We start from the raw sequence: 112,625 nt of genomic DNA, 5'->3' as shown, positions 1-112,625 counted from the left end.
CTTCGGGGCGTCTGGGGGAGGACCCTGCCGGCCGTTCGTCTCCGGGGTTCCGTTTCCTTTGGGGTTGGCCAACCGTGCCGGGGGGGGGGGGGGGTGGGGTCCCCCCCCCCCCCCCCCCCCCCCCCCGGGACCGGCGGGCAGGAGACCGGCGTCGGCGGGCCGCGCCGGATCGGCAGGCGCGTATGCGGGCTGCGCCGCCACGGGGGCGGGCGTCGACAAGGTCGTCAGGCGGGAGGTCAGGTCCTGCTGGCGGGCGGCGGCCCTGGCCGCGTCGTCGCGGGTCCAGGCCAGTTCCCGGGTCAGCGTTTCCGCCTCGGTGCGGTCCGTCGTCGCGGCCAGGCGGCCCGTCAGGGTGCGGGTCACCGCCTCCGAGACGGCCCGCTGGTCGGCGGCCGCCGCCAGGAGGGTCCGCAGTTCCTCCGCGCCGCCCGGCAGCCGGTCCCACACCGCGACGGCCGCGGCCCGCAGCCGGGCCGCGTACTGCATCTCCCGCTGCGCGAACTCGGCGCCCCTGGCCCCGGCGAGGTCGCCGAGCAACGACTCCACCACGTCCCACGGCGGCATCGCGGCCCCGTCCAGGCAGGCCCGCAGCCCCTCCGGATCCCTGCGCAGGAACTCCCCGTACCAACCTGCTCCCGGATCGAGTCTCTGCGTCAACCCGCGCAGGTAGCCAGAGAGTTGACCGATCACCAGCGAAGTCGCGGTCTCCATGCCCGCATTGGATCCCACCGGTGTTACGGGCGGGCTACGGGAATCTCAAAGCTTGACGGCGATCGCGGTGTGCGGGCGCTTCCCCAGCCGGAACACCGCCGCCGGTACGTCCAGCCCCCAGAACTGCCAGGTGTACTTCCGCAGCATCAGCTTGCGCACCCGCTTCAGCCCGGCCTCGTCCAGCAGCCGCGCCTCGCCCTCCAGCACGGGCGCCCCCTCCGCGACCCGCCCCCGCACGTCGCAGGGGCTGACCGTGACCCGCCCGTTGTTGCGGATCCGCTTCACCTTCCAGGAGTCGGTGCGCGTCCAGACGTACAGCTCACCGCCGTCCGCCACCGCCCACACGGGCGTCGCGACGGGCGTGCCGTCCTTGCGGAACGTGGTGAGGCTGACGTACTTGCCCTGGTCCAGCTCGTCGAGAGTCATCCGCGGAGCCTAAGGGGTGTCCGCGGGGCGTCCGGCGCCGGCGTCGTGGAGGGTCGCGTCACCCGGAAACCCGGCATCGGCCCGGCCCCCCGGCGCCGCGCAGACGGCGAGCAGCAGACCCGCCGCCAGGAGGGCGCCCAGGAGTCCGAAAACGAGTCGTTTGGATGCGTTCGAGGCTGACACGCCTTCACGCTTGCCCCGCGCCCGGCCGCTCCCACCACCGATTGGGCCGTTCGGCCCGCCGGGCCCGCCCGAAAGAACCCGCAGGTCCGCGGGCAGAGGAGGCCACCGAAGGGCGGAACGGCGTTAGGCGGGGACGAACGCGCAGCGGCGCAGCACCTCGTCGAGCGACAGCCCGAGCGCCTCGGCCACGGCGGCCACGGTGAAGAACGCCGGGGTCGGCGCGCGGCCGGTCTCGATCTTGCGGAGGGTTTCGGAGGACAGCCCGGCGCTCGCCGCGACCTCGACCATGCTGCGGCCGCCGCGGGCCTCGCGCAGCAGTGCGCCCAGGCGCTCGCCGCGCTCGCGCTCTTCGGGGGTGAGTGGGGTGCGGACCATGCCCGCATCCTACCCGCTCCCCCAATAACTATCCCGTGAAAGTTATACCGGGATAGATATACCGGTATAGTTATTGGCATGGTGGAACTGAAGACGGAAGAGTCGATCGAAGCGATGCGCGCCCCGGGCCGGGTCGTCGCCCAAGCCCTGGCCGCCGTACGGCAGGCCGCCCGGGTCGGGGTGTCCCTGCTGGACCTGGACGAGGTGGCCCGCGACGTACTGGCCGGGGCCGGCGCGAGCTCACCGTTCCTCGGCTACCGGCCGGAGTTCGCGCCGGTGCCCTTCCCCGGCGTGATCTGCACCTCGGTCAACGACGCGATCGTGCACGGCGTCCCCGACGGCTACCGGCTGCGCGACGGGGACCTGGTCAGCATCGACTGCGGGGCGAAGCTCGGCGGCTGGGTCGGGGATTCGGCGGTCAGCTTCACCGTCGGCCGCCCCCGCCCCGCCGACCTGCGGCTGATCGAGACCGCCGAGGCGGCCCTCGCGGCCGGCATCGCCGCCGCGCTGCCCGGCAACCGGATCGGCGACATCGCGTACGCCGTCGGCACCGTCTGCCGCTCCGCCGGCTACGGCGTCCCGGACGGGTTCGGCGGCCACGGCATCGGCCGCAGCATGCACGAGGACCCGGGCGTGCCCAACGAGGGCCGGCCGGGGCGCGGCATGAAGCTGCGCCCCGGCATGGTCCTCGCCATCGAGCCGATGCTGATCGCGGGCGGTACGGACGACTACCGGTGCGACGGGGACGGCTGGACCCTGCGGACCGTCGACGGCAGCCGCGCCGCGCATGCGGAGCACACGGTCGCGATCACCGCCGACGGCCCGAGGATCCTCACCGCCCTCTGAGCAGCCTTACGCGTGCACCCGCCCTACGGCTTCCCGTACGGCCGGACCACCATCGCCGAGCCCCCGCCCCGCCGGCTCGTCTCGGCGGCTGCCAGCCAGCGCCCGTCCGGGAGCCGCTGGACCCCGGTTGCCGCGCCGATCTCCGGGTTCTGCCGGAACCCCTGGCCCAGCGCCTCGAGCTCAGCGCGCAGCGGGCTGTTCCACAGACCCGGCTCCAGCTCGGTGGTGGTCTGGTTGCGCTGGCTGGCCCTCGGCGCCGCGATGGCGTCGACCAGCGGCAGCCCCCGGTCCAGGTGCCCGATCAGGGTCTGCAGGACGGTGGTGATGATGGTGGCCCCGCCCGGGGAGCCCACCGCGAGCACCGGCCGCCCGTGTTCCAGCACGATGGTCGGGGACATGGACGAGCGCGGCCGCTTGCCGGGGCCGGGCAGGTTCGGGTCCGGGACCCCGGGGGCCGCCGGGGCGAAGGAGAAGTCGGTCAGCTCGTTGTTCAGCAGGAAGCCGCGGCCCGGGACGGTGATCGCGCTGCCACCGGTGGACTCGATGGTCAGGGTGTAGGAGACGACGTTGCCCCAGCGGTCGGCGACCGTCAGGTGCGTGGTGTTCTCCCCCTCGTACGTGGTCGGGGCGGCCTGGCCGGAGCCGCCGCAGGCCACCGGGTGACGCGGGTCGCCGGGGGCCAGCGGGCTGGTCAGCGTCCGGTCCGGGGCGATCAGGCAGCCGCGCGAGTCGGCGAACCGCTGCGAGAGCAGCTCCCGTGTGGGCACGTTCTCGGCGGCCGGGTCGCCGACCCAGCGGCCGCGGTCGGCGAACGAGATCCGCGAGGCCTCGATGAACCGGTGCAGGTACTGGGTCTCGGAGAGCTTCGACAGGTCGGTGCGCTCGAGGATGTTGAGCGCCTCGCCGACGGTGGTGCCGCCCGAGGACGAGGGCGCCATGCTGTACACGTCGAGGCCCCGGTAGCTCACCTGCGTCGGAGCCTGCCGCTTGGTCTCGTACGCGCGCAGGTCGCCGGTGGTCAGATCGCCCGAGCGGACGATCCGGGTGGCGGCCGGATCCACGGGGGGTTTGCGGACGGCCCGGACGATGTCCTCGGCGATCGGGCCCCGGTACAGCGCGCCGGTGCCCTTGCGGGCCAGTTCCGCGTACGTGGCCGCCAGGTCGGGGTTCTTGAAGGTGGAGCCGACCACCGGCAGGGCGCCACCCGGCAGGAAGAGCTTCCTGGTGTCGGGGAAGTCCTTGAAGCGGTCCTGGTTGAGCTCCGTCTGGGCCCGGAAGGTCGGGTCGACGGTGAACCCGTCGCGCGCGAGTTTCTCGGCGGGCTTGAGGAGTTGGCCGAGCGGGCGGGTGCCCCAGGCGTCCAGCGCGGTCTTCCAGGTGGCCGGGGTGCCGGGGACGCCGACGGATCGGCCGCTGGTCTGGCCCTGCTCGAAGGGGATGGGGACGCCGTTCTCCTGGAAGAGGGCGGCGGTGGCCGTGGCGGGCGCGGTCTCGCGGCCGTCGATGGTCTGTACCCGGCGGGACTTGGCGTCGTAGTGGACGAAGTAGCCGCCTCCGCCGATGCCGGCCGAGTACGGCTCGGTCACCCCGAGCGCGGCCGCCGTCGCGACGGCGGCGTCCACGGCGTTGCCGCCGGACCGCAGGACCGCGATGCCGGCGGCGGAGGCGTCGGCGTCGACACTGGCGACGGCACCGCCGTAGCCGGCGGCGACCGGGACCTTGGCGGGAGTGCCCCCCGCGGACGCCACCGCCCCTGACGGCGGGGCGGCGGCGCCGGTGGACACCAGCGCTGCGGCGAGGGCGACGAGCGCTAACTGACGTGTGGCGGAACGACGCATCCGAACCTCCAGTCGACGGCCTGTCGGACCCCACCGGACAGGCCTGAACTCGGCACTTTAACTTCACCGCACCCCCCGCGTCAGGAAGACTCCGTGCGGGCTAGCATCCGGCCCATGAACGAAGACGTGCGCAACATCGTGCTCGGAGTGGTGGCCACCGCCATCAGCGGCGGCTTCGGCTGGTTCACCCGGACCTATCTGTGGCGCCGTACGCTGCGCCGCAAGCAGGCCTTCTTCGGCCTGCCCACCGGCTCCGACTGCCTGTTCGTGGTCAACCGGCAGATGGGCGGCACCGAGGGGTCGGTGCACCGCAACGACGCCTTCGCGCTGCTGGAGATATCCGCCCTGATCAAGGACTGCGGGGCCAATCTCCAGATCGTCTCCCACGACTCCGTCCGTCAGGGCTTCGGGGAGCGCGCCGAGTTCTGCGTGGGCGGGCCGGTGTCCAATGCGCGGACGGCGGCGCACCTGGCCTCCATGCTGCCGGGGGTCCGGGTCGACCTGTCCTCCGAGCCGGGCCCGGACCGCGGGGCGATCCACGTCGGCGAGGAGACGTACCGCTGGCAGAAGGGCCGGATCGACCACGTGCTGCTGGCCCGGCTGACGACCGGACCGGGGAGCCGGCCGGTGTTCCTGGTCTCCGGACAGACCGCGATCAGCAACCAGGCGGGCGCCCGCTACCTGGCGCGCCACCACGAGCACTTGGCGCGCCGCTACCGCGGGGACTCCTTCTGCGTGGTGCTGAAGGTCACCAACTCCGACGCGTACGGCCCGGACGTGGTCGAGCTGCTGGCGGACGTCACCCGGCCGGCCCGGTCACCCGCAGCGGCAGCCGCGTGATCCCGTTGATGAAGTTCGACACCAGCCGGCGCGGCGGGCCCGCGAGTTCCGGAGCCGGCATGGCCGCGCGCCACTCCTCGTAGAGCACGCGCAGCTGGAGCCGGGCGAAGTGGGCGCCGAGGCAGACGTGCGGGCCGTCCCCGAAGGAGACGTGCGCGTTGGGTGTCCGGGCGAGGTCGAGGCGCCCGGGGTCGGTGAAGACGCGTTCGTCGTGGTTGGCGGAGGCGTGGAAGACCACCACCTTGTCGCCGGCGCGGATCGGCTGCCCGGCGAGTTCGGTGTCCACGGCGGCCGTGCGGCGGAAGCTGAGCACCGGCGGGTGGACGCGCAGCAGTTCGTCCACGGCGGTGTGCATCGGGGTCCGGCCCTCGGCGAGCAGCCGGTACGCGTCCGGGTCGCCGGCCAGGGCCAGCAGTCCGCCGGGCGCGGCGCTGCGCACGGTGTCGTTGCCGGCGACGGTGAGCAGGAAGAAGAACATCTCCAGCTCGGCCGGGTCCAGTCCGGCCTCGGCGAGCGCGGTCATGACGTCGTCGCCGGGGTGCGCGCGCTTGTGGGCGGCCAGTTCCCGGGCGTACGTGAACATCTCGCCGAGCAGCGCCGGGGAGCGCGGGTTGAGCGGCTTTCCGTCGGGGCCGAGGAGGGGCGCGGGCGCGTCCTCGGGATCCTGGTAGCCGATGATCCGTACGGTCCACTCGAGCAGCAGGCTCCGGTCGGCGGCCGGGACGCCCAGCAGGTCGGTCAGGTTGAGCAGCGCGTACTCGTCGGTGACCGTGCGGACCAGGTCGGCGGCGCCGTCCTCGGACTTCGCGCGGGCGGCGGCGAGCAGGGTGCGGGCCCGCTCGCGGACCCGCCCGGCGAAGGCGTCGACGCGGGCGGGGGTGAAGGCGCGGGAGACCAGCCGGCGCAGCCGCCCGTGGTCGCCCGCGCTGCGGCGCGGGTCCTGGTTGAGCATCGTGCGCCGCAGGAACGGCAGGTCGGCCGGGTCGGGGTCGCGGATCTGGGTCGCGCCGATCCACGAGGAGTACGTGGCGTGGTCGCGCAGCACCCGGACCACGTCGGCGTGCCGGGTGACGGCCCAGAAGCCGGGGCCGGCGGGCCAGCCCTGGATCTCCGGCTCGGCCTGCCAGGCGACCGGGTGCCGGTCGCGCAGCAGCCGGTAGTTCTCGTACGGGATCCCGGCGCCGTAGATCCGGGGGTCGAAGACGTCGGGCACGTACGCGGCGGGATCCATGGGGCCACGGTGGCGGGAGCACCCGCCCCGCCGCAAGGGGGTGGTCAGTTCCCGAGGTTGCAGCGGGCGGGTCCGACCGAGGTGTCCGGGCCGCGCAGGACCACCGCGTACTGCGGGTCGACGGAGGCGGCCGTGCACACGAGTTGACGGCGGGCCGTCTCGGACAGGCCGGCGACGGCGAACGGCAGCCGGACCTCCACGGTCTCCGCGGACACGATGCTCGTCGAGAGGCCGAACGGCGGTTTCCTGTCGGCCGGCGCGGGCACCCGCGTCTCCAGGCCTGCGGCCTTCTCCTCGTCGAGGGGGCCGATGAGCAGCCGCATGAGGACGGATACCACCGACTCCGCGGGCTGCTCCTTCTCGGGTACGGGGAAGAGCCGCCCCTCGGACGTCACGAAGTACACCGTGCCCTTGGTGTGGGGGTCGGGGAAGACCACCTTCGCGGCGTCTCCGCTCTCGATGACCCCGGTGGGCTTGATCCCGCAGCCGGCGAGCAGCAGCCCGCCCAGCAGCAGGGCGGCGGCCGCGGCCGTCCGTACCCGGGTCACGCGTCGGCCTCCAGAGGCATGTCGAGGGTGAACACCGCTCCCCCGGCGGGCCCGTTCGCGGCGCGCAGGGTTCCGCCGTGCAGTCGGACGTTCTCCAGGCTGATGGCGAGGCCGAGGCCGCTGCCCGCGGAGCGGGTACGGGCGGCGTCGGCCTTGAAGAACCGGTCGAAGATGTGCGGCAGCACCTCCGGGGCGATGCCGGGCCCGCTGTCGGCGACTTCGATCAGCAGCCGGGGGCCGCCGGGCCTCGGCTCGGTGCGCACGCCGACGTGGACCGGGGCGCTGCCGTGCTTGAGGGCGTTGCCGACGAGGTTGGCGAGGACGACGTCGAAGCGGCGCGGGTCGATCCGGGCGCGGACCTGCCACGGCAGGTCGGTGACCACCTGTTCGTCGTCCCAGCGGCGGAGTTCGAGGGTTTTGCGCACCGCCTCGGCGATGTCCACGTCGTCGAGGTTGAGCTCGGCGGCACGGGCGTCGAAGCGGGAGATCTCCATGAGGTCCTCGACGAGGACGGCGAGCTTGCCGGTCTCGGCGCTGACCAGCCGCACGGCGGCTGCCGTGTCGGGGTCCAGCCGCTCGGCGTCCTCGTCCAGGACCTCGGTGACGGCGAGCATCCCCGACAGCGGGGTGCGCAGCTCGTGGGAGACGTCGGAGGCGAAGCGGCGGGCCCGGATCTCGGCCTCCCGCAGTTCGCTCACGGACTGTTCGAGGGCGCGGGCGGTCTCGTTGAAGGTACGGGCGAGTCCGGCGAGCTCGTCGGCGCCGCGGACCTCGATGCGGGTGTCGAGGCGGCCGCGGCCGAGGCGCTGGGCGGCGCGGCGCATGTCCCGTACGGGGCGCAGCACGCTGCGCGCGGCGAGCAGGGCGGGGACGACGGCGATGGCCAGGCCGGGGACGGCGCCGCGCTTGGCGGCTTCGACCATGGCCTCGACCGTCTTGCCCTCGGTGGTCAGGCGCATCGTCGCGAAGATGACCAGGCCTGTGGGTTCCCGGGTCTCGTTGTGGAGGAAGACGGCGGGCATGCCGACGGTGAGGTACGGGGTGCCGGAGGCGTCGGTCACCCGCTGGAAGGCGCCGTGCGGATGGGACGTCACCTGGCGGCGGAGCTGCTCGGTCACCACGGTGGAGGTCGGCGCGGTGGTGCTGGAGGCCCGCAGGCTGCCGTACTCGGCGAAGACGTTCCACGGGTTGGGCTTGCCCTTCTTGCCCACCTCGTTGACGATGCGCTGGAGCTGCGCCTGGTCCAGCGGCAGGTCGAGGGGCTGGTTGCCCACGAGGTCGCGCAGGGTGATGACCGCGGTGTCCTGGCTCTGCTTGAGGACCGCGGTGCGGGCCTGCTGGTAGGTCAGCGTGGCCGTGGTCACCGCGCTGATCGCGGCGACCAGCAGGAAGGCCGCGATCAGCCGGGTGCGCAGCCCGAGCGGCGCGATGCGCCTCACAGCGGTCCGAACCGGTAACCGAAGCCGCGCACGGTCTGGATGTAGCGGGGGCCGGCGTCGGGGTCCTCGATCTTGGTGCGCAGCCGGCGTACGCAGGCGTCCACGAGCCGGGCGTCGGCGTGGTAGCTGTGGTCCCACACGTACTCGAGGAGCTGCTGGCGGGAGAAGACCTGCTCGGGCGAGGCGGACAGGTGCAGCAGGAGCTTGATCTCGCTGGGGGCGAGGGGGACGCGCTCGCCGTTCTTGGCGACGGTCAGCCCGGCGCGGTCGATGGCGAGCTCACCGTGGAACTCGACCTCGGGACGGCTGCCCGCAGGGGCACCGAGCCGGCGCAGTACCGCCTTGATGCGGGCCTCGATGACCTCGGTGCGGGCGGGTTTGACGATGTAGTCGTCGGCGCCGGCCTCGAGGCCGACGACTATGTCGAAGTCGTCTCCGCGGGCGGTCAGCATGATGATCGGGAGCTGGCTGGTCTCGCGGATGCGGCGGCAGACCTGCACGCCGTTCATCCCGGGCAGCATGAGGTCGAGCAGCACCAGCTCCGGGAGGAAGCTGGCCATCAGCGCGAGGCCGGCCTCGCCGGTCTCGGCGGCGCTCACCTCGTGGCCGCGGCGGCGCAGGCCGAGGCCCACTCCTTCTCTGACGGAAGGGTCGTCCTCGATCAGCAGTACGCGTGGCATCCGGTCATTGTCCAAGGTGGTGGGGGGCGGCTTGCTCTCCTGTCAACGGCCGAGTTTCCGCCGCAGGGAGTCCAGCAGGTCGGTGATTTCCGTGAGGCGCAGCGGCCTGGCGAGCAGGACGACGACGAGCGCGACGGCCGCGGTTCCCGCGCCGAGCGCGGCGAAGTCGCCGAACTTCTCGGACGCGCGGGCGGCCGCGTGTCCGGCGGCGCCGGCGGGGAGGCAGGCGATCAGCAGCCGCAGGTGGGTGCGTACGGCCGTGGCCCGCCGGTCGGTGCGGGTGCCCGTGCGCGGGCCGAGCCGCCGGGCGAGGGTGTACGCGGTGACCGCGAGGCCCGCGAACAGTGCGACGGAGTAGGCGCCGGCCATGCCGGTGACGGCCCAGCGCGGCGGCAGCAGCAGGTACGCCGCGACCGACAGCGCGGCCCACAGGCCGGCGATGACCAGGTTCAGGAAGAACGGGGTCCGGGTGTCGGAGAGGGCGTAGAACCCGCGCGAGAGGACGTACTGGCCGGAGAAGGCGATCAGGCCGGGTGCGAAGGCCATCAGCATGCCGGCCATCACTTCGATGTCGGCGGCGGTGGTGCGCCCGTACCCGAAGACACCGCCCATCACCCAGGGGGCGAGGGCCGCGAAGACCGCGGTGGCAGGGACCACGAGGGCGGCGCTGGAGCGCAGCGCGTACGAGACGTCGCGGCGGACCGCGCCGAGGTCGCCGTCTGCGGCGGCGGAGCTCATCCGGGGCATCAGGGCGGTCACGAGGGACACGGTGATGATGCCCTGCGGGACGATCCACAGCTGGTAGGCGTTGCTGTAGGCGGTGTATCCGGCGCCGCCGGCCAGCCCTGCCTCCACGGCGTGCCGGCCGGTGGTGGTGGAGAGACGGGTCACCACCCAGTAGCTGATCTGGTTGGTGAGGACGAGCATGACCAGCCAGCCCGCGTTGCGCAGCGGGCGGGCGAGGCCGCTGCCGCGCCAGTCGAAGCGGGGGCGCCAGCGGAAGCGGGCGGCGCGCAGCGAGGGGATCAGGGCGAGGGCCTGGACGACGATGCCGGCGGTGGTGCCGAGGCCGAGGAGGCGGGTCTCGCCGGCCGTCAGGCCGTCGGCACCTCCGTGACTGCCCTGGGACACGTAAAGGAACAGCCCGAAGACGCCGATGATCACGATGTTGTTGAGGACCGGGGTCCACATCATCGCGCCGAACCGGCCGCGCGCGTTCAGCACCTGGCCGAGCAGGGTGAACAGCCCGTAGAAGAGGATCTGCGGGAGGCAGTACCGGGCCAGGGCGACGGTGGTGCTCGCCTGGGCCCCGGTGTACGGGGTGTACGCCGAGACGATCAGCGGCGCCGCCAGGACGGCGACGGCGGTGAGGACCAGGAGCGCAGCGGTGCAGGCGGTCAGCAGCCGGTCGGTGTACGCGGCGCCGCCGTCCCGGTGCTCCTTGGCGGCCCGGACCAGCTCGGGCACGAAGACGGCGTTGAGCGCGCCGCCGATGAGCAGCATGTACAGGATGTTCGGGACGGTGTTGGAGACGGCGTAACTGTCACCGAGCAGCCCGATGCCGAGTGCGGCGACGACGACGGCGGAGCGGACGAAGCCGGTGGCGCGGGAGACGATCGAGCCGGCCGCCATGAGCGCACCGCTGCGCAGCACCGAGGTCTTCCCCGGTGCCGGCTCCGCGGTGCCTGCGGCGGACATGCCCTCGGCGGACGGTCCGGTCGGAGGTCTGGTGTCGGTGGCCGTCACCGGCGGGCCAGATACGCCTGGAACGCCTTGTGGAGCGCCGTGTTGGCGTATCCGTCCATCGGGATCTCCCACTCGCCGAGCGTTTCGACGACCTGCCCGCCGGTGCCGAGCTTCCAGCGCAGCAGCCCGAAAGAACGTTCGTCGGGGTCAAGGGTGGAGGGTACCCCGCGCATGTCGTATTCGTCCGCCCCGAGGATGTGGGCGTCCTGCATCATCCGCCACTGCAGGGCGTTGCTGGGGCGGACGTCGCGGCGGTGGTCGGCGGAGGCTCCGGTCTGGTACCAGACCCGGCGCCCGGCCACGATCATGGTGTGCGCGGCGAGGATCTCGCCCTGGTGGATGCCCAGGTAGAGGCGCATCCGGCCGGGCGACTCGGCGTTGAGGACCTCGTACTGCTGCTGGTAGTACGCGAGCGAGCGGCCGAGCCGGAAGCCGTCGCGCTCCTCGGTGATGCGCAGCAGCCGGTAGAACTCGGGCAGGTCGGCGGAGGTGCCGAGGATCGTCTCCACGCCGCACTTCTCGGCCCTGCGCACGTTGCGCCGCCACTCCTGGTTGAGGCCGGACCACAGCTCGTCGACGGAGCGGCCGGCGAGCGGCACGCGGAAGACGTGGCGCGGCTGGGCGTCGCCGTCGTCCTCGCCGCCGCAGCGCTTCCAGCCGCGGGTGCGCAGCCGGTCGGCGAGGGCCGCGCCGACCGGGTCGACCTCGGTGGCGAGCACGTCGGAGATCTGCCGACCCGCCCCGGTACCGGACTTGACGGCGGCGGCGTCCCAGCGGCGGTAGGCGGGCGTGGGTCCGATCCGGACGGCGAAGGCGCCGGCCTCGCGCAGATGGCGCTTGAAGGGGTCCAGCCACCGGTCGATGTCCGGGTCGGACCAGTCGGCGACCGGGCCTTCGGGGAGGTAGGCGAAGTATTTACGGGTGCCCGGGAATTGGCGGTACAGGACCAGTCCGGCTCCGGCTATTTCCCCGTCGGGGTAGTGCCATCCGACCCTTTCCGAGCGCCAAAGGTCCTTCACTCCGGCCCAGGACGGGTACTGGAGAAAGCTCGCGTTCCGGTTCTTGGAAAGGAAGGCCTGGTATTCCGGAACGGACAGCGGACGCACACTCAGCTCCCGGTCCGGGTGCTGGTGTCGCTGGGCGGGGGTCACGAGCAGTGCGCACACGACGGATCGGCCTTCCTGTACGTCCGGGAACCCGGGATGCGGATGCGGGATGCACAGGACTCTCACAGGGGTCCATGACCGAAGTGCGCGGCGATTGTGACCGGACGATGACCGTTTTGCTGCGGTCCACGTCACAACCGAAAGTCGGATCTTTTCGGCGGATTGCGCAACCTACAGTCGTGCCGTTCGCATCTCCTTTTGCGGACGATCGTTACTTGGAGGGGTTTTCGTTGAGCCGCACACGCCGCATCGCACGCAGTCGCCACGCCATGCTGGCCGGGACCGCACTCATGGCCGCCGCGCTGACCGCCTGCGGGGGCGGCTCGGGCGGTGGGAACGGGAGCGGGTCCGGCGGGGCGGAGATGAAGAAGAAGCCCGACATGGCGATATCGGTGAACCTCACGGGCGATCAGGCCAAGCCCGGCGAGCCGGTGAAGGTGACGCTCGCCGACGGGAAGCTGTCCCTGGTGAAGGTGTCCGACGGCAAGGGCGGTGAACTGCCCGGGAAGATAGCCGACGACGGCAAGTCCTGGACGTCCGAGCGCAACGCCTCGCCGGGCACGGACTACAAGGTCGAGGCGCAGAACACCGACAGCCAGAGCGCGAGCGCCCAGTTCAAGACGGTCGCCGCGGACAAGGTGAACAAGGTCACGATCAACCCGGGCAAGGCCAACCCGGTGGTGGGCATCGCCCAGCCGATCTCGATCGTCTTCGACAACCCGGTGAAGAACAAGGCCGAGGTCGAGAAGCACCTGAAGGTCACCACCTCGAACAACACCGAGGGCTCCTGGGGCTGGTTCAAGGACTACACCGGCAACGACCGGGTGGACTGGCGGCCGAAGGAGTACTGGAAGTCCGGCACCGAGGTCAAGGTCGCCATGAACCTCAACGGGGTGGACTCGGGCCAGGGCGGCGGGATGTTCGTCAAGGACTACGACACCGAGTTCAAGATCGGCAAGGACCGCCGGCTCGAGGTGAACCTGGACACCCACAAGATGACGGTGACCGAGGACGGCCAGGCGGTGAAGACCATCCCGGTCTCGGCGGGCACGCCCGGCGGCCAGAAGGCCTCCTGGTCCGGGAAGATGGTGCTGATGAGCAAGGAGGGCACCATCCGGATGGACTCCCAGACGGTGGGCCTGGGCGACTCCTACGACAAGATGGTCGACTACTCGATGCGGGTGACCTGGTCGGGCATGTACATCCACGCCGCTCCGTGGAACTCGGGCAACTTCGGCCGGGCCAACGCCAGTTCCGGCTGCGTGGGGATGAGCGACTCCGACGCGAAGGCCCTCTTCGCCATGGCCCAGGTCGGCGACCTGGTCGAGGTCACCGGCGACGGCTCCAAGGGCAAGGCCGAGATCGGCAACGGCTACGGCGAGTGGAACCTGTCCTGGGACGAGTGGAAGGCCAAGAGCGCCCTCGCCGGCGGCGCGGGCGGCACTCCCCAGAACGGCTGATCCGCGCACTTGACACCCACCCAATCGTTACCAGCGCGTAACTTACCGACGGGTTACCCCCGGTAAGCCCCTCCCGTTACCGTCGGGTCACTTTGACACCGGCGCACGCGAGGAGCGATTGATGGTTCGCACCGTCCGCACCACCCCCGCCGCGGCTGCCGTGGTGGCCGTACTGGCGGCGACCGCCCTGGGCCTGGCCCCCCACCAGGCCCAGGCGGCGCCCGCCCCCGCTGCCGCACGCGCGGCCGATGCCTCGGCGGAGCTCCGCTTCCACGACATCCCCGGCTCCGGCGGGATCACCCTCAAGGGCAACGTCTTCACCCCGGCGGGCGCCCAGCCCGGCCGGAAATACCCGCTGATCGTGCTCCCCACCAGCTGGGGCATGCCGCAGATCGAATACATCGCGCAGGCCGAGAAGCTCGCCGACGACGGCTACGTCGTGGTCAGTTACACCTCCCGCGGCTTCTGGCTCTCCGGCGGCGAGATCGAGGTGGCCGGCCCGCCGGACACCGCCGACGTCTCCGCCGTCATCGACTGGGCGCTCGCCAACACCCCCGCCGACGCCGGCCACATCGGCCTGGGCGGGGTCTCGTACGGCGCGGGCATCAGCCTGCTGGCCTCCGCGCAGGACCCCCGGATCAAGGCCGTGGTCGCGCTCAGCGGCTGGGCCGACCTCATCGAGTCGATCTACTCGGGCCGCACCCAGCACCTCCAGGCCGCCGCGATGCTCGGCGGCGCCGGCTACCTCACCGGCCGCCCGGGCCCCGAACTGCGGCAGATCCTGGGCGACTTCCTCGGCTCCCGGCTGGACCGGGAGCCACAGATGATCGAGTGGGGCAAGAAGCGCTCCGCCGTGGAGCAGATCGACCGGATCAACGCCAACGGCGCCGCGATCATGCTGGGCAACGCCTGGGGCGACACCATCTTCCCGCCCAACCAGTACGCCGCCTTCTACGAGAAGCTGACGGGCCCCAAGCGCCTGGAGTTCCGCCCCGGCGACCACGCCACCGCCGAGGGCACCGGTCTGCTCGGCCTGCCCAACGACACCTGGACCAACGCCCACCGCTGGTTCGACCGCTACCTCAAGGGCGAGCGCAACGGCGTCGACACCGAGGCACCGGTACAGATCAAGTCCCGCAGCAACGACGGCTACGAGGGCTACGCCGACTGGAAGTCGGTCGGCTCCGGCGGCGCCGAGAAGCTCGCGCTCTCCGACAGCGAGCACCTCTTCGCCAACGTCGACTCGGGCGCCGACGGCGGCGTCATCTTCCTCTCCAGCATCCTGGACCAGTTCGTCAAGGCGCCCCCGACCGCCTCCATCCCGCTCCTGCCCCGCGCCTTCGCCGCCGTCTGGCAGTCGCCCCGCCACGACACGGACCGCCGCATCCGCGGCACGGTGAAGGTGCACACCACCGTCACCCCCACCGCCTCGGACGGCACCTTCGTCGCGTACCTCTACGACGTCGGCCCGCTCGGCATCGGCAAGCTCGTCAGCAACGCCCCGTACACCTTCCACGGCAAGCCCCGGGGCCAGGCCTTCGGCGTGGACCTGGAGCTGTTCTCCACCGCCTACGACGTGCCGGCGGGCCACCGGCTCGCCCTGGTGATCGACACCGTCGACCCCCTGTACATCGAGCACAACCCCACCGGCGCACAGCTGACCTTCTCCTCGCCGCGCACCGATCCCTCGTACGTCTCGGTACCTCTGCGCGAGCAGTGATCTGCGGCTGCTGCCGGACGGGGCGGCTCTTCGGAGCTACCGTGGACCGCCCGGCAGCACCGTTCCGGGTTCGGCCTCGGCGACGTCGACCGCCTCTGTCTTCAGGCTGCGCCGCTCGAACCGCGCCACCCAGCCGGCGAACCAGGAGAGCAGCATGCACATCCCGATGTAGATCGGGGAGATGATCATCACGACCGGGATGAACGGCAGGTCGTAGTCGAGGTTCGAGGCGATCAGCTTGCCCGCGTGCAGGAACTCCTCGTACGTGATCAGGTAGCCGAGCGAGGTGTCCTTCAGGGCCACCACCAGCTGGCTGATGATCGTGGGCAACATCGCGCGGACCGCCTGCGGGGCGAGCACGTACGTCATGACCTGGGTCTTGCGCATGCCCAGCGCGTACGCCGCCTCCCGCTGGCCCCTGTCGACCGAGTTGATGCCCGTACGGAAGACCTCGGCGAGCACCGAGCCGTTGTACAGGGTCAGCCCCGCCACCAGCGCGGGCAGCGGCTGGACCTTGAGGGCGACGAAGATGAAGAAGATCATCACCAGCACCGGCATGGCCCGGAAGAACTCCACGCACAGCGTGGCCGCCCAGCGCAGCGGCCGGTGCACGGAGAGCCGCCCGGTCGCGAGCACCGCGCCGAGGACGAGCGAGAACACCGAGGCGTACAGGAAGGCCTTGAGGGTGTTGCCCAGCCCCTCGAGCAGCAGTTCCTGGATGCCCTGGTACGTGAAGGGGCTCCACTTGGCGGCGGTGAACTGCTCGGTGTCGAAGAGGAGGTAGAGGATCCAGGCGAGCAGGGCGAGGATCACCACCGTCGAGGCGATCCCGTAGAGGAAGTGCCGGTGCCGGGCCCGCGGGCCGGGCACGTCGTAGAGGGCGGAGGACTCCAGGTCCCCGTGGAGCGCGTGCGCGGTCATCGGGTGATCCCCCAGCGCTTCTCCAGCACGTTGAAGAGCGCGCTGATGGACAAGGTGATGATCAGGTAGCCGACGGCGATCCAGACGAAGGTCCAGACGATGCTGTAGCCCAGCTCGTTGAGGGTCTTGTACGTGCCCAGCAGCTCGGTGACGCTGAAGGCGCCGGCGATCGCCGAGTTCTTGGCGAGTGCGATCAGGGTGGAGCCGATGGGCGGGATGACGCTGCGGAAGGCCTGCGGCAGGACCACCGCGCCGAGGGTCTGGGTGAAGGTCATGCCGAGGCTGCGGGAGGCTTCGCCCTGGCCCTTGGGCACGGTGTTGATGCCCGAGCGCAGGACCTCGCAGATGAAGGCGGAGGTGTAGCAGCCCAGCGCCAGGACCGCGAACACCTGGAAGGGCAGCACCAGTCCGAAGCGCGGCAGGCCGAGCAGTACGGCGAAGAAGAGCAGCGTGAGCGGGGTGTTGCGGAGCACGGTGACCCAGACCGTGCCGAAGACGCGGAAGGAGCCGACGGGCGCGACGCGGAAGGAGGCCATCACGAAGCCGAGGACGAGGGCGAGGATCGAGGCGTAGACCGTGAGCTCGAGGGTGCCGAGGAAACCCTCTCCGTAGACCGAGAAGTTCTCCGTGAGTACGTGCATGGTGGTGCGCTCCCTCAGCTCGCCGGGTAGCGGTCGATGGCGGGCGGCTTCGGGGCGGGCACGCCGGAGAGGCCGAGCGTGGCCTCGTACGCCTTCTTCCAGTTGCCGTTCTTCTCGTTCTCCTCCAGGGCGTCGTCGAGGGCGAAGCGCAGGGCGTTGTCGCCGCGCGGGACGCCGATCCCGTAGGGCTCCTGGGAGAAGGGCTTGCCGACCACCTTGAGCTCGTCGGGGACCTTGGCCGCGTAGCCGAGGAGGATGGAGTCGTCGGTGGAGACGGCGTCGACCTGGTAGGTCAGCAGGTTGTCCACGCAGGCCGAGTAGGTGTCGTAGGCGACCAGGACCGCGCGGGGGTACTCCTTCTGGAGCCGCTGGTACGGGGTGGAGCCTGCGGCGGAGCAGACCTTCTTGCCGGCCAGGTCCTCGGGCCCCTTGATGTCCTGCTCGTCCTTGCGGACGAGCAGGGACTGGCCGGCCATGAAGTACGGGCCGGCGAAGCCGACCTGCTTCTTGCGGTTGTCGTTGATCGTGTAGGTGCCGACGTAGTAGTCGATCTGGCCGTTCTGGAGGGCGGTCTCGCGGTTGGCGGAGGCGATCGTCTTGAACTCGATCGTCTTGGGGTCGAAGCCGAGGGAGGCCGACATCATCTTGGCGATCTCGATGTCGAAGCCGGAGTATCGGCCGCTCGCGGGGTCCTTCTCGCCCAGGTAGGGCTGGTCCTCCTTGACGCCGACCACGAGGCGGCCGCGTCGCTTGGCGCGCTCCCAGGTCGGGGACTGCGGCAGCTCGAAGCCGGTCGCCACCTTGTACACCGGCAGGTCCTCGGGCTGCGGGCCCTTGACCGGGGGGCTGCCCTCCTTGCCGCAGCCGGCGAGGGCCGCCAGCAGGGCGGCGACGAGGAGAAGGAGGCAGGCGCGCAGCCGCACGCCGCGTGTTCGCTTCATCGGGCCCGCCCCTCAGTGCTTGAGGATCTTGGAGAGGAAGTCCCTGGCCCGTTCGCTCTCGGGGGCGGTGAAGAAGGCCTCCGGTGTCCGGTCCTCGACGATCCTGCCGTCGGCCATGAACACGACGCGGTTGGCGGCGGAGCGTGCGAAGCCCATCTCGTGGGTGACCACGACCATGGTCATGCCGTCGGCGGCGAGCTGCCGCATGACCTCCAGCACCTCGTTGATCATCTCCGGGTCGAGGGCGGAGGTGGGCTCGTCGAAGAGCAGGGCCTTGGGGTTCATCGCCAGGGCGCGGGCGATGGCGACGCGCTGCTGCTGGCCGCCGGAGAGCTGGGCGGGGTACTTCGGCGCCTGGTCGGCGAGGCCCACGCGGGCGAGCAGCTCGCGGGAGCGCTTGTCGGCCTCGTCCTTCTTGCGGTTCCTGACCTTGACCTGGGCGAGCGAGACGTTGGCGAGGACGGTCTTGTGCGCGAAGAGGTTGAAGGACTGGAAGACCATCCCGACGTCGGCGCGGAGCGCGGCCAGTTCCTTGCCCTCGTCGGGCAGCGGCTTGCCCTCGAGCCTGATCGTGCCCGACTCGATGGTCTCCAGGCGGTTGATGGTCCGGCACAGGGTCGACTTCCCGGAACCGGACGGGCCGATGATCACCACCACCTCCCCGCGGCCGACGGTGAGGTTGATGTCCTGGAGGACGTGCAACGCCCCGTAGTGCTTGTTGACGTCCCGCAGCTCGATCAACGGATCGACGGCCATGCGCTGCCCTGCCCACCTGTCGGAATCTCGAGGTCAGCGCAAACTATCCAGCCGCGGAAGAGCACTTCGCCTCGACACGCCTAAAGAGGGCATAAAGCCCACGGGGTGATGAAACAGCCCGCAGGATCCCGCGGAAGGGCTCAGCCCTCGGAGGCTTCTGCGTAGGCCTGGGAGAGCTCGGGGGATCCGGTCATCGCCCAGGACACCCCCGACTCCACCACGTTCAGCTCGCGGCCCGAGGCCAGGCGGATCACCGGCTGGCCGTTGGGCCACACCTGCCAGGCGGAGCCCGGCTTGGTCCGGATGATCACGGTCCCGAGGTAGAGGCCCGCGTCGTTGCCGAGCCAGGGCACGACCACAGGGTCCCGGCGCCAGCGGGGCATCAGCTGGTCGAGCGCCTCCAACGAGGCCGGGCTCTCGTCGAGTTCCAGCCCGGCCGCGCGCGCATGGACGCGCAGCATCTCGCATTCCGAGAACAACTCGTTGACGCCCTCGGGGTCCTCCGTGAGGGCGGCGGCGAGCCCCGCACCCCGTTCCGTTGCGTGCCGGTTCAGCCAGTTGTCCAGGAAGGGGATGTTCATACCGCCCAGCCTGGCACCAGGATCCCGCGCTGGCCACAGGGCGCGCGGGATCCGTCCGCGGCGCCCGGGCCGGACACCCCCTGGGGGGTGTCTTGCCGATCAGGCCGGATCAGGGAGCGGCGTCCGGTGCGTGCGATCGCAAGGCCGAGGAGGGAGTCGACGCGGAGCGTCGGCGAGTGACGAGAACGCGGCGAGCGCGCGTGCCGGACGCCGCGAGCCCGGCCTGATCGACAAGACGCCCCCTAGGCGTCCAGCGCCAGGTCCACGACGACCGGGGCGTGGTCCGAGGCGCCCTTGCCCTTGCGCTCCTCGCGGTCGACGTAGGCGTCGGTGACGGCCTTGGTGAAGGGCTCGTTCCCGTAGACCAGGTCGATGCGCATGCCCCGGTTCTTGGGGAAGGCGAGCTGGCGGTAGTCCCAGTACGTGTACGGACGGTCGTACTTGAGCGGGCGCGGCAGCACATCGGAGAGTCCCGCGGCACGCAGTGCCTCCAGGGCGGCGCGCTCGGCGGGGGTCACGTGGGTCAGGCCCGCGAAGACCGCCGGGTCGAAGACGTCCTCGTCGGTGGGGGCCACGTTGAAGTCGCCGAGCACGGCGAACGGACGCGGGCCGGCCGCGTCTTCGGCGACGGCGGTGGTCAGCGAGCGGAACCAGTCCAGCTTGTAGCCGTAGTGGTCGTGCTCGACCTCGCGGCCGTTCGGCACGTACACCGACCACAGGCGCACCCCGCCGCAGGTGGCGGAGATCGCCCGGGGTTCCTGGACGCCCTCGTAGTCGGGGCCGCCGGGCAGGCCCGTGACCACGTCCTCCAGGCCGACCTTGGAGATCAGGGCCACCCCGTTCCACCTGCCGGTGGCGTTGACGGCCGCCTCGTAGCCCAGCTCGCGCAGCTGCTCGTGCGGGAACTGCTCCGCGGAGCACTTGGTCTCCTGGATGCACACGGCATCCGTGCCGGAGCTCTCCAGCCAGGCCAGCAGGCGCGGCAGCCGGGCGGTGATCGAGTTGACGTTGTACGTGGCGATACGCATGCCGTCCAACCTACCGCCCGGCTCCGACAGTCACAGTTCGGCGGCGTCCCCGGCGGCGAGCCGCCCGTGGTGGGTGCCGCCCAGGGCGGCCAGGGCGTGGTCGTAGATCGGCCGGGCGATGTCCGAGAGGTAGGCGTCGTGGATGTCGATGGCCCGGCGCGGCTTGACCTCGCGCAGGTAGTCGATCACCTCGGCGACCTTGTTCCAGGGCGCGTGCACCGGCAGCATCAGGGTGTCCACGGGCACCTCGGGCACCGTCAGCGCGTCACCGGGGTGGAACAGCGAACCCTCCACCAGGTAGCCGACATTGGTGACCTGCGGGATGTCCGGGTGGATCACGGCGTGCAGCTCGCCGTGCACCTGGACCTCGAACCCGGCGGCGGTGAAGGCGTCGCCGTGGCCGACGGTGTGCACGCGGCCCGGGTAGGCCGGGGCCAGCCGCTCCGCGACGCTGCGCAGCGTCCACAGCGCGGCGGCCGGGTTCGCGTCGAGCGCGGCCCGCAGCCGGCCCTCGTCGAAGTGGTCGGGGTGCTCGTGCGTGACGAGCAGGGCTTCCGCCCCGAGCCCCGCGTCGGGCTCGCTGAAGGCGCCCGGGTCGATGACGAGCACACGCCCGTCCTTCTCCAGTTGGACACAGGAGTGCAGCCGCTTGGTGAGCTTCATGATCCCAGGCTAGCGGCGGGAGGACGCGGCCACGGGAGCGGTACCAGGGGGCTGTCGGGCGGGCCGCTACGGGGTCGCCGTGGACACCACGTAGACCCGGGGCTTCTCCGGGTCCGTGAGGTCGACCGTGACGTCCCGGGTCGGGCGCGGGTTCGGCTGCTCCAGGGTGGTGCCGTACCAGGAGTTCTGCGGGCCCCAGCTCCAGCCCGCGACCGCGGCGTCGTGCGCCCCGACGGAGACCTCGCGGCTCAGCTCGGCCCGGCTGGTGCCGACCTCGGCGAGGAAGGCGTCCAGGTCGGCAGGGGTGACGGCGAACTGCACGTACAGCCGGCTGGTGCGCCAGTTGTTGGTCTCGAGGAACCCGACGCGCCAGGCCTTCGGCGGGATCGGCACCTCGTAGATGCTGCGCTGCACCTTGGACGGCCAGCCGGGGCGCACTTTGGTCGCGCCGACCTTGGCGGCCTTGTCGCGGCCGCTCTCGCGGCTCTGCTGGGCGGACACGGCGAGGTAGCCGGCGGGCACGCCGACCAGCAGCAGGATGATGATCGCCGTGATCCAGCGGCGCCGGACGACGTGCTTGCGGTCCTCGGCCGGGAGCGGCGTGCCGCCCTCGTCGGGGGCGGGCGCCTGGCGGGGCAGGGTGGGCGGTGTCACTGCGTGTCCCCGTCCGTGAGGTCCGCGGTCGTGGGGTCTGCGGCCTTGGAGTCTGCGGCCTTGGCCTCGGCGGCCTTGGCGTCCGCGGCCTTGCGCTCCGCGGTGGCCGGGGAGTCGATCAGGCCCCACTGCGCGTAGCGCTCGTACCGCTCGACGCGCCGGCGCGTGGCGCGGCGGAAGCGGCGGGCGACGAGCCGGGCCAGGTCGGCGGCCCCGACCATGCCGGCCTCGGGGCCGAGCTGGGCCTTGGCGATGCGGGCCTCGGGACGGTAGCCGCGGCCGGTGAGGTGGCGGCGGAAGGCGTCCCGCGCGGGCCCGATCAGCAGGTCGTCGGCGGCGCTGACACCGCCGCCGATGACGAAGCAGGACGGGTCGAGGGCGGCGGCGAGGTTGGCGATGCCGACGCCGAGCCACTGGCCGATGTCCTCCAGGAGCTCGACGCACATCGCGTCGCCCTCGCGGGCCAGCTCGGTGATGAGCGGCCCGGTGATCTCCGAGACGTTGCCGCCGACCTTGGCGATGATGTTGTACGCGACCGGCGAGTCGGCGGCGGCCAGCTCGCGGGCCTCGCGGACCAGGGCGTTCCCGGAGCTGTACTGCTCCCAGCAGCCGCGGTTGCCGCACGGGCAGCGGTGGCCGCCGGGGACGACCTGCATGTGGCCGAACTCGCCGGCCACCCCGAACCGGCCGCGCTTGACCTGGCCGCCCTCGAGGATCGCGCCGCCGATGCCGGTGCCGAGGGTGATCATGACGAGGTGGTCCTCGCCGCGCCCGGCGCCGAAGCGCCACTCGGCCCAGGCGGCGGTGTTGGCATCGTTGTCCACCATGACCGGGACCGCGAGCCGGGACTGCAGCGCGTCGCGCAGCGGCTCGTCGCGCCAGGCCAGGTGGGGTGCGAACAGCACCCGGGAGCGGTCGGCGTCGACCCAGCCGGCCGCACCGATGCCCACGGCGTGGACGTCGTGGCGGTCGGACAGGTCGAGCACCAGCTCGACGATGGTGTCCTCGACGACCTTGGGGCTCTTGGACTTGTCGGGGGTCTCGGTCCGGATCTTCTCCAGGATGATCCCGTCGGCGTCGACGACGCCGGCCATCACCTTGGTGCCGCCGATGTCGATGCCGACGGTCGGGACGCGCGGGGCGGTCAGGTGCGACCGGCGCTCACGGGTCCCGATGGTCCGCAGGACGGTGCCTCGCGCGGACCCCCGGTGGGTGAGCGCAAAGTCCCGGTACGTGCTCATCGAGTCGTGTCGTCCCTCAGGGTGCGGTGGTGCCGGACGCCGGATCGGCTGCCCCGGACGGGTGGTCCGGTCCTGATTCTGCCACCCGCTCCAGCTCGTGGCTCAGCTCGTCCAGCTCGGAGCCGCCCGCCATCTGCCGGGTGAGCTCGTCCAGGGTGATCGAGTCGCGGGTGTGGCTGCCTGCCATGATGCCGCGCTTGAGCAGCACGAACCGGTCCCCGACCAGGTAGGCGTGGTGCGGGTTGTGGGTGATGAGGACCACGCCGAGGCCTGCGTCACGGGCGGCCGCGACGTACTTGAGGACCACACCGGACTGCTTCACGCCGAGGGCGGCGGTGGGCTCGTCGAGGACGAGGACCTTCGCGCCGAAGTGGACGGCGCGGGCGATCGCCACGCACTGCCGCTCACCTCCGGACAGGGTGCCGATCGGCTGGTCCACGTCGCGCAGGTCGATGCCCATGCGCAGCAGCTCGGCGCGGGTGGTCTCGCGCATGAGCTCCACGTCGAGGCGGCGGAAGGGGCCGCGGCCCTTGGTCGGCTCGGAGCCGAGGAAGAAGTTCCGCCAGACCGGCATGAGCGGGACGACGGCCAGGTCCTGGTAGACGGTGGCGATGCCGTGGTCGAGCGCGGCGCGCGGGTTGGCGAGCGCCGTCCCCTCGCCCTCGATCTCGAAGCTGCCCGCGTCGTGCCGGTGCAGCCCCGCGATGATCTTGATGAGGGTGGACTTGCCGGCGCCGTTGTCGCCGAGGACGCAGGTGATCTCGCCGGCGTGGACCTCCAGGGAGACCCCCTGGAGCGCGCGGATGTTGCCGTAGTACTTGCTGACGTCGGTCATCTTCACGAGCGCCGACGCGGGGCTCTGCCCGTCCGCGGTCTTGGACACGGTCTGGGTCATCACTTCGCCTCCGCCCGCTTGCGGACCCATGCGTTGAGCAGCGTCGCCAGCAGGAGCATCGCGCCGAGGAAGAACTTGAACCAGTCCGGGTTCCACTGGGCGTACACGATGCCGTTGCTGGTCATGCCGAAGATGAAGGCGCCGACGGCCGAGCCGATGGCGGAGCCGTAGCCGCCGGTCATCAGGCAGCCGCCGATGACGGCCGCGATGATGTACAGGAACTCGTTGCCCACGCCCTCGCCCGACTGGACCACGTCGAACGAGAAGAGGATGTGCTGCCCGGAGATCCAGGCGCACAGGGCGACGCCCATGTAGAGGCCGATACGGGTCTTGACGACCGGGACGCCGGTCGCGCGGGCCGCGTCCGCGCCGCCGCCGACCGCGAAGATCCAGTTCCCGGCGCGGGTGCGCAGCAGGATCCAGGTGGCGAGGGCGACCAGGGCCAGCCACCACAGGATGGTGACCTTGAGGGTGACCGAGCCGATGTTCCACTGCGAGGCGAAGAGCGCGCGGGCGGAGGAGAAGCCCTCCATGTCGGCGATGGTCTTGGTCGAGACGGAGCCGCTGATCAGCTTGGTGAAGCCGAGGTTCAGGCCCGTCAGCATCAGGAAGGTGCCGAGCGTGATGATGAAGCTCGGCAGCCTGGTACGCGTCAGCATGAACCCGTTGAAGAAGCCGATGGCCAGGGTGACCAGCAGGGACACCGCGACGCCGACCCACACGTTGGCGGTCATCTGGTAGCTGAACATCGAGCTGACCAGCGCCGCGGTCGTGACCATGACGCCGGCGGAGAGGTCGAACTCGCCGCCGATCATCAGCAGGGCCACCGGGACGGCCATGATCCCGATGGTGGAGGCCGAGTACAGGATCGTGCTCAGGCTGGAGGCCTGCAGGAAGCTGGGCGCGGCGAAGGAGAAGAAGACGAAGACGGCGGCCGCGCCGACGACCGCGCCCAGCTCGGGGCGGCCGAGCAGCTTGCGGACCAGGGAGGTCGGGGCGAGCCGCTCGTCGACGGCTGCGGTGCTCATCGGCTGCCCCGCTTGATGAACTCCTCCAGCTTGCCGGCCTCGTCGGCCGTCACGATCTGCGGTCCGGTGAGTACGGGGCGGCCGCCGCCGAGCACGTTCGCGTTGTAGCGGTACAGCCAGAGCAGGTCGATGGCCTCGTAGCCCTGGAGGTAGGGCTGCTGGTCGACGGCGAAGCCGAGGGCGCCGGACTCGAGGTCGCGGGCGACGGACGCGTTGAGGTCGAACGTGTCGACCTCGGCCTTGCTGCCCGCCGCGTCCGTCGCCTTGATCGCGGTCGGGGCGAAGGGGGCGCCGAGGGTGACGATCGCGTCGACGGACGGGTCTGCCTGGAGCTTCGCCTGGACGGCCGCCTGGACGGAGGGCATGTTCGTGCCCTCGACGTACAGGTTCTCCATGACGCCGTCGAAGGTCTTCTTCGCCCCGGCGCAGCGCTGCTCGTGGCCGACGTTGCCCTGCTCGTGCAGGACGCAGACGGCCTTCTTCTTGCCGCGCTTGGTCAGCTCGGTGCCGACCGCCTCGCCGGCGATCGTCTCGTCCTGGCCGATGTGGGTGAGCGCCCCGTACGCGGCGGACTGTGCGGATCCGGAGTTGACCGTGATCACCGGGATGCCGGCCTTGACGGCCTTGGCGATGACGTCCTTGAGCGCCTCGGGCTTGGCCAGGCTCACCACGATCCCGTCGACCTTCTGGTCGATGGCGTTCTGCACGAATTGGGCTTGCTGCTGTGCCTGGTCGTCGTGGGCGTAGACGAAGTTGATGTTGTCCTTCGCCGCGGCCTCCTTGGCGCCCTTCTGGACGATGTCCCAGAAGGTGTCGCCGTCGCCCGCGTGGGTGACCATCGCGAAGGTCCAGCGCGGGGTGGAGACGGCGGGCCGGCCCGCCTGGGCGGCCTTCGCCCGGTCCTCGGCACGCTTGCCGCCCGTGCTGCTGCAGCCCACGAGGGAGGCTCCCAGTACCGTCGCGAGCACCGCGCCCACGACGCGTACCCCTGTCCGAACCCTAGCCACGTCTGCGTGCCCTTCCCTCGTGCCGTGTCTTCTGCCGTCTGCTGCCGTCAAAGCGGTCAATACGGTTCCAGCCGCTCAGTATCCGCCACAGTGGACCATGTGCGGTCATCGGGGCCTTCGAGGCGATCTGGGCCAACTGTGCCATCGATGACCTCTCCGGGCAGATTGACAGCTCCCCCTGACGGGGTCAGTTTGAGTGCATGCGCATCGGGGTGATCGGAACGGGCCGGATCGGCTCCTTCCACGCGGCGGCACTGGCCCGCCACCCGGACGCCGGCTCGCTGCTGCTCGCCGACGCCGTCCCCGCGCGGGCGGCGCGCGTGGCCGACCGGCTGGGGGCGACTGCCGCGCCCTCCGTGGAGCAGGTCTTCAAGTGGGGCGTGGACGCCGTGGTCGTCGCCTGCGCCACCGACGGGCACGCGGAGCTGGTCCTGCGGGCGGTCCGCGGCGGGCTCCCGGTGTTCTGCGAGAAGCCCCTGGCCACCGACCTCGCCCGGACGCTGGCCGTACTGCGCGAGGTGACCGCCGCGGACGGGGTGCTCCAGCTGGGGTTCATGCGCCGCTTCGACGCGGGCTGCCGCACGGCCCGGGAGCTGGTGCGCTCCGGAGCCCTGGGCCGGCTGCACACCGTGCGGACGATGACCGCCGATCCGGCGCCGCCGCCCGCCGCGTACCTGGCGACGTCCGGGGGCCTGTACCGGGACTGCCTGGTGCACGACTTCGACATGGTCCGCTGGGTGACCGGCCACGAGGTGACGGAGGTCTACGCGACCGGTTCCGACGCGGGTCCGGCGATGTTCCGCGAGGTCGGCGACGTGGACACCGCCGTCGCCCTCCTCACCCTGGACGACGGGACCCTGGCCACCTGTACGGGCACCCGGTGCAACGGCGCCGGGTACGACGTGCGGATGGAGCTGGCCGGGGAGCTCGACCAGGTCTCCTCCGGGCTGGACGACCGTACGCCGATCGCCTCGACCGAACCGCAGGGCCCGCCCCCGGCGAGCAAGCCCTGGACGGGGTTCCTGGAGCGGTTCGCCCCCGCGTACGAGGCGGAGCTGGCGGCTTTCGTCCGGCTGGTGCGCGGCGAGGGCCCCAACCCGTGCGACGGCCGGGAGGCGCTGGCCGCGCTGCGGATCGCGGAGGCCTGTGAGCTGTCGCGCCGGGAGCGCCGCCCGGTCCGGATGACGGAGCTCCCGGACCTGTAGGCGCCCCGGGGAGGGACGCGGTACGGAATCGGCCACGGGCGGCGGCTACCAGCGCACCGGCAGCCGGGTCACGCCCCGGATCAGGCTGCCCCCGATGTACGTCGGCGCCTCCCCGGCCGGGTCCTCGGCGAGGTCCGGGAAGCGCTCCAGCAGCCCGCGGATCGCAATGCGGCCCTCCATCCGGGCCAGCGGGGCGCCGATGCAGAAGTGCAGTCCGTGCCCGAAGGCGAGGTGGCCCTGCGGGGCGCGCCGGACGTCGAACGTGTCGGGGGCCTCGTAGCGCACGGGGTCGCGGTCCGCGCCGGCGAGCGAGACGAGGACGGTGGCTCCGGCCGGGACGGTGGTGCCGCCTATCTCCATGTCCTCGCGGGCGTAGCGGTAGGTGGTGTTCTGCACCGGGCCGTCGTAGCGGAGCATCTCTTCGACGGCCCCGTCGAGCAGGCCGTCGTAGTCCGCGCGCAGGGCGGCCAGCTGGTCCGGGTGGGCCAGCAGGGCGCGCGTGCCGTTGGAGATGAGGTTGACGGTGGTCTCGTGGCCGGCGATCAGCAGCAGGAAGGCCATGCCGATCAGCTCGTCGGGCGACAGCGCGTCGCCGTCCTCGTCCCGGGTCCGGATGAGCGCGCTGAGCAGGTCCTCGCCGGGGTCGTCGGCCTTGGCCTCGACGAGCTCCGCGAGGTAGTCGGCGAGCTTCTGGTGCGCGGTGGTGCTCGGGGTGACGGAGGTGGGTGCGAGGACCTCCTTGGACCAGTAGCTGAAGCGCTCGCGGTCCAGGTCGGGAACGCCGAGGAGTTCGCCGATGACGGTCATGGGCAGCGGGAAGGCCAGGGCCTTGATCAGGTCGGCGGTGCGCTGCGGGCGGTCTGCCATCGCGTCGAGCAGATCGTCGGTGATCTGCTGGACGCGGGGGCGCATGGCCTGCACGCGGCGGGCGGTGAACTCGCGGGCGACCAGGCGGCGCAGCCGGGTGTGGTGCGGCGGGTCGGCCTCCAGCATGTTGCTGTTGGCGGGGGTGGTCGCGACACCCGGCAGGACGGCGCTGCTGATCCAGTTCTTCGACAGACCCGGGTGGTTGAGGGCGTGGCGGGCCTCTTCGTAGCCGACGACCAGGAAGGTGGGCGCGTACTCGGCGGCCGTGACCTCGACTTGGTGCACCGGTCCCGCCTCGCGCAGCCGGGCGTAGAAGGAGTAGGGGTCGGCGTGGAAGTCTGCGTCGCTCACGCTGATGTCCGGTTGTGGCATGCAGTCACATTAATGTGACTGCTCAGTACGGGACCCGGCGATTTCCGGTCACTCGCGCTCTGGATCATCCGGCCATGGCGCGCCGCCCCCAGGCGGTACCTCCGAGGACGAGGACGGCGCCCGCGAGGCCGGCCGGTCCGAGGTGTTCGCCGCCGATGGCGATGCCGGCCGCGGCCGCCCACAGGGGTTCGGTGCCGAGCAGCAGGCTGACCCGGGAGGGCGAAGAGCGCCGTACGGCCCACATCTGCACGAAGAAGGCGAAGAGGGTGCAGAAGACGGAGAGGAAGGCGAGCCCCGCCCACTCGGCGGCCCCGAAGCCGGCGGCGGCCGCCCAGGGGCCGTCCCCGGTGCCCGGCACGGCGGCCAGAACGGCGAAGACGAGCACGGCGCCGCCGAACTGAACGGTGGTCAGCGACAGCGAGTCGGCGTCCTGGACGGCCTTGATCCGTGCCATCAGCAGGACGTGCAGGGTCCGGGCGAGCGCCGCGCCGAGGATGAGCAGGTCGCCGAGGCCGGGGACCGTGAACCCGGCGCCCTGGGTGAGCAGGACGACCCCGGCGACGGAGGCCGCGGCGCCCGCCAGGAAGGCGCCCGAGGGGGCCTTGCGCCGTACGGCGGCCTCGGCGAGCGGGGTGAAGATCATGGTCAGGCTGATGATCAGCCCGGCATTGGTGGCGGAGGTGTGGACGACCCCGTAGGTCTCCAGCAGGAAGATCCCGCCGAGGACGAACCCCAGCAGGCCCGCGCCGCGCAACTGCCCGGCGGTGAGCGCCCGCAGCCGCCGCCACCCGGCGACGGCGAGCACGGGCAGCACGAGCGCGAAGCGCAGCACGAGGACGGCGATCACGGTGTGGCCCGTGGTGATGCCCTTGGCGGCGAGATAGCTGCCGCCCCAGACGACGGCGACGGCCAGGACGGGCAGATCGGCGAGCCAGGCCCGGCGGGGGGCGGCGGTGCGTGCAAGGAGGGCGGACGAGCTCACCAGGGACTCTCCATCGGCGTGAAGCGGGTGGAGACTCCGGCGGCTCCCTCGGGCGCGGCTCACCGTACCCGAGCCGATCATGGCGGTCGAGCGGTTTCACCGGGTCCCGCCGGGGCCCCGGTCGGTGTCCGCGCGGTCCCTTCCGGATCAGCCGAAGGTGCCGAAGGCGGCCCGGCCCGTCGGGCGGTACGTGAGGATGGCGGCGCCGTTCGGCGTCGTGCGCGAGGCGACCAGTTCGTAGGCCGTGGGCAGGCCTCCCGTCGGGAACAGCCGCCGGCCGGCGCCCAGGAAGACGGGGTACACCTCGAGGTTCAGCTCGTCCACGAGGTCCCGTACCAGCAGCCATTGGGCCAACTGTCCGCTGCCGTGCACCTGGAGCTCGCGGTGCCCCTCCAGCCCGTCCTTGATCCGCACGATCTCGCTCTGGAGCTGCTCGCCGTCGATGACGGTGGTCCCCGCCCAGGCCGGATCCTTGAGCGTGGTCGAGGCCACGTACTTCGGCAGGCCGTTCAGCCGGCTCGCGATCGGGTCCGTGGGGTCGGTCCTCTTCGGCCAGTAGTCGGCGAAGATCTCGTACGTCCGGCGCCCGAGCAGGAAGGCCGCGGCCCGGTCGAACAGCTCGGTGGTGAACGCGCCCACGCCCTCGTCGTAGAACGGCGGCAGCCAGCCGCCGTACTGGAACCCGCCGCCGGGGTCCTCCTCCGGCCCGCCGGGGGCCTGCATCACGCCGTCGAGGGTCACGAAGGTGGTGAGGGTCAGCTTGCCCATGGCTCTGTGCTCCTTGCGTCCGGTGTCTCCTGCACGGGATCCCTCTGCCCGGGTTCCCCTTGCACGGGTTCAGACTCCCGGCAGCCCCGGAGCTCATCGGGGCGGCGCGCGCGAACGCGAGGTCCGATTCCCGCCAGCGCCCGCTCCCCTCCCCCGATTTCATTGAACCCGCAACGACCTATCGGGCGAGAGCAGGGAGCAGGACCATGAGCACCAACGACGCGGTGGTGGCACTGGTGACCGGCGGCAGCCGCGGCATCGGGGCGGCCACCGCCCTGCGGCTGGCGGAGGACGGCGTCGACGTCGCGCTCACCTACGTCAACGGCGCGCAGACCGCGGCCGAGGTCGTGGGAAAGATCGAGGCGCTCGGCCGGCGCGCCCTGGCGGTCCGGGCCGACGTGGGCGACCCGGCGCAGGCGGTCGCCGCTGTGGAGGAGACCGTACGGGGCCTGGGGCGGATCGACGCCCTCGTCAACAACGCGGGCATCGGCGTACTCGGGCCGCTGGACTCCCTGACCCTGGCCGATGTGGACCGGGTCCTGGCGGTCAACGTGCGCGGCGTGTTCCTGACCACCCAGGCCGCGGCCGCCCGGATGGGCCCCGGCGGCCGGATCGTCACCATCGGCAGCTGCATGGCCGCGCGGGTCCCCGGCCCGGGCGGCACCCTGTACGCGATGAGCAAGGCCGCGCTGATCGGCCTGAACAAGGCGCTGGCGCGGGAGCTCGGCGGGCGCGGCATCACCGCGAACCTCGTGCACCCGGGCCCGGTGGACACCGACATGAACCCGGCGGACGGCCCCTACGCCGCCGCGCAGAGCGCGATGACGGCCCTCGGCCGCTTCGGCACCGCGCAGGAGGTGGCGGCCCTGGTGTCCTTCCTCGCGGGTCCGGACGCCGCCTATGTGACGGGGGCCGAGTTCGCGGTGGACGGCGGCCACGCGGCCTGACGCCCGCGCGGATACGCCGACGGGGCGCGCCGCTGCTGCGGTGCGCCCCGTCGGGCCGTGCGGGCCCCGGGGGTGTCGGCCCCCGGGGCAGTCACGGGGGCGGGATCAGCCGCCCAGCTCCTGGTGGCGGGCGGTCAGCGCGGCCGCGCCGGCCTCGGTCAGCGAGCCGTACAGGCGCAGGCGGGAGAAGCCGCCGTCCGGGAAGATGTCGATCCGCACGTGGGTCCCGACCGCCGGGGTGTCCAGTACGAAGCGGTGGTTGGTGTCGGGCTGCAGGCGGGTGCGCGGCAGGAACTCCGTCCACTCGCCCTCCTCGCCGGACTTGACGGACAGCGAGGCCCAGCCGGCCGAGTTGCCCTTGAGGTAGGCGGTGTCGATCTCGACGGCGCGGATCTCGGAGTCGGCCACCAGCTGGTAGCGGATCCAGTCGTTGCCGTTGTCGCGGCGGCGCGCGGTCTCCCAGCCGTCGTCCATCTTGCGGGAGCGGCCCGGGTTGATGGTGTTGGTCGGCGGGGAGTAGAAGCGGTTGGAGGCGTCCTGGACGGAGCCGCCGTTCTCCAGGGCGACGACGTCGAACGTGCCGAGGGTGGCCAGCCACGCCGGGTCCGGTACGACCTCGCCGTACACGCGCAGGCGGGCGATGCCGCCGTCGGGGTGCTGGTTGACGCGCAGGTGCGTGAAGCGCTGCTCGGCCGCGACCTCGAAACCGTTGGCCGCGTGGCCGCCGACCGGGGTGCGCGCGACGAGGGTCGTCCACTTGACGTCGTCGCCGAGGAGCTCCTCCGGGGTCGGCGCGAGGGCGCCTTCCCAGTTGGTGCCCTCGATGGAGACGGCCTGCGGCATGTTGCCGCGGAAGTGGGCGGTGTCGACGACGATGCCGCGGATCACGCCGGGGGCGCCGAGGCGGACCAGCGCGTAGTCGTGGTCCTCGGGGGTCGGCCAGGGCTGGGTGGCGGAGACGCCGCGGCGGCGGCGGGTCTCCCAGCCGTCCATGATCTTGCCCTTGTGGCCGAAGTGCTCGGGGTCGAAGTGCGCGGCCTCGGCGATGAGCAGGTTCTCGCGCTGCGCGAAGAACTCGTCGTTGGCGAAGGTGACACCGGCGCCCAGCTCACGGGCGGCGAGGTTCGCGTACTGGGTGAACGGGAAGTCCGCGGTGCGGTAGTCCGCGTACGGGTCGCCGCCTCCGTACGGGTTCGCGTTACCGGTGAAAGAAGGAATCGCCACTGGTCAGTTCTGCCTTTCGAGAAGTCGGCCCGTGGGCTCGGTCGGGGTGCCGTGGTCGGCGATCTGCGTACCGCGCAGCCAGGTGGACTTCACGACGCCGTGCAGGGTCTTGCCCGCGTACGCCGTGACCCGGTTGCGGTGGTGCAGTTCCGCGGGATCCACGGTGAAGGTCTCTTCGGGGGCCAGCACGGCGAAGTCGGCGTCGCGGCCGGCTTCGATCGCGCCCTTGTCGGCGAGGCCCGCGAGGGCGGCCGGGGCGGCGGACATCCAGCGCACGACGTCCTCGAGGGTGTGTCCGCGGCGCCGTGCCTCGGTCCAGATGGCCGGCAGGCCGAGCTGCAGGGAGGAGATGCCGCCCCACGCGGTGGCGAAGTCGTCCGTCTTCAAGTCCGCCGTGGAGGGCGAGTGGTCGGAGACGATGCAGTCGATGGTGCCGTCGGCGAGCGCGTCCCACAGGAGGTCCTGGTTGGCGGCCTCGCGGATGGGCGGGCAGCACTTGAACTCGCTGGCGCCGTCCGGCACTTCCTCGGCCGTGAGGGTGAGGTAGTGCGGGCAGGACTCGACGGTGATCCGGACGCCCTCGGCCTTGGCGGCGGCGATCAGCGGCAGCGCGTCGGAGGAGGACAGGTGCAGGACGTGGACGCGCGCGTTCAGCCGCTTCGCCTGGGCGATCAGGTTCCCGATCGCGGTGTTCTCGGCGTCGCGCGGCCGGGAGGCGAGGAAGTCGGCGTACTTGGGGCCGGGGACGACCGGCGCGGAGTCCAGGTGGTGCGGGTCCTCGGCGTGCACGATCATCAGGCCGCCGAAGCCGGTGATCTCGGCGAGGGAGGTGGCCAGCTGCTCCTGGTCGAGCTCGGGGAACTCGTCGACGCCGGAGGGCGACAGGAAGCACTTGAAGCCGTAGACGCCGGCGTCGTGCAGCGGGCGCAGGTCCTTGACGTTGTCCGGCAGGGCGCCGCCCCAGAAGCCGACGTCCACGTGCGCCTTGGTGCGGGCCACCTCCTGCTTGACACGGAGGTGGTCGACCGTGGTGGTCGGCGGCAGGGAGTTCAGCGGCATGTCGAGGATCGTCGTGACGCCTCCGGCCGCGGCGGCGCGGGTGGCCGTCCAGAAGCCCTCCCACTCGGTGCGGCCCGGGTCGTTCACGTGCACGTGGGTGTCCACCAGGCCGGGGAGCAGGACGTCGTCGCCGAAGTCCTCGAGCCGGGCGCCGGCCGGCACCTCGGCGTCGTGCGGCAGTACGGCGACGATCTTCCCGGCGGCGACGGCGACCGAAGCGGCACGCGTCCCCCCGGGGGTGATGACGCGAGTCGAGCGCAGTACCAGTTCCACGTCGTCGGACACGCCGGAACCTCCCCATCTACTTCCACAGAGCGAAATTCAACGTTCTGTTGACGGAGTCTCGCCGCCGATCCGGAGCCAGTCAAGAGCGCCCGGACAGAGCACTGACACACCGGAGCCGCAATTGGATGTTTCCACAGGATGGAATTAAGATTTCACTATCCAGAATGTAGCTATCACCACCGGGGGCGGACGGGTAACTTCCCGAGGACGTCCACCACCCGGACAAACCCCCTCTGACCGGCGGGGAAGGCTTCGACCCGGCTCTAGGGCCGACGCCGACCGACCGGTAGGCTGCTTCCTTGCCTGCCAGCACCGAAAGGACCGCGCCGTGCCGACGTCCAGCGCCAGCACCACCGACGCTTCCGCCAAGCCCACCGCCGCCAGCGGTGGCGTCCAGTCCCTTGAGCGCGCCTTCGATCTGCTCGAACGCATGGCCGATGCCGGGGGCGAGGTCGGCCTGAGCGAGCTCTCCACCGCCAGCGGTCTCCCGCTGCCGACCATCCACCGCCTCATGCGCACCCTCGTGGCATGCGGCTACGTCCGGCAGCAGCCCAATCGACGGTACTCCCTCGGCCCCCGGCTGATCCGCCTCGGCGAGTCCGCGTCGCGCCTGCTGGGGACCTGGGCGCGGCCCTACCTCGCCCGTCTGGTCGAGGAGACCGGCGAGACGGCGAACATGGCCCTGCTCGACGGGGACGAGATCGTCTACGTCGCCCAGGTGCCGTCCAAGCACTCCATGCGCATGTTCACCGAGGTCGGCCGCCGGGTGCTGCCGCACTCCACCGGCGTGGGCAAGGCGCTGCTCGCGTACACCCCCGCGGACGAGGTACGGGCCCTGCTGGCGCGCACCGGGATGCCGGCCGCGACCGAGAAGACCATCACCACGCCGGAGGGCTTCCTGGAGGCCCTGGAGCAGGTCCGCAAGGCGGGCTACGCGGTCGACGACAACGAGCAGGAGATAGGAGTCCGCTGCCTGGCCGTGTCGGTGCCGAACTCGCCGACCGCCGCCGCGATCTCCATCTCGGGTCCGGCCGGCCGGGTGACCGAGGCCGTGGCCGAGTCCTTCGTGCCGATCCTGCAGAACGTCGCGGCCGACCTGTCCGTGGCCCTGCAGAGCCAGAACCCGGCGTAGGTTCCGTCCCGGCCGCCTGAGCGCGCGTACGTACGAAGGCCCCGGCCCCCTCTGGTGCGAGGGGGGCCGGGGCCTTCGCGTACGTACCTCGCGTACGGGTGCTCAGGCGGCCGGGACGGACTCCTCCGACGCCGCCTGCGTCAGGCGGCCGTCCGTCATCGTCGCCGTGCGGTCCATCCGCTCCAGGTGCGCGTGGTCGTGGGTGACCAGCACGGTCGCGGTGGAGCGCTCGCGGGTCAGCGTGACCAGCAGGTCGAGGACGGCCGCCCCGCGCTCGTGGTCCAGGGCGCTCGTGGGCTCGTCGACCAGGAGCACGGCCGGCTCGTTCATCAGGGCGCGGGCGATGTTGACGCGCTGGCGCTGGCCGCCGGAGAGCTGGTGGGGGCGCTTGTCGGCCTTGTCGGCCAGGCCCACCGCGTCCAGCAGTTCCAGCGCGCGGCGGCGCAGCGTCCGCGACGGGCGGCCCGAGAGGTGCGCCATCACCTGGAGCTGCTCGGCGGCGGTGAGCGAGGCCAGCAGGTTCGGCTGCTGGAAGACGATGCCGATCTTCTCGCGGCGCAGGGCCGACTTCTCGGCCGCGCTCAGCCGCGCGGTGTCCTGGCCGGCCACCACCACCTTCCCGGAGTCCGGGGTGACCAGGGTGGCCGCGACCGCCAGCAGGCTGGACTTGCCGGAACCGGAGGGGCCGATCACCGCGGTCAGCGTGCCCGCGGGCACGTCCAGCCGAACCCGGTCGAGGGCGGTGAGCCGGCTCTCGCCGTCCGGGTAGGTGAGCGTGACGTCGTGCACGAGAAGGGTCATCGGGCGCTCCCGAGGGCGGTCAGGGGGTCGACGGCGGTGATCCGCCGGATGGACAGGGCCGCACCCAGCGCGCCGAGCACGATCATGATCGCGGCGGGCACCAGCACGGTCGCGGTGTCGAGGACGAACGGCACGTCGCCCCCGCTGATCAGGGCGCCGAACCCGGCGGCGAGCGCCGTACCGAGCCCGGTGCCGATCGCGAGCATGACCACGGCCTGGCCGAGCGCGTCCTTGAGCAGGTACGGGGTGGAGGCGCCCAGTGCCTTCAGCACGGCGACGTCCCCGCTGCGCTGGATCGTCCACACGGTGAAGAAGGCGCCTATGACCAGGGCGGAGATGACGAAGAGGAAGCCGCGCATGAGCTGGAGCGAGCCGTTCTCGGCCTGGTAGGACCCTATGGCGCCGAGGGCCTCGTCGACGGTCCGGGCCTTGGTGCCGGCCGCCTCGTCGCCGGCGGCGAGGTCGGCGGAGCTTGCCGTGTCGAGCGCGACCACGGTGGCGAGGGTGTCGAGGGAGGTGCCGGGGTTGCCGATGCGCTGCCAGTCGCCCAGGTCCGTCCAGACGACGGGCGTGTGGCTGTAGGCGGCGGTGCCGGAGACGGCGGCCACGGTCAGCTCGAGCGGGCCGATCTTCAGCTTGCCGCCGGCGGCGAGGCCGCCGAGTTCCTTCGCGGCCTTCTCGGTGAGGACCACCTGCCCCTGGGCGAGGCCGCTGCCGCGCGGCGGGAGGGGCCCGGCCGGGTCGACGCCGAACACGGAGACGGCGGCAGTGCGCTCACCCGCCGCCGCATTGGTGGTGCGGATGCCGAGCGGCTCCGCCGACCTGACGCCGGGCTGCGTCCGCCAGGCCTGCCAGGCCTTCTCGGGCACCTGGGAGTTGGTGAACGACACGTTCTGGTCCCCCGTCGGCGCGGCGAAGGCCAGGTGGGTGGCGGGCAGGCCGGTGACGGCCGAGATGTTCTCCCGGGCCAGGCCGGCGGTGAGCCCGGACAGCAGGCCGACCAGCAGCGTGATCAGCAGTACGACCGAGCCCATGAGGGCGAAGCGGCCCTTGGCGAACCGTAGATCTCTCCATGCGACGAACATGATCCCCACCCTCGTCTCCGGCGCGGGCCCGGGGCATCGCGCCACGGTAGCGATCCTGGTATCGAAGGACGCATCCGGACATCAAACTTTCGATTGACCGGGCGCCGCCGACCCCCGCTTAGGCTGGTCGGGCCATGGCTGCTCCTTCGCAATCCCCCGCTCCACGTCCCCTCACCCCCGTCTCGCGCGTGCTGCGCCTGTGCCTGCACGCGCTGCTGTTCGGGCTGCTCGCGCTGGCCGCCGGGCGGGCCGTCACCGACTCCGCGCCGCGCGCCGGTTGGGTGGTCGCCGCCTGCGCGGTGCTGGCCGCCGTGTACGCGGCCGGCGTACTGACCCCCGCGGTGCACCGTTCGCCGGGCGTCGGGGCGGTGTGGCTGGCCGGGCTGGGCGCGGCCTGGGCGGGGCTGCTGGTGCTCTCCCCCGACGGGCTGTGGATCGCCTTCCCGCTGTACTTCCTGGAGCTGCACCTGCTGCGGCTGCGCTGGGGCGTCGCGGCCGTCGCGGTGACCGCGTGCGCGGCGATCGGCGGTTTCCTGGCGCACGCGGAGAGCAGCACGGTGTCGCCGGGCGCCTTCCTCGGACCGGTGCTCGGCGGGGCCGTGGCGGTGGCGACCGTACTGGGCTACCAGGCGCTGTACCGCGAGAGCGAACGCCGCCGCGAGCTGATCGAGGAGCTCATCGCCACCCGCGCCGAGCTTGCCGCGGCCGAGCGGAACGCCGGGATCCTGGCGGAGCGGGAACGCCTGGCCCGCGAGATCCACGACACGCTGGCGCAGGGTCTGTCCTCGATCCAGCTCCTGCTGCGCGCGGCGGAGCGGTCGCTTCCGCAGGACGCCGCGGCCCTGGATCACATCGGCCGGGCCCGGGAGGCGGCTCAGGAGAACCTCGCCGAGGCGCGTCGTTTCGTACGCGCGCTCACGCCTCCCGACCTGGAGCACGGCTCCCTCGCCGCCGCGCTGGAGCGGCTGTGCACGGCCGCGCCGGGGCCGCGCGTGCGGTTCTGCCTGAGCGGCGCGCCCCGGGTCCTGCCCACCCCGTACGAGGTGGCCCTGCTGCGGATCGCCCAGTCGGCGCTGGCCAACGTGGTGCGCCACGCCCGGGCGGGCCGCGCCGAGATCACCCTGACCTTCATGGACGCCTCGGTGACGCTGGACGTCGTGGACGACGGCACGGGCTTCGACCCGTCCTCGGCCCCGTCCGGCGAGGGCGGGTTCGGCCTCCCCGCCATGCGCTCGCGGGCCGAGACCCTCGGCGGGCTGTTCACGGTCGAGTCCTCCCCCGGCCAGGGCACCGCCGTGGCCGTCACCCTGCCGCTGCCCCTGGAGGCATCCTGATGACGATCCGCCTGCTGCTGGCCGACGACCACCCGGTGGTCCGGGCCGGGCTGCGCGCGGTGCTGGACACCGAGCCGGACTTCGCGGTGGTCGCCGAGGCCGCCACCGCCGAGCGGGCGGTGGAACTGGCCGCCTCGGAGCCGGTGGACGTGGTCCTGATGGACCTCCAGTTCGGCACGGGCATGCACGGCTCGGCGGCGACGGCGGCGATCACCGCCCGGCCCGGAGCTCCCCGGGTCCTGGTCCTGACCACGTACGACACGGACGCGGACATCCTGGCGGCGGTGGAGGCGGGCGCGTCGGGCTACCTGCTGAAGGACGCCCCGCCGGAGGAACTGGCGGCGGCGGTCCGCACCGCGGCGGCGGGCCAGTCGGCGTTGGCCCCGGCAGTGGCGCTGCGCCTGATGGACCGCATGCGCACGCCCGCGGAGGCGCTGACGAAGCGGGAGCTGGAGGTGCTCCAGCTGGTCGCGGACGGCCTGTCGAACCAGCAGATCTCGAAGAAGCTCTTCCTGAGCCAGGCCACGGTCAAGTCCCACCTGGTCCACATCTACGCCAAGCTCGGCGTCGACTCCCGCACCTCGGCGGTGGCCACGGCCACGACCCGCCGCCTGATCCGCACCCCGTAGCCCCGTTCCCCCTCGGGTGGGGCTGTCCCCCGGGCGGATCCACCGGCTGCCCGGCGGGTGCGGGGCGCGCCTCGCCGGAAGCATTCGGGTACCGAGCCCCGATCCGAGAGCGAGCCCTGATGTCCGCCGCCACCACCGCCCCCGCCGCGATCGCCCCGCCGGAGACCGTCCGCAGCGCCTACGCCCTCTGGCTGACCGCCGTCGCCGCCGGTGCCTTCGAAACCGTCCTCGCCGTCGGCCGGATGACCGCCGACGGCACGGGATCCGCAGCCGGGATCGGCATCGGCCTGGCCGTGCGCCTGGCCGTCTTCACCGCCGCCGTCCTGGTCGCCCGGCGCATGCGTGCCGGCGCCGGCTGGGCCCGGACGACCCTCGCCCTCGGCCTCGGCATCCTCGGCACGGCGTCCATGGTCGTCGAGCCCCTCGGCCACCTCCTCGCCGGCGGGTGGACGGCGGCGGCGCTCGCCCGGGCCGACGTCCTCGACTGGCTCTTCGGGACCAGCCGGGCCGTCCACGTGGTCGCCGTCCTCACCGCGGTGGCCCTGATGTTCCGTCCGGCCTCGAACGCCTACTTCCGCAAGCGCCGGCCCGTCTGAGGGCCAGTCTTTCGGATCGGGCCGAGCGGGACTCTGCCGACGCCCAAAGGGGTGTCCCCACGGTCCTGCCGTGCCCTTCGGGCGCCCTCTACGCCACCCAGTGCGGCCGCTCCACCGCCGGTGCCAGCGGAACCCCGTCGTGGAAGGCGGCCGCCAGGCGACGTACGGCCTCGTCCAGGCGATCGGCTGCCAGCGTGTACGGAATCCGCAGCCGATGCTCGAACGTCCCGGGATCCACCCCGAACCGCGCCCCCCGCCCGATGTGCACGCCGCAGGCCCCGGCCCGCTCCGCCAGCGCCGAGCTCACCGACTCCCCCAGATCCACCCACAGCGACAGCCCGCCCGGCGGCACCTGCCACGACCACTCCGGAGTGTGCCGCTCGAGCGCGGCGACCAGTGCCTCCCGCTGCTCCCGCAACTGCGCGAGCCGCGCCGGCAGGGTCCGCTCCAACCCCTCCAGCAGCGGCAGCGCCACCAGCTGGTCCAGCACCGACCCCGTCATGTCCGCGGCCACCTTCACCGCCGTCAGCTCCGTGATCATCTTCGCGGTGGCCCGTACCCACCCCACCCGCAGCCCGCCCCAGTGCGTCTTGCTGAGCGATCCGATCGTCACCACGTGGTCCGCCCCTCCCCGCGGCGCCAGCGAGGCCAGCGGCGCCGGCGGCGGCACGTCCAGGGCGATGTCGGCGATGGTCTCGTCGACCACCAGCCAGGTCCCGGTCCGCCGCGTCGCCGACAGCAGCCGCAGCCGCTGCTCCTGCGGCATCAGCAGGCCCGTCGGATTGTGGAAGTCCGGGATCACGTACGCCAGCCTCGGCACGGTCTGCCGCAGCGTGGACTCGGCGATCTCCATGTCCCAGCCCGCGTCGGAGACGGCGATCGACCCGGTGCGCAGCCGGGCGTGCCGCAGGGCGTCGAGGGCGTTCGCGTACGTGGGGTTCTCGGTCACCACCCGGTCCCCGGCCCGGCACAGCAGGCTCACCACCAGCGAGAACGCCTGCTGCGCGCCGGCCGTGACCAGGATCTGCTCGGGCCGGGTCGGCAGCCCGCGCCGGGTGAACCGCTCGGCGACGGCGCTGCGCAGGTCGGGCAGCCCGAAGGGGTTGTAGCCGGGGCTCCGGGCCAGGCCCGGCAGCCGGGGCGCGGCCCACGCGAGGGCTTCCGTCAGGGCGTCCTCGGGCGCGCCCAGGGCGGCGATGGCCAGGTCGATCCCGGGGTCGCCGTCGGCGATGTAGCCGCCGGAGCCGACCAGGAGGTGCGCGCCGACCGGGCCGTGGCCCTCGGGGAGCTCGGTCCAGGTACCGGATCCGCGCCGGCTGCGGACGTAGCCGCTCTCGCGCAGCAGGTCGTAGGCCCCGGTGACGGTGGCGCGGCTGGCGCCGAGCGCCTCGGCGAGCTCGCGCTCGGCGGGCAGCCGTACGTGCAGGGCGATCCGGCCGTCCAGGATCAGGGTCCGCACGGCATCGGCGAGGGACCGGTAGCCGGGGCGGGCCAGCACCTCGGGGGGGAGCAGGGCCGCGAGCTGGCGGCTGCCGATGGTTCTGTCCGCCGTCTGGACGACTCGCCCGTTTGCCATGCCAACCTCCCCTGATTGGCTCTGCCTGCCAGGCCAATCCAGGGTCCAGACTCGCGGTATTGGCCCCCGATTGGCAAGGAGACCGCCATGTTCGCCCTGTCCGAGACGTCGAACCCGCTGACCGACCGCGACGAACGCGCCCTCGCGGCCGCCGCCGAGAACCGGATCTCCCAGCCGCTGCGCCTCGGGCCCGCCCTGGCCTCCGTACGGCGGCTCGTGGGGCGGCGCCCACGCACGGACCCGCAGGGGCGAGAATCGCTGACATGCCGGCCACCGCAGACGCGACCCCAACCCCCCAGTCCCCTGACCCCGTGATCGCGGGGCTGCTCCTCGCGGCCGGCGGCGGCCGCCGCCTGGGCGGGCGCCCCAAGGCACTGCTCCCGTACCGCGGCCGCCCGCTCGTCGAGAACGCGGTACGGGTGCTGCGCGAGGCGGGCTGCGGTCCGCTCCACGTCGTTCTCGGCGCGTCCGCCGCCGAGGTCCGCGAGCGGGCGGACCTGACCGGCTGCGTGGTCGTGGACAACCCCGACTGGGCGGAGGGCATGGGCTCGTCCCTGCGCGTCGGCCTCGCCTCGCTCGCCGGTTCGGGCGCCTCCGCGGCCCTCGTCTCGCTGGTGGACCAGCCGGGCATCGGTCCCGCGGCCGTGGCGCGGGTCCGGGAGGCGTACCGCTCCCCCGCGAGCCTGGTCGCGGCGGCCTACCGCGGGGAGCGCGGCCATCCGGTGCTGTTCGGCGCGGACCGCTGGGCGGACATCGCGGCGACGGCGACGGGGGACAAGGGCGCGCGGGTTCACCTGACAGAACACGCGAAGGAGCTCACGCTGGTGGAGTGCGGGGACGTTGCCGAGGCCTTCGACATCGACACCCCGCCCGACCTGGCACGACTGGCTTGAGCGGAGGTCGAACAGCAGTTGAGCGGGCAGTGACGAAGGTGGCACTGAGGGCCACCGGGCGCCGGAGTCTGTCGACTCAGAGAATCTCGACATCAACAAACCATTGAACTTCCACCATAAGGAAATTACTATCCACTGGTCAGAAGCGCCCTGAACCCCCAGACGGCGCCCGCGACCGTATCCAGGAACTCTCCACACCCGGCGGCACTGCGTGCCGTCCTGCGCGAGCATTCCCCCGCGGCCGCCAGGCACCGCCGCTGAAGGAGTGACAGATATGTCCGCACCAGCGCCGTCATCGCTGGCCATCGTCGACGCCGAGCCCCTGCCCCGGCAGGACGAAGTCCTGACCGAGGCCGCTCTCGCGTTCGTGGCCGAGCTCCACCGGCGGTTCACGCCCCGCCGCGACGAGCTCCTCGCCCGCCGCGCCGAGCGCCGCGCCGAAATCGCCCGCACCTCCCACCTCGACTTCCTCCCGGACACCGCACAGGTCCGCGAGGGCGACTGGAAGGTCGCGCCGGCCCCGGCCGCGCTGAACGACCGCCGTGTGGAGATCACCGGACCGACCGACCGCAAGATGACCATCAACGCCCTGAACTCGGGCGCCAAGGTCTGGCTCGCCGACTTCGAAGACGCCTCCGCCCCCACCTGGGAGAACGTCGTCCTCGGCCAGCTCAACCTCATCGACGCCTACGAGCGCCGCATCGACTTCACGGACCCGCGCTCGGGCAAGTCGTACGCCCTGAAGCCCGCCGAGCAGCTGGCGACCGTCGTGATGCGCCCGCGCGGCTGGCACCTGGTGGAGCGTCACCTCCAGGTCGACGGCCGTCCGGTCCCCGGCGCCCTGGTCGACTTCGGCCTGTACTTCTTCCACAACGCCAAGCGCCTCATCGCGCTCGGCAAGGGCCCGTACTTCTACCTGCCGAAGACGGAGTCGCACCTGGAGGCGCGCCTCTGGAACGAGATCTTCGTCTTCGCGCAGGACTACGTCGGCATCCCGCAGGGCACGGTCCGCGCGACGGTCCTGATCGAGACCATCACCGCCGCGTACGAGATGGACGAGATCCTCTACGAGCTGCGCGACCACGCGGCGGGCCTGAACGCGGGCCGCTGGGACTACCTCTTCTCCATCGTGAAGAACTTCCGCGACGGCGGCGAGAAGTTCGTCCTCCCGGACCGCAACGCGGTGACGATGACGGCCCCGTTCATGCGGGCGTACACCGAACTCCTGGTCCGCACCTGCCACAAGCGCGGCGCGCACGCCATCGGCGGCATGGCGGCCTTCATCCCGTCCCGCAAGGACGCCGAGGTCAACAAGGTCGCGTTCGAGAAGGTCAAGGCCGACAAGGACCGCGAGGCGGGCGACGGCTTCGACGGCTCGTGGGTCGCCCACCCCGACCTGGTCCCGATCGCGATGGCCTCGTTCGACGCGGTCCTCGGCGAGAAGCCGAACCAGAAGGACCGGCTCCGCGAGGACGTCTCGGTGGCCCCGGGCGAACTCATCGCGATCGACTCGCTGGACGCGAAGCCGACGTACGAGGGCCTGCGCAACGCCGTCCAGGTCGGCATCCGGTACATCGAGGCCTGGCTGCGCGGCCTGGGTGCGGTCGGCATCTTCGGCCTCATGGAGGACGCGGCCACCGCCGAGATCTCGCGCTCGCAGATCTGGCAGTGGATCAACGCGGGCGTCGTGTTCGAGCACGCCGGCGAACCCGTGACGGCGACCGCCGACCTCACCCGCCAGATCGCCGCCGAGGAACTGGCCGCGATCCGCGCCGAGATCGGCGAGGAGGCCTTCGCGGCCGGCAAGTGGCAGCAGGCCCACGACCTCCTCCTCCAGGTCTCCCTGGACGCGGACTACGCGGACTTCCTCACCCTCCCCGCGTACGACCAGCTCGTCGGCTGACCCTCCCCGAGGTCGACTGAATCGCACAGCAGCCGACCCCCCGCTCCGCCCCCGCCGCCACCAGGCCCGGGGGCGGAGCTGTTTCCCCTCACCCTCCCGCCGCCGGGCAGACCCGCGTGGGATCCGGGGCCGGCACGAGCCGCACCTGGTCCGTGCGCTCCTTCAGCGGGGCGTTGGTGTCGGTGTTCCACAGCAGCGCCATCCCGTCGGCGACGCCGAAGAACAGGTAGGGCCGGGCCGGGTCGAGCAGGCCTCCCTCCGCGTTGAGCTCGGCCACCGGGATCGTCGGCTGCACGCACGTCCACTCAGGCTGCACCCCGAAGTACGTGGGCGCCTCGCGACGGAGGACCGCTGCGGCCTTGGTCGCCGCGACGGACCGCAAGGCGCTGTCGAGGGCCAGGCCCGCCAGCGAGGCGATGACCACGACGTAGAGGAGGACGTACACGGCCACGTTGAGGTACTCGCCGGGCCGGGTGAAGGCGAAGTGGAGGTGCTTGGCGATCCCCCACAGCGCGGGCCCCAGAAGCCCCACGCCGAGGTAGGAGACCAGCTTCGCCCCGGCCACCACCTGCCACAGGCCGGGTACGTCGAGCTCGTCCGGGGTGAGGTCGAGTCCGTCCGCGTAGAGCCCGTGGAGCACCGAACCGGAGGCGACGACCAGCCCGGTCGCCAAGGTCACCGCGAGCGGGACGGTGGCCGTGAGCCATTCCGTCCAGGTGGTCCACTGGCGTACGAGGAGCCAGATGCCGACCACGGTCACGGTCACCGCTGCTGCGAGCAGCATCTGCCCCGGTGTCCACGGGTCGACCGCCCGTGCGGGCATCCCGAACACCAAGCACAGGAGGGCGGCGGCGCCGACGCCCCCGCCGATGAGCCCGTACAGGCGCGGCGTGGTCTCGCGGCGCCGCCGGGACGCTGCGTCCGTGTCCGCGCCCGCACCCGCACCCGTCGCCGCATCACCGGCCGCGGCGAGGCGGGGCAGATGCATCCCGGTCGCGCAGAACAGTCCTCGCACGAGGCACGCGCAACCGATGGCCAACCACCCCCAGCGCACCGGACCGTCGGCCTGACGGAAGCAGCCGACGGTGAACGCCATGGCGAGCAGCCAGCCGAACATCCGCGCCAGGCGCCGGTTGAAGTCGTCCTCGCGCGGCAGCTCGGTCCCCCGCCGCCCGCGCCGCGGGGACATCCGTACGTCGAGGTCCGCGCGGGCGGGCGCGCCGCCCGGCAGGGCCATGCGGGCCAGCCGCCTGGCCTCCGACGGCGTGCCGAGCGCGATGGACCCGGTGTCGTACCGGCCGGACGCCTCCGCGGCCCGTGCCCGCCGGCCGGTCGCGCGCCGCGGGTCCGGCCGGTGGGCGGACGTGTGGGAGCGGTACTCCTCCAGCTGCTCGCGGTCGGGGTCCACCAGCTCGGTGCGGCGTACGTACATCTCGAGGACGGCCGTCTTCGCAAGCCCGCGCACGCGCCAGCCGGCCGCCCGCTCGGTGCGGCTGTTCCGCGCCCCGAAGAACCGGACCTCGACGCAGAACAGCCGCGCCCGGGGATCGGGCGTCAGCACCCCGGCGGAAGGGCCCTCGCCCCGGCCGAACTCCTCCACGAGCGGCCATCCCTGGAGGACGAATTCCGCCTTCGCCTGTTCGAAGTCCCGCTGCTCGCCCCTGACTTCGACCAGGGCGAGCACCCGTTGGTCGTACCGCCGTCGCCTCACCGGCCACCCCCCGCATCCCGCGTCCCCGCGCCAGTCGGGTGACTGTACGGGCGGACGGCTGCGGTCCGCACGGGATCCGGCCACGGAAGCGGAACGACGGCGGGCCGAACGACCGGTCGGTTGTTACTCCATCGTAACTTTCCTGTACCTAGCGGTAACAACGCGCGCCGTGTCACCTTTCCGATGCCACCGGCCGGCGGTACCCCCACTTCCCCAGCCATGCACCGGAGTTCTCTCCGGCTTTGCCATGGCCTACCGCAGGAGTTCCGCCGTGATCGGATTCCGCACCGCCCGCAAGGACCGGCCCCGCAGTCGAGTGCGACGACTCGCCGGGGCCGGGATGGTTCTGCCGCTCGCCGTCAGCGCTCTGGTCGCCGGCTCCGCCGGGACCTCCGTGGCCAGTCCCGGGACCGGGCCCACCGCCGTGGTGTCCATGGGCGACAGCTACATCTCCGGCGAGGCCGGCCGCTGGATGGGCAACAGCCTGACCAACAGCGGGAACCGGACCGGGACCGACCGCGCGTGGGTCTCCGGGAGCACCTACGACCCCGCCAAGGTGTACGGCGCCACCGCCGGCGGCTGCCACCGCTCCGACTCCGCCGAGGTCAAGAGCGCCGGGGCGATCGCCGACGTGGCCGTGAACCTGGCCTGTTCCGGGGCGATTTCCGAGAACGTCTTCCGCGCCTCCAACGGCGGCGTGCCCTTCAAGGGCGAGGCCCCGCAGGCCGATCAGCTGGCCGCCGTGGCCGCCGCCGACAACGTCAAGGTCATCGCGCTGTCCATCGGCGGCAACGACCTCGGCTTCGCCGACATCATCAAGGAATGCGCCCTCGACTTCGTCCTCTGGAACTCGTACTGCTACGACGACCAGCAGTACGGGGTCGACGAGAAGATCGACGGCGTCATGGCGAACGTCGGCAAGTCCGTGGACGAGGTCCGCGCCGTGATGCGGGCCGCCGGGTACACCGATTCCTCGTACCGGATCGTGCTCCAATCCTACCCGTCGCCGATCCCGCGCGGCGCCGAGAACCGGTACACGCAGAGCGACTGGAGCCGCCTCAACACCGGCGGCTGCCCCTTCTGGAACCGGGACTCGGACTGGGCGCGCGACTCGCTCGTGCCGCAGATCGCCAATCGCCTCAAGGCAGTTGCCGCCGCCAAGGGCGTGCAGTTCCTGGACCTGCGGGACATGATGCAGGGCCGTGAGGTGTGCGCGAAGGCCAGCAAGCTGGTGAGCACCTCGGCGCCCGCGGCGGCGAAGACGAGCGAGTGGGCGCGCTGGATCGACAGCAGCGAGACGCAGGGGCTGGTCCAGGAGTCCATGCACCCGAACTACTTCGGCCAGCTCGCCGCCGGCCGCTGCCTGGCCCTGGCGGTCGCCCAGCCCGCGAACTCCGCCGCCGGCTGCAAGAACACCGCCGGAGCGGACCAGACGGGCATGTTCCTGACGCCGGCGCCCTGAGTCGTGCGTGCCGAGTGAGGGCGTCTGCGGAGAACTCCGCGGGCGCCCCTTCGCGTTCGATCAGCCCCGTACGGCGGCCAGCGCCTCGTCGTAGAGGGCCGCCAGATCGGCGCTGCCACCGCTGCGGACCCAGGCTTCGGTGGCGGCGTCCACGCAGGCGAAGACGGTCGCGACGACCGCCGCGGCGCGGACCCCGGGGATCAGGCCCTCCCCTGCGGCCATGCGGGCCGTGACGGCGGGCAGCACCAGTTCCTGCCAGCGCAGCCGCTTTTGCGTGTACCGGGCGCGCAGCGACGGGGTGTCGAAGATCAGGACCGTGATCTCCAGCAGCTGCTCGGGGTCGCCGTGCGCGTGCATGAGCACTTCGAAGCCGGCCCGCAGGGCCTCCCACGGAGTGGCGGTGGCGGGCTGGGCCTCCACCGTCGCGCGCAACAGCTCGCCGAGCTCTTCCTGCTCGCCGCAGACGATGTCCTCCTTGGTACCGAAGTACCGGAACAGCGACCTCTGCGAGATGCCCGCTTCCTTGGCGATCTGCGCGATCGTCGTGGCCTCGTAGCCCTGCTCGGCGAAGAGCCGCATGGCCGTGTCGAAGATGCTCGCGACCACGGCCTGCCGGGAGCGGTCCCACAGGCTCGGCTGCGTTGCGATGGTCCCCATCCGGTCAGCATATAGGCGGGACGCCATTTTGACCTCTACTGCCCGCTTGGCAGTCACTGACAGCCGGGCATACAGTGTTGCCAGACGTTGTCATCCATGGGCAGGAGCCACTGTGAACGCGGTCGACTACCGAGGCCGGACCACCCTGATCACCGGCGCCAGCTCGGGCCTGGGCGCCGAGTTCGCGCGCCAGCTCGCCGCGCGAGGATCCGACCTCGTGCTCGTCGCCCGCCGCGAGGACCGCCTGAAGGCGCTCGCCGGGCAGCTGTCCGCGGCGCACGGCGTCGCGGTGGAGCCGATCGCCATGGACCTGTCCGTCGACGGGTGCGGTGAGCTGCTGGCCGCCGAGGTCGACCGGCGCGGGATCACGGTCTCCAGCGTCGTCAACAACGCAGGCTTCGGCACCTACGGCCGCTTCCACGACGAGGACCCCCAGCGGCTCCGCCAGGAAGTCGGCCTCGACGTGATGGCCGTCGTCGACATCAGCCGCGCCTTCATCGGGCGGCTGCGCAGCCGCGGCGAGGGCGTCCTGGTCAACGTCGCCAGCATGGCCGGCTACCAGCCCGTCCCGAACATGGCCGTATACGGCGCCAGCAAGGCGTTCGTGCTCAGCTTCACCGAGGCCCTCTGGCAGGAGTCCCACGGCACCGGGCTGCGCGTCTTGGCGCTGTCGCCCGGCGCGACCAAGACCGAGTTCTTCGAGGTGGTCGGCTCGCAGGACGCCGCCGCCGGCACCAAGATGCAGACCTCCGAGGAGGTCGTGCGCACCGCGCTGAAGGCGCTGGACCGCAAGAACCCGCCGCCGAGCGTGATCTCCGGGGGTATGAACCGGGTCATGGCCTTCAGCGGCCGACTCGCCAGCCGCCGCATGGTCGTACGGATGGTGGACCGGATGTCCACCCCCCGGACCCCGTAAGGCGCGTCCGCAGAGGGGGGTCGGTCGCGCCGGGAAACCGGATGATCGGAGCGGCGCGGGCTGGCATGATCCCGCTCATGCCAGCCCGTACCGCACGTCCCAGCCTCTACATCTCCGTCGACGTCGAGGCCGACGGCCCGATCCCCGGCCCGTACTCGATGATCAGCTTCGGGGCCGCCGTCGCGGGCCGCCAGGACGGCAGTTCGTATACGGCCGCCGACCCCGAGCAGCACACCTTCTACCGCGAACTCCGGCCGATCAGCGACGAGTACGTCCCCGAGGCGCTCGCCGTCAGCGGCCTCGACCGGGACCGGCTGGCCCGGGAGGGCGCCGAACCCGCGGCGGCCATGGCCGAGTTCCGAACCTGGGTGCGGGAAGTGTCCGTCGGGGCCCAGCCCGTGATGTGCGGCTACCCGGCCTCCTTCGACTGGACCTTCCTGTACTGGTACTTGATGCGGTTCGGCGGCGACAGCCCCTTCGGGCACTCCGGCTGCCTCGACATGAAGACGCTGTACGCGGCGAAGGCGCGGGTCCCGCTGCGCGCAGCCGTCAAGGGGCGGATGCCGAAGGAACTGCTCTCCCGCCGTCGGCACACCCACCACGCGCTCGACGACGCGATCGAGCAGGCCGAGCTGATGAGCAACCTGATGCTCTGGACGCCCCCGTCCCCCGGTACCGCCGGCTGACTCCCCCCGCCCGGGCGGGTGCGGAAAGACGTCCGGTGCGTACGCCACACCCGCAGTGGGTGGCGTACGCACCGGTCGTGGCAGGTCGGACCCGGTACGGGTCGGTCAGTGCACCGGTACGGGTTCCGGGGCGGCCGCCGCGGCCCGCCCGGCACCGAAGTGGTTGAAGGCCAGGTTGAGCGCGATGGCCACCACGCAGCCGGTGCTGATGCCCGAATCCAGGACGACCAGCAGGTCCTTCGGGAACGCGTGGTAGAAGTCCGGTGCCGCGATCGGGATCAGGCCGATGCCCACCGAGGCGGCGACGATCAGGGCGTTCTCGCCCTTCTCCATGGCCGCGCCCGCCAGGGTCTGGATCCCGCTGGCCGCGACCGAACCGAACAGGACGATGCCCGCGCCGCCGAGGACCGGCAGCGGGACCACTCCGATGACGGAGGCGGCGACCGGGCACAGGCCCAGCAGGATCAGGATGCCGCCGCCCGCGGCGACGACGAACCGGCTGCGCACCTTGGTCATCGCCACGAGCCCGATGTTCTGCGCGAAGGCGCTGCACATGAAGCCGTTGAACAGCGGGCTGAGCGCGCTGCCGAGGGTGTCGGCGCGCAGCCCGCCCTCGATGGTCTTCGCGTCCGCCGGGCGGCCGACGATCTTGCCCAGCGCCAGGATGTCGGCGGTGGACTCGGTCATGCAGACCAGCATGACGATGCACATGGAGACGATGGCGGCGGCCTGGAACTGCGGGGCGCCGAAGTGGAACGGGGTCGGGAAACCCACCAGGGAGGCGTTCCTGACGCTGTCGAAGCTGGTCATGCCGAGCGGGAGGGCGATCAGCGTTCCCGCGACCAGGCCGAGCAGGATCGAGATCTGCTGGAGGAAGCCGCGCAGGAACTTGCGCATCAGCAGGACGATCACGAGGGTGACGGCGGCCATGCCGATGTTCTTCATCGAGCCGTAGTCGGTCGCGGTGCGGTTGCCGCCCTGGGACCAGTTGAAGGCCACCGGCAGCAGGGACACGCCGATCAGGGTGATGACCGTACCGGTGACCACGGGCGGGAAGAAGCGGACGAGCTTCCCGAAGTACGGGGCGGCGAAGAAGCCGACGAGCCCGGCGACGATGATCGCGCCGAAGATGACGGGGACGGCGTCCGCGCCCTCACCCTTGCCTATGGCGATCATCGGGGTCACACCGGCGAACGAAACGCCGTTGACGAAGGGGAGTTTGGCGCCGATCTTCCAGAAACCGAGGGTCTGGAGGAGGGTGGCGAGGCCCGCGGTGAAGAGCGAGGCGCCCATCAGGAACGCGGTCTCGGTGGCGGAGAGTCCGACGGCAGGGCCGACGATCATGGGTGGGGCGACGACACCCGCGTACATGGCGGCCACGTGCTGGAGGCCGCTCGTGAACATTTTCAGCGGAGGGAGGGTCTCGTCGACCGGGTGCTTCTCCTCCGGTACTGCGACAGCATCTGTGCGAAACCTGGGCGTCTTGGCCACGGCTTCCTCCGGTCGGGTAACACGTCGGCAGGGACGTGGGTGTCATGGAGGTGGTGCGAAAGCTGTGCGAGTCGATCTCTTGTTCAGTTGCGTGAAGGCATGCAGAAACGATTCGCCCGAGTCGTTTCCAGAAGCAGTGGCACGAGTCACCGCCCCGGGAGCACCCTCGGAAACCTCGGGCGCTTCCCGGGAACGGCTGCCGCGGACCCCGCTCGGGTCCGCGACCGCCGGCCGGGGGCCGTCCCCCCCGGCCGGACTCCGTGGGATCAGCCCTGCGCGGAGATCCGCGCGAGGCGCTGGGCCTCTTCCCGGGTGGACACCGCGATGGCGTCCTCGTCGGCGAAGAGCAGTCGGTTGTTCTCGACGATCTGCTTGCCGTTGACCAGGGAGAGGGTGACCGGGGCGGCCGCACCGAAGACCAGCGCGGTGACCGGGTCGGCGATGGACGAGTGGGCCAGGGTGCTCAGGTTCCACATCACCAGGTCGGCGCACTTGCCGACCTCGAGCGAGCCGATGTTGTCGGCGCGGCCGAGGACCTGGGCGCCGCCGTACGTACCGAGGCGCAGCGCCTGGCGCGCGTTGAGGGCGGCCTCGCGGTGGACCGGGTTCAGCCGGTTGATCAGCAGCGCGTTGCGCAGCTCGGTGTGCAGCTCGCCGGACTCGTTCGAGGCGGTGCCGTCCACGCCGAGGCCGACCGGGACGCCGGCGGCGAGCATGTCCGGGACGCGGGCGATGCCGGCGGCCAGACGGGCGTTGGAGGACGGGCAGTGCGCGACGCCGGTCTTGGTGCGGGCGAACGCGGCGATGTCGGAGTCGTTCATGTGGACGCTGTGCGCCATCCACACGTCCTCGCCGAGCCAGCCGGTCGACTCGAAGTAGTCGGTCGGGCCCATGCCGAACAGTTCCTTGCAGAACTGCTCTTCCTCGACGGTCTCGCTGCCGTGCGTGTGCATGCGCACACCGAGGCGGCGGGCCAGCTCGGCGCCCTGCTTCAGCAGCTCGGTGGAGACCGAGAAGGGCGAGCAGGGGGCGACGGCGACCTGGGTCATCGCGTCGAAGGAGTAGTCGTGGTGCTTCTTGACGGTCGCCTCGGTGTCGGCGAGCGCACCCTCGAGGGTCTCGACGGCGTGGTCCGGGGGCAGGCCGCCGTCCTTCTTGCTGCGGTCCATGGAGCCGCGGGCAAGGGTGAAGCGGACGCCCATCTCGGACGCGGCGCGGATGATCGCGCCGGAGAGGTCGCCGGAGCCCTTGGGGTAGACGTAGTGGTGGTCCATGGCGGTGGTGACGCCGCCCTTGGCCATCATCGCCAGGGAGCCCTGGGCGGCCGTGTAGGCCATCTGCTCGTCGATGCGCGCCCACGTCGGGTACAGCGCGACGAGCCAGTTGAAGAGGTTGTGGTCGGTGGCCAGACCGCGGGTGATCCACTGGTAGAAGTGGTGGTGCGTGTTGACCAGGCCCGGGGTGACGAGGTGACCCGTGCCGTCGATGCGGCGGACCACATTGTCGAGGTTCTCGGGGGCTTTGCCCGCACCGATGGACTCGATCTTGTTGCCGGCGACGACAACGTGGCCCGATGCGTACTCGGTGTCGTTCGCGTCGACGGTCGCAATCGCACAGTTCTCGATGACGATGCGCTCTACGGCGCCGTCATGCGCTGCCGATGCTGCCATGGGACTTCCTCGTGCTTTCAGTGGCGGTGCGGGCACGGCAGGGCCCAGGGGATTTGAGTGCCGGAGCCTGGGACCTCGACAGCTGACAGTACTGCCGTCCCGCGTGGTGCGTCCGGGTGCCGATTCAGGAAGTTGAAGCGTGTCGCGCCGTCCCGGGGCCACTGCGGAGCCCCGGGACGCGCGTGCCGTGTCAGAGGTTGGTCATGTCCACGGGGATGCGGGCGTCAACGCCGTCCCGCAGGACCGTGGCCTCGATCAGACCGTACGGGCGGTCCGCGGCGAAGTAGACCTCGTTGTCGTTCTTGAGGCCGAAGGGCTCCAGGTCGACGAGGAAGTGGTGCTTGTTCGGGAGCGAGAAGCGGACCTCGTCGATCTCCGAACGGTGGTTGATGATGCGCGAACCCATCTGGTACAGGGTCTGCTGCAGCGAGAGGGAGTAGGTCTCCGCGAAGGCCTGGAGCATGTGCTTCCTGGTCTCGGCGTAGGACTTCTCCCAGTTGGGCATCCGCTGGTCGTCGTCCGACCAGCTGAAGCGCCAACGGGCCGACACCTGGGTGGCGAGGATGCGGTCGTACGCTTCCTTCAGGGTCGTGTACTTGTCCTTCACGTAACCCCAGAACTCGGAGTTCGTGGAGTTCATGACGACGAGGTCCTTGAGGCCGGAGATGACCTCCCAGTTCTTGCCGTCGTACGTGATCTGGGTGACGCGGGTCTCGCCGCCGTTACGGACGAAGGAGTGGTTCACCTCGTCGGAGCCGATGAACTTGGAGTTGGCGTCCGAGGTGGCGATCCGGGACCAGGAGTACTCCTCGATCCGGATGCGCGCCTTCTGGATCGGCTCCTGGCTGTTCACGAACCAGCGCGCCAGGTGGATGCCGAACTGCTCGGCGGACTCGATGCCGTACTCCTTGGCGAACGCGTACACCGTGTTCTTGGTGGTGTCCGTCGGAAGGACGTTGGCGTTCGAGCCGGAGTAGTGCACATCGTCCATGTCCCCGGAGAGGGCGACCGAGACGTTCAGGTCCTTGATGTGGTGGGTGTCGCCGTCCCGCGTGATCTTGACGACGCGGTTCTCTGCCTTGCCGTACTGGTTCTGGCCCAGAATCGTGGCCATGCTAGCTCCCTCGGTAAACGGAGTAGCCGAACGGGTTGAGCAGCAGCGGTACGTGGTAATGCTCGCCCGGGTTCACCGCGAAGGTGATGGTGACCTCGGGGAAGAACGCACCGCTGTCCCTTACGCGGGGGGCGTCCTGCTGCGCCTCGGCTTGCTTCTTCTCGAAGTACGTCTCGGTCTCGAAGTCGAGACGTACGTGGGTGGTGCCCTCCGGCAGCGCCGGCAGGTCCTTGCAGCGCCCGTCCGCATCGGTGGCGGAGCCGCCCAGGGCCGCCCACTCGCCGCCCGGACCCGTACGGGCCGACAGGGAGATGGCGACGCCCTCGGCGGGCTTGCCGATGCTGGTGTCCAGGATGTGCGTGGACACCGACGCGGTGGTTGCGGTGCTCATGCTCACGCTCCTTCTTCTGCGAGTTCGACGAGGCGGGTCAGGCGGATCTTGTTGATCTTGACGAGCTCGCCGCGGGCGATTTCCCGCTCCTGCTCCGGCGAGTTCTCGATCCGGACCTTGACCGCGTCCCGCATGAACGCACCGGTCGCACCGGTGGCGCAGATGAGGAAGACGTGGCCGAACTTCTCCTGGTACGCCAGGTTCAGTTCGAGGAGCTCGTTCTTGAGCTCTTCCGAGGCGCCGGCCATGCCGCGCTGCTCGCGGGCGGAGGTCGGGTCTCCCGGCTTCGGCCGGCCGATCGGCGCGTGGCCTGCCATCGCCTCGGCCAGGTCCTCGGCGGTGAGCTCGGCCATGGCGGCCTCGTTCGCGGAGAACAGGGAGTCGGCGGTGGCGAAGGGGCGCTGGGCGAGCAGCTTGCTCCCCCATGCCGAACTGGCGCACACCTCGTGCAGCTCGGCCGTGGCCGCGCTGTCGTCCAAGGCGTTGAACCGGGTGAGACCCGGGGTCGGACTCGAAGTCACGGTAGGCCTCCGTGGCCTGTTGTTGCTTTGACGGGCTGCGCATAGCTAACGCCCTCGACAACACGGCGTCAACACTTTGTTGAAACTTCCCGTACACAAAAGCCGCCGCCCGGATGAATGGGGCGGCGGCTCGTCACAGTGGGTCAAACAGGCTTCACGCCTTGCTGTTTTTGTTGGGGTTTTCCCTGTTCAGATAGTTGTAGACCGTGAAGCGGCTTACGCCCAGGGCGCCCGCGACCGTCTCCACGCCGTGCCGGACGGAGAAGGCGCCGCGCGCCTCCAGTATCCGGACGATGTCCTGCTTGGACTTCCGGTCGAGCTGTGACAACGGTACGCCGTGCCGGCGTTCCAGCGCCGCCAGGATGTGGTCCAGCGAGTCGGACAGCTGGGGCAGGCGTACGGCCAGCAGGTCCTGGCCCTCCCAGCTGAGCACGACGTCGTCGGGCAGGGCCTGGGCCGGATCCATCAGCTCGCCGCCCATCGCGTCGACCAGCGGCTTGACCGCGGTGACGAACGGGTGGTCGCGGGGCTCGGTCATGGGGTGTCCTCCCCGATCACGTTGACCTGGAGCGAGACGCGCGTGGCCCCGGACTCCAGCGAGTCGCGCAGCAGCGCGGCCACCGCGGCCAGCACCTCGTCGGCGTCACCCTCGGCGGTGTTGCCGAACGGGCCGACGTCCACCGCGTCCAGCTGGGCCTTCTGGATGACCTCGCGAGCGGCCACGGCATGGGCAGGGGCCTCTTCGAGATCGAAGGGCTCGGTCGTGAACTCCACTCTCAATCGCACGCTGGTCAAGCTACCTCCCGGTCACGATTTTCCGGCAGTCCGCACTTGACATCTACGACAAGCCCGATGCAGTCTTCCATCAAGCAGAAACTAACTTCCGCAATACGGAAGGAGCGCACACCCCTCATGGGATACACGGACCAGCGCTTCGATGTGAACCTTTCGATCCTCTTCACGGAACTCCCGCTCCTGGAGCGTCCCGCGGCTGCCGCCGCGGCGGGCTTCACGGCGGTCGAGCTGTGGTGGCCCTGGATCGAGACCCCCACCCCCGCTCAGACGGAGCTCGACGCCCTCAAGAAGGCTCTTGAGGACGCCGGCACCCAGCTGGTGGGCCTGAACTTCTACGCCGGCCAGCTGCCGGGCCCGGACCGCGGTGCGGTCTCGGTACCCGGTGAGGAGTCGGACCGCTTCAACGCCAACATCAACGTGGCTGCGGACTTCGCCGCCTCGGTCGGCTGCAAGGCGCTGAACGCCCTCTACGGCAACCGGGTGGAGGGTGTGGACCCGGCCGTCCAGGACGAGCTCGCCCTGAAGAACCTGGTCGTGGCGGCCCAGGCCGCGGACCGCGTCGGCGCGATCCTCCTGATCGAGACCCTCAACAAGCCCGAGTCGCCGCTCTACCCGCTGGTGAGCGCCCCGGCCGGCATCGAGGTCGTGGACAAGGTGAACGAGGCCACCGGCCTCGGGAACGCCAAGTTCCTGCTCGACCTGTACCACCTGGCGATGAACGACGAGGACCTCTCCGAGGTCATCGAAAAGTACGCCGCCAAGACCGGGCACGTCCAGATCGCGGACAAGCCGGGACGCGGTGCCCCCGGCACCGGCGAGCTGCCCCTCGAGGAGCTGCTCGACCAGCTGAAGAAGGCCGGATACGAGGGCTACGTAGGCCTGGAGTACAAGGCCGCCGACGCTGCCGCCTCCTTCGCGTGGCTGCCGGCCGAGGCCCGCGCCGCCCAGTAGGCGGACAAAGTCCAGGCGATCAGCCAGGCACGTCACGCACTTTTCGTACAAAGCATTAAGAGAAGGATCCTCGTCATGAGCAACCTCCCCAAGATTGCCTGGATCGGCCTCGGAATCATGGGCTCCCCCATGGCCGAGAACCTCCTGAAGGCCGGCTACTCGGTCACCGGCTTCACGCTGGAGCAGGACAAGCTGGACCGCCTGGCCGCCGCCGGCGGCGCCGCCGCCGGCTCGATCGCCGAGGCCGTCAAGGACGCCGACGTCATCATCACGATGGTGCCCGCCTCCCCGCAGGTCGAGGCCATCTCCTACGGCGAGAACGGCATCCTCGAGAACGCCAAGTCCGGCGCGCTGATCATCGACATGTCGTCGATCACCCCGCAGACCTCCATCGACCTGGCGAAGAACGCCGCCGAGAAGGGCATCCGCGTCATCGACGCCCCGGTGTCCGGCGGCGAGGCCGGCGCCATCGAGGCCGTCCTGTCGATCATGGTGGGTGGCGAGCAGGCCGACTTCGACGAGGCCCTGCCGGTCCTCGAGGCCCTCGGCAAGGTCATCGTCCTGTGCGGTCCGCACGGCTCCGGCCAGACGGTGAAGGCCGCCAACCAGCTCATCGTCGCGGTGAACATCCAGGCGTGCGCCGAGGCCGTCGTCTTCCTCGAGAAGTCCGGCGTGAACCTCGAGGCGGCCCTGGACGTCCTCAACGGCGGTCTGGCCGGCTCCACGGTCCTGACCCGCAAGAAGGACAACTTCCTGAACCGCGACTTCAAGCCCGGTTTCCGGATCGACCTGCACCACAAGGACATGGGCATCGTCACCGACGCCGCCCGCAACGTCGGTGCGGCCCTGCCGGTCGGCGCGGTCGTCGCCCAGTTGGTCGCCTCGCTGCGCGCCCAGGGTGACGGCGGCCTGGACCACTCGGCCCTGCTGCGCGCCGTCGAGCGCCTCTCCGGCGCCCAGATCTGAGCCCGCGGCCCGCTCGCCGGGCCGCCGCTCCTCCCCCCTCGGGGGGCCTGAGTTTCCGGATGGTGCCGGTGCTGACACCTGTCCTGTCGCGCCCAAGCGCCGGCACCGTCCGGATCACCTCTCTCCATCTTTGTTCAACAAACTGTTGACGCTGCGTTCGGCCTGAAATTAGGCTGTTCCGTATGACGGAAGACGCTTTCCGTCAGCAGGTTCCCGTACGGAAGGTCACCATGTCGAAGCGCACGCTGACGACCGAGTCCGGCGCCCCGGTCGCCGACAACCAGAACTCCGCCACCGCCGGCGTCGGTGGCCCGCTGCTGATCCAGGACCAGCAGCTGCTCGAGAAGCTTGCCCGCTTCAACCGTGAGCGCATACCGGAGCGCGTGGTGCACGCCCGCGGCTCGGCCGCGTACGGCCACTTCGAGGTGACCGACGACGTCACCGCGTACACGAGCGCCGCGTTCCTGAACACGGTCGGCAAGAAGACCGAGACCTTCCTGCGGTTCTCCACCGTGGCCGACTCGCTGGGTGGCGCGGACGCGGTCCGCGACCCGCGCGGCTTCGCGCTGAAGTTCTACACCGAAGAGGGCAACTACGACCTCGTCGGCAACAACACCCCGGTGTTCTTCATCAAGGACCCGATCAAGTTCCCCGACTTCATCCACTCCCAGAAGCGCGACCCCTTCACGGGCAAGCAGGAGCCGGACAACGTCTGGGACTTCTGGGCGCACGCCCCCGAGGCGACGCACCAGATCACCTGGCTGATGGGTGACCGCGGCATCCCCGCCTCGTACCGTCACATGAACGGCTACGGCTCGCACACGTACCAGTGGACGAACGCGCAGGGCGAGGCCTTCTTCGTCAAGTACCACTTCAAGACGAACCAGGGCATCCGCTGCCTGTCGGGCGAGCAGGCCGCCGAGCTCGTCGGCAAGGACGCGAACTCGCACCAGACCGACCTGCTCCAGGCGATCGAGCGCGGTGTGAACCCGAGCTGGACCCTCTACGTCCAGATCATGCCGGCCGCCGAGGCCGCGGACTACCGCTTCAACCCGTTCGACCTCACCAAGGTGTGGCCGCACAGCGACTACCCGCTGCAGCGCGTGGGCCGCCTGGTCCTCGACCGCAACCCGGACAACGTCTTCGCCGAGGTCGAGCAGTCCGCGTTCTCCCCGAACAACTTCGTCCCGGGCATCACCGCCTCGCCGGACAAGATGCTCCAGGGCCGCCTCTTCGCGTACGCCGACGCCCAGCGCTACCGCCTCGGTGTGAACCACACCGTGCTGCCGGTCAACGCCCCGAAGGCGACGAAGGCCGAGAACTACGGCCGCGACGGTGTCATGGCGCTGCGCAACGGCTCGCGCCACGACAAGAACTACGAGCCCAACTCGTACCAGGGCCCGGCCGAGACCGGTCTGGCGCTCGGCGCCCCGAAGGCCGTCTCCGGCTACACGGGCACCCACGAGGCCCCGGCCCACACCAAGGACGACGACTTCTTCCAGGCCGGTGAGCTCTACCGCCTGATGTCGGAGGCCGAGAAGCAGCGTCTGGTGGCGAACATCGCCGGCGGCCTGTCTCAGGTCACCCTCGAGGACGTCATCGAGAAGAACCTGGCTCACTTCCACGCCGCCGACGCCGACTACGGCAAGCGCGTCGAGGAGGCCGTCCGCGCCCTGCGCGACGCCTGAGCCGAACAAGCTGCACCGGGGACCTGGCGGGAGGTCAGGTCCCGGGTGCCGAGCCCGAACCGCGGACCCGGATGAGGGGTGGTACGCGGTAAGGGCCGGACGAGGACCGCGACGGGCGTGTGAGCCAGTGCGGTGGTAATGGGTGCCGAGGCCCGTCTCTTGACCTGAGGGAGACGAAGCCGAAGCTCTCGTCACCGCCCGTCGCGGTCCCAGCCACTCCTTGTATAGAGGGGCCACGCACAGAGCCCCCTGTGTATGGGGACAACCTCCCCAACAACTCCGCCCGGCGGTGCGAACGACCTCTTCTGGACGCCGTCCTCGCACCGCTGCGCGGGCATCGGGCCGGCTGCGCCGGCCTCCGGCCGTCGGGCTCTGTCCGAGGCCACCTCAACTCCGCCCGGCGGTGCGAATGTCCTGTCGCGCCAGCCTCGCACCGTCGGGCGGTCACACCCAAAGCGCCGAGTCACGGACGGTCCCGTGACTCGGCGCTTTGTCATGCGCGGTGGTCGATGACCTGGACGGACAGGTGCGGCCAGTGCGTGGTGAGCACGGCCAGTTCGTCCGAGGCGGGTCCGGTCGCTGCGCGCAGGGCTTCGGCGGGGCTGAAGTGGACGGTCGTACCGGTGGTACCGGTACTGCCGTCGTCGGCGATCGGCATCAGGTCGGTCGTGGGAACGCCGTGCTCGTAGCGCTGGAACCAGGCTCCGCCCGCGCGGCGGTTGGTGTGGACGAGCCACTCGCTGAGCGCCGCGACGACGGACATGCCGCGCCGTGGGTCTCCGTCGGGCAAGATCTGCGCGTCGGGGTGATCGAAGAACCGCAGGTCTTTCGTCGCCATGATCGGCTTCCTCACCGGCCGACCGTGCTCGTCGAACCGGGTGTCGGTGCCCCGGCCCCCGTCCGCCACGGACACCGAGTCGTCGGCGTGGAGCGTGACCGTACAACGTCCCCCGCCGGTGTACTGCGCCTCGTCGGCCGCGTACGCGACGACTTCGAGGATCAGGTGCGGAAGCCCTCCGGGGGCGAACACGGCCTGGTTCTCCCGGATGTGGGCCAGGTGGCCGGCGTCCACGGAACCTGCCCAGTCGTGCGTCGTACTGCGCCACGAGGCCCTTGATCTGTCCATCGGAGCAGTATGCCGAAGCCCTGCGTCGGGAGCTGCGCCGTGAGGCGGCCGCGTTGGCGGCCGGCCCTGCCGCTGCGCCGCTCGCCTCGGCATGGAGGTCTGATCGGCGGGCCGGCTTCGTCGGGCATGCAGAACGGCCCCCGTTCCTCCTGGTGGAGGGACGGGGGCCGTAACGTGCAGCCGTTACTGTCGGCTTGGGCCTCAGACCGACAGCGGGCGGATCGCGGTCGGGGCGTGGCCCGGCTCGGTCGCGAGCTCCTCGAACTCGGTGACGTCGCTCATGTCGACCGTCTTGCTCATCGAGATGTTGGTGACGCGCTCCAGGATGGCCTCGACGACCACCGGGACGCTGTACTCGGCGGCCAGCTTCTTGGCCTCCTCGAAGGCGGCGCCCAGCTCGTTCGGGTCGGTGACGCGAATCGCCTTGCAGCCGAGACCCTCGACGACCTTGACGTGGTCGACGCCGTAGACACCCAGCTCCGGGGCGTTGATGTTCTCGAACTCCAGGTTGACCTCGAAGTTGATGCCGAGGCCCCCCTGCGCCTGACGGATCAGGCCGAGGTAGGCGTTGTTCACCAGGACGTGGACGTACGGGATCTTGTGCTGCGCACCGACCGCCAGCTCCTCCAGCATGAACTGGAAGTCGTAGTCGCCGGAGAGGGCGACGACGGGGGTCTGCGGGTCGGCGGTGGCGACACCCAGCGCGGCCGGGATGGTCCAGCCGAGCGGGCCGGCCTGGCCGCAGTTGATCCAGTGGCGCGGCTTGAAGACGTGCAGCATCTGCGCGCCGGCGATCTGGGAGAGGCCGATGGTGGTGACGTAGCGCGTCTCCGGGCCGAAGGCCTTGTTCATCTCCTCGTAGACGCGCTGCGGCTTCATGGGGATGTTGTCGAAGTGCGTACGGCGCTGCAGCGTGGCCTTGCGCTCCAGGTGGGAGGCGACCCAGGCGCTGAAGTCGGGCAGCTTGCCCTCGGCCTTGAGCTCCTTGGCGACCTCGATGAAGATCTCCAGCGCGGCCTTGGCGTCGGAGGCGATGCCGAGGTCCGGGGCGAAGATCTTGCCGATCTGGGTGGGCTCGATGTCGACGTGGACGAACTTGCGGTCGCCCAGGTACGCGTCCAGGTTGTAACCGGTGTGACGGTTGGCCCAGCGGTTGCCGATGCCGAGGACGAAGTCCGACTCGAGGAACGTCGCGTTGCCGTAGCGGTGCGAGGTCTGGACACCGACCATGCCGGCGGCGAGCTCGTGGTCGTCGGGGATGACGCCCCAGCCCATGAGGGTGGAGATGACCGGGACGCCGGTCAGCTCGGCGAACTCGACCAGCAGGTCGGAGGCGTCGGCGTTGATGATGCCGCCACCGGCGACGATCAGCGGACGCTCGGACTCCAGCAGGAACTGGATGGCCTTCTCGGCCTGCTTCCGCGTGGCGGCCGGCTTGTGCACGGGCAGCGGCTCGTACAGGTCGGGGTCGAACTCGATCTCGGTCAGCTGGACGTCGATCGGGAGGTCGATCAGGACCGGGCCCGGACGGCCGGAGCGCATCAGGTAGAACGCCTGCTGGAAGACGCCGGGGACCTGGGCGGCCTCGAGGACCGTGGTCGCGGCCTTGGTGACCGGCTTGGCGATCGAGGCGATGTCGACGGCCTGGAAGTCCTCCTTGTGGAGCTTCGCGACCGGAGCCTGACCGGTGATGCACAGGATCGGGATGGAGTCCGCGATGGCCGAGTACAGGCCGGTGATCATGTCGGTGCCGGCGGGGCCGGACGTACCGATGCAGACACCGATGTTGCCCGGGTGGGTACGGGTGTAGCCCTCGGCCATGTGCGAGGCGCCCTCGACGTGGCGGGCGAGGGTGTGGTTGATGCCACCCACGTTCTTGAGCTCGCGGTAGAACGGGTTGATCGCAGCGCCGGGCACGCCGAACGCTTGCGAAACGCCCTCGCGCTTGAGGATCTCCACTGCAGCGGCGGCGGCTGTCATACGAGGCATCGAGTTCTCCTGCGGGTCTGGCGGTCAGACTGCTTCCCGGGGCGTTTCCACAATCCGGAAGTTTTGTTCTGCTATACGGAACAAGCTAAGCGGCCAGTCCCCGCACGTCAAGAAGCTTCAGGACCCCGGAACACACCAAATGCCGCGTCTCGCGCAAGCGAGTTGTACGAACCACCGGGACGCGGCCGAATCTGGGGGGAAAATCGAGGGCATGCTCGCCCGTCGGTGGCAGGTGGTGGAGCATGGACCTACGCACAGCGACGGAGGGGGCCCAGCACTCATGGCGGAAGCGGTACCGGTGCGCTGCCCGGCATGCCTGCGCGAGAACGGCTACGCCGCCCCCGTCTTCCCCTGCGCCTGCGGAAGCCCGGTCATCCCGCCCCTGGACCTCGCGGCGCCGCCCGTGCCGCTGACGCACCGCACCTGGTCGGACGCCTGGGTGGCGGTGCGGTGCACGGCCTGCGGGCGGGTGAGCGAGTGGCCGCACCCCGAGCTGGGATGCGCCTCGTGCGGGACGGTGGTGCGGGTTCCGGTGCATCCGGTGGAGCCCGAGAGGGGGACGGGGCCGGGGATCGGGCCCGGGACCGGTGTACGGGACGGGCTGCCTCCGCGTCCCGGCGTACACGGGCCGGCGCCGCGGGAGGCGGATCCCGGGCGGCCGGGCGCGCCTGGCCGGGGCGGGTCGGCCGGGGGCCTCGGATCCTCCGGCGCGGCCGGCACGTCCGGACCGGCCCCCGGGCAGCCTGCGGCGGCGCCCGTGCCGCGGCCGGCGTTCCGCCCGGTGACCATCCGTACCGCCCGGGACGCGGTGGCCACGGCCGCGCTGTACCTGCGGTGGCTCGGCTTCCAGGACGTCCGGCAGCCCGACGGCCGGCCCATCCCCTCGGCGGCCGTGGACCTGCGGGCCCCCGGGCTGGTGGCACAGGTGGACCCGACCACCGCACCGGCCGGGCTGCGGGCCGTGGAGTGCGTCTGGCTGAACGGACTGACGGCCTCCGCCACCAGCGTCTACTTCGCGCTCGCCGGATATACGGAGGACGCCCGCTCCCGCGCGGACGACCTCGGGATACCGCTGTTCGTCATGGACCTCACGGGCATGCCGCAGCCGGTCAACGACACGGCGGAGCGGCTGGTGGGCGCGGGGGCGTAGCCGGGGGCCTCTTGCCGATCAGGCCGCCCCGGGCAGGACGTAGGCTCGGAACACACATCCGTATCCGTTGGTTGCTTGCCTGCGTGCCCGCTCGCCTGCTTGTGTGCCGCTCGCCTGCCTGCGCGCCTGCCCCTGTCCCTGCCGAGGAGAGCCCGATGAGCCTGTACGACATCCCGCTGACCACCCTGTCCGACGAGCCCACCAGCCTGGCGGCCCACAAGGGCAAGGCGGTCCTGCTGGTGAACACCGCTTCGCAGTGCGGTCTCACCCCGCAGTACTCGGGACTGGCCCGGCTGCAGTTCAAGTACGAGGAGAAGGGCTTCACCGTCGTCGGTGTGCCCTGCAACCAGTTCGGCGAGCAGGAGCCCGGCAACGCCGAGGACATCGCGACCTTCTGCGCGGCAGGTTTCGGCGTGACGTTCCCGATGCTGGAGAAGACCGAGGTCAACGGCGAGAACCGGCACCCGCTGTACCAGGAGCTCGTGAAGACCCCGGACGCCGACGGCGAGGCGGGCGACATCCAGTGGAACTTCGAGAAGTTCCTGATCTCCCCGGCCGGCGAGGTCGTGGCGCGCTTCCGTCCGCGCACCGAGCCCGAGTCCCCCGAGGTCATCGCCGCGATCGAGGCGCAGCTGCCGGCTTAGGCCGTACGGGGGAGGGCCGACCGCACGGCCGGCCCGCCCCCCGCAGCGCCAGGACCGGAGTCAGCCGAGCTCGGCCTCGTCGTACTCCGCCCCCGAGCCGGCCGCGGTGAGCTCCCGGAGCTCCACCCGGCGGATCTTGCCGGACACGGTCTTGGGGAGCTCCGCGAACTCGATGCGGCGGATCCTCTTGTACGGGGACAGCACGGCACGGGAGTGCGCGAACAGCGCCCGCGCGGTCTCCGGCCCGGGCTCCCAGCCGGCGGCGAGCGCGATGTACGCCTTCGGCACGGCCAGCCGCAGCGGGTCGGGGGCCGGGACCACGGCGGCTTCGGCGACGGCCTCGTGCTCCAGCAGGGCGCTCTCCAGCTCGAACGGGCTGATCTTGTAGTCGGAGGCCTTGAAGACGTCGTCCGAGCGCCCCACGTAGGTGAGGTACCCGGCCTCGTCGCGCGAAGCGATGTCGCCGGTGCGGTACAGCCCGTCCGCCATGGCCTCGGCGGTGCGCTCGGGGTCGTCGCGGTAGCCCGTCATCACCCCGGCGGGGCGGGTGCGCAGGTCCACGCAGAGTTCGCCCTCGTCGGGGGACTCCTTGCCGGTGACGGGGTCGAGCAGCACGATCTCGTACCCGGGCGCCGGGCGCCCCATCGACCCGGGCTTGACGGGGACCCCCGGGAAGTTGCCGACCTGGAGGGTGGTCTCGGTCTGGCCGAAGCCGTCGCGGATGGTGACGCCCCAGGCCTCGCGGACCTTCTCGATGACCTCGGGGTTGAGCGGCTCGCCCGCGGCGACGGCCTCGCGCGGAGGGGTGCGGAGCTTGGTGAGGTCGGACTGGATCAGCATCCGCCATACGGTGGGCGGGGCGCAGAAGGTGGTCACGCCGTGCCGGTCCATTTCGGCCATCAGCCGCTCGGCGTCGAAGCGGGTGTAGTTGTGGACGAAGACGGTGGCGCCGGCGTTCCACGGGGCGAAGAGGTTGGACCAGGCGTGCTTGGCCCAGCCGGGCGAGGCGATGTTCAGGTGCACGTCGCCGGGGCGCAGCCCGAGCCAGTACATGGTGGACAGGTGCCCGATGGGGTACGAGGCGTGCGTGTGCTCGACGAGCTTGGGGCGGGCGGTGGTCCCGGAGGTGAAGTACAGCATCAGCGGGTCGGTCGCCAGGGTCTCGCCGTCCGGGCGGAAGTGGCTGTCGGCCGCGTACATGTCCTCGAGCCGGCGCCATCCCGTGGGTACGTCGGCTCCGGCGGCGATCCGGGTGTAGGTGCCGGGGACCTCGTCGAACTTGCCGGCGTCCTCGGCGCGGACGATGACGTGCCGTACGTGACCGCGCTCGATCCGGTCGCGCAGGTCCGCCGCGCCGAGCAGCGGGGTGGCGGGGATGACGACGGCGCGCAGCTTCATCGCGCCGAGCATCACCTCCCACAGCTCGCGCTGGTTGCCGAGCATGACCAGGACCCGGTCGCCGGCCGCGACCCCCTGGTCCCGCAGCCAGTTGGCGGCGGAGTCGGACCGTACGGCCAGCTCCCCGAAGGAGACGGACCTGCTGGTGCCGTCCTCCTCGACGATGCACAGGGCGTCGGCGCCGTTGCCGGTGGCGATGTGGTCGAACCAGTCCAGGGCCCAGTTGAAGCGCTCGGGCCGGGGCCAGGTGAATCCGGCGTGGGCGGCTTCGTAGTCCCCGCGGCGTTCGAGCAGGAAGTCGCGTGCGGCCAGGAACGCGGCGGTGGCGTCGCTGTTGGTGTGGCCGGCCTCGGCGTTTTCAGCGTTCTCGGCGTTCGGGGCGTTCTCGGGGCTGTTGTGCGTCATGGGAGGCATCGTGCCGTGCCTGCCGTACGCCCCACCAGAGCGGCGTCAGCCGCTGATTGACCCGAAGCGCACGGAGCCGCGGCTGCCGCCCTGGTCCGTCATGCCGGCGACCAACCGCTCCCCCTCGGCGACGATCCCTTCCTTGTCCTTCTTCGACACCTTCCCGAAGAGCTCGACGGTCAGCGTCCCCTCCTTGAGCCGCCACAGCCCGGCGAGGAACCCGTCGACGAGGAGGGTGCAGTGGGCCTGGTTCCCGGTCCAGGTGCGCCCCTTGATCTCGGGGGCGACCACACGGGTGCGGTCGGCGTGGGAGAGCAGCAGGTTGTCGAACTCCGGGAGGAAGCGGGGCGGTGCCGGCGTGTCGGCGTCGGGCCGGGGCGCGCCGGGCAGGTCGAACAGCTCGACGCCGTTCTCGTCGCGGAAGACGGCCAGCTGCGGGCGCAGCCGCTCGAAGGCCTCCCGCAGCCGGGTCAACCCGGCCCAGACCTGCATGTCCTTGACGGAGGCGGGCCCGAAGGCGCCGAGGTAGCGCAGTACGACGTCGTCCACGGTCTGCGGGGCCGGGACGGCGGGCGCGTCGAGCCACTGCTCCACGGTGGTGAGCCGTACCTGCCCGCTGCGTCCCCACACCCCGCGGGGCGTGACCTGGACGAGCGGGAGCCGGCACCGCGCGGCGACGGACAGGGCCTGCGGATCGGCGTCCGGCCACTGCGTGAGCAGCTCCTGCCGGATCTCGCCCATCGTGCGGGGCTCGGCTTCGACGAACGCCCGCGCGAGCTCGCCGAGCCGCTCCAGATCCACTCCGACGAGGCCCTTGCGGAAGTAGTTGACCTCCCGGTCCCGGGCGCCCTGGACCAACGGCCGCAGGATCAGCGCGTCGTGCGCGGTGTGGGTATGGATGGTGGACCGCATGGTGACCATCCGGACCACCTGCCGGGACTCCATCAGCTCCGCGAGCTCGGCGGGCCGGAATCCGGCGAGCCGTGCGTGCAGCTGGAAGTAGGGCGGCTTCACGTTCTGCGCCTGCAGCCCGAGCAGGTGGGCCACGGCGTCCTGCGCGGACATTGCGGCGCGGCTCAGGAGCAGCTGGCGTGCGAGCGTGGCACGGTTCAGTGAACGGGTGTCGAGTACGGGATGCGCGGTCCGGGAGGCCATGAACAGCAAGCTACCCCCGGTTGCGGACAGATACTGTCCTCAACCGGAGGGCCCGATATCCTTCCGACCGCCCGAAAATAGACGTACGACACGCTCGACAACACGTACGACCCCCACGTTTGACATGCACGTGCGACCACACGTGCGACCACACGTTCGACCGGGAGCTGACCTGCGATGTCGGAGCGCCCAGACCGCCGTCCCTCGCCCTCCGGGAAACGCCCGGGATGGCGCCGCCCCACGCCCCCGCCCGCCACGCCCCCCGCCTCCCCGCCGGCCGGCCCGCAGCCCGCGCCGACGCCGGACCCTCCCCCGAACCACCGCAGCGTGATCGACTCCGCCGTCTACCGCGACGGCCGGCGCATCGCCTCCCCCGCGACCCTCGCGGAGACGTTCCGCCAGCTGCGCGACCAGCCCGACGGCATGGCCTGGATCGGCCTGCACCGCCCCACCGAGCCCGAGCTCCACTCCCTGGCCGCCGAGTTCAACCTCCACGAGCTCGCCGTCGAGGACGCCCTCGAGGCCCACCAGCGCCCCAAGCTGGAGCGCTACGGCGACACCCTCTTCGTCGTCCTGCGCGCGGCGCGCTACCTCGACGCCCCGGAGGAGGTCGAGTTCGGCGAGCTGCACATCTTCGTCGGCCCGGACTTCCTGATCACGGTCCGCCACGGCGCCGCCCCGGACCTCTCCGCGGTCCGCCGCCGCATGGAGGAGACCCCGGAGCTCCTCTCCCTCGGCCCCGAGGCCGCCCTGTACGCGATCCTCGACGCGGTGGTCGACGGCTACGCGCCCGTCGTCGCGGGCGTCCAGAACGACATGGACGAGATCGAGACGGAGGTCTTCCGCGGCGACCCGGAGGTCTCCCGCCGCATCTACGAACTCTCCCGCGAAATGGTCGAGTTCCAGCGCGCCACCCGCCCCCTGGTCGGCATGCTCCACGCCCTGATGGCCGGCTTCGCGAAGTACGGCACGGACGAGGAACTCCAGCGCTACCTCCGCGACGTCGCCGACCACGTCACCCACACCAGCGAACGCGTGGACGGCTTCCGCCAGGCCCTGACGGAAATCCTGACGGTCAACGCCACCCTGGTCTCCCAACAACAGAACGCCGAGATGCGCGCCCTGGCCGAAGCCGGCTTCGAACAGAACGAGGAGATCAAGAAGATCTCCTCGTGGGCAGCCATCCTCTTCGCCCCCACCCTGGTCGGCACCATCTACGGCATGAACTTCGAGTACATGCCGGAACTGAAGTGGGCGGGCGGCTACCCCTTCGCGATCCTCCTGATGGCGGTGGTCTGCGTCAGCCTGTACGTCATCTTCAAGAAGCGCGACTGGCTGTAGCCGGGGACCGAGAGTCGGTGATCAAGCTCGCTAGAGCAAACATCACCGAAGGGCAGGTCGGCACAGCGCTGCACAGCTGGCTGAATACGGTCGGGCGGGGGCGGGCGAAGTTGTCGTCAACGTCGCGGGAGGGTATTCCGAGCATGGCCGGCCGGACGCCGTACGGGACCTCCAGGAGATCCTCGCGGCCCGGCGGGAGGCGACGAACTGACCCGTGAACGGGTACGAACGGCGGGGCACGCTCACGTGCCGCCCTGCCGCAGGCGGGGAGGAGAGGCATCGCGGTGCCCGACGACATGGCCCGATGGCTGCACGAGCACGCCAAACCCTTGAGCACCCTGACTCCCGGCGCGCCCTTGGAGGACCTGAAACCCCTGGGCGAGGCCCTGCGGGGAACACGGATCGTCGGTTTGGGCGAATCCACCCACGGCACGGGCGAGTTCTTCCGGCTGAAACACCGCATCGTGGAGTTCCTGGTCCGTGAGGAGGGGTTCACCACACTCGCCATGGAGGCCAGCCAGTCCGCCGCCCGCGCGCTCGACGCATACGTGCGGTACGGCACAGGCGCGCCCGAACGGCTCGTCTCCCGGCTGGGTTTCTGGACCTGGCGCACCCGCGAGATGGTCGAACTCGTCGAGTGGCTGCGCGCCCACAACCGCGACCTGCCCCCAGAGCGCCGGACCCGCTTCGTGGGAACGGACCCCCAGCTCTGCGCCGACTCCGTCGATGCCGTCGCCGCCTTTCTGCGAAGGACGGCGCCCGATCAGGCCGGGCACGTCCGCGCCTTGGACGTACTGGCCCGGGCCCGCCCGGCCTCGCTTCCGGACCCGGACAAGGGCCTCATGCGGCGCGCCGAGGAGATCGCCCGCCTCGTCGCGGACCACGTCGAGCAGTCGGGCCCCGGCGACGACGCCGACGAGGCCCTGGAACATGCGCGGATCCTGGTCCGCGCCGCCGACCTGGTGACCCGCCCCCTCGACGCCCCGGCCGGCGAGGACAGCGTGTACGCCGCGCGTGACCGCTACATGGCCGATGCCGTCGCACGGGTCGTGGACGACGACCCCGAGGCGCGCGTCATGGTCTGGGCGCACAACGGGCACATCGCGAAGGGCACGTACGGGGAACAGGTACCGGCCCTCGGCAGCAGACTCCGAGAACGGTACGGCGACGCCTACTACGCGCTGGCCCTCCTCTTCGGCAAGGGCTCCTTCCTGGCCCGCCGCGGCAATGATTTTCACGGCCCGCCGGCGCGCCACCGCATAGGCACCGGCTTCCGCTCCCTGGAGGCCAGGCTCGCGGACGCCGTACCCGGTGACTACTACGCGGACCTTCGCGCCGCGGGTTCCTCCGCCGGCGCCGCGCCCTGGCTGCACGCCCCGCACGCACAGCGCAGCTTCGGCTCCAACGTCCAGCGTTTCCTCTTCCGCTGGAATACGGCCCCGCTCGTCCCGGCCGAGGACTACGACGGCATCGCGTTCGTAGCACGCTCGACCTGCTCCCACCTGCTGCCCCCGACGGAGGGCTGAGGATCTTTCACGGCCACAGTTCGAGCACGGCGTTCAGGGTCAGCTGCCACATCGGTTCGGCACCTGTGCCGAATGCCGCGGCGAGCCCGTACCCCACGGACACGTCATAAGGCTCCCGGGCACGCTCGGACTCGCCGGCCGCCGCCCAGTCGGCCGATACGCGCCCGTCGCCGGTCGATGCGAAGACGCCGAGCAGCCGCTCGTCCCGCAGCAGCCGACTGGTGCCGAGGGAGTCCGGAACCAGCAGATAGCGGCACTCCCGCGCCCCGGAGACGACCTCGACGCGGTACGAGCGGCGGGTCAGGAATCCCTTGGAGGGCCGCAGGGTCTCCTCTGCGCCGTCGACGAACAGAGTGAGGTGCTCGGGGCCGCGCGTCCCGATCGGCACGTGGCTCTCCGGCAAGGTGTCCGGGGCCCGCCGGATCTCGACCGGCGGCAGACCGTCCCCGCTCACGCCCAGCGTCCCGGCCTCGTGGTCGAGTTCGATCCGGACCGCGCCGAAGAGCGGATCGTCGGCGGGCACGTACACGTACGGATTCATCGGGACGCTTGCCTCCTGCTCACCCTGGTGATCGTCTTCCCTCGGTCTCGACCGGACGCGGAGGGCCAATCCCCTTTTCGGCGGCCACCCCTTCGCGACCCGTCTGATGGCCGTGGTCTGCGTCAGCCTCTACGTCATCTTCGAGAAGCGCGACCGGCTGTAGCCGACAGCTCTTGACCTCCGATCGCGTCAGACAACGGTTTCGGCGGTCGTGATCTGTTCGAGGAGCTCCGTGTAAAGGGGGCGCCTGTCGGGGCGGACATGGGCGGCGGCGTGTCTGAGGGCGGGGATCGAGGCCGTTCCCATGGCGGTGAGTCCCTCGGCCGCGGCCTTGCGGACGGTGGGGTGGGGGTGTTCCAGCAGCCCCGTCAGGGTGGGGATCGCGGGTGCCCAACTCGCGTGGCAGAGAGTCCGGATCGCCGTGCGTACCAGGTTTGGCTGGGGGTCCTCCAGCAGGATCGACGTGTGGTGCAGGTAGGTCTGCCGGTCCAGCATGGTCCGCGAGGTCCGGTGGGCGTGCAGGCGGACCTTGGGCTTCGGGTGATGCAGCAGCTCGCCGATCAGGTCCCGGAGGGCGGGGTCCTGGTCCGGGTCGGGGCCCCGGTGTTCCTCGGCCAGTCGCGTGAGTGCTCGGCGTATCTGCATCGGGTCGCCGGTGCGGGCCAGGTCCAACAGCTGCTTCCGGGACGGGGGTCGTGATGCTCCCTGCGGTGCGGCCGGGGCGCGGTTGCGGAGGGCGGCCAGTGCGGCGGCGTCCTGCCGTACGGCGTCGGGGTGGCGCAGCGGACCCTCGACGAGGAGCAGGCCGTCCGCGAGGTCGTCGCGTCCTTCGGCACGCAGCCGGCGGCAGGTCTGCGTCAGCGCGGGGGTGCGCAGCAGGGGACGGCCGCGGAGCAGGTCGAGGAACCCCCAGGCCCCGGCGTCGAGCCGGTCGCCGAGATGCTCCGCCAGTACGTCGGCGGGGACCCGGCGCAGCGCCCGCCCGGCTGCGGAGCTGCTGGGCGGCGGGTCGTGCTCCCACCAGTCCAGCAGGAGCGGAACGAGGGGCTCCAGCTCCCCTGGGGCGAGCCGGCTTGCCGCCAGGGCGACCCTGTCGTGCAGGACGTCGTCCGCGCGGAGTTCGGTCTCGCCTAAGGCGTTCAACGTGCGGGCCAGCTCGACACCGACGGGTACGTCGACGCGGCCCCGGAGAAACGCCCGGAGCGCGGGAAGCCTGGCCTCGGGCTCAGGCCACTCCGAGAGCGCCAGGGCCGCGGTGTGCCGGTCCTGCGGAGCGGATGCCCGCAGCATGGCCAGCAGGCGCTCGCGCAGTGCCGTCGAACGGGGCTGGTCGAGGTCGTCGATCTGCACCGTCCGCGGCCGTGGCGCCGGCGCGTGCGTGGTCTCGGTGATGGTCCAGGGTGGTGCGTCGAGCGGCTGGATGTCCGTCATCCAGTCGATGAGGACGGCGCGGACCTCGGGGCCGGCAGAGGCGTAGACATCGATCAGTGTGTCCAGGCGTTCCCGGGAGACCGGGATGCCCTCGTGCGACCGGCGGAGTCGGCGGAATCGTTCCAGGGCGCTCGGCGTGCGCACTGCCGCCTCCAGCTCGGCCCGCCACGCCTCGGCCTTGGCCGACGCGGCCCGCGCGGCCGACGCGGCCCGCGCGGCGAACGCGTCCCGCAGCACAGCGGTCTCGGCCTGCCAGGGGTTGGCGCCCAGCCGGGCCGAAGCAAGTGCCTGCTCGAGGTCGGCGCGGACCAGCACCGCGCCGAGGCCGCGGAGCAGCGTCAGCAGGGACCGGCTCCCGGGCGCAGGGGGCAGCGCGCGTACCGCGTCGGCGACTGCCGGCTTCTCCACCGCCGGCAGAGTCGGCGCGACCGCTTCGAGTACCGCGACGAGGTCGTGCCGGTCTCCGGCCGGGGCCTCGGCGAGCCCGTCCAGCAGGACGCCGGTGAACCGGGCGAAGGCCGTCAGTTCCTCGGTCGTCCACGGTGCAGGGCAGAGCCTGAGGACGAGGGCCAGTACGCGACCTCGGACAGCGGGTTCGGAGTCGGCCAGGCGAAGCCAGTCCGACAGCATGGGCCGCAGTTCCCGCAGTTGGGTGGGGTGCGGCTGCTCATGCCTCTCGGCAACGCGTAGGGCGACGGACGGATTCCAGCCCTCCGCCGTCAGCGACCTGACGTCCGGGTCCACTCCGGTGTCCGCCGCCGGCCCCGGCGCGGCGGGCGGGGTGATCCCGTGCTCGGCCAGAGCCGTCGACAGCTCCTCGATCGTCCCGGCCGCGAGGCCGACCCGGCCGGTCGCCACCAGGGCGAGCAGTGCCGGTGCGACCCGTGACGCCTGTTCGTCCAGCGCGAGGACCGAGCGCGCCGGCAGCGTGCGGTCGAGGCCTTCCAGCAGCAGTTCTCGGGCGCGGCCGTCTTCGCTGTGTTCTGCGGCGGCGAGGACGGTCGCCAGGTATGCGTCGCCGAGGACGGCGCGCAGCGCCTCGACGAGCGAGCCGCGCAGGCCCGGATTGTCGTGACGCCCGAGCCAGAAGAGCAGTGCCGGTACCGCCGTGGGCGTGCCCGCGCGGACCAGAACCTCGGCGGCGGTCTTCTTGATGTTCATGTTCGGGTGGTCGAGACATGCGGCGATCGCGGTGGAGGCCCAGCGTGCCCGCGCGTGACCGAGTGCGAGCAGCGCCTGCCGTACGGTCTGGATGTCCTGGGCGGCGGTCAGCGCGATCAAGGTCGCCGACAACGCCTGCGCATCGTCCCCGGTGGCGTCGCGGGCGAGCAACGCGATCACGTGCTTGCGCACGTGCCGGTCGCGGTGCCGCAGCAGGCGCTGCACCCGCACACGGGTGCGCGCGTAGGGGGCCCGGAGCAGGAGTTCGAGCAGGATCGCCTGCTCGCCGCTCGACAGTCCGGGCCGGTCCAGCAGATCCAGAGCCGTGGTCGCGACGAGTGCGTGTCCGGCCTCTCGTTCGGTCGCCGCATCGAGCAGGCAGGACGGCCTGATCCGTCCCCGTCCGTGGAGGCGGCGGCCCAGGCCGTGTACGGCGTCGAGGACCTCCTGGGGTACCACGGGCTCCCCGGACGGCTGTCCGCCTTCGGGTCGCGGGGCGGCTCCGCCCGGTTCCCAGGACGCCGCCAGCTCGGCCACGATGCGCAGGAGCAGGTCCGCGATGACCGGCAGCGTGCCGGCGCCGCCGTGGGTGGCCAGCCTGCACAGTGCCGCCACGGGCTCGTCCGGGTCCAGGTGGGAACTCAGGAGGGCCAGTTCCTGCTCGTCCGGGCCGCCGAGATCCGCCGCGATGCGAGGCGGCAGATCGGCGGGATCGAGACGGACGAGGAGGGCGCGTCGCTGTGACGGATCGTGGGTCAGGTGCCACAGCACTTCTAGGGCGCGGCTGCGCACCGCGCGCAGATGCGGCGCGATCACGCACGCGCTCTCCGCCGTGGCGAGACCGAGCCCTTCCCTCAACGCCGCCGTGGTCCGCTGCCCGCCGACGGCCTCCAGAGCATCCAGGGCCGCTGCCGGAGCGGACGGCAGGAGAGCGATCACGGCGTCTTCGGCATCCGCGTGGCGCAATGCACGGATTGCGTCGAGAAACGGCCCGGGGACGGGAGCCGAGGGGAGAACCCGGGTGATCGCGTCCCCGATCGGCAGTTCCCCCGCCCCCTGTCCGGCCAGGGCGACCAGCAGCGTGAGCCGCCGCGGCCAGCTCGGATCGTCGGCGTCCGCATCCGCCAGTACACGGAACATCACCTGCCGGCAGGTGAACAGGATCGTCGCGACCTCGTGGGGCGGAATCGAGTGATCGGCCAGCGCCAGGCCGATGACGGACGGGACGTGTGGACCGTCCGCGAAGTGCCCTCGCCGGTGGAGCCCGCGCAGGCACGTCACCGCCGGCCCGCCGAACAGCAAGGGGTCCCGGGCGGCGATGGCCGTCAATGCGCCGATGTCATCGCGGTCCGCCAGGTCACCGAGCAGTTCCATCCCGCGCCGACGAAGTCCGGGCGGCAGGTCCGGATCGTCAATGACCTGCCGCAGCAGGCCGGCGTGCCCGTGATGGGCGGCAGCCGCGAGTGCGGCATCGGCCACCTCGGGCCTGGTGATCACCGAACGGGCAGCGAGGAAGGGAGACAGCCGCCCCGGCGGCAGCGGTTCCAACGCCGCCCATGGCTCGCCGAGTTCACCCAGTACGGCGGCGACGACGTCTGCGCTGTCGGCGCCGAGCAGGCTGATCACATGCTTGCGGACCAGTGCGGGAGCCAGCAGACCCGCGTGCAGCCCCTGCCGGGCCAGCCGCAGCGCCGCGGCCTGCAACACCGGGTCACCGCTCTCCACCAGCTCGTTCACGAGTTGCTCAGGCCGGTGCGCGCAGGTGACCGTCATGTCCCGCACGGCCTGGTACAGCAGTTCACCCCGAGGCTCCTTGCGGATCACCGTCGGCTCGTTGAGAAGCTCAGCGCGCAGCCAAGCGATCTGCACCCGTGCCGGCAGCTCAGCCGTACGCCACGACGGCCGGCGCAGCCCCTGGCGATACGGCCCCAGTCGTTCATGGAGCCGCGCCAGGACGAGCGCCGCCTCGGGCGGTCCCTCCACCGATACCGGCAGCAGCCCCGCGAGTTCGGCGGTCTCGAGCGCGTCAGCCGTCCGGCCCGTCGTGACGCGCTCGGTCAGAAGGACCAGACCCAGCTGCCGAATGCGGGGATCGTCGTGCCGGACGAGGCGTCCGAAGACCGCCGGCGGGCAGAGCTGCGCGTCAAGGTGGCCGGCCAACCAGCCGACGTCGGCTCGACGCACCGCATCGTGGAAGGGCTTGTCCGACGGCGTGATCATCGTCGGATGCTAACGGGGACGTTCCCCGCCCCACCAGCGGGATTCACCCGGTGCGTCTTGCTGACCCCGGTCGGCACGATCCACGGCATGGACCGGGTGGCGGCGGGAGGCTAACAGGCCGGGGACGCGCCCTTCTGGCCGGTGAGGTCGCGGTTGTACAGCCACCCGGTGGCGTTCGTGCCGTCCACGCGCACGTACGTCCACTGGTTGCCGTACGAGTTGACGACGTAGCAGTGGTACCAGAGCTTCGTGCCGTCCTTGACCATGGCACCGGCGGGGCACTGCTGGTACGGCGCGGCCAGCAGGTGGTGGTCGCCGGAGATGTAGCCGTAGGCGCCCGGCTTCGGGTCCTTGTGGGTCCAGCCTGCGCAGTCCGTCGGTACGGGGCTCGGCTGGGCCGGGGCGGGCGAGGCCGCCGTCGGGGAGGGCGATGCCTTGCCCGGCTTCTTCGAGGCGGTGGCGGACGGCTTGGCCTGGTTCCCGGAGCCGGAGGGCGACGGGCCCGGAGTGGTCGCGCCCGGCCGGCCGCCGGCCGCCGGAGAGCCGCCGGCGGGCACCGGCGCCGGAGCCACGGCCCGCACCGGATCGTCGTCGCGGCCCGAGGTCACGGCGTAGGTGACACCGCCGGCGCCGAGTACGGCGACGACCGCGACGGCTATCGCGACACGGCTGCGGCGCCCGGCCCGGTCCACGGCGGCCGAGCCGGCCTGCGTGGCCGTGAGCAGCCGACCCGGCGGGGGTTGCTGCGGCGGGAAACCGGGCTGACGGGCAGGGGCATAGGGCTGCGGAAACGATACGGCGCCAACCGGAGGCGGGGGTCCGAAGCCCGGAGCCGGCGCGAGTACGGACGGCGCGGTCGGGGTCGCCGTCGGGGTCGGGGTCGGCGGGACGACGGCGGAGGCCGCCACCCGGGGAGCCTGCGGGGCGGGCGGCGCGACGGGGGCCGCCACCCCGCCACCCGCCACGCCGCCACCCGCCGCTCCGCCACCCACGGCCCCGCCGCCCGCCGCCACCGCCTCCAGCATCGCGCGGGCCTGGTCGGCGGTGGGCCGGCTCTCCGGCTCCTTCGCCATCAGCGCCAGCAGCACGGGCCCGAGCGGTCCCGCCCGTCGGGGCGCGGGCAGCGGTTCGGCGACGATCGCGGCCAGCGTGGACCACACGGAGGTGCGGCGGAACGGCGAAACGCCCTCCACCGCCGCGTACAGGGTCATCGCGAGCGACCAGATGTCCGAGGCCGGGCCGGGCTCCCTGCCCTGCGCGCGCTCCGGCGGCAGGTAGTCGAGCGAGCCGACGAGCTCGCCGCTGCGGGTCAGCTTCGCCATCTCCTCGTCGCCGGGAGCATGCATGGTGGCGATGCCGAAGTCGGTGAGCACGACCCGGCCGCCCCGCTCCAGCAGCACGTTGCCCGGCTTCACGTCCCGGTGCAGGATGCCGGCCCGGTGCGCGGCGTCGAGCGCGCCCATCAGCTTCGCGCCGATCGCGGCGGCCTCGTACGGGTCCAGCGTGCCGCGCTCGGTCACCACGTCGTCGAGCGAGGGCCCGTCGACGAGCTCCATCACGATGACCGGCAGCCCCCGCTCCTCGGTCACGTCGTACACGGTGACCACGCCGGCGTGCCGGATGCGCGCGGCGGCCTGCGCCTCGCGCTGCATCCGGGCCCGCAGGTCGGCCAGTTCAGCGGGGGTCGCATCGGTGTAGGCGCGCAGCAGCTTGACGGCGACCTCCCGGCCCAGCGCCTCGTCGACCGCCCGCGCGACCACTCCCATGCCACCGCGGCCGACCAGCCCGGTCACCCGGTAGCGCCCTCCGAGTACCTTGCCGACCAGGTCGCCGTCGTTCGCTTGCCCCGATGGCACCGGCACCGCACGCTCCGTTCCTCACCGGCCGTCCGTCGACGGCCTGACGGGGCCCAAGCCTAGGGGGTGTCCGCGAAGTCCTGCCTGGCCCGCGGCCTCTGGTGCCGCACCTCGCCGCGTTGTCGCGGCGCCCGAGTACGTCCAGTACGGGGGCGCCCCTCCGTCTTGCGATGCACGACACCCGACGCCGCGGGCGGCGCACTTCGGGCGCCCGGCACGACTTCGCGGACACCCCTGGAGGCCTGATCGTCTGAGGAAGTTCGCGCGGTGGCGCGGTCGCGCGCTCGCACGGTTGCCGACTGCTGCAGACGGAGCGGCGCCCCCCACCCTTGACCGGGACGCGTCACGAGGGGTTCACTCCCCTCACGCTCAGGTCTGGACCAACACTCGAATCGAGGCCCCCCATGTCCACACCCTTACGCAGACGCGGATTGACGCTGGCGGCGCTCGTCAGCGGCTCCTTGGCACTTGTTCTCGGCTGGGGTCCTGCCACCTCGGCCGTGACGCCCGCCACCCGGGCGCCAGCCGTCAACGCCGTCACCTTCGAGGACAACTTCGACGGCCCGGGCGGGGCCGCCGTGGACCCCGGGAAATGGCAGACCGAGACCGGGGACAACGTCAACAACCATGAGCGGCAGTGGTACACGCCGGGCGCCGCCAACGCCGCGCTCGACGGCCAGGGCAACCTGGTGATCACCGCCCGCCGCGAGAATCCCGGCAACCACCAGTGCTGGTACGGCCGGTGCGAGTACACCTCCGCCCGGCTGAACACCGCGGGCCGCTTCACCCAGGCGTACGGGCACGTCGAGGCTCGGACGAAGGTGCCGCGCGGGCAGGGCATGTGGCCCGCGTTCTGGATGCTCGGCCATGACATCGGCCAGGTCGGCTGGCCGAACAGCGGCGAGATCGACGTCATGGAGAACGTCGGGTACGAGCCGTCGACCGTGCACGGCACCATCCACGGGCCCGTGTACTCGGGCGGCGGGGGCATCGGGGCCGCGTACACGCTGTCCGGCGGTCGTGCCTTCGCCGACGATTTCCACACCTTCGCCGTGGACTGGGCGCCGGGCTCGATCACCTGGTCCGTGGACGGGCAGGTCTATCAGCGCCGGACCCCCGCCGACCTCGGCGGCCGGCAGTGGGTGTTCGACAAGCCGTTCTTCCTCATCCTCAACCTCGCGGTGGGCGGCGACTGGCCGGGGAACCCGGACGGTTCGACGCAGTTCCCCAACCAGCTCGTGGTCGATTACGTTCGCGTCACCACTTCCGATGGCGGCGCCGGGCGTACCGGAACCTTCGCCGGACTGGCCGGCAAGTGCCTGGACGTGGCCGGCTCGCAGACCGCCAACGGCACCCAGGTCCAGCTCTACACCTGCAACGGCACCGGCGCGCAGCGGTGGACGCTGCCGGGCGACGGCACCGTCCGGGCCCTCGGCAAGTGCCTGGACGTCGACCACGCCTCCACCGAACCCGGCGCCAAGATCCAGCTGTGGGACTGCAACGGCACCGGCGCCCAGCGCTTCGACTACAACGCGACCACCCGGGACCTGGTGAACGTCCCGGCCGACCAATGTGTGGACGTACGAGACCAGAACCCGGCCGACGCGACCCCGGTCCAGACCTGGCCGTGCAGCGGCAGTCCCCACCAGAAGTGGAGTTTCAGCGGCTGAGTCCAGGACGAGCGGAGCCCCCGCGGGCTCGCCGCCAGGAGACCGGGAATCGGACGGCGAACGCCCGCTTGGCCAGGCCCGGCTCGTGCCCGTCAGTACGGGCGCAGGAGCTCGCGGAGGGCGTCGGTGTCGCCCAGCAGGGCGTCCGTGTCGCCGTCCGTGAGGGAGGGGTCCGCCATCGGGCGGAGGGCGGGGTCGCGGAGGGCGGCCGCCAGGGCGGAGACCTTGTGGTTGAGGACCGCGTTGACCCGCTCGTCGACCGTGTCGGCGGCCAGCAGCACCGTGCACGTGGGGTGGGCGTCGGGGGGCAGGCCGAGGCGGTGCGTGCGGTCGAGGGCCTGCAGCCAGGTGCCGGCGGCGTACCCGCGGTCCAGGTGCACCTGGTCGCTGGACGCCAGGTGCAGGGAGACGCCCTCGCCCAGGGTCTGCGGGGTCGCGACCAGGGCCCGGCAGTCGTCGTCGTGACGGAAGCGGTCGAGCTCGGCCTTGCGATCGTCGAGCGGGGTGGCGCCCGTGACGACGGCCGGGCGGTGCCGGGCCAGCGCCGTGACCAGCGCCTCGATGTTGCCGAGGAAGCCCGACCAGACGACGGTCTTGCGGCCCTGGGCGCCGTGCTCGGCCACGAGTTGAGCGGCGCGGACCACTTTGGCCGGGCGGATGTGCCGGGTCGGTTCGGCCACCAGGGTGGCCAGGTCCGTGTGGCCGGGCCCGTCCAGCGGCAGCGACCACGGCTGCCCCGGGGCGAAGACCGCGGCCGGGTTGGCCGCGGCCGCGATCAGGTGCAGCAGGGCGCGCCCCGCCTGGGCCGCCACCGCGCCCGAGGCGGATCCCCCGGCCTCGGCGGCGTCCTGGGCCCACTGCCGTACGCGGCTGGTCATGGCGTCGTACAGGGCGCGGTGGGAGGCGTCGAGGGCGATGCGTTCCACCCGCAGGTGCAGGGGCGGGAGTTCGAGATCGTCCTTGGTGGCCCGTACGTAGGCCCGGTCCCTCAGGTGCGCGAGGTCGCCGTGGACGAGCCGGTGTCCCTGCCCCGGCCACACCAGGTCGAACACGGCCTCCAGGTCGCGGGGCCGGTTGGGCATCGGGGTACCGGTCAGGACCATCACGGCGTCGGCGCGGCGGGCCAGTTCCGCCGCCTCCGCGCCGCGCCGGGAGGCGGCGCCGGCCTTGGCGCGGTGGGCCTCGTCGAACACGGTGAGGACCTTGCGCCCGCGGGACCAGCCGGCGAGCGCGGCGCGCACCGCCGGGTCGCCGAGGCGCTCGTAGTTGAGTACGACGACGGTGTCGGTGCGCGCCATGACCCGGGGCCGTACGGCGACGGCGGGCGACCGGTCCGGCGCGAAGCAGGCGCGGGCCTCCTCCACCCATGCCTCGAACGCGGAGGGCGGTGCGACGACGAGCAGGGCGTGCGCGGCCCCCCGGGCCCGCAGTGCGGTGAACACGGCGTACGCCACGGTGGTCTTCCCGGAGCCCGGCACGGAGAAGTTCGCCCCGCCGCCGGCGCGGAGCAGCCGGGCCGCGGCCGTGCGCTGGAAGGGGAGCAGCGTCCGGACGAAGCCCAGGGCCGGGAGGTCGATGTCGGCCGGCCATGCGGACTGTTCGGCCGCATCGTCGGCGACCAGCGCGGCCAGTCCGTCCGCGGCGGCGGCTCCGCCCGCGCGCAGCCGTTCGGCGGCCGGGGTCCAGCTCCACCGGGCGGCCGCCGCGGGATGGCGGGCGAGCAGCCGGGGCAGTGCCCGGGCCCGGTCGCGGCGGACGACGACCGAGTCCGCGGTCACGGCCGTGGCGGGCGCGCCGTGCAGGGTCGGGCCGAGGAGCGCGGCCACGTCCTGCCACCAGCGGTCGGTGACGTGCGCGGGCCGCCGGACCACGGGCCGGCCGGCCTCGTCCACGGCCACCGTGCCGGTGACGCGGGGGTCGTCGGCTCCGGCCCTCGTGCTCGGGCGGCCGTCGTCGGCCACGGCCGGCGTACGGGCGGCGCGAGGGTGCTCCGCCTCGGCGACGGCCTCGGTCGCGGCTTCCGCCTCCGCCGCGGTCACCGGCGGGCCTGCTGCCGGAGGTAGGCCATCACGCCCTGGCGCAGGAACCGGCGCAGGCTTTCGAGGGACTCGTCGGTGCCGTCCTCCACGTCGGGGTCGATGCCCACCTCGTCGATCATGAGGGGCAGGTTCTCGTCGTCGGGGTCGTAGTCCTCCTCGTCGACACCGGCGCGTACGGCGTCCACCCGGATGCCGGCGAGCACGCTCGCCCGGGCGGCCACGTGGTCGATCTCGTCGGCCAGGGCGACGACGGCCTTCTCCCATGCGCCGATCTCGGCGAGCGGGTCGGCGCTCCCCCGGTCGTCCTCCCCGCCTGGGCCGTCCGGCCACAGCGGGACGGCGACGGCGGAGCGGAGGCCTTGGCCGTCCGAGTGGTCGCTGCCGTCGGCCCTGAGGTCGGGCGCCGGGGCGGGCACCGGGGATCCCGTCCCCGTGCCGGGCTTGCCGTCGGTGCCGGGAGCCTTGGCCCAGTTCCGCCGCAGCCACTCCTCCAGCATCTCCGCGCCGGTGGCCGGGTCGACCGGGACCACGGGGTCCTTGACGACGGCCGCGCGGACGATCGCCTCGAGCTGGTCGATCCCTTCGGCGGAGCGGGCCGCGTTCATGACCACGACGTCCGCCTCGACCTTCATCACCCCGCCGCGGCCGCCACGCCCGGTCAGGGTCATCGAGGACGGGTACCGGATCGTACGGGGCGTCCCGTCGGGATGCGTGCCACCGTCCGGGCGGCGGTAGTTGCGCAGGGCGGGGTTCGCGGCGTGGGCGACGAGCGCGAGGACGGCCAGGGCCCGCTGGTGCCGGCCGATGCGGGTCCGCTGGGCCTGCACGGCCGCCGCCAGCTCCCGGCGGGCGCCTTCGGCGATCTCCTCGACGTCCCGGTCAATCAGCTCCGTCCAATTGCCGTCGTGCTGGGCGATGTCGCGCAGCTCCGACTTGCGGAAGGAGCGGGCGGTCACGGCGGTGAACTGGCCCATCTCGCCGTCCCCTTCCAGGCCTGCGACGAGACCTGCCAGGGAGGCGGTGGTGGTCGCCGCCTGCAGGGGCGAGTTGGGCACCCGCAGCCGCTTCAGCGTCTCCCGCACCACGGCGTACCGGGTGGGCACGGCAGGGTCGTCGACCACCGTCGAGACCATGACGTGCGTGGTGGCCACGATGCGGTTGCGATAGGGCGTGCCCGACGGGTCGTCCTCCCAGGGCACCTCCGTGTCGCCGAAGAAGACGTCCCGCTGCTCCTCGGCGAGGTAGTTGCGACGGACGAGGTCGTTGACGACCGTGCGGGCCTTGAAGGCCTCGTCGTCCGACTTCCCCCACAGGGTGGGGTTCTGCCCCTTGACGTGGAAGCGGGCCATGTCGGCGTAGACCACGTCGTGAGCGCTGTTCCTCCGGTACGGATCGACGGCGATGCCGATGTCCATCCGGGCCGTCATCATGCGCAGCGTGGCCTGGGCCTCGGGCGGGGCGCCGTCGAGCCAGGTCTGCACCGCGGTTCTGGTCCGGCCCGTGGGCCACACGGCGAAGGACGCGTCCTCGAAGCGCAGCGCGCGGTGGGCCGCCTCGATGCTGTCCGGGGTGTGCGGGCGGACGGTCAGGGAGCCGTCGTCGGTGTTCTCCCAGTGCATCGTGGACAGGTCCGCGTGCGTGCCCATCAGTTGCCCCATGAAGGACTGGGCGACGCTGACCCGCGTCCAGCCGTCGTCCGTCTCGACGAGGTACCCGCGCTCGTCCTGCGACACGTGCATGTCGTACGCGAATCCGCGGATCTCCTCGCGGATCCCTTCCAGGGCGAGCGAGTCGGCGAATTCCTTCTCTGCCTCGCCGACGTACGCGTGCGGGACACGGACGTTCTGCTGCGCCTTGCTGATGTTGATCAGGTGCTGGGCGGAGCGGGCCCGGATGCGCAGGCCGGAACCCACCTCGTGGATCAACGACTGCCCGTACTGCTCCCGCATGATCCGCTGGGCGGAGGCGGCCATGCGCGGCTGGACGGTGGCCGGGCGCACCATGGGGACGCAGACCACGAGCTGGGCCACCGACAGCAGCCCGGCGTGGTTGCGCCGCCACTGCGCGCGGCGGACGGCCTCGACGTTCTCCCGGCCGCCGGCCGACACCGCCTCGATGGCCCGGACCAACCCGACGGGGGTCTCATCGGGCCGGCAGTCGTGGGCCTTGGCGTACCACTCCATGACGGCCTTGCCGAGTTCGGTGGGCGCCTCCCCGTCGGAGAGGGCGGGCTCGGTGCGCAGGGGCTCGAAGACCGGCGGCAGCAGGGGGAACACGCCGTCCAGGGGGACGACGTCGGAGATCAGGTTCTCGTGGCGGGGCTCGAGGAACCGGAAGGTGCTCTTACGGGCAGCCATGGGTGGCAACCTCCTTGGAGGGTCGACACCCGTCACGGCACGGTGCCCGTACACGGGTACGCGTACGGGAGGACACGGTGGAGGACGGGTGCGTCGTCGAAGCGCTGCAGGAGCGCGGAACTCAACTGCATGACGACGCAAGCGCCGCCTCCACAGACCGTCACCAGAGCCGACCAGGCGCGTCGCCTACTGCGGCGTGCGAGGGCGGATGGACTCCCGATGATGTGGAGCGACCACCCGTCGGAGGTGGTTGCGCAGCAGACCGTAGCTGACGACACCTCAATCCGATGGTGGAATCGGCAAGTTGGCAGAAATGAGCGACGCCTTCCGGCCACGCCGCATTTCAGGATGCGCCGGACGACAGGGCGTCCAGTTTGCGCTCCAGCGCGGCGATGTCGGCCCTCAGGGCGGCGATGTCCGCCTTGTCCGCCGATTGTTCCGGTTCCGCCAGCTGGACCACCAGGGTGCCGCCCGGTTCGAGGGTGACCTCCGTGGTTTCCGTGACGTCGTCGCCGCCCTGGTGGCGGACCGCCGCGTCGAGGTCGGCGCGGCGCAGGCCGTAGTGGCGGATCACCGGGGTCAGCCAGCGGCCGTCGCGGGCCAGGGTGGTGGGGGTGCCCTCCAGCAGGCGGCCCAGCCGTTCGTAGCGGGCCGCCGCCCGGACCACCGCGGTGTTCACCGCGAGCAGTACGGCGGCCCCGAAGGCCGCTCCGAGGACCGAGTCGTCCGGGCCGATCACGGCGTTCTGCACGACGTTGGCCAGCAGCAGCATCACGACCAGGTCGAAGGTGCTGAGCTGCGCCAGCTGGCGCTTGCCGACGATCCGGAGCAGCACGAGGACCAGCGCGTAGACCGCGATGGTGCGGAGCGCCTTCTCCAGGTACTGGATGTCGCTCTGCAGGAAGGGCGTGAGGACACCGTGGGCGGATTGCATCGGGTCAACGCTGGCACATCGCGACGGCGACCGTGGCGATCGACCCGCCGTCGACCGGCGTGATGCGAGGGGCGTGATGCGAGGGGCCGCCCGCCCCGCGGAGCGGGCGGCCGACCGCGTTACGGCTTCGGCAGGGCGCAGCCCGCCCGGTTCAGGTCGATCTTGTTGCCCGCGCCGATGCACGGGACGATGAGGTACGTCTCCTGCGCGTAGTTGATGCCCCGGCGGACGGTGACGTTGCCGTTCTCGTCCACCTCGCACGGGTTGTTCTCCGTGCAGCGCTGCCCGTCCTCGTTGCCCGTGTTGTTGACCGCGACGACCTTGCCCGTCGTCGTGTCGATCACCGGGGAGCCCGAGGTGCCGCCGATGGTGTTGCAGGACGAGGTGTAGCGGACGGAGTCCTTCCAGGTCCACTCGCCCTCCTTGAGGCGGTACGCGAACCCGTCCACGTTGCAGCTGTAGATCCGCTTCCAGTACCCGGACACGACCTTGATCGCCGTGCCCTGCACCGGGCGGGCGTCGTTCAGGGTGAGCGCGCCGATGCCGTACTGGCTCTGGATCTGCGCGTACGTCTTGGTCAGCTGGTAGACCGAGATGTCCGTGTCGGTCATCGTCGCGTACGCGATCTTGCTGGCCCGCAGCGTCGCCACCCGCGAGCCCGAAGCGTTGAGCAGCGAGAACGAGCGGCTGGACGGCTGGTCCTTGACGACCTCGCCCGGCCCCGGGAAGCCGGTCTCGATGCAGTGCCCGTTGGAGAGGACGAGCGCGGGGTCGGTCGGCAGGGAGCCGGGGGCGCGGACGACGGAGCCGGAGCAGTTGCTGAGCGCGACCGTCCCCGCGTAGTTCACGGTGACGGCCGCCGCGGCCTTGCCCTGGGTTTCGGAGGCGGCGGCCGGAGCCGCCGCCGCCCCTATCAGGAGCAGTGAGAGCAGGGCGCCGGCGAGAGGCTTGTTCATGTGGGGGTTCCCCTCTGATGACGAAGCATGGTGCGCGAGGCAACCGGAGGTCCTCCGGTTGTCATGCGCATTGTTGGGATGCCCGCATCAACTGACAAGCCTGTAGGCCTGGTTGGCCGATGTCACTCCGGTGTCAGGTTCCGGCCATGATCAGCGCAGCAGACGCTCCCGGAGCCGGGCCGTCGTCGCGGGCGTGATCCCGACGCGGTCGGCGAGATAGCCGGCCGCGGAGCCATAGCGCGTGGTCAGGTCGGCGAGGACGAGGGAGAGGATCGTCGCCGGGGCGCGGCCGTACGCGGGCCAGCGCATGGTGCGGCCGGGGTGGGCGGCGTGCCAGTCGGCCGTGAGGCGGGCGGTGGCCAGCTCGGTGAGCGCGAAATCGGCCAGGATCTCCTCCTCGGACACCTCGAGGAGCGTCAGGACGAAAGCGGCGATCAGGCCGGTGCGGTCCTTGCCGGAGGTGCAGTGGAAGACCGTCGGCCCGGGGTCGGCGGCGATGAGCTCGACGGCCCCGCGGATCTCCTCGACACCGTCCTCGGTCACCTCGGCGAACCGGTCGGCCAGGTACCGCCAGGGGTCGACGTCGGGGTCGATCGCGGCCTGGTCGTACGGGCGGTGCTCGATGCTCAGGTTGGCGTACGCGAACCGGTCGGCCTCCGGGATCCGCCCCTTGGCCTCGATCTCCCAGGGGTAGCGCAGGTCGATGACGGTCCGTATGCCCAGTTCGAGGAAGCGCTCCCAGTCGGCGCCCGCCAGCTTGCCGAGGGAGTCGGAGCGGTAGAGCGTGCCCCAGGCGACGGTACGGCCGTCGGCGGAGCGGTAGCCGCCCAGGTCACGGAAGTTGTGCAGGCGTTCGAACTCGATGTGGCGGCGGTGCGTGTCCGCGGGCGGCTCGATGGTGCGGTCGGTCAACTGGGGCTCCTAGGGGCGCGATTGTCGCCCCAGGATGCCCCAGGACGCCCCAGGGCCCTACCGCTTGCGCGCGAGCGTGAGACCGTCCGCGATCGGGAGCATCACCGACTCGACCCGCTCGTCGGCCCGCACGTGCGCGTTGAACTCCCGGATGGCCAGGGCGTTCCCCCGGGCGTCCGCGTGCACCGCCTCTCCCCCGTACAGGACGTTGTCGGCGAGGATCAGCCCGCCGGGGCGCAGGCGCGGCACGAGCTCGTCCCAGTAGGCGCGGTAGCCGGACTTGTCGGCGTCCAGGAAGACCAGGTCGATCACCGGCTCCTGCGGGAGCGCGCGGAGCGTCTCCAGCGCCGGGGCGATCGCGAGCTCGATCCGGTCGCCGACCCCGGCCGCCTTCCACGCCTCCTGGGCGATCGACGTCCACTCCTCGGAGACGTCGCAGGTCAGGACCCGCCCGCCGGGCACCAGGCCGGCGGCCAGGGCGAGCGTCGAATAGCCGGTGAACGTGCCGACCTCGACGATCCGACGGGCGCCGAGCATCTTGCCCAGCAGGGTGAGGAAGACGCCCTGCTCGTGCGGGACCTGCATCTGCGCCTCGCGGCCGAGCGCGCGGGTCCGCTCCACGAGCTCCTCCTGGACGCGGCTCGGAGGCTCGGCCTGCGCGACGAGGTACCCGTACACCTCGTGGGTGAGGTGCACCGTCTTCACTTCGTCGACGTCCCTGTCCATGTCGTACGTCCCTTCGCGAGTCCCGTGTGCATGCCTTCGGGACTGCCCAACGACAGCGCCCCGGAGCGGCAACGGCCCGCCCCCGCCCCGGGCAGGGCCGTCAGCCCGTCGGGTGGAGCGCCGCGTACTCCAGCGGGGCCGACGGGTCGATCGTGAGGTCGTACGGCGCCGGCTCCGCGTCCGCGCGGACCAGAAGGTCGCCGATCGCCGCGATCATCGCGCCGTTGTCCGTGCACAGCGTCATCGGCGGCACCCGCAGTGCGATGCCCGCCGAGGCGCAGCGCCGTTCCGCCAGCGCCCGGACGCGCGAGTTGGCCGCCACGCCGCCGACCACCACCAGCGTCTTCACCTCGTACGCCGTGCAGGCCGCGACCGCCTTGCGGGTCAACACGTCGGCCACCGCCTCCTGGAGCGAGGCCGCGCCGTCGGCGACCGGCGGCTGCTCCCCCCGCTGCCGGTGGCCCTCGGCCCAGCGGGCGGCGGCCGTCTTCAGCCCGGAGAAGGAGAAGGAGTACGCGTACGGGTCCTCCCCGCGCGGCCCGCCGGTCAGCGGGCGCGGGAACGGCACGGCCTTCGGGTTCCCGCCCCGCGCCGCCCGGTCGATGGCCGGCCCGCCCGGGTACGGCAGGCCGAACACCCGGGCCACCTTGTCGAAGCACTCCCCGGCCGCGTCGTCCAGGGTGTCCCCGAGGTGCACGATCGGCTCCCGCACGAGGTCCCGTACGAGCAGCAGCGAGGTGTGCCCGCCGGAGACGACCAGCACCACGCAGGGCTCGGGCAGCGGCCCGTGCTCGAGGGTGTCGGCGGCGACGTGGCCGGCCAGGTGGTGCACCCCGTACAGCGGTACGCCCAGCGCGTACGCGAGGGTCTTGGCCCCGGCCAGTCCGACCTGGAGTGCGCCGGAGAGGCCGGGGCCGGTGGTGACGGCCACCGCGTCGAGCTGGTCCGCGCGCAGTCCGGCCTGGTCGAGGGCCTGGCGGACCACCGGGTTGAAGGCGTGCAGGTGGGCGCGGGCCGCGATCTCGGGGACGACCCCGCCGAAGCGGGCGTGTTCGTCCATGCTCGACGCGACGACGTGCGCGAGGAGGCGGCCGCCCCGCACGATGCCCGCGCCCGTCTCGTCGCAGGACGACTCGATACCGAGCACCACCGGAGAACACGCCACCGCCATCACACCTGCACCCGTAGCCTTGTTGCAAACAGTTCGCAATAAGCCTACTAGCCGCGCGGGACCACCGTCGCCAGCACCGACGGCAGCGGGTACCAGTCCGCCGAGGCGATGGACGCGTGGTGCCGGGCCATCAGGCCGACCCGGTCCCGGGCCTGGGCCTCGGTCGGGTGCACCCCGTCGATGGCAGGAGCCACGCCGTGGGCGTCGGTGGCGATCAGCAGGTAGTGGTTGCGGTCGTACCAGGCGGTGTCGATGGAGCCGCCCGCGTACGCGCCCGCATCCCCGTCGAAGACCACGAACCAGGGGCGGAGCGTCGCGTCGGCGTACCGGGCCCGCGGGTCGCCGGCCTCGGCGCGGTGCACGGCCGGGAAGGCGGCGGCCTGGCCGAGCCGGCCCGCGGCGGCGAGGGAGCGCAGGTGCTCGGCGTACTCCCGGTCGGTCCACAGGGTGTCGCCCGCGTTGCCCTCCTCCAGCGTGCCGGGGATCAGCTCCACCAGGAACTTCCCGGCCATCGCGGCGCGGCTCGGCCAGGCCCCGGCCCGCGCGGCGCCGTCCAGGTCGGGGTGGCCGGCGGCGAGCTGGCCGGGGCGGTAGACGGCGTCGCCGAGCTTCGAGGCCAGCAGCGCGTCGAGTTCGGCGGGGCCGCGCCCGAGGTTGGCGGCGAAACCGTCCTTGAGCTCCAGCTTGAGGACGACCGGACGGTGCCCGGGGTGGGCGTCGTGCCAGCTGCGGATGTCGGAGAGGCAGCCCGCGAGGTTCTGGTTGCGGGACTTGGTGCGCAGCTGGGCGGGGCTCGTGGCGTTCTCGCAGTTGCTGTCGTTGCCGAAGGGGTTGTCGTGGGAGACCCTCCAGGAGCTGCCGAAGAAGTTGGTCCACACGTCGAGTTCCAGCATCGCGGCGCCCGAGTCGAGGGCGTCCGCGAAGTACGGGTACTTGGCCTTCTCGTACGCGTTGTGCACGCCGACGCCGGTCGATCCCGCGTACGGGAGGTCGACGGCGGCGCCTGCCGCCCCGGCGGCAGCCCCTGCCGGGGCCGTGCCCAGTACGAGGGCCAGGGCCGCCAGGCCCGCCGTCACCGCGCCCGCCATCCGGTTCCGCAATCCCATGCTTTCGGCTCCTGTCCGCCCGGTCGGTGCACCATGTGTCAACTCGCCCGGAGGGTAGGTCAGTTGGGTGACATCCGGAAGGACGGCGGATGACGGGTGTCCGGCTGTGAGAACAGACACGTTCCGGATCCGGAACTGCCGTCCTCGCGCCGTCCGTCGAACAGGGGGCCGATCGGGGTGCCGATCGCGGTTTTCCGGGCGGGAGTGCCACATGTTCACCAAGGTTCGCGGCCGGGCCGTACGGGTGCCGCTGCTCGTCGGCGTGTGCTGCGCAGCGCTGATCGGGGGCGGCGGGTTCCTGTGGGAGCTGCGCGGCATCGCGGCGCACCTCGCGGACGGGGATCTCGCGGAGGGGAGTTACGTACAGGACCCGGAGCAGGCCGACCGCGCGGCGGCGGCCGTGCTGGACGGCCTGGCGCGGGAGACTCCGGCGCCCGAGGCCCCGGTACGGGAGACCCCGGCGCCGGAATCCGCCCCGCCGGGCCCGGCCGCGCAGAGCACGGGCGGCCCCCCGGCCGGCGTGCACTGGCGGTCGGGCGGCTGGCAGCCCTCCGACCCGCTGGTCGCGCGGCCCGCCGCAGCGGAGCCCGCGACCGGGGCGCTGTTCTCCCCCGGCGAGGACGGGGACCAGGACCACCACTGCTCGGCCGCCGTGGTCCACTCCCCCGGCGGCGACCTCGTCGCCACCGCCGCCCACTGCGTCTACCGCGGGATGTTCGGCTTCCGTACGAACCTCGCCTTCGCCCCGGGCTACCGCGACGGCGAGGCCCCGTACGGGATCTGGGTGCCCACCCGGATCGACGTGGACCCCCGCTGGACCGAGGACCAGGACCCCGACTACGACGTCGCCTTCCTCCACGTGCGCCGGCCCGGCCGTCCCGGCGAGCGGCTGGAGGACTCCACCGGGGCCCATACCATCCGGTTCCGTCCCGAACTGCCCGCGCCGGCCCGCGTCGTGGGCTACCCGAACGACACCGAGCACCCGGTGGAGTGCTTCAACACCGCCCGCGCCGCGGGGCCCGCGCAGCTGCGGCTGGACTGCGCGGACGTACCCGACGGCACGAGCGGTGGCCCGGTGCTGACCGACGCGCACGCCCTGATCGGGGTGGTCGGCGGCCGCGACGGGGGCGGGGACGAAACGACCTCGTACAGCAGCCGGTTCGACGAGGCGGTGCGCGACCTGTACGACCGGGCCGTGGCGGCCCCCCGCTGAGTCGTCTCCTCAGGGGTCCCGCCGGGCCCCTACGAACCCGAGTCCGGCGGCCCCGGGTGGTGCGGCGGATAGGCGGCGGTCTCCGGGGCCGTCGGCAGGCGCCACTTGGACAGGACCCGGATCACCGTGCCCGGGCTCAGCAGGGTGTTCGGCGAGGCCGACAGCGACAGCACACCGAAGAAGGGGCGGGAGATCTCCGGGTCGGCGTTGGCACCCACGATCACCCGCGACATGTAGGCCTGCAGGACCTTGGTCGCCCGGTCGGGCGGCGGCCCCTCGGTCTCCGGGTAGCGCATGTCCTCGCTGGTGGCGATCTGCCAGGCCACCTCGGCGGCGGCGGCCGTACGCCGCTGGATCCGCCGCGCGGCCGCGGCGATCTCCCGGGGCGCCAGACCCCGGATGGCGCCGGCCAGCGCGTCCGCCGCGAGGGCGGCCACCGTCATCCCGTGCCCGTACACGGGGTTGAACCGGCAGGCGGCGTCGCCGAGGACGACGAACCCGGCCGGCCAGCGATCGAGTCGCTCGTAGTGGCGCCATTCGTTCGCGGTGCTCCGGAACCCCGTCGGCGAGGAGAGCGGTTTGGCGTCGCGGAGGGCGTCGTACAGGGCCGGGGTGCGCAGGCTCCGGGTGTACTCGAGGAACTCCTCGTCCCCGGTCGGCGGTGCGTGTTCGCCGTTGCCGATCAGCGTCGCGAGCCAGCGGCCGTCGTCGAGCGGCACCAGCACGCCCCCGCGCGGGCTGTCGGGGCGGCCCTGGACGTACATGCCCTGCCAGCGGCGGGCCGGGTCCGGCGGGACCTCGTAGTAGCGGCTGGAGTAGCCGAGACGGGAGTCGTAGCGGGTGGTCGCCGGGGCCGGGTGGCCGAGGGCGGCGAGCCAGGCCGGGGCCCGGGAGGTCCGCCCGGTCGCGTCGACCACGAAGCGGGCGGGCAGCGGGCCGCCCTCGCGCAGCAGCACGCCGGCCACCGAGCGGCCGTCCGGTCCGCCGACGAGCCCCGTCGCCGTCGATCCGGCGCGGACCCGGATCCGCTCGTCCCGCAGCACCTCTCTGCGGACCGTCCAGTCGATCAGCTCCCGGCTGCCCACCAGGATCCGCGACCCCGGAACCTGGTGGAACCAGTCGGCGGAACTCAGCCACAGGAAGTCCCGCGGCGACTCCATCAGGGCGGCCCCGGCCGCGAGGAGCTCGCGGGTGACCCCGGGCAGCAGCTCCTCCATCAGCTCCAGGCCCCGCGACCACAGCACGTGCACGTGCCGGGACTGCGGCACACCGGGACGGAAGGCCGGTCCGGTGTCGGGCAGTTCGTCCCGCTCCACCACGGTCACGCGCGCGAACCGCTGGGCGAGTGCCCGCGCCGCCAGCAGCCCCGCCAGGCCTGCGCCGAGGACCACTGCGTGGTCGTGGGCTTCTGGGTGGTTGTCCGTGTCGTCGTCCATGGCGCCGAGTCTCCCGTGGCCTGCGCACCCGGGATCAGGTCCCGTCCGGGGCGCCCCGAGGCACCCCGGGGGCGGACGGGCTCACGGCGGGGCGCCCGGCCCGGATCCGCTCAGCGTGCGAGGGAGCCGTACGGGACGGAGGTGAGCTTCTCCGAGGCCGCCCACAGCCGTTCGCCGGAGGTGTCGTCCAGGGTCCACTTCGCGCGCCAGGAGCGGACGGGCGCCCCGCGCCAGCCGAGCCGCGGTCCGTAGAACGCGTCGGGCAGCACCCCCGGCGCGGTGGCCGCGTACAGCGTGGGCAGGGCCCCGGAGGCCGCGGACTGGGCGAGGACGGCGGCGCCGATCCCCATCAGCCGGGACATGGGCCGGTGGCCCTCCTGGCGCGCCGCCCCGACGTGCAGGTTGGTCGAGGCGTAGCCGGGGTGCGCGGCGGCAGCGACGATCCCGGAGCCGGCGGCCTCGAGGCGCCGGGCCAGCTCGTGGGTGAAGAGGAGGCCCGCGGTCTTGGAGCGGCCGTACGCGATCCAGCGCCGGTAGCGGTGCTCGCTGTTCAGGTCGTCGAGGTCGACGTCGCCGAGGGCGTGGAACCCGCTGGAGACGGTGACGATCCGGGCGCCGGGGGCGGCGGACAGCAGCTGTGGCAGGAGCAGTCCGGTCAGGGCGAAGTGGCCGAGGTGGTTGACCCCGAACTGGGTCTCGAACCCGTCGGCGGTCCGCCCGAACGGCAGGGCCATCACGCCCGCGTTGTTCACCAGCAGGTCGAGGGACGGCCGGCGCTGTCCGAAGGCCTTCGCGAACTCCCGTACGGAGCCAAGGTCGGCCAGATCGAGCGGGATGAACTCCACCTCGGCGCCGGGTACTTCGGCGCGCAGCCGCACCACCGCGGCCCGGCCGCGCGCCGCGCTGCGGCAGGCCAGCACCACCTCCGCGCCGTGCCGGGCGAGTTCCCGGGCGGTGATGTAGCCGATACCGCTGTTGGCGCCCGTGACGATTGCGGTCCGGCCGCTCTGGTCGGGGATGTTCTCGGCGTTCCAGCCAGGCATGCGGTCTCCCTCGCGGGTGGGTCGAGCGGCACGGTCACGTTGGGGTTACCGAGGGTAGACCTCATCCTTCGCGGGGGTGGAGCCGGGGGCCGGTCACCCGGCCAGTAGGCTGCGGGTCCACCCGCTCCCTTCCCGTTCCCGAGGTACCGCGCAGTGAGCTCCGCACCGCCCCCCATGCCCGTGTCGGTCGTCGGCCTCGGCGCCGACGGCTGGGCCGGGCTGACCGCCGCCGCGCGTGCCGCTCTGACCGGGGCCGAGGTGCTGATCGGCGGACCGCGGCAGCTGGACCTGCTGCCGCCCGGCGAGTGCGCCGGCGAGCGGGTGGCCTGGCCGAGCCCGCTGCGGCCGGCCGTGCCGAAGCTGATGGCCGAGCACGCGGGCCGCCGGATCGCGGTGCTGGCGAGCGGCGACCCCATGTTCTACGGGATCGGCCGGGCCCTGGCGCAGGAGCTCGGGCCGGACGCCCTGCGGGTCCACCCGCACCCTTCGTCGGTGTCGTACGCCTGTGCCCGCCTGGGCTGGCCGGTGGAGGACACCGAGGTGGTCACGGTGGTCGGCCGTCCGGTGGCCCGGCTCGCGGCCGCGTTGTACGAGGGGCGGCGGGTGCTGGTGCTCAGCGCCGGAGCGGCGACCCCGAACGAGATCGCTGCCCTGCTTCGAGAGCGGGGCTTCGGCCCGAGCCGGATGCGGGTGCTGGAGCAGCTCGGCTCCGAGCGCGAGGACGCGTACGAGGGGCGGGCCGACGGCTGGGACCACGCGCCCGGCGATCCCCTCAACGTGGTCGCCGTGGACTGCCGCCGCAACCGTGAGAGCGAGGTCCCGCGACTCGGCGCGACCCCCGGCCTGCCCGACAGCGCCTACGAGCACGACGGCCAGCTCACCAAGCGCCACGTCCGGGCCGCGACCCTGTGCGCCCTCGCCCCGGCCCCCGGCGAGCTGCTGTGGGACATCGGCGGCGGCTCCGGCTCCATCGGCATCGAGTGGATGCGCACGCACCCCTCCTGCCGGGCGGTGGCCGTGGAGCGCGTCCCGGAGCGGGCGGCCCGCATCACCCGCAACGCGGCGGCGCTCGGCGTCCCGGGGCTGCACGTGGTCACCGGAGCCGCTCCCGAGGCCCTCACCGGACTCCCGGCCCCCGACGCGGTGTTCATCGGCGGCGGGCTGACCGCGCCGGGCCTGCTGGACGCGGCCTGGGCGGCCCTGGCCCCGGGCGGCCGGCTGGTGGTCAACACCGTGACCCTGGAGTCGGAGGCGGTCCTCACCGAGCGCTACCGGCGCCACGGCGGCGACCTGGTCAAGCTCGCCGTCGCGCACGCGGTGCCGGTCGGCGGTTTCACGGGCTGGCGCCAGGCGATGCCGGTCACGCAGTGGTCCGTGACGAAGCCCTGGCCGCGGACCCAGGACCTCTCCGAAACAGGCGCAGACGCAGACGCAGGCGCAGGCGCAGACGCAGAGAACGAAAAGGACCAGACGACATGACCGTGTACTTCATCGGTGCGGGCCCCGGCGCCGCCGACCTGATCACGGTGCGCGGTGCCCGGACGCTGGCCGCCGCCCCGGTCTGCCTGTACGCGGGCAGCCTCGTCCCGCGCGAACTGCTGGCCGAGTGCCCGCCGGACGCCCGTCTGGTCGACACCTCGCAGCTGAACCTCGACGAGATCATCGCCGAGTGCGTACGGGCGCACGCGGCGGGCGAGGACGTGGCGCGGCTCCACTCCGGCGACCCGTCGATCTTCAGCGCGGTCGCGGAGCAGATGCGGCGGCTCGATGCGGCCGGCATCCCGTACGAAGTGGTGCCGGGCGTCCCGGCGTTCGCCGCGGCCGCGGCTGCGCTGAAGCGGGAGCTGACGGTCCCCACCGTCGGCCAGACCGTGATCCTGACCCGGATCGCCCAGCAGGCCACCCCGATGCCGCCCGGCGAGGACCTGGCCACGCTCGGCCGTAGCGGCGCGCTGCTGGTCCTGCACCTGGCCACGCGCTACGTGGACCGGGTCGTCGCCGAACTGCTGCCGCACTACGGGGCCGAGTGCCCGGTGGCGGTGGTGGCGATGGCCAGCCGCCCCGACGAGCTGATCCTGCGCGGCACGCTGGCCGACATCGCGGCGCAGGTCAAGGAGGCGGGCCTGGTCCGTACCGCGGTCATCCTGGTGGGCCGTACGCTCGGCGCCGAGCAGTTCCGCGACAGCCACCTGTACTCCCCCGAACGCGACCGCCATGTCTGCTGACGAGGCCCGGGCCCACGTACTGATCCTGGGCGGTACCACGGAGGCCAGGCAGCTCGCGGAGGCCCTGGCCCAGGACCCCTCGTACCACGTGACCACCTCGCTGGCGGGCCGGGTGTCCGCGCCCGTGCTGCCGCCCGGCGAGGTGCGGATCGGCGGCTTCGGCGGGATCGCCGGGCTCGCGGGCTGGATCATCGGCCACGAGGTGACGCACGTGGTCGACGCCACCCACCCGTTCGCGGAGCAGATGAGCTTCAACGCCTCCGAGGCGCAGGCGCTCACGGGGGTCCCGCTGCTGGCGCTGCGCCGCTTCGGCTGGGCTCCCGGGCCCGGCGACGCCTGGACCTTCGCGGACTCCCTCGCGGGGGCGGCCGAGCTGCTGCCCGCACTCGGCAGCCGGGCGTTCCTGACCACCGGGCGGATGGGGCTGCACGCCTTCGCGCACCTCACCGACACCTGGTTCCTGATGCGTTCGGTGGACGCACCGGCCCCGCCGATGCCGCCGCGCCTCGAAGTCCTGCTGGACCGGGGCCCGTTCGATCTCGACGCAGAGCGCGAGCTGCTGGCCCGCCACCGGATCGACGTCCTGGTGACCAAGGACAGCGGGGGCAGGGCGACCGCGCCGAAGCTCACCGCGGCCCGGGAGGCGGGCATCCCCGTCCTCGTCGTACGCCGCCCCCCGGCCCCCGAGGGCGTGCCGGAGGCGTACTCGGTGGCCGCGGCCCTGCGCTGGCTCGCAGAAACCCCGGCGTAGGAACCGCGAACAGGAAGGCGCGGCCGCGCCCCGCGGGGCCGTTGTCGAAGGGGGCTCCTCCGCTCGTCGGGACCCGGCAGGTGCAGCGACTGGAGCGCGACGGCCGGCGGCGACCGGGCGTACCTCTTCCCGTCGGCCGGGCTGGTGGCGGTACCGATGCCCGCGCTCCCCACCGGCGAGGACGGGGACGAGGACGGGGACGTGCGGCTGCTGGGGGCGGTCCGTGCCGTCGAGCGAGTGGCCGTGGCCGAGCCGGAGTTCCGGCCCGCCGCCGAGGCCTGGTCCGCGCAGGGCGGGCGCCCGACGTGCGATGTGCCCGGACAGCTCGGCGGCCCCCCGACGGGCTCCAGTACGACGCGACGCCCGACCGCACGGGTTGCGGCGGCCCGATGGAGTTCGTGGCCCGGCTGGCAGAGGGTCCGGACGCCCGCACCGCCCCCGACTTCGGCTCCGGCAGCGCCTGTGCGCACGCCTGCGAGCCGTGCGGCCGGGCGGCGTTCCTCTGGCCGTGCTGAGCGCCACGCCGGAGGACGCGCCGCCGCGCCCGGCGCCGGGGCGGCGGCCGTCCGGTCCGCCGGTCAGGCCTCCGGGTAGCGGCGCGGGGTCCAGGCGATCCGGGAGCCGTCCGGCCGCTGCGTGACCTGGGTCTGCGAGGATCCGATCAGCAGGATCGTGCGCATGTCCACCTCGGACGGCTCCAGTTCGCCGAGCGGGAGGATGCGGACGGACTGCTGCGGGCCGCCCACGTCGCGGGCCACCACGACGGGCGTCTGCGGCGAACGCAGCTCCAGCAGCAGCTCCTTGGCCTGGGCGACCTGCCAGGTCCGGCTGCGCGAGCCCGGGTTGTACAGGGCGAGCACCAAGTCCGCTGCTGCGGCGGCGCGCAGCCGCTCCGCGATGACCTCCCACGGCTTGAGCCGGTCGGACAGGGAGAGGGTGGCGTAGTCGTGGCCGAGCGGGGCCCCGGCCGCGGCGGCCGCCGCGTTGGCGGCCGTCACCCCCGGCAGTACCCGTACGGGCACGTCCTTGTACTCCGGCTGGCCCGCGACCTCCAGGACGGCGGTGGCCATGGCGAAGACGCCCGGGTCCCCGCCGGAGACCACGACGACCCGCTTGCCGCGGCGGGCGAGGTCGAGCGCGAACTCGGCGCGCTCCGACTCGACCTTGTTGTCGGAGCCGTGCCGGATCTGGCCCGGCTTGACGGGTACGCGGTCCAGGTACGTGGTGTACCCGACGAGCACCTCGGCGTCGGCCAGCGCCCTCCGGGTCTCGGGGGTGAGCCAGAGCGGCCCGGCCGGTCCGGTGCCGACGACGGCGACCTCGCCGGGCCCGGACGGCACGCTGCCCGGGTTGCCGATGCGGCTGGGCACGACGGCGACGGCGAAGTACGGGACGCTGTCGGGATCGGTGTCGGCGAGGACGCCGGTCCGCTCGCCCGCCATGGTGGCGCGCTCCACGTACCGGGCCTCGGCGAGGCGGCCGCTGCCCTCCATGGCCCGGCGTACGGCGGGGAAGGTACGGCCGAGCTTCATCACGACCGCGGAGTCCGTGGCGGCGAGGCGGGCGGTGAGCTCCTCCTCGGGCAGGGTGCCGGGCAGGATCGTCAGCACCTCCTCGCCCTCGACGAGCGGGGTGCCGAGCCGGGCGGCGGCGGCGCTCACGGAGGTCACCCCGGGGATCACCTCGGCCTCGTACCGGTCGGCGAGCCGCTTGTGCATGTGCATGTACGAGCCGTAGAAGAGCGGGTCCCCCTCGGCGAGCACGGCGACGGTCCGGCCGGCTTCGAGGTGCGCGGCCAGCCGGGCGGCGGACTGTTCGTAGAACTCCTCCATCGCCCCCTGGTAGCCGCCGGGGTGGTCGGTGGTCTCGGTGGTGACCGGGTAGACCAGAGGCTCCTCGACGTGGTCCGCGCGCAGGTGCCCGGCGGCGATCGAGCGGGCGATCGAGCGCCCGTGGCGGGCGCTGTGGTACGCGACGACATCCGCCTCGGCGATGACCTGGACGGCCCGGAGGGTCATCAGGGAGGGGTCGCCGGGGCCGAGCCCGACGCCGTACAGCTTTCCGGTGCTCATTCTTCCTCGCTCGCGATCGCGTTGACGGCGGCGGCCGCGATGGCGCTGCCGCCGCGCCGGCCGCGCACGATCAGGTGGTCGAGGCCGGAGGCGTGGGCGGCGAGCGCGTCCTTGGACTCGGCTGCGCCGATGAAGCCGACCGGTACGCCGATGACGGCCGCGGGGCGCGGAGCGCCCTCCTCGATCATCTCGAGCAACCGGAACAGCGCGGTCGGCGCGTTGCCGACGGCGATCACGGAACCCTCCAACAGGCCGCGGTCGCGCCATACTTCGAGGGCGGCGGCGCTGCGCGTGGTGCCCATCTTCGCGGCGAGGGCGGGCACGGCCGGGTCGGAGAGCGTGCAGATCACCTCGTTGTCGGCGGGCAGCCGCTTGCGGGTGACCCCGCTGGCGACCATCTGCACGTCGCAGAGGATCGGCGCGCCGGCGGTCAGGGCGGCCCGCGCGCGCAGCACGACGTCGGCGGTGTAGCCGAGGTCCTGGGGCAGGTCGGTCATTCCGCAGGCGTGAATCATGCGTACCGCGACCTGGGCGACGGAGGCGGGCAGCCCGGAGAGGTCCGCCTCGGCGCGGATCGTGGCAAAGGACTGGCGGTAGATCGCCGCGCCGTCCTTCTCGTACTCGAACACTGTGTACTCGCTCATTTCTTCGCTGCGTCATGGGAGGTGGTGCGGCGTGCGTCCGCGAGGGCCGCGGGAAGTTCGGAGGTCTGGAGGCCGCGGCGCGGGGTGCGGCCGGCCACGGAGAGGTCGTACCCGGTGGGGGTGGCGACCACGTCCACCCACGCGGTGCCGCGGGGGTGCCCGCACCTACGTTCGCACCCGGACCAGTGCACCGGGAGGGGGCCGGTCGCGCGGGTGACGGCGGCGCGCGCGTCGGCGCGTACGTCCGCGAGGGATTTGGCGCAACCGGGCTGACCGGTGCAGGCGGTGACGGACCGCCAGGGATCGTCCGGGGCGGTGACCAGCCCGGCCCCGGCGAGGGCGGCCAGCTCTTGTGCCGCGGTGCGGGCGGGCAGGCCGGGGACGACGATGCCGCGCCAGGGGGTCAGGCGGACACGGCCCGTGAGTCCGGCCAGCTTGCGCCACTGCGCGGTGGTCAGCCGGCCCAGCGGTGCGAGCACGCTGAGGGCCACGGTCCCGTGGGGGCCGTCGACGACGCCGGGCTCGGGGGCCTGTCCGTGGGGGGCGCCGACAGCCGGTGCGACGGATGCCTCGACCCCGGCGGCAGCCAGCCGCACGGCCAACTCACCCGACCGCAGAGCCTGTTCGGCGGGCAGCTCGGCAACCCGCCAGGCCCGGGTGCCGGCTTCCCGGACGGCGTCGAGGAAGTACGCGGCGGCCACGAGGGCGGCCCGGGGCGCGTCGGCCGCGGCCACGAGCAGGGCGTCCGCCGAGCCGGCCGTCCACAGCAGGGCCCGGTCGCCGTCTCGGGCGACCAGGTTCACGTCCGCGGCGAGCGAGGTGACGTCGCGGCGGCCGTCGTCGAGGGCGAACAGGAAGCGGCCGGACAGCCCGGCCGCGGGCGCGCTCGCGCACAGCAGCCGGTCCAGCTCCGCGACCCAGGGCGCCACGTCGGGCAGGCCGAGCCGGTCGAGGCCGGTCAGCGGCGAGGCCACGATGTTGCGGACCCGCTCGTGGGTGGGCGCGGGCAGCAGCCCGGCACGGACGAGCACGGACTGGAGTTCGCCGCCACAGCTCGCCCCGAGTCCGCGCAGTTGCGCGTTGCCGCGCGAGGTGAGGTCGATGTGCCCGTCGCCCAGCCGGTCCGCCGCATCGGCCAGCAGCAGGGCCGCGTCCGCGTCGAGCATCCCGCCGGGCACCCGGACCCGGGCCAGGAACCCGTCGTCCGCGGCATGCAGCCGCAGCGCACCCGGGCAGGCGTCACCGCGGTCGCGTATGACGGGTTCGTCCCGCGATGCGGCGGAAGGGGGCTGGGGCGGCATGGCGGCGAGCATACCCACGATTCCCCCGCCCCGACCTGTGGCCGTCACCACCCGCCCCCTCCGCGCTGCGGCGGTGCGCGGGCGGGCGGCGCCGGGCCACCCCCACTCCCGGTCAGGGAGATCGCCACCTAAGATGACCAGCGGCGGAGCCACATGGCCCGCCGGGAGGAAGCCCGGTGCGAATCCGGCGCGGTCCCGCCACTGTGAACCCTGCAGAGCAATCCGCCGGGTAAGTCAGGAACTCCCGCTGTCCTCACTGCCCGGGGCGCGGAAACCCCGAGGAAGGCCTGCCGCCGCATGATCCTGCTGCTGTCGACGTCCGACACCGATCTGCTCAGCGCCCGTGCCGCGAACACGGCGGACGGCCCCGTGCCGTACCGGTTCGCGAACCCGTCCCGCCTTCCCCTCGACGACCTGCCCGGGCTGCTCGACGGCGTCGACCTGGTCGTCGTACGCCTCCTCGGCGGCCTGCGCGCCTGGCAGGACGGCCTCGACCTGCTCCTGGCGCCCGCCCAGACCCGCCCGGTGGTCGTCCTCACCGGCGAACAGGCCCCGGACGCCCAGCTGATGGAGGCCTCCACGGTCCCGATCGGCATCGCGGCCGAGGCGCACGGCTACCTCGCCCACGGCGGCCCCGCCAACCTGGACCAGCTGGCGCGCTTCCTCTCCGACACCGTGCTGCTCACCGGCCACGGCTTCGAGCCGCCCGCCGCCGCGCCGACCTGGGGCCCGCTGGAGCGCACGCCCGGGACCACCACGGGCCCCCGGATCGCCGTGCTGTACTACCGCGCCCACCAGATGAGCGGCAACACCGCCTTCGTGCACGCCCTGTGCGACGCGATCGAGGCCCAGGACGCCCAGGCGCTCCCCCTCTACGTGTCCTCCCTGCGCACCCCGGAGCCGGACCTGATCGCCGCGCTGGAGTCGGCGGACGCGGTCGTCACCACCGTCCTCGCGGCCGGCGGCACCAAGCCCGCCACCGCCTCCGCCGGCGGCGACGACGAGTCGTGGGACGCGGGCGCGCTGGCCGCGCTCGGCGTCCCGATCCTCCAGGCCCTGTGCCTGACCGGCTCGCGCAGCGCCTGGGAGGAGAACGACGAGGGACTGTCCCCGCTCGACGCCGCCACCCAGGTCGCCGTCCCGGAGTTCGACGGCCGCCTCATCACCGTCCCGTTCTCCTTCAAGGAACTCGACGAGGACGGCCTGCCCGCGTACGTGGCCGACCCCGAGCGGGCGGCCCGCGTCGCCGGCATCGCCGTGCGCCACGCCCGCCTCCGGCACATCGAGCGCCGCGACAAGAAGATCGCGCTCGTCCTCTCCGCGTACCCCACCAAGCACTCCCGCATCGGCAACGCGGTCGGCCTCGACACCCCGGCCAGCGCCGTGGAGCTGCTGCGCACCCTCATCGCGGGCGGCTACGACTTCGGCCCCGTCGAAGAGGTGCCGGGCCTGGTCTCCGGCGACGGCGACGAGCTGATCCGCGCCCTGATCGAGGCCGGCGGCCACGACCAGGACTGGCTGACCGAGGAGCAGCTGGCCCGCAACCCGGTCCGGATCCCGGCCGCCGACTACAAGCGGTGGTTCGCCGAGCTCCCGGCCGAGCTGCGCGAAAGCGTCGAGCAGCACTGGGGCGAGGCCCCGGGCAACATGTTCGTGGACCGCTCCGCGAACCCGGAGGGCGACATCGTCCTCGCGGCGCTGCGCCGCGGCAACCTCCTCATCCTGATCCAGCCGCCGCGCGGGTTCGGCGAGAACCCGATCGCGATCTACCACGATCCGGACCTGCCGCCCTCGCACCACTACCTGGCCGCGTACCGCTGGATCCAGGCCCGTGCCGAGGACGGCGGTTTCGGCGCCGACGCGATGATCCACCTGGGCAAGCACGGCAACCTGGAGTGGCTGCCGGGCAAGAACGCCGGCCTGTCGGCGGCCTGCGCGCCCGACGCCGCGCTCGGCGACCTGCCGCTCATCTACCCGTTCCTGGTGAACGACCCGGGCGAGGGCACGCAGGCCAAGCGCCGCGTGCACGCCACCCTGGTCGACCACCTGGTGCCGCCGATGGCGCGCGCGGAGTCGTACGGCGACATCGCGCGCCTGGAGCAGCACCTCGACGAGTACGCACAGATCTCCGCGATGGACCCGGCCAAGCTGCCTGCCATCCGCGCGCAGATCTGGACCCTGATCCAGGCCGCGAAGCTCCACCACGACCTGGGTCTGGAGGAGCGCCCGGACGACGAGGGCTTCGACGACTTCCTGCTGCACGTCGACGGCTGGCTGTGCGAGGTCAAGGACGCCCAGATCCGCGACGGCCTGCACGTCCTGGGCGGCGCCCCGACCGGCGAGGCCCGGGTCAACCTGGTCCTCGCGATCCTGCGCGCCCGTCAGATCTGGGGCGGCACCACGGCCCTGCCCGGCCTGCGCGAGGCGCTCGGCCTGGACGAGTCCGCTGCCACCCGTACGACCGCCGACGAGGCGGAGGAGGCGGCCCGCGCGCTGGTGCAGGCGATGGAGGACGCGAACTGGGCCCCGGAGGCGGTGGCTTCGGTCGCCGCCGGCCACTCGGCGGACGTGGCGGCCGTACTGGACTTCGCGGCCCGCGAGGTCGTCCCGCGGCTGGCCGGCACGACCGACGAGATCGCCCACGTGGTCTCGGCCCTGGACGGCTCTTTCGTCCCGGCGGGCCCCTCGGGTTCCCCGCTGCGCGGCCTGGTCAACGTCCTCCCGACCGGCCGCAACTTCTACTCCGTCGACCCCAAGGCCGTGCCCTCCCGCCTCGCGTGGGAGACGGGCCAGGCCCTGGCCGACTCCCTCCTCACCCGCTACCGCACGGACAACGGCGAGTGGCCCGCCTCGGTCGGCCTGTCCCTGTGGGGCACGAGCGCCATGCGCACCTCGGGCGACGACGTGGCGGAGGCGCTGGCCCTGCTGGGCATCCGTCCGGTCTGGGACGAGGCCTCGCGCCGCGTCACCGGCCTGGAGCCGATCCCGCTCGAGGAGCTGGGCCGCCCGCGCATCGACGTGACCCTCCGCATCTCGGGCTTCTTCCGGGACGCCTTCCCGCACGTCATCGGACTGCTGGACGACGCGGTGCGCCTCGCGGCGTCCCTGGACGAGCCCGCCTCGGAGAACTACGTCCGGGCGCACGCCCAGGCGGACCTCGCCGAGCACGGCGACGAACGCCGGGCCACGACCCGTATCTTCGGCTCGCGCCCGGGCACGTACGGCGCCGGCATCCTCCAGCTGATCGACTCCCGCGACTGGCGTACGGACGCCGACCTCGCGGAGGTCTACACGGTGTGGGGCGGCTACGCGTACGGCCGCGGCCTGGAGGGCCGCCCGGCCCGCGCCGAGATGGAGACCGCGTACAAGCGGATCACGGTGGCCGCGAAGAACACGGACACCCGCGAGCACGACATCGCCGACTCGGACGACTACTTCCAGTACCACGGCGGCATGGTGGCCACGGTCCGCGCCCTGCGCGGCACGGCCCCGGAGGCGTACATCGGCGACTCCACCCGCCCGGAGACGGTCAAGACCCGCACCCTGGTCGAGGAGACGTCCCGCGTCTTCCGCGCCCGCGTGGTCAACCCCAAGTGGATCGAGGCGATGCGCCGCCACGGTTACAAGGGCGCCTTCGAGCTGGCGGCGACCGTGGACTACCTCTTCGGCTACGACGCCACGACGGGCGTGGTCGCGGACTGGATGTACGACAAGCTCACGGAAACCTACGTCCTGGACCCGACGAACCGCGCCTTCCTCGAGGAGGCCAACCCCTGGGCCCTGCACGGCATCGCGGAACGCCTCCTGGAGGCCGAGTCCCGCGGCATGTGGGAGAAGCCGGACCCGCAGATCCTCGAATCCCTCCGCCAGGTCTACCTGGACACGGAGGGCAACCTCGAGGGCGACTCGGAGTAGTCCGCTTCGCACGGTGCCGGACCGGCCTCCTCACCCGCGTACGGGTGGGAAGGCCGGTCCGGCCCTTCGGCGTTCCGGGCCCCGGGGCTGCGGCCCCCGGGGGGCTCAGCCCAGCCGTACGGGCAGGCTGAGCAGGCCGCGGTGGCGGGGGTTGGACTGCCACCGCGCCTCGTGCGTCTCGTGGAGGCGCAGGCGGGGGAAGCGCTCGAGGATCCGGGTGAGGGCGATCTCGCCCTGCAGACGGGCGAGCGGCGCCCCGAGGCAGTGGTGGATGCCGTGGCCGAAGGCCAGGTGGCGGCCCGCGTCGGCCCGGCCGATGTCGAACCGGTCGGGGTCGGCGAACACGGCCGGGTCCCGGTCGGCTCCGAGCAGCGAGATCTGGACGAACTCGCCCTCCTGGATGGTCACTCCGCCCATCCTGATTGGCTCGGTGGCGTAGCGGAACGACGCGAGGCCGGACGGGGACTCGTAGCGCAGGACCTCCTCGACCGCGCCCCCCACCAGCTCCGGGTCGGCGCGCAGGGCGGCGAGCTGGCCGGGGTGGGTGAGCAGGGCGTGGATGCCGTTCGCGACGAGGTTGACCGTGGTCTGGTGGCCCGCGACGACGAGGAGGAAGGACATGGAGGTGATCTCGTCCTCGGTGAGCGCGCCGCCGTCCTCGTCCCGGGCGGTGAGCAGGGCGGACAGCAGCCCGTCGTCGTCCGGGTCCTCGCGCTTGAGCGCGACGAGGGCGCGCAGGTAGGCGACCATGCTCTCCGCCGTGAAGACGGAGACCTCGCCGTCGCCCTGACCGCCGCCGAGGCTGTTGCCCCGTACGTGGAGGATCTCGTGGTCCGCGTCGGAGGCGCCGAGCAGCTCGAAGGCGACCGCGACCGGCAGCGGGAGGGCGAACTCCGAGATCAGCTCCGCCTCGGCCTTCCCCTCCAGGGCGTCGAGCAGCCCGGCGACGAGCTGTTCGACCATGGGTCGCAGGCTCGCGGTACGGCGGGCGGTGAACGCCTTCTGTACGAGCTTGCGCAGCCGGGTGTGGTCGGGCGGGTCGGCGTTGAGCATGTGCGAGAACATCGCCGCTCCGGGCCCCTCGGTGAGCCCGATGTGCCGGCCGAACCGCTGGGCCGCCCGGTTCTTCGACAGCCGCGGGTCGGCCAGGAGGGCCTTCGCCTCCGCGTGCCCGGTGACGACCCAGCCCTCGACCGCTCCGGGGCCGGGGTAGCGCACGTACCGGATGCCGCCGGCCTGCCGCAGGCTCCCGTAGATCTCGTGGGCGCGGTCCTGCCAGTCGTCGGCCAGGATCTCGGCGTTCTCGCGGTCGTGGCCCTGGCGGTCGTGGGTCTTGCGCTCACGCATGCTGCACCCGGTCCTTGTGGCCGACGTGGACGGTCTTCACCCCGAGGAGGCCGACGAGCGGCACCTCGGCGGTGCGCTGGCCGGGGGCGACGACGAGTCCGGTCCGGCGGATGTGGTCGAGCAGGAGTTCCGCCAGCGGCATGACCATGTGCCGCCCCCAGCACCGCTCGCTCGCGTGGCCGAACGGCATGTATCCGGGGGTGGTGTCCGGGTCGAGGGTGTCCCACCGGGCGGGCCGGAACGCCTGCGGGGCGTCCCACAGGGCGGGGTCGCGGTGGGTGAGCAGCGGCAGCACGAGTACGTCGTCGCCGGACCCGATGCGGGAGTCGAGGGCGGGGTACTCGGGGCTGCGGTTGCGCAGCAGGTTCCAGGAGGGCGGCAGCAGCCGCATCGCCTCGTAGAGGATGTTCCGGTTCGAGTCGCCGTCGTCGAACGGGGAGCCGAGCCACAGGGCGTTGGCGACGAGGGTGGAGACGGTGAAGCAGACGGGGGCGGCGGCGCGCCGGTACATGCCCATGGCGTACCGGCGGTCGTGGTAGCCCTCGGCCTCGGCGAACAGGCTGCCGATGTGGGTCAGGTGCGGGCCGGGCCTTGGCCGCCGCGGGAGCGCGGCTCCGGCGACGATGGTGGACCAGGTCAGCTTCGGGTCGATCTCCAGGGTCCGGGACATCAGGATCCGCAGCCGCGCGGGGTCGTCGCGCAGGATCAGATCGCGGAGGAAGGTGTGGCCGGTGAGGGGCCACGGCCCCGACAGGTCCGTGTCCCGCGGTATCGGGCGTTCCAGGGCTTTGCGCACGTCCTTGCCGATGGTGCGCATCACCGACGAGGCCTCGGTCTTGGAAATGGAGCGGCCGTGCAGGGGTTTGAATGTCGGCCGCTCGGTCTCGGTGGCTTTTCGCGCACCGAGAATTATGTCGGAGAGTTCCGCTCCGGCAATTCCGATGGTGTCGGGCTCCAGCCGGACGAGGTCCTTGCCGAGGTGGTCGTCGAGGAGTGCCTGGAGGCGCGGGGCGAATACGGTGGCACGGCGCGTACGCGAATCCGTGCAGGGCGTGGCTGGCATATGGGCTCCGGGGAATACGGAAGGCCCGTACGCGGCGGGGCCGGCAGGTCGAAGCCGGGCCCCGCCGGGTACGGGCCCGGTACTGGAATTTCCGGCCTAGTACCAGAAGTACCAGGCGCTCTGCTTCAGGCTCGGCTCGCTCTTCTTGACGAACGACAGATCCCGGCAGATCGGAGCGCTGCGCAGGACGGCAAGAATCCTGTTCTTCATTCGTTTCCCCTCTTTCGCATGCTTACGCACGTCAATGGTCCGACCGGACACGGCAGTTGATATGCACAAGAGGTGCACCCGCCGTGTTGTGTGGCCGTTGCAGCGAGTAGACACGGAAGTGACGGAAGTAGTCAATGGTTCCGCTTTTGCGCTGGCCGAATCCGATGCCCCGGAAGGCTTCCTCCGCACCTTCGAATGAATTCGAACGCCGCGTGACAACTCGAATACCGCAATCTCTTGGAATCGACCTCGTGCCTGCACATGCGGGTGAGCGCGAACCGCGCACGGTCATATGGCGTTCGACCCGACCCCGGACGGGATCGCCCGCAGGACCTCGCGGCAGGGTGCCTCTATCTCGCGCCAGGCACCTGCGCCCCGGAACGGCTCATGCGTCACCTGAAGCGGTGAACCGACCCTTGGCGGGCGGCCGGACCGGGTAGGGGCGTGCTGATCTCGTGCGGGGGGCCGTAGCCAAGGACCCCCCGTGCCCTCGGACGGAAAGGCCCATCGCGCCGTGACACAGCCGTTTCAACTGCCGGATTTCTACGTGCCCTATCCGGCGCGACTGAACCCGCACCTGGAGGCCGCGAGAACGCACACCCGGCAGTGGGCCCGCGACTTCGGGATGCTGGAGGGGTCCGGTGTCTGGACGCAGAAGGACCTGGACGCGCACGACTACGCGCTGCTGTGCTCGTACACGCACCCCGACTGCGACGGCGACGCGCTGGACCTGGTCACCGACTGGTACGTGTGGGTGTTCTTCTTCGACGACCACTTCCTCGAGGTCTACAAGCGCACCCAGGACCGCGAGGGCGCGAAGAAGTACCTCGACGGGCTGGCCGCCTTCATGCCGATGGACCTCGCCGACGGATTCCCCGAGCCGGCGAACCCGGTCGAGGCGGGCCTCAAGGACCTGTGGTCGCGGACCGTGCCCGCGATGTCGACGGACTGGCGGGAACGATTCTCCGAGTCGACGAGGAACCTCCTCAACGAGTCGATGTGGGAGCTCCACAACATCAACATCGGCCGGGTGGCCAATCCGCTCGAGTACATCGCGATGCGCCGCAAGGTCGGCGGCGCCCCCTGGTCCGCGGGCCTGATCGAGTACGTGTCCGCCGAGGTGCCGGCCCGGGTCGCCCACGCGCGCCCGCTCGAGGTGCTGCGCGACGCGTTCTCCGACGCGGTGCACATCCGCAACGACATCTTCTCGTACCAGCGCGAGGTGGAGCAGGAGGGCGAACTCTCCAACTGCATCCTGGTCCTGGAGACCTTCCTGAAGTGCACCACCCAGGAGGCCGCCGACCTGTCGAACGACCTGCTGACCTCGCGGCTCCAGCAGTTCGAGTACACGGCCCTCGCCGAGGTCCCCGCGCTCGCCGCCCTGCACGGCCTCGACCCCGTCGAGCTGGCATCCGTACTCGCGTACGCGAAGGGCCTGCAGGACTGGCAGTCCGGCGGCCACGAGTGGCACATGGTCTCCAGCCGCTACATGAACGCGCAGGCCAGGACAGGGGCGGCGGCCCCGCTCACCCTGCCCTTCATGCCCACCGGGCCCGGAACCGCCGCCCTCGACCTGCGCTCGGTGCTCAATCCCCGCGCGATGGACCTGCGCCGGCGCAGCTTCACGCACGTGCCGTTCCGGAGGGTGGGCCCCTCGCTGCTGCCCGAGTTCCACATGCCGTTCCCGCTCACCCTCAGTCCGCACCTGGACCGGGCGCGCCGGGAACTGGTGGTCTGGTGCCGGGAGATGGGCCTGCTGCACCCGCAGCCCGGCGACCCCGGCTCCGACATCTGGGACGAGGCCAAGCTGGTCGGCATGGACTTCGCCCTGTGCTCGGCGGGCATCGACCCCGACGCCACGCCCGAGGCGCTGAGCCTGAGCGCGCAGTGGCTGGCCTGGGGCACGTACGCGGACGACTACTACCCCAAGGTCTTCGGCGGGTCGAAGTCACCCGGCGCCGCCCGGGCGGCGACCGACCGGCTGATCGCCATGATCCCCGTCGACCCGGACGGGGCTGCGGAGCCCGTCACCGCGATGGAGCGGAGCCTGAAGGACTTGTGGGCCCGGACCGTCGCCGGGATGGGCCCTGCGATGCGCGCGGAGTTCCGCGGGCACGTGATCGGGATGCTGGACAGCTGGGTCTGGGAGATCGGCAACGCCGTCGTGAACCGGATCCCCGACCCGGTCGACTACGCCGAGATGCGCCGCTTCACGTTCGGCTCGTACATGACGATGTTCCTCGCCAAACTCGGCCACGAGGGCGACGGCGTCCCTCCCGAGGTCTACCGGGACGGGGTGATGCGCTCGCTGGAGAGTGCGGCGGCGGACGTCGGCTGCATCGTCAACGACCTCCATTCGTACCAGAAGGAGATCGAGGTCGAGGGCGAGGTCCACAACCATGTCCTCGTCACCCAGAACTTCTTCGACATCGACTATCCGCAGGCGTTCGCGATCGTCGCCGACCTGCTGGAGCAGCGCACCCGGGAGTTCGAGCACATCCGGGACCACCAGCTGCCGGTGCTGTACGCGGACCACGGCCTCGGCCGGCAGGCGCGGGCCTCGCTCGACGCGTACGTGCGGGAGCTGGAGGACTGGATGGTGGCCGTCCTCAACTGGCACCAGAGCGTACGCCGTTACCGCGACGAGGACCTGCACCCGAAGCCCTCCGGCCTGACCCCCGGGGCCTGGAGCCCCTCCTTCGGCATGTCGGCGGCCCGCATCTCCCTGCCGGCCTGACCCCGCCCGCCCGGGCGGTGCGCGCACCACCGCCCGGGCGGGCGAACGCCGCTCCTGCGGGCGCCGCTACTGCGGGCCCGTCCAGCCCGTCGGGACGTGGCCGAGGCGGACGCGCTGGGGGTGGTCGCCGACGGGGACGGAGACCCGCTTGGTCCCGGTGGCGAAGTCGATGGCGGTGACCCGGTCGGCTCCGCTCTCGGAGATCACGCAGGCCGTGCCGTCCCCGTCGACGGTGGCCCAGTACGGCTTGTCGGCCTGGACCAGCGGCCCCTCGGTGAGGGTGGCACGGTCCACGACGGTGGCGTAGTCGTCCATCGTGCCCGCGATGCAGAGCTTGGCCCCGTCCGGGCTCATGGACATGCCGTGGTGGCGGGAGTCGTTGACCCAGGTGGTGCGGTCCGCGTTGGTGGCGGGGTTGCGGGGGAGCTCCTTGATCCGGGTGATGCGGTCGGTGGCCACGTCGTACTCGACGACCCCGTTGAAGAAGGACACCTGGAAGTAGAGCTTGGACTCGTCGGGGCTGAACGACATGGGCCGGACGGCATCGGACAGGTCCGAGCGGCCGAAGGCGTCCAGCCGCGCGCGCATGTCGATCACGCGGACCGTACGGAAGGTCTGCGCATCGACGATGGTGATCTTCCGGTCGCCCTTCGTCCAGTCCAGCCAGTGCGCGTCGAGGGCGGAGGTGACGTCGCCGATGGAGCTGTTCCACAGATGGCGGCCGTCGCGGGAGAAGGTGTTCTCGTGCGGCTTGTCGCCGGTCGGGAAGGAGCCGAGCTGCCGCCCGGTGGTGATGTCCAGGACGTGCACGGTGTTGGCGGTGGAGGCGGAGACGGCGACCCGGGTGCCGTCCGGCGAGACCGCCATGTGGTCGGAGCGGTAGCCGGCGACGGGGAAGCGCCAGTTGAGCCGGCCCGTGCGCACGTCGATCGAGACGACGTCGGCGAAGCTGGGGCGGGAGGCGACCACGGCGGTGCCGTCCGGGGTGGTGTACATGTCGTCCACGAACTGGTCGTGGCCCTCGCCCGCGGTGGCGCGGATGCCGAGGAAGAAGCCGAGCTTGATCGGATTGAGATAGATCTCCCGGAGCCTCTCCTCCTTGTCGGGGATCATGTCGATCCGCCCGACCTTGGCGAGGTCGCCGGTGGAGGCGAGCACGTCGGCGGTCCCCTCCCAGTTGTTGCCGACGAACAGCACCTCGCGGACGCCGGGACCGGCGGCGGGGCCCGGAGCCGGGGCCGAGGCCGCCGCGGGACCCCCGGCGAGCGAGGCCGCGACCAGCGCACAGCCGGCGAGGAGCGTGACGACGGGCGTACGGGCGGTGCGGGCCGTGCGGGCGGTGCGTGCGGTCCGGGACATCCGCTCAACTCCGTTGCAGGAAGGCGCTGTTACCGGCCGGTAAAATAGGCGGAACGGCAAAAGGGCGCAACCCTCGGGTCACGCCCTTTTCTTCACGCCCTTTTCTTCACGTCCTTCAAGCGACGGAGCCGATCCTGCCGATCACCGTGTTCGAGGTGTCCGGGTGGATCGGTATGTGCGCTCCCGTGAGGGCCGCGCCGGTGCCGCCGCGGCGGTTGGCGACGATCTCGGCGGCGATGGACAGCGCGGTCTCCTCCGGGGAGCGGGCGCCGAGGTCCAGGCCGATCGGGGAGCGCAGCCGGGCCAGCTCGAGCTCGGTCACGCCGACCTCGCGGAGCCGCTTGTTGCGGTCCTCGTGGGTGCGGCGGGAGCCCATGGCGCCGACGTAGGCGACGGGCAGCCTGAGGGCCAGCTCCAGGAGCGGGACGTCGAACTTGGCGTCGTGGGTGAGCACGCACAGGACGGTCCGGCCGTCCAGCGAGCCCGCCGAGGACTGTGCCTCGAGGTAGCGGTGCGGCCATTCGACGACGATCTCGTCCGCCTCAGGGAAACGATTCTTCGTCGCGAAGACGGGTCGCGCGTCACACAGGGTCACGTGGTAGCCGAGGAACTTGCCGATCCGCACCAGGGCGGAAGCGAAGTCGATGGCACCGAAGACGATCATCCGCGGCGGCGGGACGCTGGACTCGACGAGCACCTTGAGCGGCTCTCCGCAGAGCCGGCCGTCGGCGCCGATCTCCAGCACGCCCGTCCTGCCCGCGTCCAGCAGGGCGCGGGCCTCCTCGGCGATGGTGCGGTCCAGCTCGGGGTGGCCCCCGAAACCGCCCTCGTGGCCGCCGTCGCCCCGGACGAGTACGGCGCGGCCCTGGAGCTCGGCCGGTCCTTCCGCGATCCGGGCGACCGCCGCCGCCTCACCGCGGGCCGCCGCGGCCAGCGCGGCCGCGAACACCTCGCGCGCCGGGGATCCCACGGGGACCGGGGTGACGAGGATGTCGATGATCCCGCCGCAGGTCAGGCCCACGGCGAAGGCATCGTCGTCGCTGTAGCCGAAGGTCTCCAGGACGGTCTCGCCGTCCTCGAGCGCCTGCCGGCACAGCTCGTACACCGCGCCCTCCACGCATCCGCCGGAAACCGAGCCGATGGCCGTGCCCTCGCCGTCGACGGCGAGTGCGGCTCCGGGCTGCCGGGGCGCGCTCCCGCCGACCGCCACCACGGTGGCGACGGCGAAGTCACGTCCCTGCTCGACCCACCGGTTCAGTTCTTCGGCGATGTCCAGCATGTGCGGCCTCCTCGGAGAGGTTCGGTTACCAGTATCGGATGCGTGGAGGGTCAGGTCCCGGTCACGGGCCCGGCCTTACTTCACACCGAGCCACGCCTCGATCGGGTGGAGGGCGAAGAAGACCAGGAAGACGCCGGTCAGGACCCACATGAAGGCGCCGATCTCGCGGGCCTTGCCCTGCGCGACCTTGATGGCCACGTAGGAGATGACACCGGCGGCGACGCCCGGGGTGATCGAGTACGTGAAGGGCATGACCACCACGGTCAGGAAGACCGGGATGGCGGTCGCGGTGTCGGCCCAGTCCACGTGGCGGGCGTTCTGCATCATCATCGCGCCGATGACGACCAGGGCCGCGGAGGCGACCTCACCCGGGACGATCTGCGTGATCGGGGTGAAGAAGAGGCAGGCGGCGAAGAACAGGCCCGTGACGACGGAGGCGAGGCCCGTGCGGGCGCCCTCGCCCACGCCGGTGGCGGACTCGACGAACACGGTCTGGCCGGAGCCGCCCGCGACGCCACCGATGGCGCCACCGGCGCCGTCGATGAACAGGGCCTTGGACAGGCCCGGCATGCGGCCCTTGTCGTCGGCGAGCTTGGCCTCGGTGCCGACGCCGATGATGGTCGCCATCGCGTCGAAGAAGCCGGCGAGGACCAGCGTGAAGACGATCATGCCGACCGTCATGACGCCGACGTCGCCCCAGCCGCCGAACTCGACCTTGCCGAAGAGCGAGAAGTCGGGCATCGAGACGGCGGAGCCGTCCAGGGTCGGCGGACCGTTGCGCCAGGCCTTCGCGTCGATGTCCGCGACGGCGTTGAGGATCGCGGCGAGCACGGTGCCGCCGACGATGCCGATCAGGATCGCGCCGGGGACCTTGCGGGCCTGCAGCATGAAGATGGTCAGCAGGGTGACGCAGAAGATCAGGACGGGCCAGCCGGCGAGCTCGCCGACCGAACCGAGCTGGACCGGGGGACCGAACTCGGAGCCCTTGCCGACGAAGCCGGCCTTCACGAGGCCGATCAGGGCGACGAACATGCCGATGCCCATGGTGATCGCGTGCTTGAGCGCGAGCGGGATCGCGTTCATGATCATCTCGCGGAGGCCGGTGACGACCAGGAGACAGATCACGACGCCGTACATCACGCACATGCCCATGGCCTGCGGCCAGGTCATCTGCGGGGCGACCTGCGAAGAGAGCACGCCGGAGACGGAAAGGCCTGCGGCCAGCGCCAGCGGGACCTTGCCGACGAAGCCCATGAGGAGCGTGGTCAGGGCCGCGGCGAACGCCGTGGCGGTGATGAGGGCCTTCTGGCTCATGGTGTCTCCGGCGACGTCCTTGCCGGAGAGGATCAGCGGGTTGAGCAGGAGGATGTACGCCATGGCCATGAAGGTCGTGACTCCGCCACGAACCTCATTGCCGACGCTGGATCCTCTGTGGGTGATGTGAAAGTACCGGTCGAGCCAAGAACGCCCGGCGGGGGTACGAGAGCCGTCGCCGGCCTCTTCCGCGGTGGTCTTGGGCTCCACAGACGACTGGGTCATGGTGCCTAACTCCCAAGGTTCAAAGGGGCACCCGCATGAAGATTGGAGACGCGGGATTTGGGAAACTCCGTTTGGCTGCACGACCCGGGGTGACGGCCCGAGGCGACGCGAAATGCACTGCGTGTACTGCGGGTACTGCGGGGGTTCTGCGGTACTGGCGGCGGCTCCGGGGTGCCGGGGCCACCGGGTGTTGCGTGGGGGTACTGCCGGTGGAACGAACCGCGAGCGGTGCGGTTTTTCGTACTCCGGACTTCTTGCTCCGGGCGGTGCGGCTGGAAGTGTGACGTTCCCGGTGTCACACCGCCCGGAAATCTGTGGGGGTGGGGGGGGGGGGGGGGGGGAGCAAAAAGGGAGACGGGGGGAGGGGGGGGGGGGGGGGGTGGGGGGGGGGGGGGGGGGGTGGGGGGGGGAGGGGGGGGGGGGGTGGGGGGTAAC

The 112,625-nt window shown here is 72.0% G+C and carries 93 protein-coding genes, 1 pseudogene and 1 riboswitch; of the genes and pseudogenes, 30 read left to right on the top strand and 64 right to left on the bottom strand.

Annotated elements, in window-relative coordinates; genetic code table 11:
- The 3 genes and pseudogenes from ACZ49B_RS27825 to ACZ49B_RS27815 form a co-directional block, all read right to left on the bottom strand.
- A pseudogene (locus tag ACZ49B_RS27825) lies at positions 1-711 on the bottom strand (hypothetical protein); the annotation flags it as partial.
- A gap of 45 nt (positions 712-756) precedes the next feature.
- The gene (locus tag ACZ49B_RS27820; protein WP_468311103.1) at positions 757-1,137 is read right to left on the bottom strand and encodes a PPOX class F420-dependent oxidoreductase; all 381 of its coding nucleotides are present in this window, start codon (positions 1,135-1,137) and stop codon (positions 757-759) included.
- A gap of 306 nt (positions 1,138-1,443) precedes the next feature.
- Entirely contained in the window at positions 1,444-1,695 is a 252-nt protein-coding gene (locus ACZ49B_RS27815; RefSeq protein WP_468311102.1) for a helix-turn-helix domain-containing protein, read from the bottom strand.
- 78 nt (positions 1,696-1,773) lie between these two features.
- Here ACZ49B_RS27815 and map point away from each other — a divergent pair, with 78 nt between their 5' ends.
- On the top strand, positions 1,774-2,541 hold the full coding sequence (gene map / locus ACZ49B_RS27810; protein WP_468311100.1) for a type I methionyl aminopeptidase: 768 nt from the start codon (positions 1,774-1,776) through the stop codon (positions 2,539-2,541).
- Between the two features lie 23 nt (positions 2,542-2,564).
- On the opposite strand, the gene ggt is transcribed toward map, so the two are convergent.
- A complete protein-coding gene (gene ggt / locus ACZ49B_RS27805; protein ID WP_468311099.1) occupies positions 2,565-4,379 on the bottom strand; it encodes a gamma-glutamyltransferase in 1,815 nt (604 codons plus the stop codon).
- Between the two features lie 114 nt (positions 4,380-4,493).
- Here ggt and ACZ49B_RS27800 point away from each other — a divergent pair, with 114 nt between their 5' ends.
- The gene (locus tag ACZ49B_RS27800) at positions 4,494-5,219 is read left to right on the top strand and encodes a hypothetical protein (RefSeq protein WP_468311097.1); all 726 of its coding nucleotides are present in this window, start codon (positions 4,494-4,496) and stop codon (positions 5,217-5,219) included.
- Here ACZ49B_RS27800 and ACZ49B_RS27795 read toward each other — a convergent pair.
- The 6 genes from ACZ49B_RS27795 to ACZ49B_RS27770 are packed head-to-tail and all read right to left on the bottom strand — an operon-like array spanning position 5,179 to position 12,029.
- On the bottom strand, positions 5,179-6,450 hold the full coding sequence (locus tag ACZ49B_RS27795; RefSeq protein WP_468311096.1) for a cytochrome P450: 1,272 nt from the start codon (positions 6,448-6,450) through the stop codon (positions 5,179-5,181). The two genes, ACZ49B_RS27800 and ACZ49B_RS27795, sit on opposite strands and share 41 nt — an antisense overlap.
- 44 nt (positions 6,451-6,494) lie before the next feature.
- The gene (locus tag ACZ49B_RS27790) at positions 6,495-6,998 is read right to left on the bottom strand and encodes a hypothetical protein (RefSeq protein ID WP_468311094.1); all 504 of its coding nucleotides are present in this window, start codon (positions 6,996-6,998) and stop codon (positions 6,495-6,497) included.
- On the bottom strand, positions 6,995-8,437 hold the full coding sequence (locus ACZ49B_RS27785) for an ATP-binding protein (RefSeq protein WP_468311092.1): 1,443 nt from the start codon (positions 8,435-8,437) through the stop codon (positions 6,995-6,997). Before ACZ49B_RS27785 ends, ACZ49B_RS27790 begins: the two co-directional genes overlap by 4 nt.
- A complete protein-coding gene (locus tag ACZ49B_RS27780; protein WP_468311090.1) occupies positions 8,434-9,117 on the bottom strand; it encodes a response regulator in 684 nt (227 codons plus the stop codon). The genes ACZ49B_RS27785 and ACZ49B_RS27780 overlap by 4 nt, the downstream gene beginning before the upstream one ends.
- A 42-nt stretch (positions 9,118-9,159) precedes the next feature.
- Positions 9,160-10,815, bottom strand: a complete 1,656-nt coding sequence (murJ, locus tag ACZ49B_RS27775) for a murein biosynthesis integral membrane protein MurJ (RefSeq protein WP_468311115.1) — start codon at positions 10,813-10,815, stop codon at positions 9,160-9,162.
- A gap of 44 nt (positions 10,816-10,859) precedes the next feature.
- Positions 10,860-12,029 carry a lipid II:glycine glycyltransferase FemX gene (locus ACZ49B_RS27770; RefSeq protein ID WP_468311089.1) on the bottom strand — a complete coding sequence of 390 codons (1,170 nt, stop codon included), beginning with the start codon at positions 12,027-12,029 and terminating at the stop codon, positions 10,860-10,862.
- 230 nt (positions 12,030-12,259) lie between these two features.
- On the opposite strand from ACZ49B_RS27770, the gene ACZ49B_RS27765 reads away from it, so the two are divergent.
- Both ACZ49B_RS27765 and ACZ49B_RS27760 read left to right on the top strand, forming a co-directional pair.
- Positions 12,260-13,489: a L,D-transpeptidase gene (locus ACZ49B_RS27765; protein WP_468311087.1), complete on the top strand. Its 1,230-nt coding sequence runs from the start codon at positions 12,260-12,262 to the stop codon at positions 13,487-13,489.
- Between the two features lie 121 nt (positions 13,490-13,610).
- Positions 13,611-15,209, top strand: coding sequence for a CocE/NonD family hydrolase (locus tag ACZ49B_RS27760; protein WP_468311085.1), 1,599 nt, complete (start codon positions 13,611-13,613; stop codon positions 15,207-15,209).
- Positions 15,210-15,245: 36 nt separating this feature from the next.
- Here ACZ49B_RS27760 and ACZ49B_RS27755 read toward each other — a convergent pair whose 3' ends face one another.
- From ACZ49B_RS27755 to ACZ49B_RS27700, 12 genes are all read right to left on the bottom strand, one after another.
- Positions 15,246-16,130, bottom strand: coding sequence for an amino acid ABC transporter permease (locus tag ACZ49B_RS27755; RefSeq protein ID WP_468311084.1), 885 nt, complete (start codon positions 16,128-16,130; stop codon positions 15,246-15,248).
- The gene (locus tag ACZ49B_RS27750) at positions 16,127-16,771 is read right to left on the bottom strand and encodes an amino acid ABC transporter permease (protein WP_468311082.1); all 645 of its coding nucleotides are present in this window, start codon (positions 16,769-16,771) and stop codon (positions 16,127-16,129) included. Before ACZ49B_RS27750 ends, ACZ49B_RS27755 begins: the two co-directional genes overlap by 4 nt.
- Positions 16,772-16,785: 14 nt before the next feature.
- Positions 16,786-17,712, bottom strand: a complete 927-nt coding sequence (locus ACZ49B_RS27745) for a glutamate ABC transporter substrate-binding protein (RefSeq protein ID WP_468311080.1) — start codon at positions 17,710-17,712, stop codon at positions 16,786-16,788.
- A 12-nt stretch (positions 17,713-17,724) separates the two neighbouring features.
- A complete protein-coding gene (locus ACZ49B_RS27740; protein WP_468311079.1) occupies positions 17,725-18,468 on the bottom strand; it encodes an amino acid ABC transporter ATP-binding protein in 744 nt (247 codons plus the stop codon).
- Positions 18,469-18,608: 140 nt separating this feature from the next.
- Positions 18,609-19,049: a DUF6278 family protein gene (locus ACZ49B_RS27735; protein ID WP_468311078.1), complete on the bottom strand. Its 441-nt coding sequence runs from the start codon at positions 19,047-19,049 to the stop codon at positions 18,609-18,611.
- A 242-nt stretch (positions 19,050-19,291) separates the two neighbouring features.
- The gene (locus tag ACZ49B_RS27730; protein WP_468311076.1) at positions 19,292-20,077 is read right to left on the bottom strand and encodes an exodeoxyribonuclease III; all 786 of its coding nucleotides are present in this window, start codon (positions 20,075-20,077) and stop codon (positions 19,292-19,294) included.
- Between the two features lie 30 nt (positions 20,078-20,107).
- Complete coding sequence (locus ACZ49B_RS27725) at positions 20,108-20,740, bottom strand: MBL fold metallo-hydrolase (RefSeq protein WP_468311074.1); 633 nt, start codon at positions 20,738-20,740, stop codon at positions 20,108-20,110.
- A gap of 66 nt (positions 20,741-20,806) precedes the next feature.
- Entirely contained in the window at positions 20,807-21,394 is a 588-nt protein-coding gene (locus ACZ49B_RS27720) for a hypothetical protein (protein ID WP_468311072.1), read from the bottom strand.
- A complete protein-coding gene (locus ACZ49B_RS27715; RefSeq protein WP_468311070.1) occupies positions 21,391-22,635 on the bottom strand; it encodes an ROK family glucokinase in 1,245 nt (414 codons plus the stop codon). Before ACZ49B_RS27715 ends, ACZ49B_RS27720 begins: the two co-directional genes overlap by 4 nt.
- Before the next feature lie 16 nt (positions 22,636-22,651).
- Positions 22,652-23,530 carry an ATP-binding cassette domain-containing protein gene (locus tag ACZ49B_RS27710; protein ID WP_468311068.1) on the bottom strand — a complete coding sequence of 293 codons (879 nt, stop codon included), beginning with the start codon at positions 23,528-23,530 and terminating at the stop codon, positions 22,652-22,654.
- Positions 23,530-24,558: an ABC transporter permease gene (locus ACZ49B_RS27705; RefSeq protein ID WP_468311066.1), complete on the bottom strand. Its 1,029-nt coding sequence runs from the start codon at positions 24,556-24,558 to the stop codon at positions 23,530-23,532. The genes ACZ49B_RS27710 and ACZ49B_RS27705 overlap by 1 nt, the downstream gene beginning before the upstream one ends.
- On the bottom strand, positions 24,555-25,565 hold the full coding sequence (locus ACZ49B_RS27700; RefSeq protein WP_468311064.1) for a sugar ABC transporter substrate-binding protein: 1,011 nt from the start codon (positions 25,563-25,565) through the stop codon (positions 24,555-24,557). The genes ACZ49B_RS27705 and ACZ49B_RS27700 overlap by 4 nt, the downstream gene beginning before the upstream one ends.
- Positions 25,566-25,765: 200 nt before the next feature.
- Here ACZ49B_RS27700 and ACZ49B_RS27695 point away from each other — a divergent pair, with 200 nt between their 5' ends.
- Positions 25,766-26,770, top strand: a complete 1,005-nt coding sequence (locus ACZ49B_RS27695) for a Gfo/Idh/MocA family protein (protein ID WP_468311062.1) — start codon at positions 25,766-25,768, stop codon at positions 26,768-26,770.
- 45 nt (positions 26,771-26,815) lie between these two features.
- On the opposite strand, the gene ACZ49B_RS27690 is transcribed toward ACZ49B_RS27695, so the two are convergent.
- The 3 genes from ACZ49B_RS27690 to ACZ49B_RS27680 form a co-directional block, all read right to left on the bottom strand.
- Entirely contained in the window at positions 26,816-28,009 is a 1,194-nt protein-coding gene (locus ACZ49B_RS27690) for a cytochrome P450 family protein (RefSeq protein WP_468311060.1), read from the bottom strand.
- A 64-nt stretch (positions 28,010-28,073) separates the two neighbouring features.
- On the bottom strand, positions 28,074-28,991 hold the full coding sequence (locus tag ACZ49B_RS27685; protein ID WP_468311058.1) for a DMT family transporter: 918 nt from the start codon (positions 28,989-28,991) through the stop codon (positions 28,074-28,076).
- Between the two features lie 147 nt (positions 28,992-29,138).
- Positions 29,139-29,759, bottom strand: coding sequence for a dihydrofolate reductase family protein (locus ACZ49B_RS27680; protein ID WP_468311056.1), 621 nt, complete (start codon positions 29,757-29,759; stop codon positions 29,139-29,141).
- A 206-nt stretch (positions 29,760-29,965) separates the two neighbouring features.
- Between ACZ49B_RS27680 and ACZ49B_RS27675 the strand changes: the two genes are divergently transcribed.
- A complete protein-coding gene (locus ACZ49B_RS27675) occupies positions 29,966-30,706 on the top strand; it encodes a 3-oxoacyl-ACP reductase family protein (protein ID WP_468311054.1) in 741 nt (246 codons plus the stop codon).
- A gap of 105 nt (positions 30,707-30,811) precedes the next feature.
- Here the strand turns inward: ACZ49B_RS27675 and alc are convergent, their stop codons facing one another.
- Together alc and allB are read right to left on the bottom strand one after the other, a co-directional pair.
- Positions 30,812-31,930: an allantoicase gene (gene alc, locus ACZ49B_RS27670; protein WP_468311052.1), complete on the bottom strand. Its 1,119-nt coding sequence runs from the start codon at positions 31,928-31,930 to the stop codon at positions 30,812-30,814.
- Between the two features lie 3 nt (positions 31,931-31,933).
- Positions 31,934-33,274 (bottom strand): allantoinase AllB, encoded by a 1,341-nt coding sequence (allB, locus tag ACZ49B_RS27665; protein WP_468311050.1) that lies wholly within the window; start codon positions 33,272-33,274, stop codon positions 31,934-31,936.
- A 328-nt stretch (positions 33,275-33,602) separates the two neighbouring features.
- Here allB and ACZ49B_RS27660 point away from each other — a divergent pair, with 328 nt between their 5' ends.
- On the top strand, positions 33,603-34,406 hold the full coding sequence (locus tag ACZ49B_RS27660; protein WP_468311048.1) for an IclR family transcriptional regulator: 804 nt from the start codon (positions 33,603-33,605) through the stop codon (positions 34,404-34,406).
- Positions 34,407-34,508: 102 nt separating this feature from the next.
- Here ACZ49B_RS27660 and ACZ49B_RS27655 read toward each other — a convergent pair whose 3' ends face one another.
- Together ACZ49B_RS27655 and ACZ49B_RS27650 are read right to left on the bottom strand one after the other, a co-directional pair.
- A complete protein-coding gene (locus tag ACZ49B_RS27655) occupies positions 34,509-35,207 on the bottom strand; it encodes an ABC transporter ATP-binding protein (protein WP_468311046.1) in 699 nt (232 codons plus the stop codon).
- Complete coding sequence (locus ACZ49B_RS27650; RefSeq protein WP_468311044.1) at positions 35,204-36,292, bottom strand: ABC transporter permease; 1,089 nt, start codon at positions 36,290-36,292, stop codon at positions 35,204-35,206. Before ACZ49B_RS27650 ends, ACZ49B_RS27655 begins: the two co-directional genes overlap by 4 nt.
- 134 nt (positions 36,293-36,426) lie before the next feature.
- On the opposite strand from ACZ49B_RS27650, the gene ACZ49B_RS27645 reads away from it, so the two are divergent.
- From ACZ49B_RS27645 to ACZ49B_RS27635, 3 genes are all read left to right on the top strand, one after another.
- Positions 36,427-37,626 (top strand): sensor histidine kinase, encoded by a 1,200-nt coding sequence (locus ACZ49B_RS27645; RefSeq protein ID WP_468311042.1) that lies wholly within the window; start codon positions 36,427-36,429, stop codon positions 37,624-37,626.
- Positions 37,626-38,255: a response regulator gene (locus tag ACZ49B_RS27640; RefSeq protein WP_468311040.1), complete on the top strand. Its 630-nt coding sequence runs from the start codon at positions 37,626-37,628 to the stop codon at positions 38,253-38,255. The genes ACZ49B_RS27645 and ACZ49B_RS27640 overlap by 1 nt, the downstream gene beginning before the upstream one ends.
- A 119-nt stretch (positions 38,256-38,374) precedes the next feature.
- Entirely contained in the window at positions 38,375-38,851 is a 477-nt protein-coding gene (locus ACZ49B_RS27635) for a hypothetical protein (RefSeq protein WP_468311038.1), read from the top strand.
- An 88-nt stretch (positions 38,852-38,939) separates the two neighbouring features.
- Here the strand turns inward: ACZ49B_RS27635 and yczR are convergent, their stop codons facing one another.
- Entirely contained in the window at positions 38,940-40,427 is a 1,488-nt protein-coding gene (gene yczR / locus ACZ49B_RS27630; RefSeq protein ID WP_468311036.1) for a MocR-like transcription factor YczR, read from the bottom strand.
- Positions 40,428-40,514: 87 nt separating this feature from the next.
- Between yczR and ACZ49B_RS27625 the strand changes: the two genes are divergently transcribed.
- The 3 genes from ACZ49B_RS27625 (at position 40,515) to aceB (ending at position 43,223) form a co-directional block, all read left to right on the top strand.
- A complete protein-coding gene (locus tag ACZ49B_RS27625; protein ID WP_468311034.1) occupies positions 40,515-40,742 on the top strand; it encodes a hypothetical protein in 228 nt (75 codons plus the stop codon).
- The gene (locus ACZ49B_RS27620; protein ID WP_468311032.1) at positions 40,691-41,320 is read left to right on the top strand and encodes a nucleotidyltransferase family protein; all 630 of its coding nucleotides are present in this window, start codon (positions 40,691-40,693) and stop codon (positions 41,318-41,320) included. The genes ACZ49B_RS27625 and ACZ49B_RS27620 overlap by 52 nt, the downstream gene beginning before the upstream one ends.
- A gap of 274 nt (positions 41,321-41,594) precedes the next feature.
- Complete coding sequence (gene aceB / locus ACZ49B_RS27615; protein ID WP_468311030.1) at positions 41,595-43,223, top strand: malate synthase A; 1,629 nt, start codon at positions 41,595-41,597, stop codon at positions 43,221-43,223.
- Positions 43,224-43,311: 88 nt separating this feature from the next.
- Here aceB and ACZ49B_RS27610 read toward each other — a convergent pair whose 3' ends face one another.
- Positions 43,312-44,934, bottom strand: a complete 1,623-nt coding sequence (locus tag ACZ49B_RS27610) for an NnrS multi-domain protein (RefSeq protein ID WP_468311028.1) — start codon at positions 44,932-44,934, stop codon at positions 43,312-43,314.
- Positions 44,935-45,205: 271 nt separating this feature from the next.
- Between ACZ49B_RS27610 and ACZ49B_RS27605 the strand changes: the two genes are divergently transcribed.
- Positions 45,206-46,396 (top strand): GDSL-type esterase/lipase family protein, encoded by a 1,191-nt coding sequence (locus tag ACZ49B_RS27605; protein ID WP_468311026.1) that lies wholly within the window; start codon positions 45,206-45,208, stop codon positions 46,394-46,396.
- Positions 46,397-46,456: 60 nt separating this feature from the next.
- Here ACZ49B_RS27605 and ACZ49B_RS27600 read toward each other — a convergent pair whose 3' ends face one another.
- Entirely contained in the window at positions 46,457-47,053 is a 597-nt protein-coding gene (locus ACZ49B_RS27600; protein ID WP_468311024.1) for a TetR/AcrR family transcriptional regulator, read from the bottom strand.
- A 112-nt stretch (positions 47,054-47,165) separates the two neighbouring features.
- On the opposite strand from ACZ49B_RS27600, the gene ACZ49B_RS27595 reads away from it, so the two are divergent.
- Both ACZ49B_RS27595 and ACZ49B_RS27590 read left to right on the top strand, forming a co-directional pair.
- Complete coding sequence (locus tag ACZ49B_RS27595; protein ID WP_468311022.1) at positions 47,166-47,969, top strand: SDR family NAD(P)-dependent oxidoreductase; 804 nt, start codon at positions 47,166-47,168, stop codon at positions 47,967-47,969.
- Between the two features lie 77 nt (positions 47,970-48,046).
- Entirely contained in the window at positions 48,047-48,655 is a 609-nt protein-coding gene (locus ACZ49B_RS27590) for a 3'-5' exonuclease (protein ID WP_468311021.1), read from the top strand.
- A 105-nt stretch (positions 48,656-48,760) separates the two neighbouring features.
- On the opposite strand, the gene ACZ49B_RS27585 is transcribed toward ACZ49B_RS27590, so the two are convergent.
- From ACZ49B_RS27585 to ACZ49B_RS27555, 7 genes are all read right to left on the bottom strand, one after another.
- Complete coding sequence (locus tag ACZ49B_RS27585) at positions 48,761-50,146, bottom strand: nucleobase:cation symporter-2 family protein (protein ID WP_468311019.1); 1,386 nt, start codon at positions 50,144-50,146, stop codon at positions 48,761-48,763.
- Between the two features lie 266 nt (positions 50,147-50,412).
- Entirely contained in the window at positions 50,413-51,816 is a 1,404-nt protein-coding gene (locus tag ACZ49B_RS27580; protein WP_327361246.1) for an 8-oxoguanine deaminase, read from the bottom strand.
- Positions 51,817-52,006: 190 nt separating this feature from the next.
- Positions 52,007-52,930 carry a factor-independent urate hydroxylase gene (gene pucL, locus ACZ49B_RS27575; RefSeq protein ID WP_254381168.1) on the bottom strand — a complete coding sequence of 308 codons (924 nt, stop codon included), beginning with the start codon at positions 52,928-52,930 and terminating at the stop codon, positions 52,007-52,009.
- Between the two features lies 1 nt (position 52,931).
- On the bottom strand, positions 52,932-53,321 hold the full coding sequence (uraH, locus tag ACZ49B_RS27570; protein ID WP_468311016.1) for a hydroxyisourate hydrolase: 390 nt from the start codon (positions 53,319-53,321) through the stop codon (positions 52,932-52,934).
- A 2-nt stretch (positions 53,322-53,323) separates the two neighbouring features.
- Positions 53,324-53,842 (bottom strand): 2-oxo-4-hydroxy-4-carboxy-5-ureidoimidazoline decarboxylase, encoded by a 519-nt coding sequence (gene uraD / locus ACZ49B_RS27565; protein WP_468311014.1) that lies wholly within the window; start codon positions 53,840-53,842, stop codon positions 53,324-53,326.
- Positions 53,843-53,996: 154 nt separating this feature from the next.
- Positions 53,997-54,380, bottom strand: coding sequence for a helix-turn-helix domain-containing protein (locus ACZ49B_RS27560; RefSeq protein ID WP_468311012.1), 384 nt, complete (start codon positions 54,378-54,380; stop codon positions 53,997-53,999).
- A complete protein-coding gene (locus ACZ49B_RS27555) occupies positions 54,377-54,628 on the bottom strand; it encodes a thiamine-binding protein (protein WP_053785703.1) in 252 nt (83 codons plus the stop codon). Before ACZ49B_RS27555 ends, ACZ49B_RS27560 begins: the two co-directional genes overlap by 4 nt.
- A 126-nt stretch (positions 54,629-54,754) precedes the next feature.
- Here ACZ49B_RS27555 and ACZ49B_RS27550 point away from each other — a divergent pair, with 126 nt between their 5' ends.
- The 3 genes from ACZ49B_RS27550 (at position 54,755) to ACZ49B_RS27540 (ending at position 58,242) form a co-directional block, all read left to right on the top strand.
- Positions 54,755-55,588 carry a TIM barrel protein gene (locus ACZ49B_RS27550; protein WP_468311010.1) on the top strand — a complete coding sequence of 278 codons (834 nt, stop codon included), beginning with the start codon at positions 54,755-54,757 and terminating at the stop codon, positions 55,586-55,588.
- A gap of 75 nt (positions 55,589-55,663) precedes the next feature.
- The gene (locus ACZ49B_RS27545) at positions 55,664-56,554 is read left to right on the top strand and encodes a 2-hydroxy-3-oxopropionate reductase (protein WP_468311008.1); all 891 of its coding nucleotides are present in this window, start codon (positions 55,664-55,666) and stop codon (positions 56,552-56,554) included.
- 230 nt (positions 56,555-56,784) lie between these two features.
- Positions 56,785-58,242, top strand: coding sequence for a catalase (locus tag ACZ49B_RS27540; protein WP_468311114.1), 1,458 nt, complete (start codon positions 56,785-56,787; stop codon positions 58,240-58,242).
- A gap of 493 nt (positions 58,243-58,735) precedes the next feature.
- Here ACZ49B_RS27540 and ACZ49B_RS27535 read toward each other — a convergent pair whose 3' ends face one another.
- Both ACZ49B_RS27535 and gcl read right to left on the bottom strand, forming a co-directional pair.
- Positions 58,736-59,368, bottom strand: a complete 633-nt coding sequence (locus tag ACZ49B_RS27535; RefSeq protein WP_468311007.1) for an ATP-binding protein — start codon at positions 59,366-59,368, stop codon at positions 58,736-58,738.
- Positions 59,369-59,569: 201 nt separating this feature from the next.
- The gene (gene gcl, locus ACZ49B_RS27530; RefSeq protein WP_468311006.1) at positions 59,570-61,357 is read right to left on the bottom strand and encodes a glyoxylate carboligase; all 1,788 of its coding nucleotides are present in this window, start codon (positions 61,355-61,357) and stop codon (positions 59,570-59,572) included.
- A gap of 280 nt (positions 61,358-61,637) precedes the next feature.
- Between gcl and ACZ49B_RS27525 the strand changes: the two genes are divergently transcribed.
- Together ACZ49B_RS27525 and ACZ49B_RS27520 are read left to right on the top strand one after the other, a co-directional pair.
- Positions 61,638-62,507 carry a hypothetical protein gene (locus ACZ49B_RS27525; RefSeq protein WP_468311004.1) on the top strand — a complete coding sequence of 290 codons (870 nt, stop codon included), beginning with the start codon at positions 61,638-61,640 and terminating at the stop codon, positions 62,505-62,507.
- Between the two features lie 155 nt (positions 62,508-62,662).
- Positions 62,663-63,151: a glutathione peroxidase gene (locus ACZ49B_RS27520; protein WP_468311002.1), complete on the top strand. Its 489-nt coding sequence runs from the start codon at positions 62,663-62,665 to the stop codon at positions 63,149-63,151.
- A 60-nt stretch (positions 63,152-63,211) separates the two neighbouring features.
- Here the strand turns inward: ACZ49B_RS27520 and ACZ49B_RS27515 are convergent, their stop codons facing one another.
- Together ACZ49B_RS27515 and ACZ49B_RS27510 are read right to left on the bottom strand one after the other, a co-directional pair.
- Positions 63,212-64,954, bottom strand: coding sequence for an AMP-binding protein (locus tag ACZ49B_RS27515; RefSeq protein ID WP_468311001.1), 1,743 nt, complete (start codon positions 64,952-64,954; stop codon positions 63,212-63,214).
- A gap of 45 nt (positions 64,955-64,999) precedes the next feature.
- Positions 65,000-66,109 carry a winged helix DNA-binding domain-containing protein gene (locus ACZ49B_RS27510; protein ID WP_468310999.1) on the bottom strand — a complete coding sequence of 370 codons (1,110 nt, stop codon included), beginning with the start codon at positions 66,107-66,109 and terminating at the stop codon, positions 65,000-65,002.
- 177 nt (positions 66,110-66,286) lie between these two features.
- On the opposite strand from ACZ49B_RS27510, the gene ACZ49B_RS27505 reads away from it, so the two are divergent.
- Positions 66,287-67,450, top strand: a complete 1,164-nt coding sequence (locus ACZ49B_RS27505; RefSeq protein ID WP_468310997.1) for a magnesium and cobalt transport protein CorA — start codon at positions 66,287-66,289, stop codon at positions 67,448-67,450.
- Between the two features lie 284 nt (positions 67,451-67,734).
- Entirely contained in the window at positions 67,735-68,976 is a 1,242-nt protein-coding gene (locus tag ACZ49B_RS27500; RefSeq protein WP_468310995.1) for an erythromycin esterase family protein, read from the top strand.
- Between the two features lie 7 nt (positions 68,977-68,983).
- Here the strand turns inward: ACZ49B_RS27500 and ACZ49B_RS27495 are convergent, their stop codons facing one another.
- The 3 genes from ACZ49B_RS27495 to ACZ49B_RS27485 all read right to left on the bottom strand — a co-directional run bounded on the left by ACZ49B_RS27495 (position 68,984) and on the right by ACZ49B_RS27485 (position 76,185).
- On the bottom strand, positions 68,984-69,517 hold the full coding sequence (locus tag ACZ49B_RS27495; protein ID WP_468310993.1) for a hypothetical protein: 534 nt from the start codon (positions 69,515-69,517) through the stop codon (positions 68,984-68,986).
- A 189-nt stretch (positions 69,518-69,706) separates the two neighbouring features.
- Entirely contained in the window at positions 69,707-74,329 is a 4,623-nt protein-coding gene (locus tag ACZ49B_RS27490; protein WP_468310992.1) for a HEAT repeat domain-containing protein, read from the bottom strand.
- Between the two features lie 110 nt (positions 74,330-74,439).
- On the bottom strand, positions 74,440-76,185 hold the full coding sequence (locus ACZ49B_RS27485; protein WP_468310990.1) for a serine/threonine-protein kinase: 1,746 nt from the start codon (positions 76,183-76,185) through the stop codon (positions 74,440-74,442).
- Between the two features lie 404 nt (positions 76,186-76,589).
- Here ACZ49B_RS27485 and ACZ49B_RS27480 point away from each other — a divergent pair, with 404 nt between their 5' ends.
- Positions 76,590-77,855: a ricin-type beta-trefoil lectin domain protein gene (locus ACZ49B_RS27480; protein ID WP_468310988.1), complete on the top strand. Its 1,266-nt coding sequence runs from the start codon at positions 76,590-76,592 to the stop codon at positions 77,853-77,855.
- A gap of 92 nt (positions 77,856-77,947) precedes the next feature.
- Here ACZ49B_RS27480 and ACZ49B_RS27475 read toward each other — a convergent pair whose 3' ends face one another.
- The 8 genes from ACZ49B_RS27475 to ACZ49B_RS27440 all read right to left on the bottom strand — a co-directional run bounded on the left by ACZ49B_RS27475 (position 77,948) and on the right by ACZ49B_RS27440 (position 88,056).
- Positions 77,948-79,894: an SNF2-related protein gene (locus ACZ49B_RS27475; RefSeq protein ID WP_468310986.1), complete on the bottom strand. Its 1,947-nt coding sequence runs from the start codon at positions 79,892-79,894 to the stop codon at positions 77,948-77,950.
- Positions 79,891-82,251 carry a hypothetical protein gene (locus ACZ49B_RS27470; RefSeq protein WP_468310984.1) on the bottom strand — a complete coding sequence of 787 codons (2,361 nt, stop codon included), beginning with the start codon at positions 82,249-82,251 and terminating at the stop codon, positions 79,891-79,893. Before ACZ49B_RS27470 ends, ACZ49B_RS27475 begins: the two co-directional genes overlap by 4 nt.
- A gap of 343 nt (positions 82,252-82,594) precedes the next feature.
- A complete protein-coding gene (locus ACZ49B_RS27465) occupies positions 82,595-83,185 on the bottom strand; it encodes a DUF421 domain-containing protein (protein ID WP_468310983.1) in 591 nt (196 codons plus the stop codon).
- A gap of 119 nt (positions 83,186-83,304) precedes the next feature.
- Entirely contained in the window at positions 83,305-84,141 is an 837-nt protein-coding gene (locus tag ACZ49B_RS27460) for a S1 family peptidase (protein WP_468310981.1), read from the bottom strand.
- A 150-nt stretch (positions 84,142-84,291) separates the two neighbouring features.
- Positions 84,292-85,053: a tyrosine-protein phosphatase gene (locus ACZ49B_RS27455; RefSeq protein WP_468310980.1), complete on the bottom strand. Its 762-nt coding sequence runs from the start codon at positions 85,051-85,053 to the stop codon at positions 84,292-84,294.
- Between the two features lie 57 nt (positions 85,054-85,110).
- Positions 85,111-85,779 (bottom strand): O-methyltransferase, encoded by a 669-nt coding sequence (locus tag ACZ49B_RS27450; protein WP_468310978.1) that lies wholly within the window; start codon positions 85,777-85,779, stop codon positions 85,111-85,113.
- A 100-nt stretch (positions 85,780-85,879) separates the two neighbouring features.
- A complete protein-coding gene (tsaD, locus tag ACZ49B_RS27445; protein ID WP_468310976.1) occupies positions 85,880-86,950 on the bottom strand; it encodes a tRNA (adenosine(37)-N6)-threonylcarbamoyltransferase complex transferase subunit TsaD in 1,071 nt (356 codons plus the stop codon).
- Between the two features lie 47 nt (positions 86,951-86,997).
- The gene (locus ACZ49B_RS27440) at positions 86,998-88,056 is read right to left on the bottom strand and encodes a phosphatidylinositol-specific phospholipase C domain-containing protein (protein WP_468310975.1); all 1,059 of its coding nucleotides are present in this window, start codon (positions 88,054-88,056) and stop codon (positions 86,998-87,000) included.
- A gap of 211 nt (positions 88,057-88,267) precedes the next feature.
- Between ACZ49B_RS27440 and ACZ49B_RS27435 the strand changes: the two genes are divergently transcribed.
- A complete protein-coding gene (locus ACZ49B_RS27435; protein WP_468310973.1) occupies positions 88,268-89,269 on the top strand; it encodes a trypsin-like serine peptidase in 1,002 nt (333 codons plus the stop codon).
- Between the two features lie 29 nt (positions 89,270-89,298).
- Here the strand turns inward: ACZ49B_RS27435 and ACZ49B_RS27430 are convergent, their stop codons facing one another.
- Together ACZ49B_RS27430 and ACZ49B_RS27425 are read right to left on the bottom strand one after the other, a co-directional pair.
- The gene (locus ACZ49B_RS27430) at positions 89,299-90,705 is read right to left on the bottom strand and encodes an FAD-dependent oxidoreductase (RefSeq protein WP_468310971.1); all 1,407 of its coding nucleotides are present in this window, start codon (positions 90,703-90,705) and stop codon (positions 89,299-89,301) included.
- A gap of 110 nt (positions 90,706-90,815) precedes the next feature.
- On the bottom strand, positions 90,816-91,748 hold the full coding sequence (locus tag ACZ49B_RS27425; protein WP_468310969.1) for an oxidoreductase: 933 nt from the start codon (positions 91,746-91,748) through the stop codon (positions 90,816-90,818).
- A gap of 174 nt (positions 91,749-91,922) precedes the next feature.
- On the opposite strand from ACZ49B_RS27425, the gene cbiE reads away from it, so the two are divergent.
- Genes cbiE through ACZ49B_RS27410 form a run of 3 tightly spaced genes read left to right on the top strand, consistent with a single transcriptional unit; the run spans position 91,923 to position 94,724 of the window.
- Positions 91,923-93,227 (top strand): precorrin-6y C5,15-methyltransferase (decarboxylating) subunit CbiE, encoded by a 1,305-nt coding sequence (cbiE, locus tag ACZ49B_RS27420; protein ID WP_468311112.1) that lies wholly within the window; start codon positions 91,923-91,925, stop codon positions 93,225-93,227.
- On the top strand, positions 93,224-93,973 hold the full coding sequence (cobM, locus tag ACZ49B_RS27415) for a precorrin-4 C(11)-methyltransferase (RefSeq protein WP_468310967.1): 750 nt from the start codon (positions 93,224-93,226) through the stop codon (positions 93,971-93,973). Before cbiE ends, cobM begins: the two co-directional genes overlap by 4 nt.
- On the top strand, positions 93,963-94,724 hold the full coding sequence (locus tag ACZ49B_RS27410) for a cobalt-precorrin-6A reductase (protein WP_468310965.1): 762 nt from the start codon (positions 93,963-93,965) through the stop codon (positions 94,722-94,724). Before cobM ends, ACZ49B_RS27410 begins: the two co-directional genes overlap by 11 nt.
- Positions 94,725-95,302: 578 nt before the next feature.
- Here the strand turns inward: ACZ49B_RS27410 and ACZ49B_RS27405 are convergent.
- The 3 genes from ACZ49B_RS27405 to cobG are packed head-to-tail and all read right to left on the bottom strand — an operon-like array spanning position 95,303 to position 98,741.
- Positions 95,303-96,796: a precorrin-2 C(20)-methyltransferase gene (locus ACZ49B_RS27405; RefSeq protein WP_468310963.1), complete on the bottom strand. Its 1,494-nt coding sequence runs from the start codon at positions 96,794-96,796 to the stop codon at positions 95,303-95,305.
- Positions 96,793-97,440 carry a precorrin-8X methylmutase gene (locus ACZ49B_RS27400; protein WP_468310961.1) on the bottom strand — a complete coding sequence of 216 codons (648 nt, stop codon included), beginning with the start codon at positions 97,438-97,440 and terminating at the stop codon, positions 96,793-96,795. The genes ACZ49B_RS27405 and ACZ49B_RS27400 overlap by 4 nt, the downstream gene beginning before the upstream one ends.
- Positions 97,437-98,741, bottom strand: a complete 1,305-nt coding sequence (gene cobG / locus ACZ49B_RS27395; RefSeq protein ID WP_468310959.1) for a precorrin-3B synthase — start codon at positions 98,739-98,741, stop codon at positions 97,437-97,439. Before cobG ends, ACZ49B_RS27400 begins: the two co-directional genes overlap by 4 nt.
- A gap of 125 nt (positions 98,742-98,866) precedes the next feature.
- Positions 98,867-99,005: riboswitch (cobalamin riboswitch) on the top strand.
- Between the two features lie 33 nt (positions 99,006-99,038).
- Here cobG and cobN point away from each other — a divergent pair.
- On the top strand, positions 99,039-102,656 hold the full coding sequence (gene cobN, locus ACZ49B_RS27390; RefSeq protein WP_468310958.1) for a cobaltochelatase subunit CobN: 3,618 nt from the start codon (positions 99,039-99,041) through the stop codon (positions 102,654-102,656).
- A 105-nt stretch (positions 102,657-102,761) separates the two neighbouring features.
- On the opposite strand, the gene ACZ49B_RS27385 is transcribed toward cobN, so the two are convergent.
- Together ACZ49B_RS27385 and ACZ49B_RS27380 are read right to left on the bottom strand one after the other, a co-directional pair.
- Positions 102,762-104,003, bottom strand: coding sequence for a cytochrome P450 family protein (locus ACZ49B_RS27385; RefSeq protein WP_468310956.1), 1,242 nt, complete (start codon positions 104,001-104,003; stop codon positions 102,762-102,764).
- Positions 103,996-105,066 carry a cytochrome P450 gene (locus ACZ49B_RS27380; RefSeq protein ID WP_468310954.1) on the bottom strand — a complete coding sequence of 357 codons (1,071 nt, stop codon included), beginning with the start codon at positions 105,064-105,066 and terminating at the stop codon, positions 103,996-103,998. The genes ACZ49B_RS27385 and ACZ49B_RS27380 overlap by 8 nt, the downstream gene beginning before the upstream one ends.
- 724 nt (positions 105,067-105,790) lie before the next feature.
- Here ACZ49B_RS27380 and ACZ49B_RS27375 point away from each other — a divergent pair.
- A complete protein-coding gene (locus ACZ49B_RS27375) occupies positions 105,791-108,013 on the top strand; it encodes a terpene synthase family protein (RefSeq protein ID WP_468310952.1) in 2,223 nt (740 codons plus the stop codon).
- Positions 108,014-108,079: 66 nt separating this feature from the next.
- Here ACZ49B_RS27375 and ACZ49B_RS27370 read toward each other — a convergent pair whose 3' ends face one another.
- The 3 genes from ACZ49B_RS27370 to ACZ49B_RS27360 form a co-directional block, all read right to left on the bottom strand.
- Complete coding sequence (locus ACZ49B_RS27370; protein WP_468310950.1) at positions 108,080-109,372, bottom strand: YncE family protein; 1,293 nt, start codon at positions 109,370-109,372, stop codon at positions 108,080-108,082.
- Between the two features lie 115 nt (positions 109,373-109,487).
- The gene (locus tag ACZ49B_RS27365) at positions 109,488-110,651 is read right to left on the bottom strand and encodes an XdhC family protein (RefSeq protein ID WP_468310948.1); all 1,164 of its coding nucleotides are present in this window, start codon (positions 110,649-110,651) and stop codon (positions 109,488-109,490) included.
- A gap of 75 nt (positions 110,652-110,726) precedes the next feature.
- Entirely contained in the window at positions 110,727-112,190 is a 1,464-nt protein-coding gene (locus ACZ49B_RS27360) for an NCS2 family permease (RefSeq protein WP_266662407.1), read from the bottom strand.
- Positions 112,191-112,625: the final 435 nt, after the last annotated feature.

This window comes from Streptomyces sp. NPDC031132 (assembly GCF_055570595.1).
The sequence above is the reverse complement of the archived record's forward strand: the minus strand, read 5'-3'. Positions and strand labels throughout refer to the sequence as shown.

Coding starts and splice junctions, on each gene's coding strand:
- ACZ49B_RS27680 (WP_468311056.1), bottom strand. CDS start 29,759: ATGGGCAAGCTGACCCTCACCACCTTCGTGACCCTCGACGGCGTGATG.
- murJ (WP_468311115.1), bottom strand. CDS start 10,815: ATGTCCGCCGCAGGCACCGCGGAGCCGGCACCGGGGAAGACCTCGGTG.
- ACZ49B_RS27815 (WP_468311102.1), bottom strand. CDS start 1,695: ATGGTCCGCACCCCACTCACCCCCGAAGAGCGCGAGCGCGGCGAGCGC.
- ACZ49B_RS27655 (WP_468311046.1), bottom strand. CDS start 35,207: ATGACCCTTCTCGTGCACGACGTCACGCTCACCTACCCGGACGGCGAG.
- ACZ49B_RS27710 (WP_468311068.1), bottom strand. CDS start 23,530: ATGACCCAGACCGTGTCCAAGACCGCGGACGGGCAGAGCCCCGCGTCG.
- cobG (WP_468310959.1), bottom strand. CDS start 98,741: ATGCCGCCCCAGCCCCCTTCCGCCGCATCGCGGGACGAACCCGTCATA.
- ACZ49B_RS27410 (WP_468310965.1), top strand. CDS start 93,963: ATGTCTGCTGACGAGGCCCGGGCCCACGTACTGATCCTGGGCGGTACC.
- tsaD (WP_468310976.1), bottom strand. CDS start 86,950: ATGGCGGTGGCGTGTTCTCCGGTGGTGCTCGGTATCGAGTCGTCCTGC.
- ACZ49B_RS27495 (WP_468310993.1), bottom strand. CDS start 69,517: ATGAATCCGTACGTGTACGTGCCCGCCGACGATCCGCTCTTCGGCGCG.
- ACZ49B_RS27440 (WP_468310975.1), bottom strand. CDS start 88,056: ATGGGATTGCGGAACCGGATGGCGGGCGCGGTGACGGCGGGCCTGGCG.
- ACZ49B_RS27515 (WP_468311001.1), bottom strand. CDS start 64,954: ATGACGCACAACAGCCCCGAGAACGCCCCGAACGCCGAGAACGCTGAA.
- ACZ49B_RS27745 (WP_468311080.1), bottom strand. CDS start 17,712: ATGAAGCGAACACGCGGCGTGCGGCTGCGCGCCTGCCTCCTTCTCCTC.
- ACZ49B_RS27430 (WP_468310971.1), bottom strand. CDS start 90,705: ATGGACGACGACACGGACAACCACCCAGAAGCCCACGACCACGCAGTG.
- ACZ49B_RS27365 (WP_468310948.1), bottom strand. CDS start 110,651: ATGCTGGACATCGCCGAAGAACTGAACCGGTGGGTCGAGCAGGGACGT.
- ACZ49B_RS27545 (WP_468311008.1), top strand. CDS start 55,664: ATGAGCAACCTCCCCAAGATTGCCTGGATCGGCCTCGGAATCATGGGC.
- ACZ49B_RS27690 (WP_468311060.1), bottom strand. CDS start 28,009: ATGCCACAACCGGACATCAGCGTGAGCGACGCAGACTTCCACGCCGAC.
- ACZ49B_RS27385 (WP_468310956.1), bottom strand. CDS start 104,003: ATGCGTGAGCGCAAGACCCACGACCGCCAGGGCCACGACCGCGAGAAC.
- pucL (WP_254381168.1), bottom strand. CDS start 52,930: ATGGCCACGATTCTGGGCCAGAACCAGTACGGCAAGGCAGAGAACCGC.
- ACZ49B_RS27480 (WP_468310988.1), top strand. CDS start 76,590: ATGTCCACACCCTTACGCAGACGCGGATTGACGCTGGCGGCGCTCGTC.
- ACZ49B_RS27715 (WP_468311070.1), bottom strand. CDS start 22,635: ATGAGCACGTACCGGGACTTTGCGCTCACCCACCGGGGGTCCGCGCGA.
- ACZ49B_RS27750 (WP_468311082.1), bottom strand. CDS start 16,771: ATGCACGTACTCACGGAGAACTTCTCGGTCTACGGAGAGGGTTTCCTC.
- cobN (WP_468310958.1), top strand. CDS start 99,039: ATGATCCTGCTGCTGTCGACGTCCGACACCGATCTGCTCAGCGCCCGT.
- ACZ49B_RS27525 (WP_468311004.1), top strand. CDS start 61,638: ATGGCGGAAGCGGTACCGGTGCGCTGCCCGGCATGCCTGCGCGAGAAC.
- ACZ49B_RS27360 (WP_266662407.1), bottom strand. CDS start 112,190: ATGACCCAGTCGTCTGTGGAGCCCAAGACCACCGCGGAAGAGGCCGGC.
- ACZ49B_RS27435 (WP_468310973.1), top strand. CDS start 88,268: ATGTTCACCAAGGTTCGCGGCCGGGCCGTACGGGTGCCGCTGCTCGTC.
- ACZ49B_RS27580 (WP_327361246.1), bottom strand. CDS start 51,816: ATGGCAGCATCGGCAGCGCATGACGGCGCCGTAGAGCGCATCGTCATC.
- cbiE (WP_468311112.1), top strand. CDS start 91,923: ATGCCCGTGTCGGTCGTCGGCCTCGGCGCCGACGGCTGGGCCGGGCTG.
- ACZ49B_RS27450 (WP_468310978.1), bottom strand. CDS start 85,779: ATGGACAGGGACGTCGACGAAGTGAAGACGGTGCACCTCACCCACGAG.
- ACZ49B_RS27800 (WP_468311097.1), top strand. CDS start 4,494: ATGAACGAAGACGTGCGCAACATCGTGCTCGGAGTGGTGGCCACCGCC.
- aceB (WP_468311030.1), top strand. CDS start 41,595: ATGTCCGCACCAGCGCCGTCATCGCTGGCCATCGTCGACGCCGAGCCC.
- ACZ49B_RS27820 (WP_468311103.1), bottom strand. CDS start 1,137: ATGACTCTCGACGAGCTGGACCAGGGCAAGTACGTCAGCCTCACCACG.
- cobM (WP_468310967.1), top strand. CDS start 93,224: ATGACCGTGTACTTCATCGGTGCGGGCCCCGGCGCCGCCGACCTGATC.
- gcl (WP_468311006.1), bottom strand. CDS start 61,357: ATGCCTCGTATGACAGCCGCCGCCGCTGCAGTGGAGATCCTCAAGCGC.
- ACZ49B_RS27535 (WP_468311007.1), bottom strand. CDS start 59,368: ATGGACAGATCAAGGGCCTCGTGGCGCAGTACGACGCACGACTGGGCA.
- ACZ49B_RS27370 (WP_468310950.1), bottom strand. CDS start 109,372: ATGTCCCGGACCGCACGCACCGCCCGCACGGCCCGCACCGCCCGTACG.
- ACZ49B_RS27795 (WP_468311096.1), bottom strand. CDS start 6,450: ATGGATCCCGCCGCGTACGTGCCCGACGTCTTCGACCCCCGGATCTAC.
- ACZ49B_RS27490 (WP_468310992.1), bottom strand. CDS start 74,329: ATGATCACGCCGTCGGACAAGCCCTTCCACGATGCGGTGCGTCGAGCC.
- ACZ49B_RS27640 (WP_468311040.1), top strand. CDS start 37,626: ATGACGATCCGCCTGCTGCTGGCCGACGACCACCCGGTGGTCCGGGCC.
- ACZ49B_RS27740 (WP_468311079.1), bottom strand. CDS start 18,468: ATGGCCGTCGATCCGTTGATCGAGCTGCGGGACGTCAACAAGCACTAC.
- ACZ49B_RS27460 (WP_468310981.1), bottom strand. CDS start 84,141: ATGAACAAGCCTCTCGCCGGCGCCCTGCTCTCACTGCTCCTGATAGGG.
- uraH (WP_468311016.1), bottom strand. CDS start 53,321: ATGAGCACCGCAACCACCGCGTCGGTGTCCACGCACATCCTGGACACC.
- ACZ49B_RS27705 (WP_468311066.1), bottom strand. CDS start 24,558: ATGAGCACCGCAGCCGTCGACGAGCGGCTCGCCCCGACCTCCCTGGTC.
- ACZ49B_RS27755 (WP_468311084.1), bottom strand. CDS start 16,130: ATGACCGCGCACGCGCTCCACGGGGACCTGGAGTCCTCCGCCCTCTAC.
- ACZ49B_RS27600 (WP_468311024.1), bottom strand. CDS start 47,053: ATGGGGACCATCGCAACGCAGCCGAGCCTGTGGGACCGCTCCCGGCAG.
- ACZ49B_RS27780 (WP_468311090.1), bottom strand. CDS start 9,117: ATGCCACGCGTACTGCTGATCGAGGACGACCCTTCCGTCAGAGAAGGA.
- ACZ49B_RS27505 (WP_468310997.1), top strand. CDS start 66,287: ATGTCGGAGCGCCCAGACCGCCGTCCCTCGCCCTCCGGGAAACGCCCG.
- ACZ49B_RS27465 (WP_468310983.1), bottom strand. CDS start 83,185: ATGCAATCCGCCCACGGTGTCCTCACGCCCTTCCTGCAGAGCGACATC.
- ACZ49B_RS27725 (WP_468311074.1), bottom strand. CDS start 20,740: ATGAAGCTCACCAAGCGGCTGCACTCCTGTGTCCAACTGGAGAAGGAC.
- ACZ49B_RS27650 (WP_468311044.1), bottom strand. CDS start 36,292: ATGTTCGTCGCATGGAGAGATCTACGGTTCGCCAAGGGCCGCTTCGCC.
- ACZ49B_RS27645 (WP_468311042.1), top strand. CDS start 36,427: ATGGCTGCTCCTTCGCAATCCCCCGCTCCACGTCCCCTCACCCCCGTC.
- ACZ49B_RS27675 (WP_468311054.1), top strand. CDS start 29,966: ATGAGCACCAACGACGCGGTGGTGGCACTGGTGACCGGCGGCAGCCGC.
- ACZ49B_RS27470 (WP_468310984.1), bottom strand. CDS start 82,251: ATGGCTGCCCGTAAGAGCACCTTCCGGTTCCTCGAGCCCCGCCACGAG.
- ggt (WP_468311099.1), bottom strand. CDS start 4,379: ATGCGTCGTTCCGCCACACGTCAGTTAGCGCTCGTCGCCCTCGCCGCA.
- ACZ49B_RS27730 (WP_468311076.1), bottom strand. CDS start 20,077: ATGCGTATCGCCACGTACAACGTCAACTCGATCACCGCCCGGCTGCCG.
- ACZ49B_RS27735 (WP_468311078.1), bottom strand. CDS start 19,049: ATGAACATCCCCTTCCTGGACAACTGGCTGAACCGGCACGCAACGGAA.
- ACZ49B_RS27625 (WP_468311034.1), top strand. CDS start 40,515: ATGTTCGCCCTGTCCGAGACGTCGAACCCGCTGACCGACCGCGACGAA.
- yczR (WP_468311036.1), bottom strand. CDS start 40,427: ATGGCAAACGGGCGAGTCGTCCAGACGGCGGACAGAACCATCGGCAGC.
- ACZ49B_RS27695 (WP_468311062.1), top strand. CDS start 25,766: ATGCGCATCGGGGTGATCGGAACGGGCCGGATCGGCTCCTTCCACGCG.
- ACZ49B_RS27560 (WP_468311012.1), bottom strand. CDS start 54,380: ATGACCGAGCCCCGCGACCACCCGTTCGTCACCGCGGTCAAGCCGCTG.
- ACZ49B_RS27400 (WP_468310961.1), bottom strand. CDS start 97,440: ATGAGCGAGTACACAGTGTTCGAGTACGAGAAGGACGGCGCGGCGATC.
- ACZ49B_RS27540 (WP_468311114.1), top strand. CDS start 56,785: ATGTCGAAGCGCACGCTGACGACCGAGTCCGGCGCCCCGGTCGCCGAC.
- ACZ49B_RS27635 (WP_468311038.1), top strand. CDS start 38,375: ATGTCCGCCGCCACCACCGCCCCCGCCGCGATCGCCCCGCCGGAGACC.
- ACZ49B_RS27425 (WP_468310969.1), bottom strand. CDS start 91,748: ATGCCTGGCTGGAACGCCGAGAACATCCCCGACCAGAGCGGCCGGACC.
- ACZ49B_RS27380 (WP_468310954.1), bottom strand. CDS start 105,066: ATGCCAGCCACGCCCTGCACGGATTCGCGTACGCGCCGTGCCACCGTA.
- ACZ49B_RS27760 (WP_468311085.1), top strand. CDS start 13,611: ATGGTTCGCACCGTCCGCACCACCCCCGCCGCGGCTGCCGTGGTGGCC.
- ACZ49B_RS27620 (WP_468311032.1), top strand. CDS start 40,691: ATGCCGGCCACCGCAGACGCGACCCCAACCCCCCAGTCCCCTGACCCC.
- ACZ49B_RS27590 (WP_468311021.1), top strand. CDS start 48,047: ATGCCAGCCCGTACCGCACGTCCCAGCCTCTACATCTCCGTCGACGTC.
- ACZ49B_RS27510 (WP_468310999.1), bottom strand. CDS start 66,109: ATGGCCTCCCGGACCGCGCATCCCGTACTCGACACCCGTTCACTGAAC.
- ACZ49B_RS27405 (WP_468310963.1), bottom strand. CDS start 96,796: ATGAGCACCGGAAAGCTGTACGGCGTCGGGCTCGGCCCCGGCGACCCC.
- ACZ49B_RS27550 (WP_468311010.1), top strand. CDS start 54,755: ATGGGATACACGGACCAGCGCTTCGATGTGAACCTTTCGATCCTCTTC.
- ACZ49B_RS27520 (WP_468311002.1), top strand. CDS start 62,663: ATGAGCCTGTACGACATCCCGCTGACCACCCTGTCCGACGAGCCCACC.
- map (WP_468311100.1), top strand. CDS start 1,774: ATGGTGGAACTGAAGACGGAAGAGTCGATCGAAGCGATGCGCGCCCCG.